The sequence below is a fragment of the Cedecea davisae genome (assembly GCF_044095835.1).
GTDB lineage: Bacteria > Pseudomonadota > Gammaproteobacteria > Enterobacterales > Enterobacteriaceae > Cedecea > Cedecea davisae.
The window spans coordinates 2226865-2342207 of record NZ_CP172054.1; the positions used below are offsets into that span (position 1 = coordinate 2226865).

Genomic DNA, 115343 nt, shown 5'->3' on the forward strand with positions numbered 1-115343 from the left:
TCCCGCGCTTTTGAAGTGGGATGCACTTTGAACTGGATGCGTTACACCGCAGGCCTGACCACTAAAATTAGCGGCCAGACGCTGGATGTATCGATCCCGATGCCGGAAGGGGCGCGTTACCAGGCCTGGACACGCAAAGAACCAATTGGCGTGGTAGCCGGTATCGTGCCGTGGAACTTTCCGCTGTTGATAGGTATGTGGAAAGTCATGCCCGCACTCGCCGCCGGCTGTTCCATAGTGGTGAAACCCTCAGAGACAACGCCGCTGACGTTGCTTCGCATGGCGGAACTGGCGAGCGAGGCGGGCGTGCCGGATGGCGTGTTTAATGTAGTAACCGGCAGCGGAGCAGGCTGCGGCAAAGCGCTGACCGAACATCCTCTTGTGGCTAAGGTTAGCTTTACCGGCTCGACGGCCACCGGAAAAGGCATTGCCAGAGCGGCGGCTGACCGTCTGACCAGGGTCACACTGGAGCTGGGCGGTAAAAACCCGGCCATCGTGCTGAAAGACGCCGACCCGGCAATGGTTATTGACGGCCTGATGGCCGGAAGCTTCCTGAACCAGGGGCAGGTATGCGCCGCCAGCTCGCGAATTTATATTGAAGCGCCGCTGTTTGATACTTTGGTTAGCGGTTTTGAGCAGGCGGTGAAATCGTTACAGGTTGGTGCGGGCCTGGATCCTCGGGCGCACATTAACCCGCTGGTTTCTAAAGCTCAGCAGCAGAAAGTAGCGGGCTATCTGGCGGATGCGCAACAGCAGCGAGCTGAAATTATCAGCGGTAACTCGGGGCCGCAGGGCGACGGTTTTTACATTGCGCCTACGCTGGTCGTGAATCCTTCCGCCAGCCTGAAACTCACTCGTGAAGAAGTCTTTGGCCCGGTAGTCAATCTTGTTCGGGTGGCGGATGCACAAGAGGCTTTACGCCAGGCCAACGATAGCGAATACGGCCTGACTGCCAGCCTCTGGACCAATAATTTGCAGGCCGCAATGCAGTATACCGGGCGTATCCAGGCCGGAACGGTGTGGGTTAACAGCCACACGCTGATAGATGCCAACATGCCGTTTGGCGGAATGAAGCAGTCCGGAACCGGGCGTGATTTTGGCCCGGACTGGCTGGACGCCTATACCGAAACTAAAACGGTATGCGTGCGCTACTAAATAGCGACACATTTTGGGTCTTATCACGACCCGTTATTATTTGTCGCTGCTAGTGTTGAACTCCCTCGCTTGCGGGGGAGGCTGTTAACCAGTCTTGACCATTAGTCTAATAAAATCTGTAGCTACCTTCAGGCCGGGATCTCCCGGCTTTTTTTTGCGTTTTTTTGTCAAGAAACCGCTATTTTGGTCATGAAGTGACTTTCCCTGAGGGGTATTCAGCGGCGTTGAAACGCATTCTGGCGACCGCAGCATACCCTTGCATCAACAAGAAATTAACATCTATAAAAAAACAACCAAAAATGAGCAACCTGATATTATCGGTCTGTTAATACGAAATGTAAATTTGATGTAAATCAATTTATGTAAGCTAACTCTATGAATTATCGATCTTCGACGTTTTCGTTTTTAGCGCAGATATTGTCATTTTCTCCTAAGTTACTGTCACCACTTTGCTTTTTCGTAACATGTCTTTAACACAAAATCGTTGGTGAGGTTAATTTTTATCTGGTAGGATTTTTCTTACAAACAGGTAGGAAAAAGCATCCTGGTTATTTGCGCCGCTGAATAAAATAAGTCATATTTAATTCGTTGGTTATTTTTTCAAATCGCCGGAAGCCTAAAGGAAATAGCTATTCGATTATGGGTTTCATTTATTCATGGGAAGCGAAAGTGCGAAGAAAAAACACTCATTGATAGTTGAAGAAATCAGATGGTGTGCTGGTAAGAAAATGAATCGGCCACGCAATAATAAAATCTTTGTCTTTTTATATATTTAATACGCTCAATTTATTGGGCTGCTTAGTCATATCCGCCAATCTGCAGGCGGAGCTTTTGCCGCATCTCTGTATTTATTTTGAGTAGAAGGATCTTGCGATTATGGCCCATTTTTATTCTCTGTCAGGCGTCATTTTCGCCCTTATTTGTATCGGGGCCAGCGCGGGTGGAAATGCCGCCCCTGCGCCGGAGTGGGCCGCTGCCCCCGGCGTTGCTCAGGCCACCAGCCTGACGCTCGGAGAGAGCATTTTGTTTGCCCTGGACAGAGATCCTGCGGTTTCCCGGCAGGCTGCGCAGCTCGGCATCGGCCAGGCACAAATCGACCAGGCCCGGAGCGCATGGTTCCCGCAGGTTTCTCTTAGCGGCAGCACCGGCCACTCCAGCACCACTGACTCCAGCGGTTCATTAAAAAATTCGGCTGCTTACGGTCTCAGTCTTACCCAGCTGGTGTATGACTTCGGCAAAACCAGCAGCAATATTAGCCAGCAGCAGAGCCAGCGGGAAAGCTACCGTTACCAGTTGATGGCAACGTTAACCGAGGTGGCGGAGAAAACCGCCCAGACGTATATCGAGGTCAAGCGCTACCAGGCGCTGATTGCTGCCGCCGACGAGGGCGTTGCCGCGCTGCAAACCGTGAACAACATGGCGAAGCTGCGTGCTGACGCCGGGCTTAGCTCCAGCTCGGACGTGCTGCAAACCCAAACCAGGATAGCGGGTATGCGCTCGACGCTGGAACAATATCAGGCCGCCTTACAGAGCGCGAAAGCGCGGCTGGTGGTGCTGACAGGAGTGAAAGCCGCTCAATACCAGCCGCTGCCGATGAAGCTGGCGCTGGAGCAGGAGCCGCTCGACAACATTGACTACTCGATTATCCCGGCGGTACTAGCGGCTGAAGCCATGCGCAACTCCTCGGATTATGCCGTCGATAAAGCAAAGTCCGGCCACTGGCCCACGTTAAGCCTGAGGGGCGGGCGCACCCGCTATCAGTCCAACAATAACGCTTACTGGGACGATCAAATTCAACTTAATGTTGATGCCCCAATCTATCAGGGGGGCGCCGTTTCGGCCCAGGTTGAGCAGGCTCAGGGCGCGCGGCGTATTGCTACCTCGCAGGTAGAGCAGGCCAAATTTGACGTGTTGCAGAAGGCCTCGGTAGCGATGGCGGACTGGAGCGGTGCCAGAGGCCGGGAAGAGGCCGGAAAGCTACAGCTGGACAACGCCCGCCGCGCCCGTGAGGTTTATAAAAACGAATACAAGCTCAGCAAACGCAGCCTCAACGATTTATTAAGCGTGGAGCAGGACGTTTTTCAGGCGGCGTGGGCACAAATTAATGCCGATTATGACGGCTGGCTGGCAGCGGTAAATTATGCCGCCGCCGTAGACAATTTATTGCCGCTGACGGGGATTGAAAAAAACGCCGCATCGAAATTACCTGAATTGAAATAAATACCAACAGAGCAGCAAGTTAGCGATAACTGAAAAAATAAGTTGATGTGAAATGAGATCCAGATTTCTCAGGGATACGCACATTCAAAAATAAGCGTATATGCCCCGTTTCGGCATATTTAAGGAGAAGTGCTATGAGTAAAGTTGTTGACGTTATTTCGCGCAAAAATGCAGAGAAAACAGTATTAACCAGCGACGGCAATCTTTCCGTTTCGCTCTCTTCCCCGTCGATCATCCAGGTTCACGGCAGCGCCCAGGACGTGGCTCGCTATGTGCGCCAGGGTAAAGACCTGCTGATCTACATGAAAGACGGCAGCGTGATGCGCTGTAACGGCTATTTCGCGGAAGAAGAGGGGCAGTCCGGCCGCCACTCTGAGCTGGTATTCGACGACGGCAACGGGCTTACTCATATCACTTTCGACGACGCGGGTGCGGCGCTGGGCGGCCAGGTCATCGAGCTTACGGCAACGGCTATGCCGATTGAGTCCGTACAGCCTCTGCTGGATGGCTCCGTACTGAGCGATGTTCCCTGGGGCTGGGTTGCCGGTGCTATTGCCGGCGGCGTCGGGGTTGGCGCACTGCTCGCTCACGGCGGCAGCGACAAAAATCACACCGAAATAATCGATAATACCAAAGAGGTTGAGAGCGCAAGGCCGACCTTTGCGGTGACCGATAACAAAGGCGACAGCAAAGGGCTGCTGAGCAGCAATGCGGTCACCGATGACGCCACGCCAACCTTTAGCGGCTCCGGCCAGCCGGGCGCGACGATTCAAATCAAAGACGCTAACGGCAATACCATCGCCAGCACCATGGTAGATAAAAACGGTAGCTGGAGCGTGCTGCTCGGCGAACAGCCTGACGGCACCCATACCTACAGCGTAGTGCAGATTGACGGCAGCAAAGTCAGCTCTGCGGGCGACATCACGCTGAATATTGTCACCGCAGAGGCCGCCATCGACGTCGCCGTTACTGCCGACAAAAACGTCATTAACTCGGCCGCTCAGGCAAATGATCTGCTGTTAAGCGGCAGCTCAAAAGAGCTGGCAGCGGGTACGGCATTAACCGTGACCCTTAATGGTAAAACCTACGCAACCACCGTTAACGGGGACGGCAGCTGGAGTCTCAACGTTCCTGCAGCGGATGCAAAAAACCTGGCCGACGGCAGCTGGACGGTTGCCGTAAGCGGCAAAGATGCCGCCGGGAATACCATCTCCGCCAGCCAGACGATTGTCGTTGATACCAAAGCGCCAGTTCTGACGGTAGATACCGTTGCCGGGGACAATATTGTTAACGCGGCGGAACACGGCGGCTCTGTCATCGTCAGCGGTAAAACCGACGCTGAAGCGGGACAAACCGTAACCCTGAAACTGAACGGCCTGACTTACACAGCCGTAGTCGGCGCGGACGGCAGCTGGAGCCTGGAGCTCCCCGCCGCCGATGTTCAGGCCATGGTGGACAACAACTACACGCTTAACTTCAGCGTCAGCGATAAAGCGGGCAATACCACTAATACCAACACTTCGCTTCTGGTAGACACCACTCCGCCAGAGGCCAGCGTCAATACCGTTGCCGGTGACGACATCCTCAGCGTGACCGAGCAGGGGCAGGCACAGATCGTCTCCGGCACCAGCCGCGGCGCGGCAGAGGGCGATAAGATAACCGTCTCCGTGGGCGGCGCAACCTACGGCACTACCGTTAAAGCAGACGGCAGCTGGAGCGTGGGCATTCCTAAAGAAGTTGTTTCCTCGCTACCGGAAGGCCAGAACACTATTACGGTGACCATCACCGATGCGGCAGGCAACAGCGCCAGCGTAAACCATGATATTACCGTTAGCTCCACGCCTCCGTCGTTTAGCTTCGACGCCATAAGCCACGATAACGTACTCAACGCCAGCGAGGCCGGGCAGCCGCTTACCCTGAGCGGCACCAGTAACCTGCCGGACGGCAGCGCGATTACCGTTACGCTTAACGGCGTGAACTATGCGGGCGTGGTGAACCATGGCGCGTGGAGCGTAGAAGTGCCTGTCACCGATGTGGTTAAGCTCGGCGATACCAACTACACCCTCAGCGTTAGCGGCACAGACAGCAACGGCAATACCGGATCGGCGGGTGCGACCTTGCTGGTTGATACCGCGCTGCCGACGGTGATTATTTCTGCTTTTGCCGGGGATAACCGGGTTAACAACAGCGAAATAGATAACGATCAGCTGCTTAGCGGCCGGGTCACCGGGGCGCACGAAGGTGATACGGTCACCATTAAACTCGGCGGAAAAACCTATACCGCGACGGTGCAAAACGATCTGAGCTGGAGCACCACGGTGCCTGCCGCTGACTTAAAAGCGCTGGGCGACGGCGATGCGTCTATCGTTGCCTCCGTGACTAACGGGCACGGAAATACCGGCAGCGGCAGCAGCGAAATTAACATTAACGCCCAGCTTCCGGGGCTGCGCATTAACACCATCTCCGGCGACGACGTGATTAACGCCATCGAGCAGCACCAGGATCTTACCGTGACGGGCAGCAGCGCGAATCTTAGCGCCGGAACCACCATTACGGTGCGGATCAACAACATTGACTACCAGGCCGTGGTTAACACAAACGGCAGCTGGCAGATTGGCGTTCCCGCCGCTGATTTAGCCTCCTGGGCAAACGGAAAGCTGAGCATTGTTGCCAGCTCCGCAGACGAATGGGGCAACCCGGCAGTGATGTCCCGCGAACTGGAAGTTGACCTGAATTCGGTGGCAATAACCGTCGAAGCTGTCACCGGCGACGATATGCTAAATGCGGTCGAGAAGGCGGCAGACCTGACGCTCAACGGTAAAACCCAGGGCGTTGAGCCAGGGCAGACCGTGGTTATCAAATTTGCCGGTCACACCTACACCACGACGGTGAATGAAGACGGCAGTTGGAGCTACACGGTTCCGGCTTCTGATATGGGCGCAATGATTGACGGCCGCGCCGAAGTGTCCGTTAGCGTGACTAATACTAGCGGTAACAGCGCCAGCGGGGCGCGTGAAGTGCTGGTGGATACTCAACCTCCGGCCATTACCTTAAACAGCATCACCGCAGATAATATTCTTAACCACGCCGAGGCGGCGCAGGATCTGGCAATTACCGGCACCAGCACCGCCCAGCCGGGCCAGACGGTTACCGTCATTCTCAATAAGCAAAGCTACACCGGGCAGGTTCAGGCGGACGGCAGCTGGAGCGTCACCGTTCCGGCGCAGGATCTGGCCAACCTTCACGATGGCAGCTGGTCGATAAGCGCCAGCGTCAATGACGTTGCGGGCAACCCGGGCAGCGCCAGCCACGGCATGCTGGTGGATACCACGGTGCCGGTTGTCACTATCAACGCCTTTGCAGGCGACAACATCATTAATCAGCTTGAGCATGGCCAGGCGCAGATGCTTACCGGCAAAGCGACCGGCGCGGCGGCTGGCGATGCGGTCAAAATCACCATCAACAACGTTGAATATACGACGGTGCTGGATGCCAGCGGCAACTGGAGCCTTGGCCTGCCAGCCGATGTCATCGGCGGCCTGGCCGACGGCAAATACAGCGCAACCGTAGTCGTTACGGATAAAGCGGGTAACAGCGGCAGCGGCGCGCTTAACTTCGAAGTGGCGACCGGGCTACCGCAAATCAGCATCGACACCGTTGCTCAGGATGACGTGGTTAACGCGGCTGAAAAAAGCGCTTCACTGGTCGTCCGCGGTACCAGCGATCAGCCTGATGGTACGGGGGTCACCGTCACGCTTAACGGCGTGAACTACAGCGCCACCGTGAGCGGCAATCGCTGGAGCGTAGAAATCCCCGCCCAGGACGTTGCTAAGCTGGGTGAGGCTAACTACACCGTCAGCGCGGCGGTCACGGATGCCAGCGGCAACGGCAATTCCACCAGCCACAACGTGCTGGTAGACAGCTCGCTGCCGATTGTGCTGATCGATACCGTGGCGGGCGATAACACCGTCAATCTTGCTGAAGTGAACGCCGGGCAAACCCTGCGGGGCAGCGTGATGAACGCGAAGGCCGGTGACACCGTGACCGTGCTGCTGGGCGGCAAAAGCTACAGCGCCGTGGTTCAGGACGACCTCAGCTGGAGCGTGCCGCTGTCGAAAGAGATTCTTACCGCGCTGGGCAACGGCGAGCTAACGGTTCATGCCTCGGTGACTAACGGACACGGCAACACCGGCAGCGCGGAGCGCGATATCACTATCGACGCTCAACTTCCGGGGCTGCGCATCGACACGGTTGCGGGCGACGATATTATTAACCTCGCGGAACACGGCCAGAATCTGATAATCAGCGGCACCAGCAGCTATCTCACGGCAGGTAGCGTCGTCACCGTTACCCTGCATGGCAAAAATTACCCGGCCACGGTCAATGCCGACGGCAGCTGGAGTGCGGCGGTGCCTGCCGCCGACGTTGCCGCCTGGCCGGATGGCGTGCTGACGGTCACCGCTTCCGCCAGCAGCAGCGCCGGAAACCCGGTCAGCATCGACAGCATCGTGGATGTAGACCTGGCTCCGGTTTCAATCAGTATTAATAGCGTCACGGCGGACAACGTGCTGAACGCCGCCGAGAAGGGCGCCGATCTTCTGCTCTCCGGGATGACCACTAATGTGGAGCCGGGGCAGACCGTGACGATTACCTTCGCCGGGCACAGCTACACCACCACCGTTAACGATAACGGCACCTGGAGCTTTAGCGTTCCGGCGGCGGACATGGCTAAGCTCAAAGACGGTGATGCACAGGTCACCGTTAGCGTCAGCAACGCCAGCGGTAACCCGGCGAGCGCCGGGCAGGAATACAGCGTTGACACCAGCGCTCCGCTGCTGACCATCGATCCGCTGAGCGACAACAATATCCTTAATGCGGCAGAAGCGAAGCAGCCTCTGACCATTACCGGGAGCAGCACCGCCGAGCCGGGCCAGGAAGTGACGCTTACCCTGAACAACATCAGTTACAGCGCAAAAGTTGGGGCCGATGGCCGCTGGAGCATCACCGTCCCGGCAGACGCGCTGGCGGCGCTTAGCGACGGGAATGTCACGGTTCATGCCACGGTTGCTGACAAAGCCGGCAACCCGTCAAACGCCGACCGCAGCATGCTGGTAGATATCACCGAGCCGAAGCTGACGATTGAAACCGTTGCGGGCGATGACACCATTAACGCTACGGAACACAACTACGCGCAAACCATCAGCGGAAGCAGCACCGGCGCAGCCGCCGGGGACGTTGTGACCGTAAAAATTACTAACGATTCCGGCGTTTCATTCAGCTACACCACGACTCTGGACAGCAATGGCGACTGGAGCGTAGGCATTCCTGCTGCCGTGATTAAAGGGCTGGCGGACGGAAGCTATACGCTCACCGCCAGCGTTACCGATGCTGCGGGCAACACCGGCAGCATCACGCATGGCATAACGGTGAATACCGCTCTGCCGACGATCGATATCGCAACGCTTGCGCACGATGATGTGATCAACGCGGTTGAAAAAGGTCAGGATCTTCAAATCTCCGGCACCAGTAATCAGCCAGCGGGCACCGTCATCACCGTCACGCTAAACGGCGTGAACTATCAGGCCATCACCCGGGATGACGGTAGCTGGAGCACTACCGTGCCCGCTTCTGCGGTAGGCAAGCTGGGCGAAGCTAACTACCAGGTTAGTGCAAACGTGACCGACGCCAGCGGCAACAGCAATAGCGCCAGCCATAACGTGCAGGTAGACAGCGCGCTGCCTACGGTAACCATCAACAGCGTTACCGCCGACAATATCCTCAACGCCAGTGAAATCGCCAGCGGCCAGACCCTCAGCGGTACGGTGACCGGTGCCGCATCAGGTGACGTTGTCACTATTAATCTCGGCGGCAAACTCTACCAGGCGATTGTGCAGGATGATTTGAGCTGGAGCCTCCCGGTTTCTAAAGAGATCCTTACGGCGCTCGGCAACGGTGATTTGACGCTGACGGCTTCGGTTACCAACGGCCACGGCAATACCGGCAGCGGCAGCCGCGATATCGCTATAGATGCCAATTTACCGGGGCTGCGTGTGGATACCGTGGCGGGTGATGACGTGATAAACGCCATCGAGCATGCCCAGAACCTGATTATTACCGGCACCAGCACCGGCCTGAAGGCCGGGAGCGCGGTGACCGTCACCATAAACGGCAAAGATTATGATGCCACCGTTCGGGCAGACGGCAGCTGGCAGGCCGCCGTGCCGGGCAACGAGGTTAGCCAGTGGAATGAAGGTTCCATTAGCATCGAGGTAAAAGGCAGCAGCAGCGCGGGTAATGATGTCGCCATCCAGCACCAGGTCGTTGTTGATTTGAGCGAGGTGGTTATCAGCATCAACACCGTTTCAGGTGACAACGTGCTGAACGCCGCCGAGAAAGGCGCCGATCTGCTGCTTTCCGGCAACACGCAGAATGTGGAAGCAGGCCAGACGGTAACCATCACTTTTGGCGGCCACACCTACACCGCTACCGTGCAGCCTGACGGCAGCTGGAGCCACAAGGTTCCTGCCGCGGATATGGTAGCCCTGAAAGACGGCGATACCAGCGTGCAGGTCAGCGTGACCAACAATAACGGCAACACTACCGGCGCGGCACAAAACGTCAGCGTGGATACGCTTGCCCCTACGGTCACGCTGGACCCGGTAAGCCAGGACAACCTGCTGAATGCCGCCGAGGCGAAGCAGGCGCTGGTTATTAGCGGCACCAGTTCCGCAGAAGCGGGCCAGACCGTTACCGTGAAGCTCAACGGCAAAGATTACGAAGCGAACGTTAAGGCCGACGGCAGCTGGAGCCTGACGGTGCCGGCGGAAGATGTCGGTAAGCTGGCCGACGGCAATATTGTCATTACGGCAAACGTGGAAGACCGCGCGGGCAACGCTGGCTCGGCCAGCCGCGACATGCTGGTTGATATTACCGTTCCAAAAGTCACCATCGGCGCGATTGCCGCAGACGATGTGATAAACAGCGGCGAGCACGGGCAGGCGCAGATTATCTCCGGCACCAGTACCGGCGCGGCGGCGGGTGATATTGTCACCGTGACGCTGGGTAATAAGAGTTACACCGGCGTGGTTGACGCGGCGGGCAACTGGAGCGTGGGCATACCGCGCGGGGATATCGGCGCGTTAGCGGACAGCGGCTACACCGTTACCGCTTCCATTACCGATAAAGCGGGCAACACCGGCGACAGTTCGCGCGAAATTACCGTCAACACGGCCGCTCCGACCCTGGCGATAGATACCATCGCCGGAGACAATATTCTTAATGCCGACGAAAAAACCGGCGACGTAGTTATCAGCGGCTCATCGACCGGGCTGGCTCCTGGCGCTCTGGTAACCGTAACCCTTAACGGCAAAAACTATGCCGCAACGGTTGATGACCAGGGCAAATGGACGACGACCGTTCCTGCGCAGGATGTCGCTCATCTCGGCGAAGCTTTCTACGAGGTTTCCGTTAGCGCCAGCAATGCCGTAGGGAACAGCGGCGGCCAGACCAGCACGCTGGAAGTGGCTTCGACGTTGCCGGGCGTAACCATCAATGTTGTTGCTACAGACGATGTTATCAACGCGGGCGAACTGACCGCGGGGCAGATAATCAGCGGGCGAGTCACCGGCGTGCAGGCCGGAGCGGACGTTACCCTCAATATCGGCGGCGTTAACTACACGGCAAAAGTTCAGGATGATCTGACCTGGAGCCTGCCGCTGGGTAAAGACGTACTGGAAGCGCTGGGCAACGGCGATCTTAAAATCAACGCTTCGGTGACCGACGGCGCGGGCAATACCGGCACCGGATCGCGCGAAATCACCATTGATGCCGCGCTGCCGGGGCTGCGTATTAACACCATTGCCGGGGATGACGTTGTTAACGCCATCGAACATGGCCTCAATCTGATTATCAGCGGCACCAGCTCCGGCCTGAGCGTGGGCAGCGCGGTGACCGTAACGGTCAATGGCAAAGAGTATGGCGCGGTGGTCAGCGCTGATGGCAGTTGGCAAACCGTCGTCCCGGGCAATGAAGTTAGCCTGTGGGCCGCCGGGGATATTACCGTTTCAGCTAAAGGCAGCAGCGATACCGGCAACCCGGTATCCATCGACCATACGGTGAATGTTGATCTCAGCGCCGTGGCGATTTCCGTCAACCAAATTGCCGGGGATGACGTGCTGAACGCCGCCGAGAAAGGGGCGGATCTGCTGTTGTCCGGCACCACGCAGAATGTGGAAGCGGGGCAAACCGTCACGATTACCTTTGCGGGGCACACCTATACCACTCAGGTACAGGCGAACGGCAGCTGGGAATTTACCGTTCCAGCCGGTGATATGAAGGGCCTGAAAGACGGCGACACTTCGGTTGAAGTTAGCACGGTGAACGTTAACGGCAACGGCGCTTCTGCGGGGCGCGAAATCAGCGTCGATACCGCAGCGCCGACGCTGCAAATCAACGTTATTGGCGGAGACGACGTGCTGAACGCCGTCGAAGTCGGGCAGCCGGTGGTCATTACCGGCACCAGCAGCGCCGAGGCGGGGCAAACCGTCACCGTGGTGCTGAACGGCGAAAGCTACACCGGCACCGTGCAGCCGAACGGCTCGTGGAGCGTAACCGTGCCAGCGGACAAAGCCTCCGCGCTTGCCGACGGCGTATATACCGTAGCGGCCAGCGTCAGCGATGCGGCAGGCAACGGCAGCACAACCAGCCATAACGTGAAGGTGGATGCTACCGTGCCGTCCGTCGGCTTCAACACCGTGGCGGGCGACGATGTGATTAACCTTGCCGAACACGGCCAGGCGCAGATAGTTTCCGGCACCAGCAGCGGCGCGGCGGTGGGCGATAAAATCACCGTCACCCTCGGCTCTGAAAGCTGGACTACAACCGTTGACGCCGCAGGCAACTGGAGCATAGGCGTCCCGGCGGAAGTGGTGAGCCAGCTTGCCGACGGCAAAGTGACAATAACCGCCAGCCTGACCGATTCGGCGGGGAATACCGGCGGCGGAAGCCACGAAGTGCTGGTTAATACGGGCCTGCCGTCGGTTAACTTCAACGCCATCAGCGGCGACAACGTGCTTAACGCGGTGGAAAAAGGCGAAGCTCTTACCCTGAGCGGAACCAGCGCCAACCTTGCGGCGGGAACCCGTGTAACCGTCACGCTGAACGGCAAAAACTACAGCGCCACTACGGATGCAGACGGCAACTGGAGCCTTGAGGTTCAGCCCGGCGATCTGGCCGCGCTGGGTGAAGCGAATTATACCCTGAGCGCCACGGCGACAAATTCCGTCGGCAACAGCGCCAGCGCTAATGCCAATCTGCTGGTGGATACGGCGGCCCCGGCCGTCACCATTAATGCGATAACCGCTGACAACGTGCTGAATGCGGCTGAAGTTGCCGCCGGGCAGACGCTGAGCGGGAAGGTAAGCCATGCTGCGGAAGGTGACGTTGTCACAATTATGCTGGGTGGGAAAAGCTACACCGCAACGGTCAAAAGCGATCTGAGCTGGAGCCTCGAACTCCTGGCGGACGTGCTGGCCGCGCTGGGTAACGGCAAGCTGACGGTGAGCGCATCGGTCACCAACGGCCACGGTAATAGCGGCTCCGCCGAACATGATTTTGCTATCGACGCCGGCTTGCCTGGCATCCGCATCGACACCGTGGCGGGCGACGACGTTATTAATGCCATCGAACACGGACAGAATCTGATCGCCAGCGGCAGCGCCAGCGGCATGGCCGCGGGCAGCACCGTCACCGTAACTATCGGCGGCAAAAACTATCTGGCGACCGTTAGCGCCAGCGGCGTCTGGTCTGCGGCAGTACCGGCAAATGATGTAAGCCTTTGGCCAGCGGGCGATGTTACCGTCAGCGCGGCAGGCAGCAGCAGCGCGGGTAACCCGGTTTCCATCGATCATATCGTCAAAGTAGATCTCAGCCCGGTAGCCATCAGCGTGAATAGCATTACGGCCGACAATGTGCTGAATGCCGCAGAGAAAGGCGCAGACCTGCTGCTTTCCGGCAGCACTCAGAACGTGGAAGCCGGACAAACCGTCACGATTACCTTCGGCGGGCGCAGCTATACCACTCAGGTTAAAGACGACGGCAGCTGGAGCTACAGCGTTCCGGCGGGTGACCTCAGCGGCCTGAAAGATGGCGATGCTTCGGTAAAAGTTAGCGTTTCGAATGTGAACGGTAACGGCGCATCGGCAGAGCGTGAATATAGCGTGGACGCAAGCGCCCCAACCCTGACAATCGATACGGTTGCGGCAGACAACGTGATTAACGCGAAAGAAGCTGGAACCGGCGTAACGGTAACCGGTAGATCAAATGCGGAACCGGGCCAGACCGTTACCCTGACGCTGGATGGAAAAACACATACCGGCGTTGTGCAGGCGGACGGCAGCTGGAGCATCACTCTCGATGCAACGGCTTTGGGTGCGCTGGCGGACAATAATTACCAGATTAGCGTCAGCGTTAACGATGCGGCTGGCAACGGCACAACAAGCAGCAAGAGCATCACGCTGGATACCACCGCGCCGACAATCAGTTTCAACCCGATAGCGGGCGATGACATTATCAACCTGAGCGAGCACGGGCAGGCGCAGATTATCTCCGGCTCCAGCAGCGGCGCGGCTCCGGGGAATACAATTGTTATCACCCTCAACGGCATCAAATACACCACAACGGTGGATGCCAGCGGAAACTGGAGCGTCGGCGTTCCGGCATCGGCCATCTCCGCTCTGCAAAATGGCACCGCCACCGTCAGCGCGGTCTTGACCGATGCCGCAGGTAACGAGGGCAGCGCGTCGCATAACGTGCTGGTAAGCGCTTCAACCGTCGGGCTGACTATCAACACCATCAGCAATGATGACGTGATTAACGCGGCCGAAGCCAGCCAGAGTCTGATTATCAGCGGTGGCAGCAGCGAACTGGCAACGGGGACGCAGGTTACGGTCATCCTGAACGGCGTGAGCTATAGCGCTACTATTCAGGCGGGCGGCGGCTGGTCGGTTACCGTTCCGGCGGAGCAGGTGCAGAATCTGACGCACGGCAGCGGCTACACCGTGACGGCTTCGGCCACCGACAGCGCCAACAATTCGGCTTCAGCAAGCCATAACATCAGCGTGGATACCTCCGCGCCAATTATCACTATCGCTGACCTGTCTGGCGATAATGTGATTAACGCCGTGGAGCAGCAGCAGCCGCTGACGATCCGCGGAACCAGCAGCGCGGAAGTTGGGCAAAAAGTGACGGTAACCCTGGGCACTGAAAGCTACGAAACCACCGTTCAGGCGGACGGCAGCTGGAGCCTTACCGTACCTGCCCAGGACCTGGCGAAACTTGCCGAGGGCGACTTTATCGTTAATGCCGCGGTAAGCGATAAAGCCGGTAACCCAGGCAGCGCGGACCGCACCCTGACGGTGGACACGGTGGCGCCAACCATCACCTTCAATAAGGTGGCGGGCGACGACATCATTAACAGTGGCGAACAGCAGGCGGGCCAGGTCATCAGCGGCACCACCAGCGCACAGCCGGGCCAGACCATCACCGTTACCTTCAATAACCATAGCTACACCGCTAAGGTTGGCGACGGCGGCAGCTGGTCGGTTACCGTTCCGGCGCAGGACTTCCTCGGCGCGGCGGACGGCAGTTATGTTATTTCTGCCACCGTCAGCGACAAGGCGGGCAACGGCGGCAGCGGCAGCACTCAGGTCACCCTGAGCGGCGAAGTGCCGACCATTAGCGTAGGCACCTTTGCCGGAGACGATATCGTCAGTGCCGCGGAGCACGGCACGCCGTTGGTAATCGGCGGGACAACCAATGCTCCTGCCGGGCAAACCGTGACCATCACGCTGAACGGACAGACTTATAGCACTACGGTACAAAGCGACGGCAGCTGGAGCTACACCCTCGGCAGCAGTGCGGTAACCGCTCTGGCAGACGGCGGCTCGTATGTGATTCACGCCAGCGTCAGCAACAGCATCGGCAATAGCGCCGGGGCCGACCGCACCATTACCGTGGATACCACGCCGCCGCAGATGAGCATTACTATTGATGCGCTGCAAAACGATACCGGGCTGAGCGCCACGGACTTTATTACCGCCGATAACAAGGTGGTGGTGAAAGGCTCGCTGGGCGCAGCGCTGGGCAATAATGAGAAGGCACAGATAAGCCTCGACGGCGGCGCAAGCTGGATCGATCTGGTGGTTAACGGCACCGCATGGAGTTTTGCGGATGGCCGCACGCTGCCGGACGGCACGGTAACCTATAACGTTCGCGTGATAGACAATGCGGGCAACGTAGGCGCGACCGCCGCGCAAAATGTGGTTATCGACACCGTCGCCCCTGATGCAAGCAAAACCATCACCGTGGAAGCCGTTTCCCGCGATACCGGCCTGGACGCACATGACTTTATCACCAGCGACAATACCCTGACGCTAAGCGGTAAACTTGGCGCGCCGCTGGCGGCCGGGGAGCACGCGCAGATTAGTATTGACGGCGGTAAAACCTGGGTTGATGTCAGCATCAGCGGCACCAGCTGGAGCTATATCGATGGCCGGGTCCTCGCGGACGGCGATTATCTTTATCAGCTTCGGGTTATTGATGCCGCGGGCAATATCGGCTCAACCGCAAGCCAGCTGGTAACGGTGGACACCGTAGCGCCTGACGCCAGCAAAACCGTCACTATCGACAGCATCAGCGACGATACCGGGCTGAGTAACAGCGATTTTGTTACCAACGATACTTCGCTGACGCTGCGTGGAACCGTGGGCGCCGCGCTGCTGGACGGCGAGTATGTCCAGATAAGCCTCGATGGCGGAACGACCTGGCAGACGGTGACTACGCTCGGAACCAGCTGGTACTTCAACGACGGAAGAACCCTTAGCGACGGCACTTATCAATACATCGTGCGCGTGGTGGATGATGCCGGAAACGTCGGGCAGAGCGCTTCGCAGCAGGTGACGGTGGATACCGTCGCCCCGGATGCGGCGATAACGATTACCGTCGATAGCATCAGCAACGACAGCGGTTTCAGCGGCAGCGACTTTATCACCAACGATAATACGCTCACGCTGAACGGCAGCCTGGGCAAGGCGCTCGGCAGCAACGAGTTCGTTCAGATAAGCCTGGACGGCGGCTTAACCTGGGTTTACGCCACCTCCGTGAGCGGAACCAGCTGGCACTACACTGACGTGCGGGTTCTGGCTGACGGAAATCACACTTACCAGGTTCGTGTGGTCGATCTCGCCGGGAACGTGGGTGATACGGCCACCCAGACCGTGACCGTTGATACCGTCGCGCCTGTCTACGGGATTACTATCGACAGCATCTCCGAAGACACCGGGCAGAGCAGCAGCGACTTTATCACCATGGATACCACGCTGACCCTGAACGGTACGCTGGGCCATACGCTGGCAAGCGATGAGCGAGTGCAGATAAGCCTGGACGGTGGCAAAAACTGGGTCGATGTCGTGGTTAACGGCACGGCGTGGCACTACGTTGACGGGCGCACGCTTGCCGACGGGGATTACCTCTACCAGGTTCGTATTATCGACCAGGCCGGAAACGTTGGCTCAACCGCCAACCAGACCGTCACGGTTGATACCCTGGCGCCGGACACGCTCGGCACTATTGTGAGCTACACCGATGATACCGGCGAACGTACCGGTAACTTCGACGGCAGCTATCCGACGGATGATAACTCTCCGGTGCTTAACGGCACTCTGAATCATGCGCTGGCGGACGGCGAAATAGCCCAAATTTTCCGCGACGGCGTGCTGGTGGGCAAGGTGACTATTACCGGCGGAACCAACTGGACGTTTGCGGATTCCGGCCTGCTGGACGGCAATTACAACTATGTGCTGCGTATCACCGACAAAGCCGGGAACTACACCGACTCGAACAAGTTTAGCCTGACGGTAGATACCTCGATACCTACCACCAAAGCGCTGGTTGACGGCCTGACGACGACGGACACCACGCCGATTATTACCGGCACCGTAAATGCCGATTTGGTCAACGGGCAGTATGTGGTTGTCACGGTAGACGGCAAAACCTACAGCTCTGAACGCGGCGGCGCGGTGGTGGTCGATCCTTCGTCTAACACCTGGTATTTGCAGATCCCTGACGGAAATGCCCTGGGGCTGAAAAGCTATGACGTAACGGCGCAGGTAATGAGCAGCGCGGGTAACGGCAACAACGCGGGTCTAACGCACGGCACCGTCGTGGTCGGCGCTGAGGCATCCATGACGCCGGGCTGGTCCTTCACCAGCGCAACCAACGCTTATTCAGCAAGCTATATGCTGGATACGGACGGTATGTGGACGTTTGCCAGCAACCAGCAATTTGCCTCCGCTAACGACCGCAACAATTACAGCGTCAGCGGCAACTTCATCATGACCGGGAGCTACACCACCGGCGCCTATGCTGACATCAACCGCGATGGGCTGGCAGATATGCTGGTGGAAAGCACCAACTATAGCTACATCGCCCAGTTGATAAACAACGGCGACGGGACCTATACGTCGACCAGCACCGGCAGCAGCGCGGCGGTTGGCGCACTGCTCTGGTACGGCGCGGTGGTGGCGATTGATTTCCAGGGCGACGGCTACGTTGACTTTGTGATGGGCGACGCGGGCGGGCCGGACTCCAGCACCTTTATGAACAACAACGGCGGCAAGCTGACGGGCACATCCGGCAGTGGAACCTACAGCAACTTCGTGACCGGCGCAAAAGTGGGTAACTACAACAGCCTGATTGAAGCTTCCGGCGTTGACCTGAACAACGATGGCATGGTGGATATTGCCCAGCACACCACCAACGGCGGCAATAACTACGCGCTGTCCACCATGTTCAGCAAAGGTGATGGGACGTTTACCTGGAGCCAGAACTTCATTAACACCATGTACAGCGCAACCGGCTCTGCGGCGGCGAGTAATGCGGTCAGCATGACCTGGGCCGACTTTAACGGCGACGGTTATATGGATCTGTATATGGGCATGTCCCGCGCGGGAACCGGCGGCTTGCTGATGCTGAACGACGGCAAGGGCAATTTGCAGACCGGAACGGCGGTAGGCACAGAGAAGTATAACGGCACCGTGAGCGTGGCGGTGGACTGGAACCTCGACGGCAGGATGGACATCATCAAGCTGGCGAATACCGGGCAGTCGTACATTTACACCAACGACGCGCTGCCGGGTGCGGCGAGCTTTACCTCATCTAAGTTTGGATCGGCCACCGCCAGCCAGGTTTCCGGCGCGGCGCTGGTGGATTACGACTGGGATGGTGCGCAGGATCTGCTGATCTTCCGCCAGAACGGCAGCGTAGTGCTGGAGCGCAACACCAACACCGTTGCGCCGGGTACGGCTATCCACCTCAAAATAGTCGATGGCGAAGGGATGAACGTCTTCTACGGCAACACCGTGAAGCTGTACAACTCCGCGGGCGTGCTGGTGGCAAGCCAGGTGATTAACGCCCAGTCGGGCATCGGCATTAACGATGCTTCGGCGCTGGTGAGCTTCTACGGTTTGAGCCCGTCAGAAACCTACAGCGCGGTACTGGTGCGCGCCATTAACGGCGTTTCCAGCAACGAAACGTGGGACGGGTTAACCGCCGGAGACGGAAAAGAAAGCTATGCCCTGACGGCAGACGCTGCAACCGGTATTCACGGCGGAACCCTGACCGGAACCGGCTACAACGATACCTTTGTCGCCGCACAGGGAACCTACGTCTACAACGGCGGCGGCGGATGGGAAACCTCTTCGGATCACCAGACCTGGAGCACAACCGGCGGTATGGATATTGTTGACTTCAAAAACTCCACCGTTGGGATCAATGCGGATCTGAGTAAAACCGGCGCGCAAAACACCGGGTTTAACACCGCAACCTTCACCAATATCGAAGGCATTGCAGGCTCTGACCACGATGATGTGATAACCGGAAACAGCGGGAATAACGTCTTCGAAGGTCGCGGCGGCAACGACATCTTCAATATCGGCAACGGCGGCCACGATACGTTGTTATACAAGTTGCTGAATAACGCGGATGCGACCGGCGGGAACGGCAGCGATGTGGTTAACGGCTTCTCGGTTGGCACCTGGGAAGGTACCGCAGACAGCGACCGTATCGACCTGCGCGAACTGTTGCAGGGCAGCGGCTATGCCGGAGATGGCTCGGCGCATTACATCAACGGCGTGGCGCAGCTGGGCGCGGGGGCAGGCAATATCGGCGATTACATCAAAGTGGTGCAGAACGGCAGTAATACCGAAATCCAGATCGATCGTGACGGCAAGGGAGGAACCTTTGACCCAACTACGGTCGTCACGCTCAACGGCGTGCAGACCGATCTGGCTACGCTACTGGCCAACCACCAGCTGTTGGTTATCTAGCGTAACAGGCCCCGCCGGAGTTAAGCCCGGCGGGGCAGCTGTCGCTTAAAAGATATAGCCGCAGATTTATTTTTCTTTCGCAGGACGTGAAACGTAATGACTTCAACGCATACCCGCTACGAACCCTGGCTGCAGGCGATGCTTAGCGTCGCGCGCCACTATCGTCTGGATTTCTCCGAGGAACACGTTCGCGTGGGCATCAATCAGGAGAGTCAAAGCCCTCATCATCTGGTGCTGGAAGATATCGCTCGCCAGCTTGGGCTCGCCATGCGTACCGCACCGGCAGACGTTTCGCTTATCGATCCGTGGCGACTGCCGCTGGTGGCCGAGTTTACCGACGGGCAAATGGCCGTTTTGACCCGTATGGATAACTATGGGCAGATTAGCGTGCAGCTCAGCGGAGACGGCGGGCTGGAAACCGTCGTTAGCCGTGACGAGCTGGCAAAGCGCCTTAAAGGCATTATTCTGCTGCGCCCGCTGAACTCCATTCCCGATGCGCGCGTGGACGATTACGTTAAGCCGTATCAGAAAAACTGGTTCTGGACGCTGGCCCTGAAAGACTGGAAGCGTTACGGAGACATCATGCTGGTGGCAATGGCGGCCAACGTGCTGGCGCTTGCCGGGATGATTTTTTCGATGCAGGTATATGACCGCGTCGTACCTTCCCAGTCGGTACCGACGCTCTGGGTGCTGTTCGGCGGGGTGATGCTGGCGATTATTTTTGAATTCACCATGCGTATGCTTCGTGTACACATTGCCGATGTGGTCGGCAAGCGGGCCGACCTGCGTATTTCTGACCGGGTTTTTGCCCGCGCGCTGCGCATTAAAAATAACGCGCGGCCAAAATCCACCGGCTCGTTTATCTCGCAAATCCGCGAGCTGGAATCGGTGCGCGAGTTAATTACCTCCACCACCATCAGCACGGTTTCGGATATCCCGTTCTTCCTGCTGTTTGTCTTTATCCTGTGGCTTATCGGCGGCCCGCTGGTGTTTGTGGTGCTGTTGGCTATTCCGCTGTTGCTGATCCCCGGCCTGCTGGTACAGCGCCCGCTGGCGCAGCTTTCCAATGAAGGAATGCGCGAGTCTGCTATCCGCAACGCAACGCTGGTTGAAGCCGTGCAGTCCATCGAAGACATTAAACTGCTGCGGGCGGAACAGCGGTTCCAGAATCAGTGGAATAACACCAACGACGTGGCGGCGGCGGTAGGCATGAAGCAGCGCTGGCTGACCAGCATGCTGATGACCTGGACTCAGGAAGTGCAGTCGATTGTTTACGCCGTTGTGCTGCTTGTCGGCTGTTATCTGGTTATCAATGGCGATATGACCACCGGTGCGCTGGTGGGAACCTCGATCCTCGCATCTCGCACTATTGCGCCGCTGGCGCAGATTTCCGGCGTTCTTTCGCGCTGGCAGCAGGCGAAAGTCGCGCGCAAGGGGCTGGACGACCTTATGCAGCGCCCGCTTGACGATCCCGAGCAGGGTAAGAAAGTGCATAAATCTCACCTGCGGGGCAATTATCAGCTCAACTACGCCGCGTTTTATTACGACGAAGAAGAGAAGGTTAACGACCTCGATATCGCCAGGTTGACCATTCAGGCCGGGGAAAAGATTGCGCTGCTGGGCCGCAACGGGTCGGGGAAAAGCACGCTATTGCAGCTGCTGGCAGGAATGCAGACGCCGCAGCATGGCCAGATCCTGCTAGACGATATTAGTCTCGGCCAGCTGGATACCGCCGATCTGCGCCGCGATATGCATCTGTTGAGCCAGCAGGCCCGGCTGTTCTTTGGCTCGGTACGCGACAACCTGACGATGGGGCGCCCGCTGGCGACCGACGAAGAGATCCATCGGGCGCTGGTTCTTAGCGGCGCTCTGAGCTTTGTGCAGAAACAGAAAAATGGCCTCAATTATCTGATTACCGAAGGCGGCGCGGGGCTGTCCGGCGGGCAGCGGCAGGCGCTTTTGCTGGCAAGAGCCCTGATAACCCAGCCGCAGATCCTGCTGCTTGATGAGCCAACGGCCTGGCTGGATGAGGTGAGCGAGCGGCAGCTGATTGCTAATCTTGGGGGCTGGCTCGGCAACCGAACGATGGTGGTGGCGACTCACAGAATGCCGATTTTGCAGCTTGTTGACCGCATTATCGTGCTGGATCAGGGCCGTATCGTCATGGACGGCCCGCGTGACAAAATTCTACAACAGCACGGCATGATGGAGAAAAAGGCCGCGCCGCGCCGTACCGCAACTCTTAAAACGGCCGAAGCCACGGAGGCACAGGCATGAATGACATCACGCGTTATAACAGCCGCCTCAAGGAGCCTGCGCTTCCTCGCTCCAGCCTGGTTGTCTGGGCCCTGGGGCTGATGCTGCTGGTTTTTGTTGTCTGGGCAAACTTCTTCACCCTCGATGAGGTGACAACAGGTTCGGGCAAAGTTGTGCCTTCCGCCCGTGAGCAGGTCATTCAGTCGCTGGAAGGCGGGATCCTCTACAAGCTCGAAGTCCATGAGGGCGATATTGTGGAACGCGGGCAGGTCCTGGCCCAGCTTGATCGCACCAAAACCGAGTCCGGCGTGCAGGAGAGCGAATCACGTTTACACGCCGCGATAGCAACGGCTTCTCGTTTAAAAGCCGAAGTTGGCGGTACGCCTCTGACTTTCCCTGACATTCTGGCAACCGACAGCGAGCTGGTCAGCCAGGAGACGGCCTTATACGAATCACGCCGTAGCAGCCTGGAAAAAGGGGTTGCTGGTTTACGCGAGGCCGTGGCGCTGGTGCAGCGGGAGTTGGCCATGACTCAACCGCTAGTTAAGCAGGGAGCGGCCAGCAGCGTTGAGGTGCTGCGCCTGCAAAGGCAGAAAAATGAGCTGCAAAACAAAATTACCGAAATGCAAAACCAGTATTACGTGCGCGCGCGTGAAGAGCTGGCAAAAACCAATGAAGAAATAGAAACCCAGCGCTCGGTTATGCGTGGGCGAACGGATTCCCTGACCCGGCTGAAGTTCACCGCGCCGCTGCGGGCTATTGTGAAGGGCATCGAAGTGACCACCGTTGGCGGAGTGATCCCGCCGAACGGCAAGCTGATGACGCTGGTTCCGCTTGATGACCAAATGCTGATTGAAGCGAAGATCTCCCCGCGAGACGTAGCGTTTATCCATCCGGGGCAAAAGGCTTTGGTCAAAATAACCGCTTACGATTACTCCATCTACGGCGGGCTGCAGGGCGTGGTTACGATGATTTCGCCTGACACCCTTCAGGATGAAGTGAAGCGGGACGTTTACTACTATCGGGTTTACATTCGCACCGACGCCAGCCAGCTTGAAAACCGCGAAGGAAAAGCGTTCCCGATCTTCCCGGGTATGATAGCGACGGTAGATATTAAAACCGGCAGCAAATCGATACTCGACTATCTGCTGAAACCGCTGAATAAGGCGAGAGAGGCGCTGCGGGAGAGATAATAGAAAAGCCGGCTTTATGCCGGCTTTTCTTACACTTCACAAGGATTGATATTAAGCCCGTAAAGGATAAATGAGAAGTAATACCCAAAATAAGATTCGGCCATTTCAATAAAGCTCTGATGAATTTCCAGCAGACCTTCATTATCCTCGCTGAATAGCCCGGCTAAGATGCCACAGTTAATAATGCGGCGAAGATGCATGCGCGAAATTGACAGCTCTTTTGCCGTTTTATTGTAGTTGGGCTGTAGCCACCAGCGGCCATTTTCATCCTGGCGGGCGTTAAGTAATATTCTTAACATGATAATATGCCCGGCATCTTTATCGACAAACATCGCGCTGTTGTCTACCAGTCGGCTCAATATTACTTCATCAAATAACAGCCCGGCGCTGCGACGGAAAAACTGTGTGAAGGTTGCCTCATCTTCCAGAGCGTGAATCGAAAGCGTATTTTCCGGGAGTAAAAGTTTCAGCGAAGGTATGGAAATTTGCATATAACTGCGCGTTTCATTGAGGCCTTTTTCGCTGGGGGTATAGAGCAAAACCCGGCGGTCATCCTCGCTTTTTTCCAGCGTCATACGCCCGGTGATGCGCAGCAGAGTCACCAGCGAATTCACGGTGTTCAGGCTGGTTAACTCCATTCTCACGCAAAACTCTTTAATATCCGCCAGCACCGCACGACGGTCGCCATAGTGGAAGCAAAGCAGCGCCAGCACAACATGAAAGCGGGAGCTTTGCAGAATAGTTTTATAAAATAGCGGCTGCTTTTTATAAGTAACTAACAGTGAGTCATAATGATGCCGCATAGCCTCCCGAAATCGGGGGTGGCTTTTTATTTTCTGACTGTATGTTGCTATGGTGTTTTGAAGTGGATGGTAGGTCATAATTATTTATTGTCCCGGTCTTTCAGTTACGGGGGATCGAACCCATAAAATGAGTGCCAGATTGAGGTTTTGTAAGGCCAGATAACAAATGGCCTGATTATTATTAAATGGTTTGCAAACCGTCTGGCAGTATATCACTAGTTGCCTATAAATAAAAAAGATCGTCTCGGAATTATTTGATCTTTACTTTTTCGTGACTAAAAATGCTTATTTTTACTCAGGTAATATTTTGTTTCATTTTGCGGAAAAAATTATTCCGACAGCGGAAAAGAAATTTCATTAGGGGCCGTTTTATTTGCCTGGATATTAATCAATTGGTTATTTAATCGGATATTTTTCAGCGGAGAATCTGTTCTGAGAGGCGTTTATGGCGCTGAAGAAAACGATTTTTAAACCTTCATCTCATGTGCTATCGTAAGTTACATGAGTTGTTAAAGCCGTGAACCGAGGCAGCCTGATGAACGATACCAATGACATTTTTAACGCTGAGTTTTCGCGCCACTACGACGTCAGTAACCAGCGGCTGAAGGAAATTTCGGACAACCTGCACCTGCTTATCTCATTGCTGCTGCGAGATTTTCCGGCTGATTCGCATGTGCTGTGCGTGGGTGTCGGCACCGGAACAGAGATAGTCAGGCTGGCAAAAGAGCACCCGACATGGCGTTTTACCGGGGTTGATCCTTCGCCGGATATGCTGGCGGTATGCGCTGAAAAACTCGAGCGGGAAGGGCTGAGCGAGCGCTGCGAATTGATTGTTGGCCATGTGGATGATGTTCAGCCGCAGAGCGAATTCGACGTGGCGCTTTGCCTGCTGGTGGCGCATTTTATCCAGCACCCACGGCGCGGCGGAATTTACCAGCACATTGCTGACAGGCTGAAGCCAAACGGGCAGTTGATAGCGGCCGAGATAGCCGGTGATATGCAGGACCCGGCTTTTAACGGGCAGTTGAAAAATTGGGTAGCGTTGCAGCAGGCGTTCACCCAGCGCCCGCGCGATATCGAAGAGGTTAAGGCTGAGCTAAACCGTCGCCTGCTGCTACTTGCACCGCGGCAAACGGAGGCGCTGTTGCTGGAAGCGGGTTTTGCGAGCAGCGTCCAGTTCTTTCAGTCGCTGCTTATCCACGCCTGGCAAGCTGTTAAGTCTGCGGAATAAAAAGTGGGCGCTCGTTGCGGAGCGCCCCTGTTAACTACTTCCCGTCCTTATCCGCCGACTGCACCAGGGTTGGCGTTTCGTTAAAGAAGTTCCACGGTTTCAGCAGGGCATGTACCCATTCCGTTGGCATGATTGGCCACTCTTCGGCACGCGCAATATGCGTGGTGCCGGTGGTCAGCCAGACTACATTATCGCTGTTTTCCAGCGACTGGTTGTCTTTGGTATAGGCTCCCAGCCCGGTATCGTGGGCGGAGCGGTTAGGGTATTTGCCTTCTGAATAGCGTTCATCCGGGTTATAGCGGGTCACCCACAGCTGTTTATCCATAAAACTCAGGCGGTGGTAAATCCATTCGTCCGGAGCAAATTTCGCGCCGGTGGCCACCGGATGAGTGCCTCCCGCATAAGGGATCAGTTGATAAGAAACCGGGTTGCCCATGCGGTTTTCTTTATTAGGATTGCTCAACAGGCGCACGGTACCGGGGTCAAATTTCTGGGCCGCATCCTGCTCATTTTTAATCGCATATTCATCGATCTGCATGGTGCTGGTGCGTGGCCCGCCGCTGGTATTTGGCTTCACTACCGGATCGATAGCAGTCAGGCTATTATTTTCGCCATCAATATCCAGGCCCAGGCGGAAGTTATAAATATGCTGGTGGGTGGTGCCGACGATATTGTGGTCAATCAGCGTGCCGTAGCGCGTATCTTCCTTCGCGCTGGCATCGTGCATGGTTTTAGCCTTCACGCCTTTTACCGCTTCAATGCCCGTAGCGCCCGCGTCGATACCGATGGTGCCGTTCTGGTGGAATACCCAGTCAAAGATATAGTCGTAGTTGCCGACGGTACTAATCCAGCGCACCACCAGTTCGCGGCGTTCGCTGCTGACGTTCGGCTGGCCCATTTCCTGATGCTTGTACTCCGGCCCGGCATAGCGCTCAAAAACGGCGATAGCGCGTGGTATCGTGGTTGGTTTACCTGTGTAATCGGCAATGGTTTCATCCAATAAAACCGCATTGCCCGGTGCGTCCTTACCGCGTGCTATTGGCGAGGTCAGCGTGCCCATGCCGTAATCACCTGCATCCAGATAGGCCTTGAAGTACCAGCCGATATCCGGGTCGCCATATGGCACAATCATCCCGCCCAGCGAACCTTCATACATTATTTTGCGTTTGGTGCCGTTGTCGTTATAGGTCACGGTAGAGATGATTGGCCCGACGCGGGAATTGAGGCGCAGGTGAAAATCCCAGTTTTGCCAGCGGATGGTGTCGCCGGTAATGGTGTAGTTTTTGCCCTCCGGTTCGATAATTTCCAGCGGTTTATGACTCGGGGCAGCGCGGTCGCGCCCGTCATAAGGGCGCGGTGTCATCGGTACCGGGATAGTCGGGCCTTCTTCAATCTTGATGATTTTCTTCTGCTCGAGGTCTACCACTGCGACCAGATTTTCAATCGGATGCGCCCAGTAGTTCCCGTCGCCAACGTCAAGATAGCTGATGACCTTCAGCAGACGCTGATCCTGCTTCAGGCCGTCTTTACCGTCAAAATAGCCAACCGTGAGCGGGGTGGTCACCACTTTAGACGGATCGTTAATACCGCGTTTTTTCACCGCCTCGGCAAATTCTTTACTGCCGTTGATTATTGACTGTACGCTGGCAAAATCGTCCAGCAATACCATGCCGTGAGCACCCTCTATGGGCTTCCATGAATTCACTTTTCCGGCGCTTATATCCACCGTGGCCTCAATAATATGGCGACCATCGAGCATAATGACATCGGCCTCGCGTGGCTGACTCACGCTGGTGCCGTCCATCACAAACTTCCATACCTGTTCTTTAGGCGGCTCGCGCAGTGAAATCTCGGTAAAGCGGATATTGGCTTTGTACTCCGCCGCTGTTTTGATTATCTCCACCGTTTTATTAATTTCATCGGCGCTGAGGGAATTAAGCGGGTGTGGTTTTTTCTCTACGGCGAAGGTTTGATCCAGCCCGGACTGGAAAACTTCATTGATAAAGCCTTCGGAGATAAACGCCGTTTTGTCTTTAAAGATAACCGGCACTTCAAGTTTCAGCGTTTTACCGTTAACCACCGCCGTGGTGGCGTTTGGCTTCACTTTTACATAAGCGCCGTCTTTGATGAGGGTAAACATTTGCGCGTAATCGTCCCACTGGACGTCCGCGCCAAAATCAGCGAGCGTTTTCTGCATGGGCACCATATGCGCTTCGCCGCCGTGGGCGAAGGCTGGGGCGTTAACACCGGCAGAGGTCAGGAGCGCAATGGCCAGCGCCAGCGCTTTTTTTCCAGTTTTAATTGTCATCACGTTCTCACCTTCAGAGTGTGTTGTGTTGTTATCTGCATGCTGGATAAAGAGTGTCGGATCCAACATAACAACTTCCGTTGGCGCTTCCCTTGTCGTGCCTGCCAACCGTTTTGTTGTGGTTGCCAGAATGCGGATTTGGAGAGGGAGAGCTATTCGCCCGGATCTGTTCCGTTCACCCGTCCGGCGGAATCTTTTGCCCCCTCGCCCCTTTGGGGTGTACGTTCCGGGGACATAGTAGACAGATGTTCGGGGACATAGTGAACACCTTTTAACATCTTTTACCCATGATGATCGACCGGTTCTTCAGGTCGATCATTCCCACTTTCGTGCTGTACCACCACACCTCATAACAACCGTCCTCACCGCTTTCCTTCAGCCCCACTCGCTCTCCCCTGAACGCTTTGCCCGCTTTCAGGCTGATACCTCTGATGCTCAGGCTTCCACTGATATCCACTTTTCTTACCGCCACGCCGTCATCGTACTCCGGCCCGGGAGCATCGCTTCTGTACTGTCTGGCCGAAGGCTGATAGCGCGAACCCGGGACCGCCATATTCAGTCCCTCATGCGGGCGTTCAAAGTTATAGACCTCCCGCCAGTGGTCAAATACCCGCTGGAGCTGGTCGCTGTCCGTGAACCATTTCCCCTGCAGAACCTCCGCCTTCAGACTGCGGTGAAAACGCTCGAGCTTGCCCTGCGTCTGGGGATGATAAGGCCGCGAGTGCCCCACCCGGATACCCTGACGCATCAGCCACAGCTCCAGCGCGGTCCAGGTCCCGGTGGTGTCTCCCCAGGGCGCCCCGTTATCCATGGTCATCCTCTCCGGCAGGCCATAGCGCTCAAACACCTTTGTCAGATGTGACTGCACGGTCTCACGCCGCTCGTTGTCGCAGTGCGTCAGGCAGAGTGAAAACCGGGAGTGGTCGTCCAGCAGCGTGAGGGGATGGCTGCGCCCACCGGCGAAGGGAAAGTGTCCCTTAAAATCCATCTGCCAGAGGGCGTTCGGCCTGCCGTGTTCGAAGCGACCGGCAGAGGGGATACCCGGCGGTACACCGGGTAGCAGGCCGTGACGGTGCATCAGGTTGTGCACGGTACTGACGGCAGGAAGGTGGTGCCCCTGCGCTTCCAGCCAGGCCTTAATCTTGCGGGCTCCCCAGCGGGGATGGGCCAGGTGTGCCTGCTGTAACAGGTCAGCCACCTGAGCGGCGGTGGCGTTGGGAGAATGATGGGGAGCCCGTGAGCGGTCAGCGAGGCCGGGAAGTCCGGCCTCGAGAAAGCGGCAAAGCCACTTATATCCGGTGGCGGGCGCGATGCCGAAGTGGCGACAGAGCGCCCGGATGTTAGCCCCGTCCTGCGAGGCAAAGTGAACAAACTCGTGACGTAATGACATGGTATCTCTCGCATCCCAGGGCATAAGCGACTCCGGAAGAGGGTTCTTATGCCGTAGTTGTAAGTGTCTACCATGTCCCCGAACAAGTGTTCACCATGTCTCCGGTATGTACATGGGGAGAGGGCCGGGGTGAGGGGGATAATGAGAGCTGGAGGCAAAAGCGTGGTACTTGTTCCGGCTTAAATCGCCTCAGTTTTCTCTCCGACTGACCAGGGTCCGAACGCCGGGAGCGGGCGGAGGCTGTGAGCGTCGGGAACGCATCGCAGCCGACCCAGGGCTGGGAGATAAAACGGAGGTTTACCGCTTGCGGCGATTTATCTCGCCGGGAGTCCGGGTTCTCAGGGGAGTGACGGTGATTCCCCTGAGACGTTCACCGGTTCGGTGGCTGCATATAAAGCAGATCTGGAAGTGAACGGAATCATCTTCGGGCGTGTATAAACGTCTGTAATCAGAAAAGATAATCTCTGTGAGCGCGGCTATGTTCCGTTCACCCGTAAATCTGTTTTCTCTGCACGCGCAGAGAACGGTGAACGTGTCAGGGGGAAATACGCCTTTCCCCCTGACCACCCCCGGCGCCGGCAAGCTCATCGCCGCTAAAGCGGTAAACCCCCGGCTATCACCCAAACATTCGGGGTCGTTCGCGATCCGTTCCCGACGATCGCTCTCTTTTGCTGCTCCCGGCAGCTCAACCCCGCCTGAAATGGGTCAAAGCCGGGGGCGCTGAGAGCCGGGGACAAGGGCGTGGCTGCGAGACTTAAAGCAACACTGACTTTCAGGATGGCTGCGAGATTGAAGCGCGGCACTTGTTCCGGCTTAAATCGCCTCCGTTTTCTCTCCGACTGACCAGGGGCCGAACGCCGGGAGCGGGCGGAGGCTGTGAGCGTCGGGAACGCATCTCAGCCGACCCAGGGCTGGGAGATAAAACGGAGGTTTACCGCTTGCGGCGATTTATCTCGCCGGGAGTCCGGGTTCTCAGGGGAGTGACGGTGACTCCCCTGAGACGTTCACCGGTTCGGTGGCTGCATATAAAGCAGATCTGGAAGTGAACGGAATCATCTTCGGGCGTGTATCAACGGCTGTAACCCGGAGAGATAACTTCCGCAAGGTTGGTTATGCTCCGTTCCCCACGATCGCTCTCTTTCGCTGCTCCCGGCAGCTCCACCCCGCCTGAGTTGGGTCAAAGCCGGGGGCGATGAGAGCCGGGGACAAGGGCGTGTTGCGGAATCTAACGCAATCTGGTACTGGCGATACAAATCTATTTTTGCCCCCTCGCCCCTTTGGGGAGAGGGCCGGGGTGAGGGGGATAATGTGCGTCGGGAACGCAGCTCTGCGAGAAGCAGAGCTGCAAGGTGAGTAAAACTACAAGGCGAAATCACCGTGTAAACGGGCCACTAAAGTAAGAATCGAATAGCGGGCGACAATCTGCTGATGCTGGTTGGTGATATCCACCGCCCATTCCACCACGCCAACCGGCTTATCTTCCGCGCTTTTCTGTGGCTTTGCCGTTTTGCGTTTGCAGGTCAGGCGCACCTGAATGGTATCGTCAATTTTGACCGGCTCGATAAAACGCAGGTTTTCCATGCCGTAGTTGGCGATAACCGGGCCTACGCCTGGGTCAACAAACAGCCCGGCTGCGGCAGAGACAACAAAGTAGCCGTGGGCCACGCGCTCGCCAAAGAAAGATTCCGCCGCGCCTATCTTGTCGGTATGAGCATAGAAACGGTCGCCGCTGAGGTTCGCGAAGTTCGCAATATCGGCTTCGGTAATCGTGCGGCGGGCTGTAAGAATACTTTCGCCGACGCGCAGTTCTTCAAAGTGCTTGCGGAATGGGTGAACCGCATCTTCCTGAACTTTAGCGCCGTAGTTCCACTGCTGGCTGATGGCCGCCAGCATCGTCGGGCTGCCCTGAATTGCCGTACGCTGCATATAATGCTTCACCGCCCGCAGGCCACCTAGTTCCTCGCCGCCGCCTGCTCGCCCGGGGCCACCGTGAACCAGCATTGGCAGCGGCGAGCCGTGGCCGGTAGATTCGACCGCTGACTCCTGGTTGAGTACCTGAATTCGGCCATGCGCGCGCGCCGCGCCAAGAATAAATTCGCGGGCGATTTTCTCGTCGGCCGTAACCAGCGTTCCGGCAAGGCTACCCTGGCCTGCGCGAGCCAGCGCCATGGCGTGGTTCATATCGCGATACGGCATAACGGTTGCCACCGGGCCGAAGGCCTCAAGCTCATGTACCGCAGGCATTTCGTCCGGCTGCTGACAGAGCAGCAGGGTTGGCGGGAAGAATGCGCCGCGCAGCGAGGCATCAGCCTTGCCGCCGAGCACAGCTTCGCAACCGGCCTCGACAAGTTGATCGACTCTGCGCTGAACGTCCTCGCGCTGCTCCACGCTGACTAATGCGCCCATGCGCACGCCTTCCACTGCCGGATCGCCGGGCTGAATTTTTTCCAGTTTAGCTTTCAGGGCACTAACCACGGCATCAAGCTGCTTGTGGGGAACAATGATGCGGCGGATGGCGGTACATTTCTGGCCGGATTTGGCGGTCATTTCGCGGACTATCTCGCGAATAAACAAGGCAAATTCAGGCTGCTCCGGCGAAACATCCTCCGCAAGCACGCAGCAGTTAAGCGAGTCTGCCTCCATGGTGAACGGGATGGATCGGGCGACAATATTTGAGTGACAACGTAACTTTTGGCCGGTGCTGGCGGAGCCGGTGAAGGTCACCACATCCTGCTCGTCCAGCTGTTCGAAAAGGTTGCCAACGCCTCCGCAGATCAGGCTGATAGCGCCGTCCGGCACCAGGCCAGACTCAACAATCGACTTCACCATGGCATGAGTCAGCTGCGCGCTGGCGGTGCCGGGTTTGATGATGGCTGGCATACCCGCGAGCCACGTCGGTGCCAGTTTTTCCAGCATGCCCCAGCAGGGGAAGTTAAAGGCGTTGATGTGCAGCGCCATGCCGGATTTTGAAGTCAGTACGTGGCGGGCGGCAAAGCCTCCTTGTTTTGACAGCGGAATTAACTCATCTTCCGGCCAGAGGATGTCGTCCGGCAGTTCGCGGTTGCCCATTCCCGCATAGGCAAAAAGGGTAGCAATGCCGCCTTCGATATCGACCCAGCTATCTGCTTTGGTTGCGCCGGTCTGGTAGGAAACCTCGTAAAACGCCTCTTTGTTTGCCATCAGATGTTTGGCAACCGCCTTTAGCATCGCCGCTCGTTGAACAAAGGTCATTTCCTGAAGCGCTTTGCCGCCTTGCTCTATGGCAAAGCGGCGCGCCTGCGCCATATCCGCACCTTCGCTGGTGACCTGCCACAAAGGTTCGCCGCTAACGGCATGAAAAATAGTTCTTTCTTTACCGTGACCGATAAACCACTGCCCGGCCAGATAACTGGTTAACTGTTGCATCACACTCTCCATGATTCACTGCATTTAATTCATATAATGTTTGTTTTGTGAATCATAAAAATCAAGTCGTAATTTAATAATTTATTAACAATGTGATTTTGTGTTTTATCCGTCATTAGGTTATCTCAATGATAAATAGACATTTGTAGATATTTATCGTGATAAGCCTCACAAACGTGTGGTGATGGCTTTGCGATCTCCATTAACTTATCTGTAACTTTTAATCATTACGTGATTCACATTTTAGTGATTTGTGGATTTAAACTGAATCATAAGGTGATGCCGTGACAGAACAACAACGCTTTGAGGAGCGGATCCGCCAGGAAACCGCTATAGAGCCTCAGGACTGGATGCCGGAGGCCTACCGTAAAACGCTGATTCGCCAGATTGGGCAGCACGCCCACTCTGAGATAGTTGGCATGCTGCCGGAGGGGAACTGGCTTACTCGCGCTCCAAGCCTGCGCCGTAAGGCGATATTGCTGGCAAAAGTGCAGGACGAGGCGGGGCACGGTCTTTATCTCTACAGCGCGGCCGAAACGCTGGGCTGTGCGCGGGAAGATCTCTACCAGAAGATGCTCGACGGCAAGATGAAGTATTCATCAATCTTCAACTACCCGACGCTGAACTGGGCCGACATCGGCGTCATTGGCTGGCTGGTAGACGGGGCCGCCATCGTTAACCAGGTTGCGCTGTGCCGCACCTCTTATGGCCCTTACGCCAGAGCAATGGTGAAAATCTGCAAAGAAGAAAGTTTCCACCAGCGACAAGGATTTGAAGCCTGCGCGGTGCTGGCAAACGGCAGCCCCGAACAGCGTCAGATGTTGCAGGACGCCATCAACCGCTTCTGGTGGCCGGCGCTGATGATGTTTGGCCCGAACGACGACAACTCGCCAAACAGCGCACAAAGCCTGGCCTGGAAAATCAAACGCTTTGGCAATGATGAACTGCGCCGGCGCTTTGTGGACAACACCGTGCCGCAGGTTGAACTACTGGGCATGACCGTACCGGACAAAGACCTGCACCTTGATGAAGAAAGCGGTCATTACCGCTTCGGCGAAATTGACTGGCAGGAATTTAATGAAGTGGTTGCCGGGCGCGGGGTCTGCAACGAAGAGCGCCTGGCCGCCAAACGTAAAGCCTGGGAAGAAGGGGCATGGGTGCGCGAAGCCGCCCTTGCGTATGCCGAAAAACAACAGGCACGCAACGCCGCCTGAAGGAGAGAAAAATGAGCAATGTTTACTGGCCGCTGTACGAAGTTTTTATCCGTAATAAAAAAGGATTATCCCACCGTCACGTAGGCAGCCTGCACGCCGCCGACGATCGGATGGCGCTGGAAAACGCCCGTGATGCTTATACCCGCCGCAGCGAAGGCTGCTCTATTTGGGTCGTCAAGGCCAGCGAGATAGTGGCTTCCCAGCCGGAAGAGCGCCCGGAGTTCTTCGACCCCGCGGACAGCAAAGTTTACCGCCATCCTACTTTCTACACGCTGCCTGACGGCATTGAGCATATGTGAGGCAGCCAATGACACTCGATCCCGTAGCAACATACAGCCTGCGCCTCGGCGATACCTGCCTGGTGCTGGCCCAGCGCCTCAGCGCCTGGTGCGGCCATGCCCCTGAACTGGAAATCGATCTCGCGCTGGCAAATATCGGCCTCGACCTGCTGGGACAGGCCCGCAATTTCCTGACTTATGCGGCGGAACGTGAAGGCAGCGGTCTGGATGAAGACAAGCTGGCATTCGGGCGCGATGAACGCGAATACAAAAATCTGTTGCTGGCCGAGCAGCCAAACGGCGATTTTGCCGAAACTTTAATGCGCCAGTACCTGCTGGACGCCTGGCACGTAGCACTGTTCAGCCGCCTGGTGGAGAGCAAAGACCAGCAGCTTGCGGCCATCTCTGCCAAAGCGATTAAAGAGGTGCGTTACCACCTGCGTTTTAGCCGCGGCTGGCTGCTGCGCCTGGGTAACGGGACGGCGTTGTCGCAAGAAAAAATGCAAAACGCCCTTAACAAACTGTGGCGCTTTAGCGGCGAAATGTTTGTCGCCGACGAGCTGGAGATTGCGCTGGCGGAGCGGGGCATTGCGGTTGACTCGCGGGCTCTCAGAGACGAATGGCTTCTGGAGGTCGTCGCCGGGCTAAGCGAAGCCTCGTTGCAGATACCGGCAGAAGCGCCGTACCGCACCGGCGGCAAGCAGGGCCTGCACACCGAACACCTCGGCCCGCTGCTGGCAGAAATGCAATACCTCCAGCGCGCTTATCCGAATCAGCAGTGGTAAGGAGAACAGGATGCAAACCGCAACGCTTCAACCCGCAGCCGTGCGCGACGTATGGCGCCTGCTTGGTGAGATAAGCGACCCGGAAATTCCGGTGCTGACCATCACCGACCTGGGCATGGTTCGCAGCGTGGAGCACCGGCAGGACGGCTGGCACATCGGCTTTACGCCGACTTATTCAGGCTGCCCGGCGACCGAGTTTTTACTCTCTGCGATTCGCGAAACGCTGGAAGCGGCGGAGCTAAGCCCGGTGCATATCAAGCAGGTTCTGCATCCTGCATGGACAACAGACTGGATGACGCCGGAGGCTAAATCCCGACTGCGTGCCTACGGCATCAGCCCGCCTCAGGGGCATTCGTGCCACGCGACTCTGGCGGCACAGGTGACCTGTCCGCGCTGCGGCAGCGAGCACACCTCGCTGATTAGTGAATTCGGTTCCACGGCCTGCAAAGCGCTTTACCGCTGCGACAGCTGCCGCGAACCCTTTGATTACTTTAAATGTATTTGAGGTTGCCATGACGACGTTTCATTCCCTGAAAGTGGCGCGTATTGAACCTGAAACCCCGGAAGCGGTGGCTATCACTTTTGCCGTTCCCGACGAGCTGCGCGGCCATTATCGTTTTCGTCCCGGCCAGCACCTTACGCTGAAGGCGAAGCTGGGCGGCGAAGAGCTGCGCCGCTGTTACTCCATCTGCCGTGAGGAAAAGCCGGGCGAAATTTGCGTGGCGGTAAAAGCCATTGAAGGCGGGCGCTTTTCTCAATATGCGTTAAGCGACCTGGCGGCAGGTATGTCGCTGGAAGTGATGGTTCCGCAGGGGACATTTGGCTACCAGCCAAACCCGAAAACCACCGGCAATTATCTGGCGCTGGCGGTTGGCTCCGGCATTACGCCAATGCTGGCAATCATCGGCTCTACGCTCGCCGCTGAACCCCAAAGCCGCGTCACGCTGGTTTATGGCAACCGCAGCAGCGGCAGCATGATGTTCCGCCAGGCGCTGGCCGATCTTAAAGACCGCTACCCGCAGCGGCTACAGCTTATCTATCTGTTCAGCCAGGAAACGCCGGAAAGTGACCTGCTCAGCGGGCGTCTGGACGGCGCGAAACTCCGGGCGCTGGGCGACCACTTGCTGGATCTCAAAGGCTTTGATCGCACCTTTATCTGCGGCCCGCAAAGCATGATGCAGGAAGCCGAGGCCACGCTGCTGGAGCTTGGCGTAGCGCAGCAGAATATCTATATCGAACACTTCAACACGCCGGGCATCACCCCGAGTTCCCGCTCGCGGGCGCAGGCCGCAGGCAAAGTTGTCACTCTGCGCCAGGACGGAGTCGCTCGCCAGATTACGCTTACCGCCGGGGACGAAAGCATTCTTGATGCAGCGCTACGCCAGGGGGCTGACCTGCCTTATGCCTGCAAGGGCGGCGTCTGCGCCACCTGCCGCTGCAAAGTAATAAGCGGTGAAGTGGAAATGGGCGTCAACTACAGCCTGGAGCCGGATCAGCTGGCGGCGGGCTATGTGCTGAGCTGCCAGGCGCTGCCGAAGGGTGACGATGTGGTGCTTGATTTTGACGCGCAGGGGCTGTGATGAGCGAAATATTGAGCCACCAGATCGGGCGAGTTTTAACCCTGACGCTGAACCGCCCCCAGGCGCGTAATGCCCTGAATAATGAGCTGCTGACGAAGCTCGCCGAAGCGCTGGAAGCGGCGCAGCAGGAGCAAAGCATTGGCGCCGTTGTTGTTGCAGGCAACGAACGTTTTTTTGCCGCCGGAGCGGATTTAAAGGAGATGGCGAGCCGCGATATGCCCGCCACGCTCAACGACCCGCGCCCGCAGCTTTGGGCGCGCATTGAACGCTTTTCTAAACCGCTGATTACCGCCGTTAACGGCTATGCGCTCGGCGCAGGCTGCGAACTGGCATTGCTAAGCGACATTATTATTGCCGGGGATAATGCCCGCTTCGGCCTGCCGGAAATTACGCTCGGCATTATGCCGGGGGCAGGCGGTACGCAGCGGCTTATCCGCAGCGTAGGAAAAGCGCTGGCCTACCGCATGGTGCTGAGCGGCGAGCCAATTGATGCGCAGCGGGCCTTGCAGGCCGGGCTGGTTGCGGAGGTTCATCCTTCGGCGCTCACGCTCGAGTATGCGCAAAAGCTGGCCGCGCAAATTGCCCGCCACGCTCCACTTGCGCTTCAGGCGGCAAAAACGGCTCTTCGCCAGGCTCAGGAAACCGGCCTTAATCAGGGGCTGTTGCAGGAACGCCAGCTGTTTACGCTGCTCGCCGCCACCGAAGATCGCCAGGAGGGCATTGCCGCCTTCCTGGAAAAACGACCTGCCGCCTTCAAAGGACGTTAATCATGAATTTTATTGTTAGCGATGTGCAAAACGGGGTAATGACCCTGACCCTGAACCGCCCGGAGCGCCTCAATAGTTTTAACGATGAGATGCACCGCCAGCTGGCGGAAGTTCTGACCCAGGCCGAACGCGATGAAACTATTCGCTGCCTGTTGATTACCGGCGCGGGGCGCGGGTTCTGTGCCGGGCAGGATCTTAATGACCGCAATGTTGACCCGAGCGGCGAAGTGCCCGATCTCGGCTATTCGGTAGAGACTTTCTATAACCCGCTGATGCGCCGCCTGGCTAAATTGCCAAAACCGGTCATCGCCGCGGTAAACGGCGTGGCTGCCGGAGCGGGCGCTACGCTTGCGCTGGGCTGCGATATGGTTATCGCCGCACGTTCGGCAAAATTCATTATGTCTTTCAGCAAGCTGGGCCTGGTTCCCGACTGCGGCGGTACCTGGTTTTTACCCCGGCTTACGGGCCGCGCACGGGCAATGGGCCTGGCGCTGATGGGCGATACGCTTAGCGCCGAACAGGCTCACCAGTGGGGCATGATTTGGCAGGTAGTGGACGACGAGCAACTGGGCGATACCGCGCGCCAGCTGGCGACCCATTTTGCCAGCCAGCCGACCTTCGGCCTTGGGCTAATCAAAAAAGCGATTTATGCCTCAGAAACCAACACGCTTGATGCCCAACTGGATCTGGAACGTGATTACCAGCGTCTCGCCGGGCGCAGCGAAGATTACCGTGAAGGCGTTTCTGCGTTTCTGGCCAGGCGCCCGGCAACCTTTAAGGGGAAATGATCATGCTGACGCCTGATGCAGTTATTGCGGTGATCGGCAGCGGCACAATGGGCGCGGGTATTGCGCAGGTTGCCGCCGGTGCCGGTCATCGCGTCTGGCTCTACGACATTCAGCCCGGCGCGGCTAAACGCGCCATCGACGGCATTGCCACCGCGCTCAGCGCCCGTGTGGCAAAGGGAAAGCTTGATGAAGCCAGCAAGCTGGCAACGGTAGCCCGTCTTCATGCGGCAGAAAAGCTGGCAGACCTCGCCGATGTGGGCCTGGTCATCGAAGCCGCCGCCGAGCAAATAGATATCAAACAAGCAATTTTCCGCGATCTTGCTGCAATTTGCTCTCCGGATGCGGTTTTTGCCAGTAATACCTCATCGATTTCAATTACCGCTCTTGCCAGCGGAATTGAAAACCCTCAGCGCGTGGCCGGACTGCACTTCTTTAATCCCGCGCCGGTCATGAAGCTGGTGGAAATTGTTAGCGGCCTGGAGACCTCTTCTGAGGTTGCCGGGCAGTTGAGCGAGCTGGCTCTGCGCTGGGGAAAACAGCCGGTGTGCTGCCAGTCCACGCCGGGCTTCATCGTTAACCGAGTGGCTCGTCCTTATTACGCCGAAGCGTGGCGAGCGCTGGAGGAGCAGGTTGCTCCTGCGGCAGTGATTGATGCCGCTTTACGTGAGGGCGCCGGTTTCCCGATGGGGCCGCTGGCGCTGACTGACCTGATTGGTCAGGACGTAAATTTTGCCGTGACCTGCTCGGTGTTTAACGCCTTCTGGCAGGAGCGCCGATTCCTGCCGTCCCTGGCTCAGCAGGAATTAGTGCTGGGCAAACGTCTCGGCAAGAAAACCGGGCAGGGCGTATATCGCTGGCCGCTGGATGCCCAACCGGAATATCAGGCCGGGCAGCCGGACGATAACGCCGCTACGCAGGTGGTACATACGGGTAAAACGCTCGAGCTGGATGAAGTTCTGGTGGCGGTGACCAGCGGGATTACCGCAACGGCGCTGTCGGCAGAGCTAAAGCGCCCGGTGGTGCTGAGAGACAGGCTGGCCGACACCTCGCTGGAGATACTGGCGGCATCTGCATCGGTCACGTCTTTGCAGTTGGCGAAAGTTATTCATTATTACCAGCAGCAGGGCAAGCGCGTGCTGGTGATTAAAGATTACCCCGGAATGCTGGTCTGGCGCACGGTCGCGATGCTGGCAAACGAGGCTCTGGATGCGCTGCAAAAAGGCGTCGCCAGCGAGGCGGATATCGATACCGCTATGCGCCTGGGCGTCAATTATCCGCAGGGGCCGCTCGCCTGGGGCGCAAAACTCGGCTGGCAGAACGTGCTAACGCTGCTGGAAAACCTCCAGCGCCACTACGGAGAAGAGCGTTACCGGCCAACCTCACTGCTGCGCCAGCGCGCGCTGCTGGAGAACCAACATGAGCACTAATGCATGGGCTAACGCCCGCGAAATGTACGCCCGTGACAACTGCGCAAAGCAAATGGGCATTGAAATCATCGAAATGGGCGAAGGGTTTGCGGTGCTGACCATGACGATTACCGCCGAAATGCTCAACGGGCACCAGACCTGCCACGGCGGGCAGCTTTTTACCCTCGCCGATACCGCTTTTGCCTACGCCTGCAACAGCCAGGGGCTGGCGGCGGTCGCTTCGGGCTGCAATATCGATTTCATGCGTCCGGGTAAAGAGGGTGACCGCCTGAAAGCGGTGGCTCAGGTGCGCCATCAGGGACGGCAGACCGGGGTCTACGACATCGAAATTATCAATCAGGATGAGAAAACGCTGGCGCTGTTTCGCGGCCGTGCGCATCGCATCGGGACTACCGTTTCGGGAGCAAAATTATGAATCAGGCTTTTATATGCGACGGCGTTCGCACTCCTATTGGCCGCTACGGCGGTGTGCTTTCCGGCGTGCGTGCGGATGATTTAGCGGCGATTCCTCTCCGGGAATTGCTGGCCCGTTACCCGAATCTGGACTGGAGCGCGGTGGACGACGTGATTTTCGGCTGCGCCAACCAGGCCGGAGAAGATAACCGCAACGTGGCGCGCATGGCGACCTTGCTGGCGGGATTAGGTCAGAACGTGCCTGGCACGACTATTAACCGCCTGTGCGGCTCCGGGCTGGATGCCGTGGGCTTCGCTGCTCGTGCGATTAAAGCGGGCGATGCACAGTTGATGCTGGCGGGCGGAGTGGAGTCCATGTCGCGGGCGCCGTTTGTGATGGGCAAGGCCAGCTCGCCGTTTCAGCGCCAGGCGGAGATGTTCGACACTACCATCGGCTGGCGTTTTGTGAACCCGCTCATGGCCGCGCAATTTGGTACTGACAGCATGCCGGAAACGGCAGAGAATGTAGCGGAATTGTTAAATATAAGTCGTGCCGATCAGGATGCCTTCGCCTGGCGCAGCCAGCAGCGCACCGCGCAGGCTCAGCAGAAGGGAATTCTGGCCGAAGAGATTGTTCCGGTGACCCTTAGCGGGCGCAAGGGGGCGGTAACTGAAGTGCGTGAAGACGAGCATCCGCGAGCGGAAACGACGCTGGAACAGCTGGCAGGATTGAAGGCCCCGTTCCGTGCAAACGGCGTGGTAACGGCTGGTAACGCATCCGGGGTGAACGACGGGGCGGCGGCGCTGATTATTGCCAGCGAATCTGCCGCTGTACATCACGGTCTGACCCCAAAAACTCGAATTGTTGCTATGGCGACCGCCGGCGTCGAACCCCGTCTGATGGGGCTTGGCCCGGTCCCTGCGGTACGAAAAGTGTTGGAAATCGCCGGGCTCAGTATTCACGACATGGATTTAATTGAATTAAACGAAGCGTTCGCCGCGCAGGCGCTCGGCGTGCTTCGTCAACTGGGGCTCCCGGATGATGCCCCGCATGTGAATCCTAACGGCGGTGCCATCGCCTTAGGGCACCCGCTGGGGATGAGCGGAGCCAGACTGGCATTGACGGCCAGCCTGGAGCTGCACCGGCGCGGCGGGCGCTATGCCCTTTGCACCATGTGTATCGGTGTGGGTCAGGGCATTGCCCTGATCCTTGAGCGTGTGAGCTAATCAAACCTGCGAGTACCCTATAATGATAACCTCTGCAACCAAGCTGGAAACGATTGAAACCGCATCGCTGGATGAACTTCAGGCCCTGCAAACGGAGCGCATGAAGTGGACCCTGAATCACGCTTATAACAATGTCCCAATGTATAAGCGTAAATTTGACGCCGTTGGCGTTCACCCTGATGATTTTAAAGAGCTGAAGGATATTCGCCTGTTTCCTTGCACCACTAAGCAGGATCTACGCGATAACTATCCTTTTGACACTTTCGCGGTGCCGATGGAACAAGTGGTGCGTATTCACGCTTCTTCCGGCACCACCGGCAAACCCACGGTAGTGGGCTATACCCAGAACGATATCGATACCTGGGCTAACCTGGTTGCCCGTTCTCTGCGTGCCGCTGGCGGAACGCCCAAAGATAAAATCCACGTTTCCTACGGCTATGGCCTGTTTACCGGCGGGCTGGGTGCGCATTACGGCGCAGAAAGACTCGGTGCTACGGTGATCCCGATGTCAGGCGGTCAGACCGAGAAACAGGCGCAGCTGATCCGTGATTTTAAGCCCGATATGATTATGGTGACGCCGTCCTGGTGCCTGAATCTGATTGAAGAAATGGAGCGCCAGATGGGCGGGGATGCCAGCGGCTGCTCCCTGCGGGTTGGTGTGTTCGGCGCGGAGCCCTGGACTAAAGCCATGCGCGCGGAAATAGAGCGTCGCCTGGGTATTACCGCCCTGGATATTTATGGCCTGTCGGAAGTGATGGGGCCAGGCGTTGCCATGGAGTGCCTCGAATCTCGCGACGGGCCGACCATCTGGGAAGATCATTTTTACCCGGAAATTGTCGATCCGCAGAGCGGCGTGCCGCTGGAAGACGGTGAGCAAGGCGAACTGCTGTTTACCACGCTCACCAAAGAAGCATTACCGGTTATTCGCTACCGCACGCGCGACCTGACGCGCTTACTGCCCGGCAGCGCGCGCACTATGCGCCGCATGGACCAAATCACCGGGCGTTCGGACGATATGCTGATTATCCGCGGGGTAAACGTCTTCCCGTCGCAGCTGGAAGAAGAGATCCTCAAATTCCAGCATCTTGCGCCGCACTATCAGCTGGAAGTGCATCGCCGCGGGCATCTCGACACCCTGGCAATCAAGGTGGAACTGAAGGAAAGCAGCCTCTATCTCAGTCATGAACAGCGCTGTGGCGTGTGCCACGAGCTGCGTCATCGCATCAAGTCGATGGTGGGGATTTCTACCGATATTACTATCGTTAACTGCGGCAGCCTGCCGCGTTCGGAAGGGAAAGCCATTCGCGTATGTGACTTGCGCCAGGCTGCGAATCAGTAGCCGGGATTAATTCCCTCTCCCCGGGCCGGGAGAGGGTTCTGGCCTACTGTGCGGTAGGCTTCAGTAAAGTGTTTTCCGGCGTTTTTTTTGCCAAAAATTGATGCTGGAAAATGCACATGCGGATAGCGTCCCGATACTGGCCGTTAATAAAGAACTCGTGAATCAATTCGCCTTCCACAATAAAGCCCAGCTTCTTGTAGATATGCACCGCTTTTTCGTTCTCTTTATCGACAATCAAATACAGCTTATAGAGATTGAGCACGGTAAAACCGTAATCCATCGCCAGCTTGGCGGCGCGTGAGGCCAGGCCTTTGCCCTGATAATCCGGGGTAATAATTATCTGGAACTCCGCGCGGCGGTGAATATGATCTATTTCTACCAGCTCCACCAGGCCGGCGTTCATGCCGTTGCAGTCGATAACGAAGCGGCGTTCGCTTTGGTCGTGAATGTGCTTGTCGTAAAGGTCGGAAAGCTCCACAAACGCTTCGTAAGGCTCTTCAAACCAGTAGCGCATCACGCTGGCATTGTTGTCCAGTTGGTGAACGAAGCGAAGATCTTCGCGCTCAAGCGGGCGAAGGCGAATTGTTAATTCCTGACTCATGGCTTGTCCTTGCGCAGATGGGGAAGGCTCCCGGCGGCAGGAGCCTTTAAAGACGAGTGAAATTATGGGTTAGCAATGCGGCCGGTACGGCGGTCCAGGCAGCGCATTGTGTTTGGCTCCCAGTAGACGTTGACGTTGGCGCTTTGCTGGCATTTGTCGAAGTTGTCCTGGGCGGCATCTTCTTTGTCCCAGTTTTTATCACCACGGGCAGATTCACGATCGAATACTTTTTCGTTGTGGCGGTTAATCTTCTGGCGCAGAGTGCGGGTGTCGTTCCACTGTTCTTTTTCTTCAGCGGCGCGCTGGCGGGTCAGCGAATTTTCCTGACCGCCCACGGTGTTGCCGGAGCCTGGCTGGACGACGACAACGTTCGTATCTGCCTGCACCGGAACGGAAACCATGAGCGCTGCACCCAGCAAGGCTAACGGCATCCATGACAGAGGCTTACGAAGGATTGAGTTCATTGCAATTTCCTTTTAGGGTTAAGCAGTTTTCAGAGCGAATAATACCATTCGTCCAGGATTGCGCCTATATGCGTCAATCTTCTGCAACCATTATTACTGAATAAATCACAATATGATCAAAACGACATTGCTGTTTTTTGCCACCGCGCTTGCGGAAATTATCGGCTGTTTTCTGCCCTGGCTATGGTTGAGGCGAGGCGGTTCGGTGTTGTTACTGCTGCCTGCTGCGCTCTCTCTGGCGATTTTTGTCTGGCTGTTAACGCTGCATCCGGCGGCCAGCGGCAGGGTATATGCAGCCTACGGCGGAGTCTATGTGGTCACCGCGCTGCTCTGGCTGCGCATTGTTGATGGCGTAAAACTTAGCGTTTATGACTGGACCGGGGCGGCCATTGCCTTCTGCGGCATGCTGATTATCGTCGCCGGCTGGGGCCGGGCCTGATTCTCTTTTTTTTCCCTTCAATCCTCTTCCCATTTCGGATGTATACGTTGCATTGAGTCATACATAAAGTGTGACTCATCTTCGGATATCATTATTTGCATACTTGTATGGTAGTTGCGTTGAAGGTAATTTCTGCCTCAATAATTGTCGCCGCTGCAATCTGCCGCAAGGAATCAGGTAATGAAAATAGTGAGTGCCGAGGTGTTTGTCACTTGTCCGGGGCGTAACTTTGTCACGCTGAAAATAACCACCGATGAGGGAATAACCGGGCTGGGGGATGCCACGCTCAACGGGCGTGAATTGCCGGTCGCCTCCTATCTGCGGGATCACGTCTGCCCGCAGCTTATAGGCCGCGATGCCCAGCGCATCGAAGATATCTGGCAGTTTTTCTACAAAGGCGCCTACTGGCGGCGCGGGCCGGTCACAATGTCTGCCATTTCGGCTGTGGATATGGCGCTGTGGGATATTAAAGCTAAGGCCGCCGGAATGCCGCTCTACCAGCTTTTGGGGGGGGCATCGCGCGAAGGCGTCATGGTCTATTGCCACACCACAGGGCACTCCATTGATGAAGTGCTGGAAGACTATGCCCGCCATAAAGAGATGGGTTTCAAAGCTATTCGTGTCCAGTGCGGCGTGCCGGGCATGAAAACGACTTACGGTATGGCGAAAGGCAAAGGGCAGGCATACGAGCCAGCGACCAAGGGTGACTGGCCGGAAGAGCAGCTGTGGTCTACGGAAAAATACCTCGACTTTACGCCAAAGCTGTTTGAAGCGGTTCGCTCGAAGTTTGGCTTCGAGGAGCATCTGCTGCACGACATGCACCATCGGCTGACGCCGATAGAAGCCGCGCGTTTTGGCAAAAGCGTGGAGGACTACCGCCTGTTCTGGATGGAAGACCCAACGCCTGCGGAGAACCAGGAGTGCTTCCGCCTGATTCGCCAGCACACGGTGACGCCAATTGCCGTGGGAGAAGTGTTCAACAGCATCTGGGACTGCAAGCAGCTGATTGAAGAGCAGCTTATCGATTATATCCGCACCACCATCACCCACGCGGGCGGGATTACCGGCATGCGCCGTATTGCCGATTTTGCCTCATTGTACCAGGTCCGCACCGGCTCGCATGGGCCGTCCGACCTCTCGCCGGTCTGCATGGCCGCAGCGCTGCATTTTGACCTCTGGGTGCCGAATTTTGGCGTGCAGGAATATATGGGTTACTCAGAGCAGATGCTGGAAGTCTTCCCCCATAGCTGGTCGTTCGACAGCGGCTATATGCATCCCGGCAATAAGCCCGGCCTCGGCATCGAATTTGACGAAAAGCTGGCGGCTAAATATCCCTACGAACCAGCCTATCTTCCGGTGGCTCGCCTGGAAGACGGCACGCTCTGGAACTGGTGATCGAGCCTTTATCGAAACTGGATGGAGTAAAAATAATGCAATCTATTACCGTCAGAACCCCGAATGATTTAGTTATCGAAGAGCGCGAAGACCCGCACCCGGAGGCGGGCGAGGTGCGAATGCGTGTTGCCAGCGCGGGAATTTGCGGCTCGGACCTGCACATCTGGCGCGGGCATAATCCTTTTGCTAAATACCCACGCGTGATCGGACATGAATTCTTTGGCCACGTTGATGCCGTTGGCGAGGGCGTTGACACAAACCTGCTCGGGGCGCGAGTGGCGGGGGACCCGGTAGTAAGCTGCGGGCGCTGCTATCCCTGCTCCGTCGGGCGGCCTAACGTCTGCGAAGAACTCCAGGTTATCGGCGTGCACCGCGACGGCGGCTTCAGCGAATACGTGACGCTCCCCGCTAAAAATGTCCACATTGTGCCGGATGCAATCTCCGACGATGAAGCGACGATGATTGAGCCTTTTACCATCGCCGCCAATCTTTGCAGCCAGCTGACTCCCGGCAAGCTGGACACCGCCCTGGTATACGGCGCAGGGCCGATGGGACTGACCTGTATTCAGGCTCTGCGCGGCGTGTATGGCGTGAAAGAGGTGATTGCCGTCGACCGCATTGAGGAACGCCTGCAAATGGCAAAAACCTGCGGCGCGGATCACGTTATCAACAACGCAGGGCTGGATCTGGTTGAAGAGCTCACCGTGCTTGGCATCCTCCCGACGGTTATTATCGATGCAGCCTGCCATCCTTCCATTCTGCCGGAGGCGATTCGCCTCGCATCCCCTGCGGCGCGTATCGGCATTATGGGTTTTTCCTCCGAACCCTGCGTCATTAGCCAGCAGGGCATTACCAGCAAAGAGCTAACTATCTATAGCTCCCGTCTCAACAGTAATCGCTTTTCTCAGGTCATCAGCTGGATGCTGGCCGGGCTTATTCAGCCTAAGAAACTAATCACTCATCATTTTAATTATGTTCAGATTATTGAGGCGATGGAAACCTTCGAAAAAGACCAGCAGCACTGCTGTAAGGTCTTATTGAATTTCTGAGCCACAGCTGCTGTTTCTGAATATTTTCTGTACCTACAACAATAAATTTCAGAGATCAGAACTATGACGACAACCCTATTAACTCCGCAACAGCCGGAAAGAAGCACTTCAGACTTGATAAAGGCCGCCGTTTCAGGCTGGCTGGGCACCGCGCTGGAATTCATGGACTTCCAGCTTTACTCTCTTGGCGCAGCGCTGGTGTTTCACGAAATATTTTTCCCGGAGCAGTCTGCTGCCATGGCATTAATTCTGGCAATGGGAACCTACGGTGCAGGTTATATTGCCAGGATAGTCGGGGCTTTTATTTTTGGCCGTATGGGTGACACCATCGGGCGTAAAAAAGTCCTGTTTATTACCATCACTATGATGGGGATTTGCACCACGCTGATTGGCGTATTACCGACGTATGCACAAATCGGGATTTTTGCACCGCTGCTGCTGGTTGCCCTGCGTATTATCCAGGGTTTGGGGGCGGGAGCCGAGATTTCCGGAGCGGGAACAATGCTGGCGGAATATGCGCCAAAGGGCAGGCGCGGCATTATTTCTTCCCTGGTCGCTATGGGCACCAACTGCGGTACGTTATCGGCTACGGCAATCTGGGCGGTGATGTTCTTTGTGCTGGATAAAGAACAGCTGCTGGCGTGGGGCTGGCGCGTGCCGTTCCTCGCAAGCGCTGTGGTGATGATATTTGCGATCTGGCTGCGGCTTAACCTGAAAGAAAGCCCGGTGTTTGAGAAAGTCAGCGAGGAGGAGGCAACGGCTGGCGTAAAAGAGCGCGGCGACACCCATTCGCTTAGCGCCATGTTCACCAGCAAATCCTTCTGGCTGGCAACCGGCCTGCGGTTTGGTCAGGCGGGTAATTCAGGCCTGATCCAGACTTTCCTTGCGGGCTACCTTGTACAGACCCTGCTGTTTGATAAAAGCATTCCGACCGATGCCTTAATGATCAGCTCGGCTATCGGATTCATCACTATTCCGCTTCTTGGCTGGCTGTCCGACAAAGTGGGCCGCCGCGTACCTTATATCATCATCAATATTTCGGCGATTATTCTCGCCTGGCCAATGCTCTCGATGATTGTTGATAGCAGCAAGGGGGTAAGCGTGATTATGGCCTCCATTATCATCATTCATAACGTTGCTGTCCTGGGGCTGTTTGCGCTGGAGAACATCACGATGGCAGAAATGTTCGGCTCGCGTAATCGCTTTACCCGCATGGCCATCTCCAAGGAAGTGGGCGGGCTGGTGGCCGTTGGTTTCGGGCCGGTGCTGGCCGGTATTTTCGTGAATATGACGGATTCCTGGTGGCCCGTTGTGGTGATGCTGGTTTGTTACTCGATTATTGGGCTGCTTTCCGCGCTGTTGATGCCGGAGGTCAGGGATCGTGACCTCAGTATTGAGGAAGACGCCGCCGAGCCCAAAGCCACGCCAGCGCTTGATCAAGCACGTAGCTACTGAAGCGCTATACACAGCGCAATCCACAGGAAATCTATTATGGAAAATAAATTACTCGCGGCCAGGGCGGTTGTTCCTGGCTACGACCGAAGCCGGCTGGTTACGCGCATCGTCCATCTCGAATTTGGGGCTTCTCTCTGGAGGAACTTGTTTTATTTCCGTGCACTTCAAAGAATTTATTCTGCGTTAATTCATTAATTGTATTTAGCTACCGGAGACCGTGATGGAACAGACGTTAACAAAAGAACCAATAATAGATAAGCCTGCAAGGATACGCCGTATACAAACCGTGACTCTGGTTCTTCTTTTTATTGCCGGGATCGTGAATTTTCTGGATCGTTCATCATTAAGTGTCGCAGGGGAAGCCATCCGCGGCGAGCTTGGACTGTCGGCAACGGAATTCGGGGTATTACTCTCGGCTTTCTCCCTGTCTTATGGTTTATCGCAGCTGCCATCGGGAATATTGCTCGATCGTTTTGGCCCTCGTATCGTTCTCGGCGCGGGTCTAATCTTTTGGTCTGCAATGCAAGCTGCCACCGGGGTGGTGAACTCATTTAGTCATTTTATTATGTTGCGTATTGGTCTGGGAATAGGCGAGGCGCCGTTTATGCCTGCCGGTGTGAAGTCGATTACTGACTGGTATGTGCAAAAAGAACGAGGAACGGCGCTCGGTATTTTTAATTCATCAACGGTAATAGGGCAAGCGATAGCACCGCCTGCGCTGGTTGTTATGCAGCTCGCATGGGGATGGCGCACGATGTTTGTGGTCATCGGGCTTGCCGGGGTCCTTGTCGGTATTTGTTGGTATATTTGGTACCGCAACCGGGCGCAGTTTGCATTGGACGAAACCGAGAGAGAATATTTGTCCGCCCCCCTTACGCCGCGCCCAAAGCTTCGCTTTAACGAATGGTTAGCCTTATTTAAATCCCGTACGACCTGGGGAATGATTTTAGGATTCTCAGGGGTGAATTATACCGGATGGTTATACATCGCCTGGCTGCCAGGATATTTGCAGGCGGAGCAGGGTTTTAGCCTCGCAAAAACAGGCTGGGTTGCGGCTATTCCATTTTTAGCGGCGGCGGTGGGCATGTGGATCAACGGTATCGTGGTCGATGCCTTTGCTAAACGTGGGTATGATCTCGCCAAAACTCGCAAGACAGCGATTGTCGCCGGTTTAGTGCTTTCTGCGCTTGGTACGTTACTGGTTGTGCAGTCATCCACCCCAATGCAGGCTGTGGCATTCATCTCGATGGCGCTATTCTGCGTCCATTTTGCTGGCACATCAGCGTGGGGACTGGTTCAGGTTCTGGTTTCAGAAACAAAAGTCGCGTCCGTTGCGGCAATACAAAACTTCGGCAGTTTTATTTTTGCCTCCTTTGCGCCGGTAGTCACGGGCTGGATCGTCGACACGACCCACTCCTTTAATATGGCGTTGGTCATTGCCGCTTGTGTGACCTTTATCGGCGCACTCTGCTATCTGTTCATTGTGCGTGATCGAATCGAATAATCCCTTCGATGACAGGTAGGCGGGGCCGTAATGGCCCCGCTGTGGTTTCCGCTGTCCAGCTACTCGTCGCTAAACCAGTCCTGTTTTTCCTGCCTGATTTGCAAGATAGACTGGCTTATTTCATGTAAATGGCGGTGCATTGCGGCATCAACTTCTTCTTCATTCTGCGCTTTCAGCGCATTAAAAATGTCGTGGTGCTGCTCCAGCAGCATCGCCGGGGGCGAAACGTGATCGAGGCTCATGTAACGCACACGATCCATAGTTGCTTTAATATTTTCGACCGTTTCCCACGCCAGGCTGCAATCCGCAATCAGCGCGAGCTGCTGATGGAATTTATCGTCAAGAGAGAAAAAATCATCAATTTTACCGTCGCTGATAGCTACGCTTTGCTGATTGAGTAAATGCTCAAGCGTGAATAAATCCGAGTGGGTTACTTTCGTCGCCGCGCGTTTTACCACCGCTCTTTCGATGGCCTCGCGGATAAAACACCCGTTTTTTACGTGGCTGATGGATATTTTACTTACCCATGTGCCGCGCTGAGGGCGAATTTGCACCAGGCCCGTTTCCGCCAGTTTGATAAACGCTTCCCGCACCGGCTGGCGCGAGACGTCAAAGCGCAGCGAAACTTCTTTCTCCGAAAGTGGCGTACCTGGTGCTATCAGGCAGCGCACAATTTCGTGCCGCAGGATGCGATAAATTTGCTGATTTACCGGCTGAGTGGGATTGATTTCGCTGGAAAGTGGCATGCGTTTTTCTTATTAGAGCTTTTAGGCAAATTTAACATCGAATAACGTTAAAACCTATACCCGGAGTAATCATCCGGGTACAGGGGGAGGATTAACCTTCGCGGTGAATACTCAGCCCGGCAAAAGATTGGCTAACCGGCATCATCTCCAGCGTGTTGATGTTAACGTGCTTAGGCAGCGTTGCAACCCACCAGACCGCCTCGGTTACGTCTTCCGGGGTCAAAGCATTGGCATTTTCGTAGGTTTTACCCGCCATATCATCGTCGCCTTTGAAGCGCACGTTGGAAAACTCTGTGCCGCCAACCATGCCCGGCTCAATATCGGTCACGCGCACGGCGGTTTTATGCAGGTCGGTACGCAGGTTCAGGCTGAACTGGCGCACAAACGCCTTAGTTGCTCCATAGACGTTACCGCCCGCATACGGCCAGCTTCCTGCGGTGGAACCTATGTTGATGATATGGCCGCGATTGCGCTCGACCATGCCGGGCAGCACGGCGCGGGTCATGTAAACCAGGCCCTTGTTGTTGGTGTCGATCATGGTTTCCCAGTCGTCAACGTTGGCTTTGTGCGCTGGCTCCATGCCCAGCGCCAGACCGGCATTGTTCACCAGGATATCAATCTGCTGCCATGCGCCCGGCAGGCTTGCCAGCGCTTCTTCGATAGCGGCGCGGTTGCGCACATCGAGTTGCAGCGTCATCAGGTTATCCCCAAGCTCTTCTTTCAGCTCTATCAGGCGCTCCTGACGGCGGCCGGTGGCGATAACCTTATGGCCATTCTTAATAAAGCGGCGGGTAATGCTTTCACCGAAACCTGCCGTAGCACCCGTAACCAGTACAATCATCTCTTCGTTCCTCAATGATTTTGTTTTCCCCTACATTAGCACGCCAGCGGGCTGCGGTAATCTTAGTTTTATATTAAGAAACAGAGTCAAATACGCTATAACTAGAGATCTTTTCAGGTCACCGGGAGTAAAGAATGCTGCACGACAACCCATTTTTACAGCCGAGTTTATTGCCTTATCAGGCTCCGCATTTTGACGTCATTGCTAACGAGCATTATCGTCCTGCCTTTGATGAAGGTAAGCGTATAAAACGGGAAGAGGTTGCCGCTATCGCCGCTAACCCGGATGCGCCAACGTTTGAAAACACTTATCTGGCGCTGGAGCAAACCGGCGCGATACTGGGGCGGGTGACCAGCGTTTTTTATGCCATGACGTCGGCTCATACCAGCGATTTTTTGCAGCAGCTCGATGAAGCGTTTTCAACCGAACTGGCGGAACTGGCCGATGACATTCGCCTTAATGACAGGCTGTTTGCCCGTCTCGACGAGGTTTATCGTCAGCGCCACGGTTTAGAACTGGATGCGGAATCGCTGCGCCTGATCGAGGTCACATGGCAATACTTCAAGCTGGCCGGGGCAACGCTTAGCGAGGGCGATAAAACGCGTCTGAAAGCGCTGAATAAAGAGAGCGCGCAGTTGACCAGCCAATTCAACAATCGCCTGCATGCGGCAGATAAAGCCGGCGGGCTGGTTGTTGATGATGTCAGCGAGCTGCAAGGCTTAACCGGCGCTGAAATTGCCGCCGCCGCTCAGGCCGCAGCGGACAAAGGGCTGGAGGGTAAATGGCTTATACCTCTGCTGAACTTTACCCAACAACCCGCGTTGCAAAGCCTGGCTAACAGGGCCACGCGTGAAAAACTGTTTAACGCGGGCTGGGAACGCTCTCAGCGCAACGACGTCAACGACACTCGTTCCATTGTGGCGCGCCTGGCGGTACTACGGGCAGAACAGGCCAGGCTGTTGGGCTTTGACAATTATGCGGCCTGGAAAATGGCCGACCAGATGGCAAAAATGCCCGATGCGGCGCTGCGCTTTATGAGAAATATTGTGCCTGCCGCAACCGGGCGCGCCGGGCGCGAACTGAAAGACATTCAGCATGTTATTGACCAACAGCAGGGTGGTTTTCAGGCAGCCGCCTGGGACTGGCAGTTCTACGCCGAACAGGTTCGCAGCGCTAAATACGATCTCGACGAAGGCCAGATTAAACCCTACTTCGAGCTTAACGGCGTGTTGCACAACGGCGTGTTCTGGGCGGCCAGCCAGCTTTTTGGCCTGAACTTCGTCGAGCGGTTTGATATCCCGACTTATCACCGGGACGTGCGAACCTGGGAAATATTCGATAAAGACGGGCGCGGCATGGCGCTGTTCTACGGCGATTTCTTTGCCCGCGACAGCAAAAGCGGCGGGGCGTGGATGGGCAACTTTGTCGAGCAGTCAACGCTATTTGGCGCTATGCCGGTTATCTACAACGTCTGTAACTACGTTAAACCGGCGGCCGGTGAGGCGGCGCTGATTTCCTGGGATGACGTAGTGACGCTATTCCATGAATTTGGCCACACGTTGCACGGCCTGTTTGCGACCCAGCGCTACGCAAGCCTTTCCGGTACCAATACGCCGCGTGACTTTGTGGAGTTTCCTTCGCAAATCAACGAGCACTGGGCCAGCCAGCCGCAGGTGTTTGCAAACTACGCCCGCCATTACCAAACCAATGAACCTATGCCGGAAGCGCTGCGCAGCAAACTGTTCCGTGCCGCGCAGTTTAACAAAGGCTATGACATGACCGAGCTGCTGGCGGCCGCGTTGCTGGATATGAACTGGCACAGCCTTGAGGCGGGAACGCAAATTGAGGATGTCACACTCTTTGAATCTCAGGCGCTGGAAAAAGAGCATATCCGGCTGGCCGAAGTTCCTCCGCGTTACCGCAGCAGCTATTTCGCCCATATCTTTGGCGGCGGCTATGCGGCAGGCTACTACGCCTATATCTGGACGCAGATGCTGGCGGATGATGGCTATCAGTGGTTTGTGGAGCAGGGCGGGCTGACGCATGAAAACGGGCAGCGTTTCAGGGAGGCTATTTTATCGCGCGGCAACAGCAGCGATTTGGAAGCGCTGTATCGCGATTGGCGCGGTCATGATCCACGCAGCGAGCCGATGTTAAAAAATCGCGGGCTGGCGGGAGAATAACGCTAAGAAAGCGCTCTCATTAATGTAGCCACAGTGAAATCGCACTTAACGCAAACTGCAAAGCTATGATTTGCGTTAAGTGCCTTAAAAATCAAATAGAATATATCCGTGCAATTTACAGGGTTGCTGACTATAAATTGCAGACCTGCTCAGGAAAGTGCAGGGGACTTCTGGGATTTACTGAGTAATTACGGGGCCTGACTGATGTCGGCAGGCTCCCGGATTTTTAACCCCACCGCACGCTCGTTCACCCGCCCCGTTTATTTATGCCTGCGAAGTGTCGTCGTCTTTGCCGTAGTAAAGCTTGCCTATCTTAATCAGCGGGCGATCGTTGGCTTTGCGGTGCAGGTTGGTGTCGCGCAGGGAATAAACGCAGCCGCAATACTCCTGCTGGTAAAACTGCTCGCGCTTGCTTATCTCAATCATGCGTGCAGAGCCGCCCTGTTTACGCCAGTTATAATCCCAGTAGCTCATGCCTTCATAAGGCGCAGCCGCACGCTGGCCGCAGTCGTTGATCTGCTGCATGTTTTTCCAGCGAGAAATACCGAGTGAACTACTGATGACGTTAAACCCGTGCTCGTGGGCATACAGCGCGGTGCGTTCAAAACGCATATCGAAGCACATCGTGCATCTGACCCCGCGCTCAGGCTCCCACTCCATCCCTTTTGCCCGTTCAAACCAGTTATCGGTATCATAGTCGGCATCCACAAACGGCACGCCATGTTGCTCGGCAAAGCGGATATTCTCTTCTTTACGCAGCAGATACTCTTTCTGCGGGTGAATATTAGGGTTGTAGAAGAAAACGGTGTATTCGATACCGGAAGCCTGAATCGCCTCCATCACTTCGCCCGAGCAGGGGGCACAGCAGGAATGCAGCAACAGTTTCTTTTCGTTATTAGGCAGTTGCAACATTGGGCGGATAAATTCTTGCATAGCAATATCCTGAAATTGAATTCACGTATCGGCAAAGGTTAGCAGGATTTGGGCAACAGAATAACCATAAATAATTAAAGATATTAATGTTAAGGCCATTTTTCAGGCCTTAACGATGCTCAGAGTTGCTCTAACGCACTCATCACGGCTTCCGGCATAGAAGGGCGGCCGTTTGCCAGGCAGGTTGCGACAAAAGTCGCCTCGGCATAAACCACACCGTCGACTTTTATCTGTTGGGCGAAGTTCACGCGGTTACGCTTCTCATTGCGCTCTAATTGGCAGGTGACTTCGACGCTGTCGCCTTTTTGCAGGCTTTTGCGAAAGCGCAGGGAGTATTCCAGCACCATATAGAGCTTGCCCTGGCGAAACTCTTCTTCGATATCAATCCCCAGCGCTTCACGCATATACGCGTGGCGGGTCCACTCCATATAAAACGGGTAATAAAGGCCGTCTACCACGCCCTGAAAATCAATATGGCTTTCATCAACTTCATAATGCTTTGAAAACATGCTTCGTTCCTGATGTCGTTTAGGTAAGAGTTAAAAGCGCCAGAAAACGCCGTTTTGACCGTTTTTTGCACAGCTCATTTGTGATACAATCGTCCTGATTTCACAACCAAACAGAGGATTAACATGGACACCGAGATAACCCCAACCACCTTAGCGTTTGAATTTCTTCGCCGTGAGCAGGAGCAGTTGACCCCCGCACAATTCCTGATCCGCCTGCAGCAGCTAAAACTGGAGTTTGCCGATCTACTGGGCTTAACCCACCTTGAGCTGCGCGAAGAAATCTCCCATGCGCACCGGTTGGGGATTCATTGATTCCTCTCGAATGAGCCACCGTCTGCGGTGGCTTTCTGTTTTCACGCTCAGCGTGAAAAGAAAATCAGCTTCAGCCCCAGAATCCCCATCACGCCGCCCACCAGCCTGTCGATAACCGTCTTAAAGCGCAGATACGCGTTGCGTGGCCTTTCAGATGAGAGCACCAGCGTAACAATCGAGTACCAGCCTGCGTCAATCACAAAACAGAGCAACGGTAGCACCACATAATAGAAGGTCGGGATCTCTCGCGGCAGCAACGCGGTGAAAATACTGGCAAAAACTACCGCCGTTTTCGGGTTACTAAGCTGGGTGAAAAGCCCGTCGCGAAAGGTCGAAAACATGCTCTTCTCACTTTTGCCGACATTGCCTACGTGTAGCGGCTCGCGTGAATGGCGAATGATTTTATAAGCCAGCCACAGCAGATAAATGCCTCCCGCAATTTTTATTCCGGTATACGCCACCGGAACCGCCAGAAGAAAAGCCTGTAAACCCAGAAGCGCCATCAGCGAGAACGCCGCAGCACCAACGCCGGTGCCTAAAGCCGTCACCAGGCCGTGCGCCCGTGAACGAGCAACGGCATTCTGCGCCACATAAACAAAGCTGGGGCCGGGGCTCATCGCCCCCAACGTAACGGTGGCGGTAATTGCGAAAAGGGTGGTAATAGCGCTCATCTGCGGCCTTTCTGTGAGTGGGGAAACAAAACTTTTAACCTGAAAATACAAAGGCTGACAACTGAAACTGTGTGCGCATTTATTACTGCCGCTCCCGTAACCTGTCTATCATCCATCGCCCGGCAGGGCCCGGCGGTGTTTTATTCGACCATGCAACGTCAACTTCCAGCATTTGAGGCCAGCCTTCCACCGGCAGCGCCTTCAGCACGCCGTGGCCAAACTGTTTCACCAGCCAGCTCGGCAATATTCCCCAGCCAAATCCCTGTTCCGCCATCTCCAGCAGCAACAGCAGAGAAGGTGAAGACCAAACGGGCCCGCGCTCGGCCACATTACCCGGGCGAACAAAAGTTTTCAGCACCAGCTGCCGTACGGTATGTAACTCGTCCATTCGCACCTCTTTACGGGCGGCCAGAGGGTGATCCCGATGGATAAAAATGGTCATCTCGGCGCCAACCTGCAGGCGTGCGACGGTGATATCCGGCGGATAATTTTTCTGCACACGCAAAACGCCTACGTGGGCGCGGCCGGATTGCAGCAGGTCGATAACGTCTTCATCTTCGGCAATCATGCACTCGAACTCTATATCCGGGTAGAGCGCGGAAAACTGCTGAAGAATCGACTCATGATGGGCGGTTTGCCACATGTCGGAGAGCACAAAGCTCAGGCGCGGTTCGACGTTATCCGCCAGCCTTACCGAGACCTCATCAAGCCGCTCGCTGGCGGCAAATATGGCCTGTACGTAGGGCAGAATCCGCTGACCGTGGGCGGTAATCGTTGGCTGGCGGGCGTGGCGGTCAAACAGCGTCACGCCCAAATCCGCCTCAAGATTGGCAATCGCGCTGCTGATGGTGGACTGGCTCTTTTTCAGCTTGCGCGCGGCGGCGGAAAAAGAGCCCGTTTCAACGGCCTGTAAGAAGGCTTCCAGAGATTCCGGTGAGTAACGCATGAACTATCGCTTTTATCGATGGCTGTTAGCTTAATCATATCAGTAATTGCGATGATAATGGCGACCTTGTGAAACAGGAGTCATAAAAATGAAATCGCAAAACAGAACCTTCGCCGAACGTATCGTGCACGCCGTCGGTTTTGAAGTTATCGCCATTGGTATTTGTGCACCCACGGCCGCATGGCTGATGAATAAACCGCTGTTCCAGATGGGAGCGCTGGCGATCATGCTGTCCACCGTCGCCATGGTCTGGAACATTATTTATAACACCGGGTTTGATAAATTCTTCCCGCCGTCCCGCAAACGCGGCATGCCTCTGCGCATCGCCCACGCGCTGGGCTTTGAAGGGGGCTTTATTCTGATCGGTCTGCCGCTGGCGGCGTGGATGCTTAACGTTACTCTGCTGCAGGCGCTGATGGTTGAAATCGGCTTCTTCTTGTTCTTCCTGCCGTATACCGTGCTTTATAACTGGTGTTACGACTGGGTACGGGCGCGTCGTTTCCAGACCGCAGAGAACAGGTAGTTGAAAATTTAATCCGCTTTTGCAGGATTGTGCAATCATCCAACAGGATTGCGCTACAGGAAAATGGCCTGAGTCACCGAGACTTAAACGGTAGACACAACCCCTGGAGCGCAACCCATGAAAACCCTCAATACTATTTATATCAACGGTCAGCACCTTACGCCGCACGGCACCGAGGTGCTGACTTTGCTTCACCCGGTCAGCGAGCAGCCCGTCGCCCACGTTCGCCTGGCGGATGAAGAAGATACCCGCCTTGCCATCGCCGCCGCAAAAGCAGCTTTTCCCCAGATGCGCCTTTCAAGCCGCGAACAGCGGATGATTTGGCTGCAAAGGCTGCATGATGCACTAAAAGCGCGTGAGTCCGAGCTTATAGAAACTATGGTAGAAGAGTACGGTTGCCCGACCGGCTTTGCCCAAAGCACCGTCGTCCGCTCATATACCGGCTTTCTTCAGGCCAGCGAATTGCTGAAAAACTATCCATTCGAAACCCAGGTTGGTACGGCTACAGTAGTTATGGAGCCGCTTGGCGTTGTCGGCCTGATTACGCCCTGGAACGCTAATTACGGTTTTATTGCCAATAAGCTGTCCATGGTTATCGCCTCCGGCAGCACGGCCGTTATTAAACCCAGCGAGCTAAGCGCACAGCAAACGGCCTTGATTACCGAATGTCTGCATGAGGCTGGCCTTCCTGACGGCGTGATTAATATTGTCACCGGCCTCGGCAATGTGGTGGGAGCCGAGATAACGCGCCACCCGGACGTTGCCAAAATCTCCTTCACCGGCTCAACCGACGTGGGCAAAACTATTGCCCGTGACGGCGCGGCGACCATGAAGCGCGTAACGCTTGAATTGGGTGGAAAATCGGCCAATGTGCTGCTCGACGATGTGGATCTTGAGCGGGCAATTCCTCTGGCCTTGCAGGTTATGTCGTGGAACAGCGGCCAGGCCTGTATTGCCGGAACGCGGCTGCTGGTGCATGAAAACCGTCTGGAAGAAGTTAAAGAGCAGATACTGAAACACCTGAATACGCTGGTGGTGGGTGACCCGAGCGACCCGCAGACTACTATCGGGACCGCCGTTACCGCCCGCCAGTATCAGCGCGTGCAGAATTACATTCGTACCGGCATCGAAGAAGGTGCGGAGCTGCTGTGCGGCGGGGAAGGTCGTCCGGCGGGCTTAACCAGCGGCTATTTTGTTAAGCCTACGGTATTCGTCAACGTGCGCAATGATATGACTATTGCCCGGCAGGAGATCTTCGGGCCGGTATTGTCTGTTATAACCTACAGGGACGATGCCGAAGCGGTGCAAATTGCCAACGACACGGTTTATGGCCTACAGGCTTATGTCAGCGGGAAAGATGCTGAACGTACGGCGTCTATTGCCAGCCAGCTGATTGCCGGGCGCGTGTTTATTAACGGCGTTTACGACGAGCCGCTCGCACCGTTTGGCGGCTTCAAACAGTCGGGTCTGGGGCGGGAGTTTGGCGTCTACGGGCTGGAAGCGTATCTTGAACCAAAAGCCATTATGGGGCGGTGAGATGCAACAACAGGAGCGGCCTGCGGGCCGCATTATCAGTGAATTATGCAGGTTGGTTGCCGGGCGTTTTTCGCCACAAGACTCAGGCCTGAAAGAATTGGGTAGCGCCTTGCCGTGGCTGAGTTTTATTCGCCTGGACGGCCCGACGCTGCTTAACCGCGGCATGCTTTCGCCTTCTATGTGCATGGTGCTTCAGGGCAGCAAAAAAATGCTGATTGGCGAACGCGTCAGCGAATACGGGCCGGGCAGCTACTCGCTTGCGGCGGTGGATATGCCGGTTTCCGGGCAGGTAACCGAGGCCACCGCTCAGAAACCTTATTATGGCGTGCGCATCGATCTTGACGGCAAAGAGATAGCCGACCTGGTAGTGAACATGAAAGTTACGCTCCCGGACGGCAGCGGGGAGAAAACCGGTGCCTGGGTTGCCGACGCGGAAGAAGAGCTTCAGGCGGCTTTTTTGCGGCTGGTTCAACTGCTGGACAGCCCGGAACACCTTTACGCCCTTGCCCCGCTTATCAAGCAGGAAATCCTTTACCGATTGGTCGTTGCCCCGGTGGGAGCCGCTTTCTGGAAACAGGCCCTGGGCTGGGCGCAGGGTAAAGGCGTAGGGGAAGCTATCGCCTGGATAAAACAAAATTATGCCGAACCGCTGATAATTGATGAGCTGGCGAAGCGCGTGGGCATGAGCACCTCTGGCCTGCATCATCGCTTTAAAGCGCTGACCATCATGAGCCCGCTGCAATATCAAAAACAGATAAGGCTGCTGGAAGCGCGCCGTCGCTTGCTGAGCAGCGAAGGCGATGTGGCAAGCGTTGCCTGGAAGGTGGGCTATGACTCGCCCTCGCAGTTTAGCCGGGAATACCGCCGCGCGTTCGGAGCATCTCCTCTTCAGGATATCGATGCCCTGCGCCAGCAGGGCTCCTCGCTTTAGGCTGGTTTACGCGCCACGATAAACAAACGTGGGAAAGGCATCAGCACGTTGCCGTCATGTTGCTTGCGGTAGGCTCGCTGGAGCAACTGATGATAGCGTTCAAGAAACGCCTCCTGCTGATTACTGTCCAGCCCGTTCAGATAAGGGCGCAGGCCGGTGGAGCTGAGCCATTCGATGATCGCGCGGGCAGAGGGCATGACGTGGAAGTAGGTGGTGCGCCAGATATCAACCAGGCAGCCGGATCCCGCCAGCAAATCGTAATACTCCTGCGCAACGAGCAGCGCCTCGCGGCTGGAACGCGAAATGCCCAGTTCGTCCGCCACCTGGCGCATCAGGCTATGCGTCGGCTCCTGCCAGTTATCCGGCATCTGTACCGCCAGCACGCCTCCTGCGGCAAGCTGTGAGGCAAGGTGCGGAAACACCTGCTTATGATTCGGTATCCACTGTAACGAGGCGTTGGCAAAAATCACATCCTGCTTCACTTCCGGCTGCCAGCTGGCGATATCAGCCTCTTCAAAACGGCAGTCGGGCAGCGCGGCGGCGGCTTTGGCCAGCATCGCCGGAGAGTTATCAAGGCCGATAATCGCGGCCGTGGGGGCAAGGTTGCGCAGCAGGGCGGTGGAGTTGCCGGGGCCGCAGCCTAAATCGGTAAACGTTTTGGCATCAGGGTGGTTAATTCGGGCAACCAGCTCGGCCGCCGGGCGGGTACGTTCAGCTTCAAACTGCAAATAGAGCGCGGGGTTCCAGTCCTGCATCGTTTTATCCTCGTTGCTTTGCTAACATGCCGACAACTATTTTATACGCTATTGAAGGTAACGCATGGCTAAACATCCGGTAGGCAAATATTTAAGACTACAACTTAACCATAATGGCAACGAGCTGCTGATTTACGTGGTGAAAGGCAGCCGCATCGAGGACATGCCTCCCGATGAGGACGAAGATTATCCGGGCGAAATGCACCTTGCGATGCCGAAGATGAACCGCGAGCTGGACGCCGAACTGGAGCGCTTACTGAGCGAAGCCTCAGGCGGAGACGTCATTGTCATTATCTGCGCCGCTGACAGCGTGTTTGAGCACGGCTTTTCCCAGGTACGAGCGCTGCGCAAATAGTTTTATTACCCGGCACAATGCCGGGTAATTTTAATCATTAGTGAAGCCCAAGACGGAATAATTCCGTTGGCTCATATTGTCCTTCACAGCCTTCTACTTCCACGCACTTGCTACGGCGAATCTGCTCGGCACTTTTCCCTTCGCCGTGAATAGCCTTAATCACGCCAGTTTTGCCCGTGCCGTTAATCAGCACACGGCTACCTGCGGTAATGGCATTGCGATTGCGGTCCCAGGTCATCATCATTTTCAGTGCTCCTCTTTGCGAATGAAAAAATCTGACGGCCACTATTTTAAAAAATCCGGTGGCAGCTGAACATTAATCGAGATCAATACTGGTTCATTTGTATGATGAATGTTGGGTGCTGATAGTTACACCTGTAAACTATTAAAGTGTCGTTTTTTTAACTAATTTGGAGCATGAGTTGACATAAGTCTGGCGGCTGAATATCTTTCTCCGATCGTCTTTTTATACAGCGTTGTTTGTAATGCAACCTTTCTTTGCTGCTTCAAAAAATACACGAATTTCGGTTTGTGCAGGATATTTTAAGGGAGATATTCTGTTCGAGGTGGATGGCTTAACAGATGAATGCGGAGCCGTACCTGATTATGTGGCAAATAGTTTTGCTATTTTAACTCGAGGTGCTCCAACCCGGCCAACTCCTCAGCTTCTTAAGCTTATGAGCTGCCAGTGGGAACAGCTGGCCCAGACTTCGCTGTTATTATCGACGCAAACCCACCCTTATTGGGGAGAGACTATTCTCGGTGGCGACGATGGCTACAACCCTGCCCTGGAATTTTTTGATGAGATAATCCCCAACTACCTGAGAGGGTGGGAATTTGTCTGCGGCCTTATGGTTCCCGAGTACCCGCTTTTCAGCGCACTGGGTGCGTCTTACAAGCTGATGTCCGGAGCCAACGCTGAACGAGTAGACTTCTATTTGCCACAGGCAGAACTGGTTATTGAAATCGATGGAGGGCAGCATGGAGAAACTCACCAGAAACTCAAGGACCGGCAAAGAGACGGCTTTCTGGTACAGCATGGTATTAAAACGCTGCGCCTAAAAACTGAGGATATGCGCCTTAAAAACAATCATTTTTATGATTTTATCGGCCAATTAACTGCACATTTTGAAAAGAGCAAGCAGCTTGCTGGATATAAAAAGATGCTCTCAGACGGAGAGCAGCAGCAACCCTCGGTGCGGTATGAATTAACCGCCATTCTTAGACTACAAATTGCAATAATGCTGGCCATTTCCTGCGGCAAATTAGATTTGCTGTCATCCAGCTGGCGAGTGAATATCAAACAAGACTTCATTTCCGATCCAGAGCGCAAATGGATTGGTCGGGCGTTCGAAGAGTTATTTGGTTGGTTTTCACTGTTTTCAAAAATACGCAACCAGGCGTTTACTCCTCCCGACCTTGTTTTTGATGATGATGGGTTGCTTTTTGATATGCGACTTTTCAGCCGCCCGGATGATAATGCGGGAAATACCGCCGGTATAACGATATATACCAGCCCGGTGCAAAGTCACTCATTCTCTATAGGGACGCAATCTCCAGCTAAGCTAATCAGGCTGCGGTGCTCCGGAAAATCTTATCTAAGCGCGAAAAATCCAGATCAAAGGTTTGTTGGTTTATATTCTGGTGAATGCCTGAATGAATTAAATTATCGAATCTTTGGGCATGGCAGTTTTCGCCCCGGGCAGGAAACGCTTATCTTAAATGCGCTATCAGGACAAAAGTCGCTGGGGCTGATGCCGACAGGAGGTGGGAAATCCCTTTGCTTTCAGATTCCTGCGTTATTGAGCCAGGGGGTCACCATTGTAGTGGTCCCGATCAAAGCTCTCGGCCGGGACCACTGTGCAGAACTAGAAAATGCTGGCTTCTCTGGCCGAGTCGTCAATATTGACAGCGACATGCCCGCAGCGTTGAGAGATAAAATTTATCAAGAACGAATCTTAAGCGGCGATATGCGCTTTGTATTTGTTTCTCCAGAGCGTTTTCAAACAGAAGGGTTCCGCCGTATCGTTCTCCGGCTACGCCAGGCCCATTTGCTGAGAATGTTTGTTATTGATGAAGTCCATTGTATGAGTGAGTGGGGGCACGATTTTCGGCCTTCCTATCTCACCCTACCGGGTACACTCCGCAAAATTGCCGGTGATATTCCCGTTCTCGGGCTTACGGCAACGGCAAGCGTGAATGTGTTGAAGGATATTCAAACCGAATTCCAGATTCCGGATGAGTTCATTGCCTACGAAATGCACCGAAGCCGCACTGAGTTAAATTTCTCTATCTATAAAGGAGATAACTCGTCCAGCGAAGTAATTAAAAAGATTGAGAAAATAGCGCCAGTAAATAGTGATGAGCCAGCGCCGGCTGTGCATATATTTTCGAGGTACGCCAGTGGAAAAAATGGTGTCGAATTATTATCGCAAAGCCTTGCGAAGAAGCGTGGTGATTTAAAAATAGGGTTCTTTTCCGGCTCGATGCCTAAGAGCTTTAACCCTGAAAATGCGTGGCGGATATTGCAAAATAAACCTCTGACGGCGTCAAATGATTATGAGCAATATAAGCAGGTGGTTCAGTCATGCTGGAAGAAAGGTCTGCTTGATATCATTATCACCACCAAGGCTTTTGGGATGGGCGTCAACAAGTCTAATGTTCGGCATACGCTGCATGTCGGAATGCCTGGCTCAATGGAGGCATTTTACCAGGAGGCTGGCCGCGCCGGGAGAGATCGCCGTCCGTCGCACTGCCATATGTTATTCCGCGCAGAAACCGATGAGGCGGAACAAATCTGGCTCAAGCTGCAAGCAAACCTGACACCTGAAGCGGTGGAAAACGAAATATCCTCAAGAGGCCAGGCTTCCAGAGGTGATTTCCGTTCACAGCTTTGGTTTCTCAGGCAGGGATTAATTTCTCTGGCGGATGAACAGGATCTGGTTACCCGCCTCCATGGGATTATCCGCGATTCAGAGAAAGACAGCTTAACAATACATATAAAGAGCGTATGTGGAGATTTGCACAACGGTTTGCGTTTCCAGTTGACGCTTTTCCGCCTCTATCAAATGGGATTAATTGAACCCTGGACCGTCATTGACTGGGGGAGAGGACAAGGTGAGGAGCTTTCGGTGCAGGCGGTAGAGGTTCGACGGTTAAAAACCAGCTTCTCTCAAGCTTGCGGCACGGTTAAAGCTCGTATCCAGTCCATTGACGGTAGAGCGGCCGAGTCAGTGGTGATAGAGAAATTGAATGTCCTGGCCAAAGAAACAGAAAACTGGCCAGGGCTTTATTCATTGCTGCTGGATTGGGTGCGCAGGACTCAGCTTGGCAGCAGGCTGCAATCTACCTGGAACTTGTACAATGCTTGTTTGAAATACACGCCCGAGCAGGCCGTTGCCTTTCGCGACACGCTCGAATCGTTTTTTAAAGTGGACAATAATGCGTTCCAGCTGGCCTCATTGCGAGACATGACGCTGGCCGAGTCGGCGGAGGCGCTTTGTGCATTAATTACATCAAAAGATAGCGAGGAGCTCCTCGATGCTTCTATCCTGAGAAAATTATCCGCCCAGTTGGCTCGTTTACTTGAGGGCACTCAGGAAAGCCCCGGTCTGAATCTTGCGGCTGCCTGCCTGCAATTATTAAATGAAACGGCATCAGACACTGAAACACGTATGCGTTTTCAACAAGCTGTCCCCGAAGGTGTTCTTCGCTTTTGGGAAGAGGACGGGCATACGCTCCTGGCCAAAGTTGCGGGAAGTAACGCCTACGCCCGGGAAGCTATCGCCCATTGGCTGCTCGAGGCTAAGCCAACACGATACCAGCTTTTATCTATACATAAAGATCTCCCGGCGGCGGCCATCAAATCCGCTCTTTTCCGGGAAGTTGCTGACGAATTAGCTCAAATAATCTGAGGAAATAATGTCTTTTGAAGAAGGTTTTGATGCCATTGCCAAAGTGAAAGCATCCAGTGAAAAGCTTGGCGAAGTGATAAGCAAAGTAGAAGAACTTAGAAATTTACTGACGGATGTTCATGATGCACAGAAAAACGCCGGCAGCACATTTGAACAGGCAAATATCACAATTGCTGCATTAACGGAAAAGAGCGCTGAAATACAAAAGCAGCAGGAAGAGATTGAGAACAGCCTATCCCGGCTACCGGCCATTGTTGATGAAGTTATTGAGCAACGGCTAAGCAGAATTATGGAGCAAATGGAAACCCGCATTAGCGAAAGGCTGCGCGATGAGTTGAAGGAAACACGTACCACTCTACGTGAAGCCCATGAGAGCAGGGCGGCTCAAACTGAGTCGCAGATGGAAAAAATCAAAAGCGATATCATTGCTGAAATGCCGCGCGGTATTCTCGGGAGGCGCGGCGCCTGATAACAGTAGTCAGATAAATTCTGATGAAACGGCTGGTTACCTTATTAACGTTTATCCTGCTAGTTTAGCAACACTGTTTTGGCATATTACAAAGCCTGTGTTGCCAGGAGCTTAATATGGATCGTCGTCATTTTATTACCTGTATTACCGCCAGTCTGTTAGCCGCAAAGGCTGGCGTATCCTTTGCTTCATCAGGCATTAAACGCTCGGTTATTCCGCTGTGGAACGGCTCGCCTCCCGGCGGAGGTGGGCCTTCGGGGAGTATTCAAACCTCCGCGCGCGGCGCACAAAGCAATGTTGCGATCCCTGTCCTTACCGTTATTGAACCCGCTTCATCAAACGGCCATGCGGTGCTGGTCGCGGCCGGTGGAGGCTATAAGCGGATTGAAATGGGCTCAGAAGCCTGGCCCGCCGCCGAATGGTTGGCGGAGCGGGGGTATACCGCCTATGTACTCAGCTACCGGCTGCCGGGGGAAGGCTGGGCCGATGGCAATCTTGTGGCGCTCCAGGATGCCCAGCGGGCATTAAGAGTGATTCGCCAGCGCGAAAAACACGTCAGCGTGCTGGGGTTTTCAGCCGGAGGCCATTTGCTTGGCCTGGCCGCCACACGGCAGGATTATCGTTCGTATCCTCGCCAGGACAAGCTGGACGACACGGCGGCGTTTGCAGACCGCGCGGCGCTGATTTACCCGATAATTACCCTGGAAGAGCCCTATAGCCATACCTCAACCCATAAAATTCTGGTGGGCAAAGATGCACCAGCGGCTCAGAACGCTGAATGGTCGGTGCAAAACTATGTTACGCCGCATTCTCCGCCGTTCTTCCTGGTTCAGGCGGAGGACGACCCGGTGTCCAATCCTCAGAACACGCTAATCATGGCGGCAGCCTGCGAGCAGCGGCATGTGCCGGTAGAAATGCACCGCTACAGCAGCGGTGGTCACGGGTTCGGAATGGGTAAACCCGGAACGCCAACCGTAAAATGGCCGCAGCATTATGCCAAATGGCTGGCTGAAAGTTAGAGAACGATCGTTATTTAAAAATACAGCTGATAATTCCCCTCAAGAAATTCCCTCGTAATCCGATATCCCAAAGGATGTATTTCGGCAGGATGCCGATCCTCTTACGCAATGATGGCACGCAAATAACAATTAACTTTACGTGGTCAACATGGATATCAACGAAAAAATTAAAACCTTTGGTGAGGCTCTTAAAAACCGGCTCGATTCGTCGCTTATCGACTTTGCGCTGGAATATATCGACTTTTCTGAAAACGTACTGGCGTTTGAAACGCTATGCGGACATATCGCAAATTATCAGGTGCGCATTAGCCCGGAGGAATACAGACAGGTATTAGATATTGCCGGGCAACTGGAGATCGACAATCAATATTCTGATATCGATCCCCTGCGAAATTTATTGAAATAAACCATGGTCACACTGAGGATATCCGGCCTTAGGGTTGGGTAATCCTTAGTGCTGGTAGAATATATCCCCGGCCATTGCCTGAAGTATTTTCCCTTCGGCATCGGTAATCAACACGTAATTGCCGCCCATATAGGTCCAGTGGCTTCCAGCCTGCGGAGCGGGAAGGTGGCGCAGCTGCCAGCTTTTGATGTTGTAAGGCTCGCTACGGTAGATTTCCGGTGCGATATCGCCAATCTTATACATTTTGAAATCTGAGGAGAATTCTTTAAGTTCGTAGGATTGCGCGGACGTGCCCGGCGCCGTTGCTTTAAGCTGTTTATCCCCCGAGTAGGCAAAGGCCAAAGAGGGCAACGCGCCCGCCAGCCATACCGCTGTCAATACTGCCACTTTCGTCGACTTGCGCATAAATTCTCCAGAGTGAAATCCAGTCCGCTTTTGTTTAATCGTTTAACGAAGACAACGAATTTTCCTGATTTGCTCATTACGCACTGTATTTTTTTGTTAGCAAATCCTCCGTAAGGTGCCGATATCTACCAAATTTAGGAGGGGCGGTTGCGGTAAAGAAGAATGTCGCACTGCCGATATCCTCAGGGTTATTCACGATTTGCAGAGGCTTATCGTTCATTTGACAAGGAAATGAAGACGTAATGTATAAAAAAATATCTTTCGGCGCGTTGTGCGTTGCTACGCTGGTGCTCAGCGGCTGTGCACAGGAAAGTTCCCGTACGCTCGAAGTGGCTAAAGTAGCTAGCTACAACACGCCGTGGCAGGGCCCTCGCAGTCCGATCTCCATTGGTAAATTCGACAACCGCTCTGATTACATGAACGGTATTTTTTCGGATGGTGTAGACAGATTAGGTAACCAGTCTAAGACTATTTTGCAGACCGATTTGCAGCAAACCGGGCGTTTCAACGTTCTCGACCGCGCAAATATGCAGGAAATTAAAGCAGAAGCCGATATTAATGGCAAAAGCCAGCAGTTGAAGGGCGCCACCTATGTTATTACCGGTGACGTCACGGAATTTGGGCGTAAAGAAACCGGTGATCGCGCACTGTTCGGTATTCTGGGGCGCGGTAAATCGCAAATAGCCTATGCCAAAGTTGCTCTCAATGTCGTTAATGTAAAAACTTCTGAAGTGGTCTTTTCGTCTCAGGGGGCCGGCGAGTACGCGCTTTCCAGCCGCGAAATTATTGGCTTCGGCGGCACCGCCAGCTATGACTCCACGCTAAACGGCAAAGTGCTGGATCTGGCTATTCGTGAAGCGGTGAACAATCTTGTTGCTGGTATCGATTCCGGCGCCTGGAACCCGGCAAAAACAAACTAAACGGAATTTATAATGACTGGTTTATATAAAGTTACACTTGTTACTTTTGCATTATTATTGGCAGGTTGCGCCGCTAAGGCACCCACTCAAATCTATAAATGGGATAATTATCAGGACACGGTATACAAATATTACTCGCAGGATGCGAACCCGCAGGAGCAAATTGCTGCTCTGCAGCAGCTGATTGAAAAAGCGAAAGCCAGCTCAAAACCAGTTCCTCCTGGCGTACATGCTCACCTTGGCATGCTTTATAGCAATACGGGGAAAATGGATCTGGCGATGACTGAATTTAATAGTGAGAAAAGGGCATTCCCTGAATCTGCTACTTATATCGATTTTCTCACCAGCAAAAATAAGAGCGCCCTGAAATGAAATCATTATTAGCTTTATTTGCCGTAGCCTCTGCTCTGGTCTTAAGCGGTTGTGCCCAGAATTCTAACGCGCCTAAAACGGACTATTCAGCTTTTAAACAGAGCAAACCGCGCAGCATCCTGGTGTTGACGCCGAAAAATGCCTCCCCGGAGATCAATGCCGGGCATAGCTTCCTGAGTGAAGTGACAATGCCACTGGCAGAGTCTGGCTATTACGTTTTCCCGGTAGCGGTGGTTGAAGAAACCTTTAAGCAAAATGGGGTGAGCAATGCGAATGACATTAACGCTATCCCTGTTAAGAAGCTGCACGATATTTTTGGCGCAGATGCGGTTTTATATCTTAACGTGACGGCCTATGGGACTTCATACCAGGTTATTAATAGCAGCACTCGCGTAACGGCTGACGCTCGCCTGGTTGATTTACGTTCCGGTAAAGAGCTGTGGAAAAAGAGCGCTACCGCGTCGTCCGACGAAGGTAACAATAACAGCGGCAATAACAGCCTGTTAGGTATCTTAATCACCGCAGCCGTGACGCAGATTGCCAATACGGCTACCGATAAATCGCATGATGTTGCGGGCGTGACCAGCGCGCGTTTGCTGTCAGCGGGTGGGGGCAACGGCCTGCTGTACGGGCCTCGCTCACCTGAATATGGTAAAACAGCGCTGTAATAGTTGACCGATTCATTCACAAACCGTCAGCCTGCTGGCGGTTTTTTATTTCTGGTGCAGTACAAAAGAAAACGCCTCCCGGAAATATTATTTCGCGAGAGGCGTCGTAGGTGGGGGAAGGTCACCGTTCATTAGTCATCCCATTTGTGGCTAAACCAGGCGGCAAGGAAACCGGAAAACAAGATTATTCCGAGTACTGCCATAAATACGTTCATGTTCCCTAACATAATTAATCCTCCAGATTACTGCATTTCTATAGAAATACCTCGCGTGATAAAAAAGGGTTTACTCAGATGAGTGGAGCCATCATAGCGTACACAACTTAAACAATGCCTAACCGGTGGTAAATTATTCGTTTTGAGAAGTAAATGTACTTCTATAAGCGCCGGGAGAGGTGCGTAAATGTTTCCGGAAATGATGCCGCAGGGTCGCAGCGGAACCAAAACCGGCCAGTTCGGCTATCTGCTCCACCTGCATCTGGCTGTTCTCCAGCAGTTCGCGACTGCGTTTGAGCCGGGTTTGCAGCAGCCAGCGCGCCGGAGTCATACCGGTTGCGGCCTCAAACCTGCGTAAAAAAGTTCGTGAGCTCATACCGACAAAGGCCGCCATGCTCGCCACGGAATGATTATCAGCCAAATGACGCTGGAGATGGTCAAACAGCGGAGCAAAGCGTTCGCCTTCATACTCAACGGGCACCGCTTGCTCAATAAACTGAGCCTGGCCTCCGTCACGGTGGGGCTGAACGACCAGGCGCCGTGCGACGCTATTGGCCGCGGCAGAGCCAAAATCCTGGCGCACCAAATAAAGGCACAAATCTATTCCTGCCGCGCTACCTGCCGAGGTCAGCACATCGCCGTTATCCAGGTAGAGCACGTCCGGCATAACTTCAATTTCCGGGAAGCGAGTCTGCAAAGCTGAGGTGTAGCGCCAGTGGGTGGTTGCCCGCTTGCCGTTGAGCAGCCCGGCAGCCGCCAGGACAAACACGCCGGAGCAAATAGACATGATGCGCGCTCCGCGCCGGTGAGCAGCCTGCAACGCCCGGATAAGCGCTTCCGGCACAGGCTGGTCAACGCCTCGCCAGCCGGGAACAATTATCAGGCTGGCCGTATCGAGCAGCTCGGGCCCTCCGTCCACCGTCAGCCTTATGCCTCCCATTGCCCGGAGTTCGCCGGGTTCAACCCCCGCAACGGCAAAGCGATACCAGTTTTCGCCCATTTCCGGGCGCGGCAGGCCAAAGATCTCGACGGCAACGCCGAATTCGAAAGTGCAAAGCCCGTCGTAGGCGATTGCGACGACCAGCGGGTTTTTAGCGGCAGCGATTAATTTTGTCATAATCTTTACGCTAATGGTCATTTATGCCAGCTGTCAAGAGGGGGCCTGTCCGGCACAATCAAAGCTCACTCTAAAAGGAGGACTATGATGAGCTATGTTACCGATTACCCGGCCGCTGCACCTGATATTGCCGCCGCGCATTACCTGCACAAATTGTCTCTGGAAACCGACTGTGCGGATGTGAATGCCGCTATCCAGAGCGGCGAAACAGACTTCGTTATTCTGCATGTGGTTGGAACAGAACAAACGTTTTCCCGCCGCCATATTCCCGGCGCAATTCATTTACCCCATCGTTTTATTACCGCGGATCGCATGGCTGAATGGCCGCTGGATACGCTGTTCGTTGTTTATTGTGCCGGACCGCACTGCAACGGTGCCGACCAGGCCGCGCTAAAACTGGCCCGCCTCGGCAGGCCGGTAAAAGTGATGCCGGGCGGCATCACCGGGTGGGAAAATGAAAAACTGGCCTTTGCCTAGAGCAGCGCGCGTAGCACCATATCCGCGCCAAGCAGTATCAGGCAGACCAGAAAGCCGCGCTTAAACGCAACCGGGCTGATGCGCTTGCGAATACGCTGCCCGGCAAACAGCCCGATAAGCGCGGCGAGTACCGCCATTACCGAAGTGCCCAGGGCAATATCTTGCAGAGCTCCGTGCCACCAAAGCCCGGCGGCCAGCGCGAGAGTGGAGAAGGTGAACGACAGCCCGAGAGCCTGTACCAGCTCATCGCGCTGTAAACCCAGCGACTGGATATAAGGCACGGCGGGGATAACAAACACGCCGGTTCCGCCGGTCAGCAGGCCGGTTAGCAGGCCTATCAGCGGCGAAAGCCAGGGTTCATGGCGTGGGGGAATGTGCAGGGGACTGGCAAATAGCGTCCACAGCGCATAGATAATCAGCGCTGTGCCCAGGGCGATAGTCGTGGCGTGGCTACTCCCGGAGGCAAGCAGGCTGCTGCTGGCCAGCGTGCCGAGCACAATGGTCAACATCATCGGCCACAGGCGCTTCAGCAAAGCAGGCAGGTTGCCGCCTTCATAAAGCTGGAACAAATTGGTCAGGAAGGAGGGTAGAAGCAGCATACCTGCTGCGGCTAGCGGAGAAATAAGCGAACCAAGAATGCCCATTGCAACCGTCGGCAGCCCCATTCCGGTTACGCCCTTAACCGTGCCCGCCAGCACGAAGGTTGCCGCAATTGCCAGCGTTAGCGTCAATTCATTCATGAGGATTTCCTTCGTGGGCGCTGCGGCTGTCCTGAGGGGCCTGCTCCCGGTCAAACATGCCGTAATCACGTACGACGTGAGCCACCCGCAGACGGTAATTTTCAAACACGGAATTGCGCCCCTGGCTTTGTACGCCCCGGTGCATCTCCTGATTGCGCCACTGCAACACGGCGGCTTCATCACGCCAGAACGAGAGCGAAAGAATTTTCTGCGGTTCGCTAAGGCTCTGAAAACGTTCGATTGAAATAAACCCGTCTATTTCCGCCAGCAGCGGTTTAAGCTCTGCCGCCAGGTCAAGATAGCGGTTATAGTTATTCTTTGCTGGCAGAACTTCAAAAATCACGGCGATCATCAGGTTGCTCCTTGTTGTTATGTCGCATTAACCCTAAATCATCGCCGGACCGGACGCTTCGCTGAGCATCGAAATATGGAAACCAATTTTCTCGAAACCCGCCTCGCCGCCGTCGCCTCCGCGATTGCCGATAAAACCCGTGCCAGCATGCTGTGCGCGCTGATGGACGGCCGCGCCTGGACGGCTACCGAGCTGAGCGTGATGGCAAATGTTGCGCCTTCTACCGCCAGCAGCCATCTGGCAAAGCTGATGGAACAGTCGCTAATTGCCTGCGTGCAGCAGGGGCGGCACCGCTACTACCGGCTTTACAGCAGCCAAATAGCCGGGGCGCTTGAGGGCCTGATGGGGCTTGCGGGGATGGATAGAGCATCTTTGCGCAGCAAAACCCCCGACAATTTACGCTACGCCCGAACCTGCTACGACCACATGGCCGGAGAAGTTGCGGTAGCCATTCACGACTCGCTGTTTCAGCTTAACTGGCTGGAGGGTGAGGGCTACGAGTTAACGAATCATGGGCGTGAGCAACTGCTTGGGCTTGGGGTAAATATAGATATCGGCTCGTCGCGGCGGCGCCAGGCCTGCGGCTGCCTGGACTGGAGCGAAAGGCGCGAGCATCTTGGCGGCCAATTGGGAAAAGCGCTTCTGCACACCTGCGAGCAAAAAGGGTGGGTAAAACGCGATTTAGTCAGCCGTGAACTGCATATTTCCGACACCGGCAAGCGCAGGCTGGGGAAAGTGTTTGGCGTGGTGTTTTAGCGTTTTCCTCTCCCACACCGGGAGAGGATATTTCAGGCCCAGCGCAGCTGATTAGTTCAGCCGATAATGCCGGTTAGGCTTCAGGGCTTCCGGTTTCTCCGCCTCGTCATTCATATCCCGCAAATCACGCTCGATGGCTACGCAAATGGCATCCAGCGGCAGATCGTTATCCTCGGTGCCAAACGGATCCTCCAGCTCTTCCGCCAGCGAGTCCAGCGAGATAAAGGTGTAGGAAACAAAGACCGAGACAAACGGCGTCATGTAATGCAGGTCGGTCACCAGGGCAAACGGCAGCATAATGCAGAAAATATAGACCGTGCGGTGCTGGATAAGGCTATAGGCAAACGGCATAGGAGTGGAGATGATGCGCTCGCAGCCGCCAGAAACCGCAGACAGCTCGTTGAGATGATTATCAAGGCTGCGCCACAGCACGTCCGAGATAACACCGCGCCTACGCCAGTCGTTCAGCCAACTGCCCATCAACATTAAAATACGGTTGCAGGGCGCGTGGCTCTCGCTCACCCAGGCTAAATCCTGCGGCGTAAGAAAGCGGCTCAACGTTTCGTGCTGCGGCTTTTTACGCAGCGTCATGCGCAGGCTGTTGCAAAAGGCAACCTGCAAATTGACGAACTGCTGTACCGCCTCTGGTTGCTCACCGGACAGCGTTTTCACCTCGCGCAGCAGCGAGCGGGAGGTGATTGCCAGCTGGCCCCAAAGCAGTCTCGCTTCGTTAAAACGGGCGTAACAGGCGCTATTGCGAAACCCCAGAAAGATAGCAATAGCAACGCCGAGGATGCTGAATGGCGCAATGGTCAGCTTGATGCCAAGCGTTTCATACCACGGCAGAAAGAAAATCACGCTGATTGAAAGTGCGAGGTTCAGCAGCAGGCGGGAATAGATTTTTTCCAGTACCGAGCCGTGCCAGACGAACAGGCGGGCCAGCCAATGTTGATGCGGACGAACGATCATGATGAGTAACAGAATAGTAACAAGAGCCTGTATTTAACGGCAGACCGTGACCCAGATCAACATTTATCACTACAAAACATTAACAAGATGCCGCCGCGTTGAGATACGAGGCGGCACTTTGCCAGCCGAATCAGGCCAGTTTAAATACCGATACTGATTCATTTAGCATCTGCGACTGCTCTTTTAACGACATCGCGGCGGCGGAAGCCTGCTCCACCAGGGCGGCATTCTGCTGGGTTACCACGTCCATTTGCAGCACGGCCTGGTTAATCTGTTCGATGCCGCGGCTCTGCTCGCCGGTGGACACCGCAATTTCTGCCATCAGAGTCGTGACCTGATTAATGGAAGAGGAGATGCGTTGCATACTCTGTCCGGCGCGGTTCACCAGCTCGCTGCCGTTGGTCACCTGCTGCCCGGAAAGCTCAATCAAATCCTTAATCTCTTTCGCGGCGACGGAGGAACGCTGTGCCAGGTTACGCACCTCGGACGCAACTACCGCGAAGCCACGGCCTTGCTCTCCTGCGCGGGCGGCTTCAACCGCCGCGTTGAGAGCCAGAATATTCGTCTGGAAGGCAATATCCTCGATAATTGAAATAATGCTGTCGATTTTGCCGGAGCTGGTTTCGATATTGCGCATAGAATCAATAACCTGATTGACAATCTGCTGCCCGTCGTTGGCGGCGGCCAGCATGCCGTTAGCCAGTGTATTCGCCTGGTACGAGCTTTCTGAGGTGCGTTTTACCGTCACCGTAAGCTGTTCCATACTGGCGGCAGTTTCGCCAAGTGAGGCGGCTTGCTCTTCGGTTCTGGCGGATAAGTCGGTATTGCCCGCGGCTATCTCTTCGGAGGCGTGAGCCACGGTATGGCTGGACTCGCGCACCTGGCCGATGATTTCGGTGAGGGAAAGACGCATCTGCTCGAGGCTATGCATCATTTCACCAATTTCATCTTTAGACTTGATCTCAATCGAGCGATGCAGCAGGCCGTTAGCAATTTCAGTGCAGTGGGCTTTGGCGGTATCCAGTTCTTTAAGCACGCGGACTTTAAGCAGAATAAAGATAGCGGCCAGAATAGCGATAAACAGTGCTGCAAACAGGGCGAGGGTGACCAGGCTTGAGTGGAATCCGCTTTGCGCGTTCTCATTTAGCTGGCGGGCATGTTGTTCCCGGAAGGCAAGCAGTTTATCCAGCGTTATCTCAAATTGGCGATCGAGCATTGGAATTGTCGCCGTTACCAGTTCGGTAGATCGCGTTTTATCATTGGCTTTTGCCGCATCCAGCAGGGGTTGCAGGCCCCGGTCACGATAGGCGAGATAAGCTGCTTTGTAGTCATCGGCAAGCATCTGCTCTCCGGGCTGTTTAACGGCGTTGATATAGCCCTGGAAGCTGGAATCAGCTTTGCCCAACGCTTCGCTTGCGCCTTCAAGGCTCTTTGTTGCCTGTGCCGCGTTACCCAGGTCCATCTCCTGGACTGCCTGCATCGCGCGTACGCGCATGGTGCGGCTATGGTTGATCGGGTCGATAACCGATAACACAACGCGAATTTCGCTATTTACGTCATTTAGGGCGTGGTTGCTGCGGGTGAGAGACCAGATATTGGTGGCGGTGCTGGCGAGAAAAATAAGCAGTAACGTACTGAAAACTAAAATCGAAAAACGCCTGACTGACATAATTAATCCTTACATCGATAAAATATTCTTTCCCTGCCAGCGGCGAACGCTCTTCGTCATTGCTGGCTGTAGGGTTATCGGCAGAAGGAGCCGGATATTTACCGTCGCGCGAGTTAAGCGCACAAAGTGTAATCTTACTGTCATCTGTCTATTTTATAACTCCGGTACTTCAACCACTGATGTGTATAAAAACCATGAAATTAAAAACACTTGCCTTGCTTTGCAGTACCGTTTTACCTCTGGCCGGTCACGCTGCTGATGCGCAGACTGACCGTTACGTTGTCACGTTCCCGCAAGGTGATAGCGTGGAATACAAAGGTGAATACGCCGCTAACTTCCCGCATGGCTTGCCGGTGGGCGTGGGTTCAGGCCTGACATTTATCGGCAAGCAGGGCGATGATCTGGTGTTCGCTACGGTAACCGACCGCGGGCCAAATGCTGACTCGCCGAAGGCGGGTAAAAAAGAGTCAAAGATTTTTGCTAATCCCAAATTTACTCCGCTGATGATGACCATTCGTGTCGGGAATGGCAAAGCCGAAGCCGTGGATGCCAAACCACTGCATGATGACCAGGGGCCAATTAGCGGCCTGCCGCTGCCGGAAGGTCTTATCGGTGCGACCAATGAAATCGCGCTAAGCGACACGTTGAAACAGCTCAGCAGCGACAAGCGCGGGCTGGATACCGAAGGCATCACGCCGGACGGTAAAGGCGGTTATTGGATCTGCGATGAATATGGCCCGTTTGTGATAAATATCGACGCTAACGGCAAAATTCTGAAGAAATACGGCCCGCAGGCGGAGCATGGTGAGCAAGGCGTGGCTGGCGGGCTGCCAAACATCGTCAAATGGCGCCAGCCGAACCGCGGTTTTGAAGGCATTACCCGTATGCCAGACGGCCGTATTATCGCTGCGGTGCAAAGCACGCTCGACATCGACGGTAAAACCAAAAACAGCGCACAGTTTACTCGTCTGGTCAGCCTTGACCCGGCGACCGGCAAAACTGAAATGTACGGCTACCCGATAGACGTTGATGTCTACAAAAAGGCCAAAGATGCCAAAATCGGTGACATTGTGGCGCTGGACAATCATCGCCTGCTGCTGATTGAGCAGGGTGGCGACAAGAATAAACAGATGCGTAATCTGGTCTATGTTGTTGACCTGAAAGACGCTTCTGACCTGGCGAACTTCGATAAAGAAAAAGCGCCTGAATTTGATGACGCGGAGCAGTTGAAAGCGCGCGGTATCAAACTGGCGAGCAAGAAAGAAGTTGCCGACCTGCGCAAGCTTGGCTGGCAGCAGGAGAAAGCCGAAGGAATGGCGCTGATTGATAACCAGACTATCGCGGTTATCAACGATAACGATTTTGGCCTACAGGCGGTGCTGGATAAAGCCGACGACTATCAGGTTGACGGCAAGGGTCACCTGCTGAAAGACGGAAAAGAAGTGGATGCTAAAATCGAGCTGAAGCCGCTGGAGAAGCCAGAATCACAGAATGAGCTGTGGGTGATTAAGCTGGCGGAGCCGCTGAAATAATTATTTGGAGCGTTCCCTCTCTTTCCTTAAGAGCGGGAACGCTAATGCTTCGTTTTGGGTCATCGGGCAAAAAATTTCACTGATGTGGCTGACACCACGCAAAAGTAGAAAATAAAAACTAAATAAAGGGCTATTGTCGGGTAACGGGCGTAAGGTTGCAGACCCCTTCACGAGATATGCCTGATGTCATATATCAGCTTTATTAAAGCGTTTTTCTCTCCCTCGGTGAGTCTGGCCTGTCCATGGTGCGGGCACCGGTCACGGCAGAGTTCGGCGAAGGTAAAGAAAGGCAGAATTCTGGTCTGCACCCACTGCGGCACGCTATTTCTTCCCTCTGAATGCCGCCAGCAAGACAAGAGGTAACGTTTTTCACGAAAACATCCCCCGGGCAACATAAAACTGATATGAACCCAGGGGGAGGTTGTTGAAAAACCTGGGTTTATCTTCCCGTCGCGTTAAGGAAGTTTATGTTTTCTAAGTGTTTGCTATAGGTGGCTACTTTGTTTTTTAAAAGAATCTTTTCCTTACTGCTTAGATTAGCGTTAGCTAATTTAAATTGAGCATTTTCGTTTTTTATCGAGATGACAAAGGTGGCGAAGCGGCTGAATCGCGGGTTGCCTAAAACTAACCGGTATGCTGCTTTCCCACTATTGCAAAACAAGGCTCGCGTTAAATTTACTATTTGCATAGTCGTATCCTTTCGTTTTTAGTCGATCCAATAAGTACATCAGCTATTTAAAATAACGACTTGCCGTCGGCGATAAATAGCATAAGGTTATCTCGGGGTGTTTAATGTTAAGTAAGCCGCGCAAAAAAGAAAAGAATATATTAGGGAATTAATGGCGCTGATGTATTTCATGAAAAATAAGGCCACCATTACAGTGGCCTTATTAGTTATATCGCTAATTTTTTATTTAACACTTCAATCTCACTTCGCCACTGACTTTGCAGCGCCGGTTTCTGGTGCTTTTCCTTACGCGCCATATCCTCAGCCAGCTTTTCCTCCAGCTCGATTAGCCGTTCCAGTAGCTCATCGCTTTCGTGCCAGGATTTTGGCCTGTCCTCCCGGAGAGGAGGACGAGCTTCGGAAACCGGTTGGCCGGTTTCTTCGGCGGTAAGCAGGTCGTACAGCGCATCCAGGTCGTGCCACTCGCTAAGCTCGCCGTTATCCACCAGCCAGAAGCGATTACAGCCTCTGGCTATCAGCTCGCGGTCGTGAGTCACCAGCATCACGCCACCTTCAAAGCTTTGCAGCGTTTCAGCCAGCGTTTCTTTACCTTCCATATCCAGATGGTTGGTCGGCTCGTCGAGCATCAGCAGCGAGTAGCGCGCCAGCGTCAGGCCTACAAACAGCAACCGTGAACGCTCTCCGCCGCTTAGCGTGCTGACGGTTTGCTGGTGGCGCAGCCACGGAAAGCCAGCGCTAATCAGCGCCATCTTCCGGTCCTGTTCGCTAAGCGCGGCAAAGGGCTCAAGCGCTTCGAGCAGCGTGTTGCCGTCTTTTAGCTGGTGCAGCGTCTGGTCATAATAACCGAGATGAACGCGAGGATGCAGGCGGATGCCTTCCTCCTGCTGCGGCTGCTGATACTGTTGCCAGAGTAGGCGCAATAGCGAAGATTTCCCGCAGCCGTTGCGGCCAATAATCGCCACGCGGTCGCCGCTTTTAATCCGCTGTAAGGGGAGATTAAACAGCGGCTCGCACTCGGGCGCGGGGCGTACATCCAGCGCTTCCAGCTCCAGCAGGCGGTCGGCCGGTAGCGCTTCGCCTTTCAGCCGCAATTGCCACTGTGTCCCGGCGGTTAGCTCGGTTTGCTCATCCTTGAGCTTGTCGATGCGCTTTTCCATCTGCTTAGCTTTACGCGACAGATCTTCGTTGTCGTAGACCTTGCCCCAGATAGCAAGGCGTTTGGCGCTGGCGGCGATACGGTCAATTTCCTTCTGCTCCGCCTGCCGGCGGTGGGCATCGGTTTTATCTCGTTCATCCAGCGCGGCACGCGCCTGAGAGCAGGGCAGAGCAAAGAAATGCAGCGTGCGGTCGCGCAAAATCCAGCTGCCGTTGGTGACGTTATCCAGCAGGCTGCGGTCGTGTGAAACCAGCACGAAGCTGCCGTTCCAGCCACGCAGGAACTGCTCAAGCCACAGCAGCGTAGGCAGGTCGAGGTGGTTGCTCGGCTCATCCAGCAGCAGCAGGTCCGGTTCGCTAATCAACGCGCGCGCCAGAAGCAGGCGCGTATGCTGCCCGCCGCTCAGCGTGCCGGAGGTAAGCAGCCAGTCGGTCTCGTTAAAGCCCATGCTTGCCAGCAGAGCCTCCACGCGCCAGCGTTCGCTATCACGCAGCCCCGTCTCAATTTGCGCCAGCACGGCGTCCAGCATAGTCATCTCATTGAGACTTTCCGGCAGATGTTGTTCAACCCTTGCCATCAAGCAGGCGCTGGCCCGCGTTACCGAGCCGCTATTTGGCAAGAGGGTGCCGTCCAGCAGTTTCAGCAGGGTACTTTTGCCGCAGCCGTTATGGCCAATTAAGCCAATTCGGTCGCCTTTCTTCAGGGTAAAAGTGATGGACTCCAGCAGCGAACCGAAAGCGGTGTCGAGGTGCAGAGATTGGGCGGTTAATAAAGTGCTCATAGGTACTTACTCAAGAGTTAGGGCGTAAAAACGCCTCGTCGTATAAAGCTGACGATAACCCGGTAAGCCCGAGGGAAGGGATTTAGTGAATGTCTTCGCTCAAGCCGAAGTTATCGCAGCACGGAACCGATAACGCTTGAGCAGTGACGATCGCCAAAAGTATGCGAACGATTAAAACGCTCACAAGACAACATGGGGATCCTCCTTATATTCAGTTGGTTTATGGGTGAAGCGATTGTAGCGGGAAATTCAGCTGGCTGCCAACTGCCAGAATTCCGGGCTGCATAAACGGCTGTAACCAGAAGATATAAGCTCTGCAAGTATTGTGATGTTCCGTTCACCCGTATATCTGTTGTTCCTGCACGCGCAGAGAACGGTGAACGTGTCAGGGGGGCAAGGGCGTGGTTGTGGGACCTGAAGCTACTGTTATTTTCAGTATTGCTGCGGGCTTAAAGCGCGGCACTTGTTCCGGCTTAAATCGCCTCCGTTTTCTCTCCGACTGACCAGGGTCCGGACGCCGGGAGCGGGCGGAGGCTGTGAGCGTCGGGAACGCATCTCAGCCGACCCAGGGCTGGGAGATAAAACGGAGGTTTACCGCTTGCGGCGATTTATCTCGCCGGGAGTCCGGGTGCTCAGGGGAGTGACGGTGACTCCCCTGAGACGTTCACGGGTGCCGGAGCTACATAAGCAGCGGGATATTGCGTGAACGGAATCCCCTCCAGATTGGCATAAACGGTTGTAAGCAGAAGAGATAACCTCTTACTGTTGCATATATGAACTTGGCTCAACCCTGGGGGAAATGTCCGCCAGGGTCAGGACAACCTCATTTACCCCAATAATTTCAACAATGTCTGGCGCTGCTTATCGTTTATATCCTGCGGGTTCTGGTAGCCGATGTTTTCTGTCGCTCGGGTGTAGAGCGCAACCAGCCAGTCGTAAACATAGCTGGCATTGCCCCGTGTTGGCTGCTCGCCAAGCTTTGTCAGGCGGCGGCTGATGTCGGCCTGAGCCGGGGGCGCAAATACCGCCTGGCCTTTGTTTACACGGCTCGCCGGGCGGCCAGAAACGGGAACGCTGGCATAGCCCAGCCAGGCGATGAAGTCACCCAGCACCGTGCTGGCGCGGGAAATGTCCAGCTCAAGGCCGGACTCGCCGCTCTGCATGCTGCGTTCCAGCATGGCAGGAACATCCAGCCGGTAGCTGGCGACAATCAGCACCTCACACAGCGCCTGAAGCTGAATGCCGTCGAGGCCAAACTGGTGCGCGGCTTCGCGGCGATGACCGAGCAGGCGCAGGTGATTAACCCAGAGCTGGTGCACGGCGCGGGCATAACTGATGCCATCGGTCACCGGCGCTTCGCTCTCAACGGTGTCGGCAAACAGGTCTATCTCCAGGGCAAAACCTTCCGGCTTCGGCTGATGCTGCTGTTGGTGCTGAAGCCAGCGCTGCTGGAGCGCATCGCGGGAAGGCACCAGGCTGGCAAGCAGGTTGCCGTGCTGGGTCGCTCGGGATTGCAGGGCGCGAACAAGATCTTCTGCCTGCTGGCGAGCCTGCTGCGGCGTGACCTGATGGGCTTCGCTAAAGCGCTGGAACAGGGCCACGGTTTGCGCGTCCAGCTCGTTACGCAAAGCGGCAATGCGCTGTTCGCGGCGGGCGTGATTCAGAGCGTCTGTCAGCCATTCAAGCAGGCGGTGCATATTTCGGCTGTCCAGCGCCTGTAGCGTTCCCCAACGTTTGCCGGGGTGGCCGACCAGCCTTTGTACGCCATCATCGAGACTGGCTCCGCTGGTGAAACGGGCGTCGAACGGCGTGATTGTCCAGACCAGACCCGGCAGCGAACTGTGCCCCGGGCTTTGGGTGCTGTCCACCCACCATGCCAGCGCTTTACCGGTCGCCTGAACTTCAGCGCGCTCGCTTACCGCGTTGCAAACCAGCAGCGTATCGGGCTGAAGGCGGTTGGTGTACCAGGTGAGCTGGTGCCCGGGAATGTCCAGCAAATCAACCAGCGGCAGCGCGGATTCCTGGTTCAGGGTAAACACAACTTCGGCGCACAGCAGGGCAAGATCGCTCTGCGGCAGGCTAAGATGTGGGCCAGGCTGGCGCTCCGAGAGCGGGCAAACCATTACGTCGGCCTGCTCCTGAGGATCATCAGGACTTGCCGGGATCAGGAAGCCTTCGGCTGGCAGCAGGAAGCTGTCCACCACCAGGCTTGCCGGAGCCAATACCTGCTCCACGCCGCCGAGATGCTGGAGCGCGTGAGCCAGCCGCAGCCAGGTCTCGGTCAGGGCGCTGTCTTCTCCCCACAGCAGGGCAAACAGCGAAGCACGATCTTCCACCGTAAGCAGCGGGGCGAGCTGTGCCATCTGATAACAAACGTTAACGTCGAGGTGATTCTGGCGACGCTGCAAGCGGTGGTAGCCGCGTAGCAGATCGGCTACCTGTTCGGCCGTTAGCCCCTCTACCGGCGTGGCCTGACGGCGGGATTCAAGTTCGGCTAAGCGCAGGGTTACCGCGCTGGAAGTGGCAAGGCGCGGAGCCGGAGCTGCGTGGTATTGGTTAATAAACTGCTGAGCCAGCTCGACTTCGCTATACAGCGTCAGCAGCAGGGGGTAATTATCCACTTCCGGGGGCTGTTGTGAGCTAAAGCGTACCGCCATTGCAGCCGGAGTATGGCCCGGATTAAGGTGCGTCAGGTAATCGAGGCGTTTGTCGCCAAGCTGAATATCAATGCGGCCATTCGGGCTGCCTTGCAGAGTATTCAGCAGATGATTTTTACCGTCCAGCGCGTGGCCGTAGATGCCGAGCGTTAGCGGCGCGTCTTCAAGCGAGGTAATGCGTCGATTTCGTTCGCTAAGCTGCTGGAGTTTTATCAGCAGGCTGTCGGCTTCGCTGTCCAGCAGCGGAGCAAAAGTACGGGTCATCTGAACCCAGTTCACCAGATGGTTAAGCGAGGTGGTTGACTGCTTCATTTTTGATACACGCTCCCGCTGTCTATCCAGTAATGCGTCGCGCCGCTGTAGCTGCCGGCGAGGGTATTCAATTTAAAACTCAGTTGTTCAAGCGGCACTTTACTGCCGTCTGAAAGCCACGCCTCCGTCAGATGGAACGACTCGGCCTCACGGGTTTGCTTCAGCCTGACGTTAAGTACGCCGTCTCCGGCGATGGACTTGGCCAGCTGCGGCGAGTTGATAGCCAGGGTATACAGCGGCGTGGCGGGCCAGCGCGCATTATCCAGCTGACGGAAACCGAGGCAGGCGTTGCCGCGCAGCGGGAAGTGGACTCGGGTGTCCAGGCTCGCCTGCGGGCTATCAAGATCGATATCGCGATACCAGACGTTTTCTTCCAGCAGGCGGTCGTTGCCGTCCAGCATGCCGAGATAACGCACCGTGGAGTAGGCCTGAATATCGGCGGCCTTAAAGTTAAAGCTGGGCAGGCGCAGATCCATCGCCAGGCTGCACAACATCGCACCCACCGCAGCGGTAGATTTCGGGTTGCCGATGCGCCCCTGCTGGCTGAACGGATACCATTCGTGGGTCTGGTAGTTATCCAGCCAGACGATGCGGTTGACCGGCACCGGCTGCAAATGGCGCAGCAACGCCTGCACGCCCGGCAGGCAGCCAGGGCGGCCGGTGACCAGCAGTACGTCGCAGCAATAATGATTGATCACTTCGCACAGCGCCTGTAAAGGGGCGGTGAGGGTAAACTGGCCCGCCAGCAGCGCATCCTGCAGGGCGGCAATTTCTGCCTGTAACGGCACGCTCATCACGTCGAACTGCGGCGCGTCGGCGGGGAGCTCATGCTGCACCGCCTGCTGAACGTAATTGATGACGTTGCGGGTTGGCATTTGCGTCAGCAGCTCGCCAAAGGTGGCTTCCAGCACCGAATCCGGCTCTTCCGGGTCGCTCTCTTCCCAGAACGAAAGCACCGCATGACCCAGCGGGATAAACAGCTGGAGCGCGGTTTGCTGGCGCAGGGTGGCGCGGGTATCCATGCGGCCTGACTCGCCGAACAGCGTCGTCATCAAACCCGGAGCATCGGCCACGCCGGATTTATGAATATGAGCCTGTAATGCGGGCAGTACGCAGCGCTGGATAACGTCCAGCAGGATGTCGTCACCGGCAACCTTAAACCCTTCGCGGAACAACAAACGCGGGGCGATTTTCACGTTGCTGCCTACGCCGTCGTCCAGCTGATACTGGGTGATGGCCATATCCGTCGTGCCGCCGCCGATATCGATAGAGGCCACGCGCAACGTTTTGCCTGCTGGTTCGTCTGGCGTCAGCGCGCGGTCGGGGCGGGCCAGGCTTTCAAAGAAGCGCCCGGTCTGCCCGGCGTAGTTAACCAGCGCCTCATTGTACAGCCAGACCAGCTGGCCGCAGGTCGCTTCGTCCCACTCCATCTGCACTTCCGGCACCGGCACAATGCTTTTTTTCTTATCACGCTCGAGCGTGAAGCCTTCGTCCGTCGGGTGCCAGTCCATTGCTTTCCAGACCAGGCCTACCGCCTCCTGCATGCGCTGGCGGAACAGCTCGCGCTCGGGCTTCGGCATTGCCGAAGGCAGGGTAAGAATGAGGTTACGCAGCTGACGCGGCGACGTCGGGTGGCCCATGCTCTGGCGCGAACCGATGCTGTTGACCTGCATCAGCGCCTGAGACAGCAACTCGCACAGCATCAGGGTCATCAGTGAACTGCGGCTGTACTGCGGGGAAAATACCGGCAGGCGCTCGTCCATCGGAAGGGCGTAAAGCGGCTGGCCGTCGTCGTTCATCAGGTTCATCAGCGGGAAGGCGGTCGCGAGCGGCTCACGCTGGCTTTTCACGCCCATCTGGCTGAAGCGCCAGTCCTGGCTTGCGGGCGTAACGTCCCACAGATAGCGGCGCGGGCTGGAGATGCCGCTGGCACCTTCCGTACCCAGGCGGGCGCAGGCCATGCGGCGGGCTTCGTCGCCCACGCGGGCAATAGAAGGCCAGACGAACGCATCGTCGCGGCCGCTCTCCACGGAGAAATGCTGCTTGCCGAATTTGGCTTCGCTGAACTCCAGGCGGCTGGTAAACATTGCGTCGTTGATCAACTGCGGTTCGCTAAGGGAGCGGATTTGCAGTTCGGCTGTCTGGCGCAGGCCGTCGTTCTCTTCGCCGTGGTCTTCAATCAGTACGCCGCAGGTGTGGGTATTGCCGACGTCGAGCACTAAATCCACGTCAATCGCCGGAGATTGCAGCGTAGCGGTGACGATTTTCACTTCCGGTACCGCAAGCTGATTGCCGATAAGCTCTAGAATGTTCAGGTAATGCGCCTGGTATTCGAACGCTTTCATTGCCACGCTCAGGTCGCGTTCGGCGCGCTCTTCCACGCGTGTGGCAAACTGGCTAAAGGCTTCACGCAGCCAGCCGTCGACCCAGGTCTGGTCGAGAAAATCTTTGATTTCGTGGTTGTGCCATGCCAGCGCAAAACGGGTGCCGTTGCGCACGTCGCTCTCGGTCGGCGCGAGGTGCGCCGCGGGATGATCGTCGGCGTAGATTTTGCTGTCCAGCGCAATGCTGATACGCACCGTGTTGCCAGCAGAGTCCGGCGTATCGAGGACACGAACCTGCACGCGCGCCCAGTTATCCGGGCCGCCCACAAAGGTACGCGGCGGGTTAAAGCGCAGGAACGGCAGCGGCAGCCAGGTTTTGTCCATCACCCGCAGAGAGTGGCCAAGCGTAATGGTGCTTTCGGGTTTCACCACTTCAGGCGCGGAGCCGTTCTCCCCGGGCAGGGTAAATTTGCCAGGAACTACGTCGTAGTCGAGGCGCAGCAGCGGGCCGTTGGCCGTCTGGCGCACAAAGCGCCCGGCGTGGGCGGCATTTGTTTGCGGCGCCAGGCCAAAATCCAGGAACTGAATGCCGCTGTCTTTGATGAGCGTAACGCTCGGCTTGTAGTTAAAAAGAGTCGCCAGCATTATCAGTTACTCACTTTACGGAAGGTGATAGGCACGACTTTGTCGTTTTCATAGCGGCCCGTGCACTCTGCGGCACCGTTGCTGCCGGTCTTACAGGTGACTTCCGGCATCGGGTAGCGGTTGCCGTCGCTGCAACGTGCGCTACCGCGAGTTTTAATCATCAACGCGCCGGACTGATGCAGGCCGGAGAAGACTTCGGCTTTACAGACTACATTGTCGCCGTAAACCAGGCGCACGCTGCCTTTGTTGTTGGCAATCTGGTAGCGCAGGCTCGGCGGCTTGCCGGTGATAGGATCGCTAAAGTTGATCTGTGCCCGCCAGGTGCCGTTGAGGAATTTGGTGGAGCCAATCTTTAACGCCTCGGCAGGGAGGATCAGCGCATTCTTCGGTACGTCGGCGGCCACGGCAATAACTTCAGGCTCCGGGGCGGGTACTGGCGCAGGCTCGGGTTTTGACGGCACCACGACTTCGGCCTGGGTCAGCGGCAGGCTACTTTTAGCAACCTCGACCGCCTGAACGGGCCGCGGGGCACCAGGCTGAGGCACAACCTCGGCCTGGGCAACGGCGACCGGTGCGGGCTGCTGGCCTGAAATCAGGAAATAACCAACGGGAACGGCAACGGCGAGAACAACCACGGCGGCTACCGGCAGTAGCCAGCGGCGTCGGGCCTGAGGCGCGGAAGCGGGCTGCGGTTGAACTTCAGGTGTTTCTTCAACCACGGCGGCGTTAGCAGGGGCGGGGCCAATGCTGTACACCGGCGATTCATCTGAGGCCTGGAGCGCAACCGGCGCTTCGAGCAGCGGTTTTTCCGGCTCGCTAATCACTACCGGCAGAGGCTCCGGCTCCGGCATTTCCTCTTCCGGGATAAAAGCAATCTCCGGCTCACGCGGTTCGACCGCACGCAGGCATTCAAGCACATCGTCACGCGCGCCCTGGTTCAGGTTTACAAAGCCCCAAAAAGTGATAACTGGTTTACCGTTCACCAGGTAAACGTGCTGGCTGCCGGGAAATTGCAGCGCTTTCTCGAGCAGGGCACCAAACAGGCGAATGGAGGTTTTTTCCGCCTGCTGGCAGCGGGCGCTAAGCGAAGCCACGTTAGACAGACAATTATCGAGGTAGCGTAGGGCGGTGCGGCGTTCTTCATCGCTGGCGGCGGCCCAGCTGGTCACGCTGCCTTCCTGCGGAGAATACCAGTCTACCCGGTCACCTTCATCGTTCGGCTGGGGAATAGCCAGCGCGTCGGCGACGGCCTGCTGCTTACGAAGGCGTAAGGTTTCGCGTATCTGAAACGCCGAATCAAACACCGCCTGACCGTTTTCGCCCAGTGCGAGAAAGTCATCAAGGCATCCACTGCGCAATAATGTTTTTGCCACGTCATCAATCCTGCTGTTAACGGCTCACCCGAGAGCCACCTTCACGCTTAGCATTTTAACCAGGCGGCCCTAAGTCAAACGGCAGAAGAGACGGCAAAATGGGTAAATTATCTGGCTATTAGATAAAACAGTGGCTTAACTACAAAGCCGATACTTACCCGCAGGTAAGTAACTTACGGTCGGGTAACTTCTTGACCTGTAAGTAAAAGAAGGTGAGGATGGATGAAGTTTTGCGGCCATCTGGCCGGAGCCTTTCCACTAACCATGTCGAGAAAAATTATGGCTAAAATCGCTGTTATTTACTTTTCCGGATACGGCCACACCAAACGAGTGGCGGAGCATGTCGCCAAAGGCGCTAGCGCCGAACTTATCGCCGTTGACAGCAATGGCGATATTCAGGAAGCAGACTGGCAAACGCTTAACGACGCCGACGCGATTATCTTCGGCGCACCAACCTACATGGGCAACGTTCCGTGGCAGTTCAAGAAGTTCGCCGATGCCTCTTCCAAAGTCTGGTTCACCCGCGGCTGGCAGGACAAAGTGTTCGGCGGCTTCACCAACAGCGCCAGCCTGAACGGCGACAAGCAGGTTAGCCTGCAGTGGATGCAGACCCTTGCTTCCCAGCACGGCGGGATCTGGGTCAGCCTCGGTCAACTGCCTTCTAACACCCTGGCGGCAACCCGCGACGACGTTAACAACCTCGGCGGCTCCGTTGGCCTGCTGGTCCAGTCTCCAGCCGATGCCAGCGCAGAGCAAATTGCCCAGGGCGATCTGGACACTGCGGTTAAATATGGCGCTCGCGTTGCCGATGTAGCCGCTCGCCTGAGCTAAATCCTGCCTTTTACCTTCTAAGCGCCTGCGGGCGCTTTTTTTTGTTTTATCCCACCCGCTATTTCCCCGTATTGATTACCCCTGGTGATTATCAGTTTTAATTTCCACAGTTATAGTTATCATGATAACTATCAGAGTAACTATTTCCCGGCAGGAACCCATCATGCATGAAGATAAGTACGATATAGCAGGCTTTGCCGACCGGCCGCTGGGTATGCGTCTGGCGATGCTGGTTCGTCTGTGGCGAGGGATTGTTGATGACGCCGTCGCTTTTACCGGCCTGACCCAGTGCAGCTGGACGGTGCTGATGCAGCTTAGCGTCGCGGCGGATAAAACGACCGTGACGGATCTTGCCAGGGCGCAGGGCATTGATTTACCTCCGCTGACCCGAACCCTTGCGGTGCTGGAGAAGGAGGGCTATGTGACCCGCACGCCGGATGAGAAAGATCGCCGGGTGAAGTTTATCTCGCTGACGGAATCGGGGAAGCAGGCGATTAAAGCCGTGAGCGAAACCGTCGAGCGCTGCCAGCTTGAGGTTGCGCAGGACATTCCTCAGGAACAGCTCGAGCAGTTTAGCCAGACGGTTAACCAGCTCGCGGCCAACATGATCAAAATTCGCTAATACCTTTTTTCTGGCTGCGGCATGAGCGGCCCGTTTTTGTCCTCTTTTTGTGAGTAGTTATGACCCCTGAACAACGATTTACCCGCTGGGTAAAAGTGACGCTGGCGCTGTTTGCCGCAATGTTTTTCTATTTTCTTGCCGCTGATATCTGGGTGCCGCAAACCCCGGACTCAACGGTTATGCGTGTTGTTACCCCGATATCTTCCCGCGTTTCCGGCTACGTGACGCATATCTACGTCAGCAATAACAGTCTGGTGAAAAAGGGCGACGTGCTGTTTGAAATCGATAATAAGCCTTATCAGAATCAGCTCGAGCGCGCGGAAATTGGCTACCGGCAGGCGATTCTGGATAACCAGCAAATTGATGCGCAGATTGCTGCCAGCCGGGCGAAAATCAAAGCGGCGCAGCTCGACGCCGATAACGCCGGGCGCAGCTATCACCGCTACAACGGCCTGAGCAGCGGCAACCTGATATCCAGGCAGGATTTAGATACCGCATTCACGCGCTGGCAGAGCGCTGAGCAAAACGTCAATAACCTGAAGGCCGCGCTCGATCAGTTGGTTATTTCACGCGGCAGCCGCGATGAGCAAAACGTCACCCTACAGAAGTACCGTAACCTGCTCAACGATGCCCGACTGAATCTGGATTACACCCGCGTGGTAGCAAGCAGCGACGGGGTAATCAGTAACCTGCAACTGAAAGAGGGCTGGTATGCCGGAGCCGGAGCGCCCGCGCTGGCGCTGGTGAGCGATAATCTCGATATCGTGGCCGATTTTCGCGAAAAAAGCCTGAGTAAAACCCTGCCCAATACCGCCGCAGATATCGTCTTTGACGGCCTGCCGGGGCAGGTGTTTAAAGCACATGTCTCCAGCAAAGATGCGGGCGTTTTACCGGGGCAGCAGGCCATCAACGGCCAGCTATCGGCCCCTGAAACCTCAAACCGCTGGGTGCGTGACGCGCAGCGAATGCGTATCCACCTGACGCTTGAAGGCGAGGCCATGCCCGCTCTGCCTGCGGGTGCCAGAGCAACGGTTCAGCTATACAACTCTCCCTCGGCATTTGCCTCGTTTATCGGCAGCATGCAGATAAAACTGGTGAGCTGGCTGCACTATGTTTATTAAATTTATCCTCGGCCCGCTCAAGCGTAATAAGCCGACACCCTTCAGCGGTAATGACTTCCGCCATATGCTGCGCATCGTGATGGCGGGCTGCATCGGGATGTTTGTCTATAGCTGGGTGAATACTCAGTACGGGGTGTTTTACGTTGTCTACCCGATAATGCTGACCGGGCTGGTGCCGATATTTAACGGCCACATTGCCCGGCAGATGATAGCCAACGCCCTGATTAACTGCGTTGAAATGACGGTGCTGTTCACCGTGCTGGCGACATACCCGCTGCCGATGACAATTATCGTTTTTCTGATGTATATGGTGCGGTTCTACCTGATGAGCCGCGGGCCGCTGTTTCTTTTTGGCTCAATGGGCGTGGTTTGCCTGAGCGTGATGGCGAACTTTCTCAGCTATCCGACAACGGACATGAGCGACCTGATGATTTCAAACATCATCGGCAGCCTGTTGGCCGTCGGGCTTTCGGCGCTGGGCTGTTACCTGCTGCCCGACCTGGAGCCACGGCAGCCGCCTCCCGCCATCCAAAAGGATGGGGCGAGGGTAATGCATGAAACGCTGCTGGCTTCGATTACCGCTACTCTCCTGTTTACGGTGTTTCAAATCTACACGCTGAATGATTCGCTGGCGGCGCTGATGGCCGGAATATTTGCGCTGTTCCCGATGCACTTTCGCGGGGCGATCCTTTCTTCGTGGTGGCGCATTGTTGGTGTGGTGGCAGGCTGTATTTATGCTCTGTTGGTGCAGTTGGTTATTTATGACTTCAGCCGCCACCTGATTTTGCTGATGCCGCTGATTAGCCTGGGCTTTTTACTCGCGGCGCGTATACATGTGTTTGAGAAAGTGGGGCCGGGCGTTGGTTTCTCTATTCTTACCACCCTGGCGCTGATGTTCGGGCAATACATGCACCCGAATCAGGACATTGTTTTTAGCGCGTTGTACCGCATTTCATCGGTTTCGGTGGCGATTATCGGCACTCTGGCGGTCACTTTTATTGTCCATAAGTTGCTGAATAATTTCGCCTCAACGCGCTATGTGATGAAGTAAGGCTATTCCTGCCCCGGCCAGTCGCTGGTGATGCCGGGCTGAACGGGGCGTTCGAGGTAGGTCGAAAGCACAATGTAGGTTCTGGTCGCCAGCACGCCGTTAATCTCGTAGAGGTGGGCGAGCAGGGCCTCCAGGGCATGTGAATCCTCGGTACGGACTTTCAGCAACATTGAGGTATCGCCCGCCACAGAATGGATCTCTTCTACCTCCGGGTAGGCGGAGATACGCAGCAGATCCGGCGTCTTTCCCCAGCCTTTGGTGTCAATGTGGACAAAGGCCAGCAGGTTCTTGTTGATAGCTTTCGGGTCAATAATCGCGGAGGTCTGCTGAATGACGCCTGAGCGCCGCAGCCGCTTAACTCTTTCGTGCACCGCCGGAGCGGAAAGCGCCACCTTTTCACCCAGATCCGCATAGCTGATGGTGGCATCTTCCACCAGCGCGCTTAATATTCTTCGGTCGGCGGCATCGATATTTCGCTCCGCCACGCCGTTCTGCTTAATACTATCTGTTTCTTTTTTCATATTGCCTCTGGCTGATGATCCTGAATTTCATTCGGTTAAAATTGGTTTTTATCGAATATAATTCAAGTTCTAATCGTTATCCTGGAAGAAATATGAAAACTAGCCAGTGTCTGGAGTGTCATCCGGAGCCGTCTCTGACATCCTCTAAAGCCGTGTATGTACTCACCGGCTGCGTCGGCGTAATCGGCGCAAACTCAATGGTGCTGGGGCCTATTGGCCCTGAAGTGGCCGCTTCACTCGGCGCGACGGTGCCGGCGGTCATGATGGCCGCTGCGGCCTTTGGTCTCGGGACGGCAGCCAGCGCGTTATTCCTGGCCCGGTTTATTGATTTGGTTGGTTCGGCCAGAATGCTGAAATTCACCATGAGCCTGCTGGGTGCGGCTCTGCTGTTCTGCGCATCTTCACCGTCCGTCACGTTGTTCGTTGCTTCTCAGCTTATTGCCGGGGTTGCCTCAGGGATCGCCTTACCCGCTATTTATGCCAGCGCCGCGGCCATCGCTCAGCCGGGCAGGGAGAGCCGGACCATTGGCAAAGTGCTGACCGGCTGGACGCTGAGTATGGTGGCGGGCGTTTCCTTCTCGGTGGTTCTTACCGAGCTGATTAGCTGGCGCGCGGTTTACGTTTCTGTGAGCGGGCTGGCGGCCTTGGCGTTATTCGCGCTTATCCGCTTAAACATGCAGGATCGCCCGGCTGCCGGGATCGCGCCGTCTCCGCTTTCTGCGCTGAGTTTACCCGGCATAAAATCCTTGCTGGTGGTTTGCGGCGCTTTTATGACCGCTTTTTATGGGCTGTATGCTTACCTTGGCGATCATCTCCATCAGGGGCTGGGCCTGCCGGTTACGGCAAACGGCGTAGTAGCCGTGGCCTACGGCGCAGGGTTTGGCTGTGCGGCATTTCTTAGCGGCATGGTGGATAAGCTTGGCACCCGAAGGCTGATGCCGCCCGTGCTGCTGGTAGCGGCAGCGGTTTACCTCGGGCTGGCCTTGCTGGGCGGCAGCTTTATGGCCGTCATTTTCCTGCTGTTTACGCTTGGGCTGGTTAACCATCTGGGCGTCAATCTGCTGATCCAGCGGCTTACGGCAATCGATCCGGCAAAGCGCGGCACGCTGATGGGGCTGAACAGCGCCGTAACCTACCTTGCGGTCTTTGCCGGGAGCAGCGGCTATGGGCCACTCTACACTCATCATGGCTTTGCACTGGCGGCCCTGGTTTCGCTGGGTTTAACCGTTCTCGCGGTGCTTACCTGCCTGTGGAGGGACTTCGCCGGTCAGGCAATCAGGGCAGCAGATTGAACATTCTGGCTTACATTTTATAGCTTTTTTGTCTGAGACAACCCCGGCGGCCTGTGCTAATTCTGGAGCATCGGGATGACTCTGAGGATGACTTACGCATGAGTGAAAAATTGCCAGTTCTGCTGGTGCAGATGGGGCGGCCGCCGGTCGATATTCGCAACGCGGTGGGCGACCAGCCGTCGTGGTTTGAGGCGGCGCTAAAGCACCCGGAAGTCGAGCTTAAAATTGTTCGCCCGTTCCTGGATGAGCCGCTGCCTGCGCCGGAGACCTTTCAGGCTGCGGTAATTACCGGCTCCTGGTCGATGGTGACCGAGCACGAAGCCTGGAGCGAGCGCACGGCGGAATGGATTAAACAGGTGGTGGCCGCCGGAACGCCGCTGTTTGGCGTCTGTTACGGACATCAGCTTATGGCCTATGCGCTGGGCGGGCGCGTGGATTACCACCCGCAGGGAAGCGAAGTCGGGCAACTTCAGGTTGAGCTTAACGCGGCGGGCCAAAAAGACCCGGCGCTCGCTCATCTTCCCCCGGCGTTTCCGGTATTTTTAAGCCATGAGCAAAGCGTGCTGGAACTGCCTCCGGGCGCGGTCTGCCTGGGAGCGTCCTCCCACGACGCCAACCAGATTATCCGCTACACGCCGAGCGCGATTTCGGTGCAATTCCACCCTGAATTCACCCCCTCGGTGATGAACAAGATAATTGCCAGCCGCAGCGAGCGGGCGGCGCTGAAGGGCAAAGACAAACAGGCCTTGCTGAGCGAGGTCAGTGGAACGCCTGAAGCCAGAGCCATTTTGCAGCGTTTTGTATTGCCATCTGCCTGAATACACACCTTAACCGCCACAATTACACAGGAAACCGGATGTTTGCTGTTTGATTGTGGCGCCATGCTGTGCTGTTATTACTGTGAGTAATAATAAGTTGATCAACCATTTGGCAAGCAAATAAAAGGCAAACAACATGTCTACAGGGAAAACTCTGCTCGGCCTGCTGCTAAGCGCGCTCCTCCCGGCGAGCGGCGCAATGGCGGCGGCAAACAGCACTCTGGTCTACTGCTCTGAAGCCTCTCCGGAATCCTTTAACCCTCAAATCGCCAGCTCCGGCCCAAGCTTTGTCGCCAGCTCGCAAACGCTCTATAACCGCCTGATTGATTTCAACCCGAGCGACAATACGCCGATCCCTTCTCTGGCAACAGAATGGAAAATCAGCCCGGACGGCAAAACATATACCTTTACGCTGCGTCAGGGCGTGAAGTTCAACAGCAATAAATTCTTTAAGCCAACGCGCGACTTCAACGCCGACGATGTGGTGTTTTCGGTTATGCGCCAGAAAGACGCCAACAACCCGTACCACAAAGTCTCCCAGGCGAATTACGAATACTTTAACGACGTCGGGCTGGACAAGCTTATTGTCGATGTGAAAAAACTGGATGATTACCACGTTCAGTTCACCCTCAGCGAGCCGAACGCCGCCTTCCTTGCCGACTGGGGCATGGACTTCGCTTCTATTCTTTCGGCGGAATATGCCGATGCGATGCTAAAAGCGGGCACGCCGGAGCGCGTGGATAATAACCCTATCGGCACCGGGCCGTATGCGCTACAGGATTACAAAATCGATTCGGTGATCCGCTATGTTGCCAACCCGAACTACTGGAAAGGCGAGGTGCCGACTAAGCACCTGATCTTCTCTATTACGCCTAACGTGCAAACGCGCCTGGCCAAGTTGCAGAAAAACGAATGCCAGATTATCCCGGCACCCAGCCCGGTGCAGTTTGACGCCATCAAGGCGGATAAAAACCTGGCGCTGCACAGCATCGACGGCCTGAACGTAGGCTATCTGGCGTTTAACACCGGCAAAAAGCCGTTTGATAATGCTCTGGTGCGCCAGGCGCTGAACTACGCGGTGGATAAAAAAGCCATCGTTAACGCAGTGTTCATGGGCTCCGGCACGGTGGCTAAATCCCCGATCCCGCCGACCATGCTCGGTTATGATAAAGATCTGAAAGATTACGATTACAACCCGGAGAAAGCTAAAGCGCTGCTGAAGCAAGCCGGGCTGGAGAAGGGCTTTGATACCGACCTGTGGTCGATGCCGGTGCAGCGTCCCTATAATCCAAATTCACGCCGTATTGCCGAGATGATCCAGAGCGACTGGGCGAAAGTTGGCGTTAACGCCAAAATCGTGACGTACGAATGGGGCGAATATCTGGCCGGGATGCGCAAAGGCGAGCACTCCTCCGCGCTGTTCGGCTGGATGTCCGACAACGGCGACCCGGACAACTTCGCGGATACGCTGCTGGGCTGCGGCAGCGTTGCCAGCGGCTCCAACGTTGCCCGCTGGTGCGATAAAAACTACGATGCTCTGGTACAGAAAGCTAAGTTAACCAGCGACCCGGCCGCCCGCGCTAAACTCTACGTTCAGGCTCAGCAGGTTTATTACCAGCAGGCTCCGTGGATTGCGCTGGCTAACGGAAAAACCTTCTACGTTACCCGCAGCAACGTCAGCGGCTATAGCGTGAGCCTGGCCGGAAGCGACTTCTCTAAGGCTAAGCTGGACTAAGACACTCTCGCCCCTCACGAATGCAGGTGTGAGGGGTGAAACACTGTAAGAATCGTAAGGAATATCTATGGCTCATCTTGAAGACGTTATCAGCCGTGTAGACGCGGCAATTGCCGAAGACGTCATTGTTCATATGAACGAGTTACTGATCGAATTAAGTGAAGACGCGGAGTTAACGCGTGAAGATCGCTACGCCCAGCAGCAGCGCCTGCGCATCGCCATTGCCCACAAGGGCAATCATCATAAAAAAGAAACCGAAGAACGCCGCGAGTTACTGACGCGCAGCGGAACTATTATTTAAACTGCTTGCTCGCGGTATCACTTCAAATAATATATCCGGCGGCAAATGCGGTCGCCGGATATCTGCTGTGAATAAGCCATCCGCACTAAAATAAAGCGCCATAACGGTGCGATCAATATAATTAAAACTTATGTTTAAATTCTATCTTATTGTTAATTAATGAATTAATTATTCTGGCATTGTAATTGCTTTATCTATTCCATCTTGTATACCAGTTGGGATGCCAGTTTATGACAGTCGCTCTGTTATCGCAGTGGATTAATGATTACCGCCCGCAGCCCGACCTTCTCGTCGGCGCTTACCGCCGGCTGATGACGGATATTTCCCGGCAGGATAATGCCTGGATTTATATTGCCAGCGAGCAGCAAATAGCTGACCAGCTAAATTTTCTGTTGCAGGCGTTAAATGCCGGAACGAAAACGGTGGATGATTTTCCCTTATTAGGCGCGCCGTTTGCGGTTAAAGATAATATCGATGTTGCCGGGATGCCAACCAGCGCCGCCTGCCCGGAATTTACTTATCAACCGGGCAAAGACGCCACTGTAATTGCGCGCCTTAAAGCGGCCGGGGCAATCGTGGTGGGCAAAACCAACCTCGACCAGTTTGCTACCGGCCTGGTGGGAACACGTTCGCCTTTTGGGGCGGTGGTAAACACCTTTAACCCGGATTATGTGAGCGGCGGCTCAAGTTCTGGCTCTGCCTCCGTGGTGGCCCGGGGCCTGGTTTGCTTCTCGCTGGGAACCGACACAGCAGGTTCCGGCCGCGTACCCGCCGGGTTTAACAATATTGTGGGCTTAAAGCCGACCAAAGGCTGGCTTTCAACCACGGGCGTGGTGCCCGCCTGCCGCCTTAATGACTGCGTATCTATTTTCGCCCATACCGCAGCAGATGCCAGCCTGGTTGCCAGCGTGGCTGGCGGCTACGATCCGCTCGATCCCTATTCGCGCACGAATCCCAATACCGCTCCGGCACGTTTCAGTCCGGCTATGCGTTTTGCCATTCCCGACAGGCTGGAGTTTTTCGGCGATACGCAGAGCGAAGAGGCGTTTCAGCGTTCTCTGGAGCGACTGATGGCAATGGGCGCGGAGCTGGTTGCCATTGATTTCAGCGACTTCATCACGCTCGCAGAGCAGCTCTATTACGGCGCATGGGTTGCAGAACGTACCGTGGCGGTAAAAGAGATTTTTGAAAAACACCCGGAAGCCATGGACCCAACCGTGCGCGGCATTGTTGCGGGCGGGCTGAATTACTCAGCCTGCGATGCCTGGCAGGCCGAATATACCCGAGCCGGGCTGTCGCGCCGTATCAATCAGCAACTGGCGGAGTTTGACGCGCTGGTCGTGCCGACTTCGCCAACCATCCATACCATCGCGGAAATGCGGGATGAGCCTGTGCGCTACAACTCGCAGTTTGGCACTTATACCAACTTCACAAATCTCGCCGATCTCAGCGCATTGGCGCTGCCCGCCGATTTCCGTGCCGACGGTTTACCTGCGGGGATAACGTTGATTGCGCCAGCCTGGCATGACGCCGCGCTCAGCCACTTCGGGTCGGTCTGGCAAAACCAGTCTGGTCTGCAAGCAGGAGCCACCTCGCAGAAATTGCCTGCGACCCGGCCTTTTACTCCGAATGAGGGCTACGTGCGCGTGGCGGTCGTTGGCGCTCATCTGCGCGGTATGCCGCTGAACCACCAGCTTACCGATCGTAATGCGGTGTTTATCGAAGAAACGCACACCGCCGAAACCTACCGCCTGTACGCCTTAGCCAATACCCAGCCGCCAAAACCTGGCCTGGTGCGAGCGGCAGAAGGGCAGCCGATTGCCGTTGAGCTTTGGGACATCCCGCTGGCTCGTTTCGGGGAATTTGTTGCCGAGATCCCGGCTCCGCTTGGCATTGGCACGCTCACCCTGAACGACGGGCGCAGCGTGAAAGGCTTTATTTGTGAACCGTGCGCAATCGAAGGCGCGACGGACATTACCGCGTGGGGCGGCTGGAAAGCCTGGCTCGCTCGCCATCATAGCGCCTGAGGAGGGAACATGTTTAGCAAGGTACTGATAGCCAACCGCGGTGAAATTGCCTGCCGTGCCATCCGCACGCTGAAGCGAATGGGCATTGCCAGCATTGCCGTTTATTCGGACGCCGACGCCAGCGCGCAGCACGTTATTGACGCCGATATGGCGATTGCTCTGGGCGGAGACAAAGCCGGTGACACATACCTGAATATTGAAAAAATCCTGGCTGCTGCCAAAGAGAGCGGCGCGGAGGCGATTTTCCCCGGCTATGGTTTTCTCTCAGAGCGGGCCGAGTTTGCCGAAGCCTGTGAGGCCGCTGGCATCGTTTTTATCGGCCCAACCGCGCAGCAAATAAGCGATTTTGGCCTGAAACACCGCGCCCGTGAACTGGCTTCCGGGGTGGATGTCCCCATGACGCCGGGAACCGGCCTGCTGACATCGCTTGCAGAGGCGCAGCTGGCGGCGGCAAAAATTGGCTATCCGGTGATGCTAAAAACCACGGCAGGCGGCGGGGGCATCGGCCTTACGCGCTGCGATAGCGAAGCAATGCTGCTTGAGGCCTGGGAAAGCGTTAAGCGCATGGGCGCGCAATTCTTTAGCGATGACGGCGTGTTTATCGAACGCTTTGTCGATAAGGCTCGTCATCTTGAAGTGCAAATTTTTGGCGATGGTAAAGGGAAGGTCGTGGCGCTCGGCGAGCGTGATTGCTCACTACAGCGCCGCAATCAGAAGGTGGTGGAAGAGACGCCCGCGCCAAATTTGCCGCAGGCAACCCGCGAGGCTATGCATCGTGCTGCCGTGGCGCTGGGTGAATCGGTCAACTACCGCAGCGCCGGTACGGTGGAGTTTATTTACGATGCGGCCCGGGATGCTTTTTATTTCCTCGAAGTGAATACCCGCTTGCAGGTTGAGCACCCGGTAACCGAGTGTGTAACCGGTCTTGACCTTATTGAATGCATGCTTCGCGTGGCGGCGGGAAACTCCCCGGACTGGCAGAAAATGGCGGAAGCCCCTCAGGGCGCAGCCATCGAAGTTCGTATTTATGCGGAAGATGCGCTGAAAAACTTCCAGCCGTCGCCTGGCGTCTTGAGCGAAGTGTATTTCCCGCCGAATGTCAGGGTAGACGGCTGGGTCAGCACCGGCAGCGAAGTGAGCGCGTTTTACGATCCGATGATCGCCAAGATCATCGTTCACGGCGCAGACCGCCAGCAGGCGTTAAGTAAACTAAACGCGGCTCTGGCGGCGACCCGCCTGCACGGCATTGCCACCAATATCGACTATCTGCGCCAGATTATTCAGCTGCCGGAGTTTAAAGCGGGCGTGATGTGGACGCGCCTGCTGGATAGCGTGAGTTATCAGGCTCATGCCGTTGAGGTGCTGGAGCCAGGCACCTGGAGCAGCATCCAGGACAGCCCGGGTCGCCTGGGCTACTGGGACATCGGCGTGCCGCCCTCCGGGCCTATGGACGATTATGCCTTCCGGCTGGCTAACCGTATCGTCGGCAACCATCCTTCCGCCGCCGGGCTGGAGTTTACGTTGCAGGGGCCAACGCTGCGCTTTCACAGCGAGGCGACTATTGCGCTCACCGGCGCGCCTTGCCCGGCCACGCTTGACGACCAGCCGGTAAGTTTCTGGCTGCCGACGGTGGTTAAAGCCGGGCAGGTTCTCAAGCTGGGTCGCGCCAGCAGCGGGTGTCGCACCTATCTGGCGGTGCGTAACGGTTTCGACGTGCCGGTTTATCTCGGCAGCCGCTCGACCTTTGCCCTCGGGCAGTTTGGCGGCCATGCCGGGCGCACTCTGCGCATTGCGGACGTGCTGGCTATCTCGCAGCCGGGTCTTACGGCCTGCACCACGCCTGCGCCTATCGGCCTGCCGCAGGCCCCGGAACCGGCGCTTATCCCGCAGTACGGCGAAGTCTGGGATATTGGCGTGCTGTACGGGCCGCACGGCGCGCCGGACTTCTTCACGCCTGAGTCGATGGAAACCTTCTTCAGCGCCGAATGGCAGGTTCACTACAACTCTAACCGTCTCGGCGTGCGCCTGGTGGGGCCAAAACCCGAATGGACGAGAGCCGACGGCGGCGAGGCGGGGTTGCATCCCTCTAACGTTCACGACTGTGAATATGCCATCGGCGCGGTGAACTTTACCGGCGATTTTCCGGTGATCCTCACGCGAGACGGGCCAAGCCTCGGCGGCTTTGTTTGCCCGGTGACGATTGCCAAAGCCGAGTTGTGGAAGGTCGGGCAGGTTAAGCCCGGCGACCGCATTCGTTTTCACGCCATCAGTTTTGAGCACGCCCAGTCGCTGGAAATTGCCCAGCAGGTGGCCGTCAACCATCTCTGTGCGGTAAACACCTTGCCTGACTTGCATCCTTCCATCGAGCCGGGTGCGACGACCAGCGCCGCTATTCTTGCCCAACTGGCCGCCGAAGGGGCGCTGCCTGCGGTGACTTATCGCCAGGCGGGAGACAACTATTTGCTGATTGAATACGGCGACAACGTGCTGGATCTGGCGCTGCGGCTGCGCATTTACCTGCTGATGAAGGCGATTAAACAGGCCGGACAGACGGGTATTGAAGAGCTGTCTCCGGGCGTGCGTTCGCTGCAAATTCGCTATGACGGCCAGCAAATTTCCCAGAGCCAGCTGCTGGCGCTGCTCTTGAGTCTGGAAAAACAGCTTGGCGACGTAACCAGCCTGAAAATTCCTTCTCGCGTGATTCACCTCCCGCTGGCATTTGAAGATAGCGCCACGCTGGCTGCGGTGGAACGTTACCGGGAGACGGTGCGGGAGGAGGCGCCCTGGCTGCCAAACAACGTCGATTTTATTCAGCGCACTAACGGGCTGCAAAGCCGCGAAGAGGTGAAGCAGATCCTGTTCGACGCCAGCTATCTGGTGCTGGGCCTGGGCGACGTATATCTCGGCGCACCCTGCGCGGTACCGCTCGACCCGCGCCACCGTCTGCTGAGCTCCAAATATAACCCGGCACGCACCTGGACGGCAGAAGGCACGGTGGGCATTGGCGGCATGTATATGTGCATCTACGGCATGGACTCGCCCGGCGGCTATCAACTGGTAGGGCGCACGCTGCCTATCTGGAACAAATTCCTCAAAAACGAGCAGTTTGGCGACGAGCCGTGGCTGCTGAAATTCTTCGACCAGGTGCGTTTCTACCCGGTGAGTGAAGAAGAGCTAACCCGCTTGCGTAGCGCATTCCGTGAGGGGCGAGCGCAGATTGAAATTGAAGAGGTTGAGTTCGACTTCGCCGAATACAGCCGCTTCCTTGCCGACAACGCAGAAGATATCGCCGCATTCCGCAGCCGCCAGCAGACAGCCTTCCACAGTGAAGTCGCGCACTGGAAGGAACAGGAAAGCGCCGCGGTTGAAAGCGCGCTGCTCGCCGCCGGAGTGCCGGATGAAGAGCAGGAAGGGCAGCTGGTTAGCGCTGACCTGAACGGCAACGTCTGGAAAATTCTCGTGGAGCCGGGTCAGAGCGTGAAGCAGGGCGAGCCGCTGATTGTGGTCGAGGCGATGAAAATGGAGTTGCTGGTCAGCGCCCCGTGCGACGGCAAGGTGGTGCGTATTCAGTGCCAGCAGGGGCGACCGGTGGGGCCGGGAGATGCGCTGCTGTGGCTGGACGCGGTGTAAGCCTATGCCAAAGCGACCAGAAGCCGTAGCCGAACGCATTTACCAGCAGCTAAAGCAGGAGATCTTCGACTTCCAGCTGCTGCCGGGCGATCGCTTCAGCGAAAACGAAATTGCGGACCGCATGTGCGCCAGCCGCACGCCGGTTCGCCAGGCGCTCTATGCCCTGCAACAGGAAGGCTATGTCGATGTGCAGCCCCGCAGCGGCTGGCAGATCAAAGCGGTGGATTTCGAAAGTCTCGAGTCACTTTACGACTTGCGCATCGTGCTGGAGCTTGAGGCGGTGAAGCGGCTATGCCAGCGAGCCGAGCCGGACTGGCCGCAGCCGTTGCAGGCGCTTAAACAATTCTGGCTCGACAGCCCGCAGCTCGACGAGGGCATGAATGTTGCGCCGCACGATGAGGCTTTTCATATGACGCTGGTTTCCTCGGCGGGCAACCCGGAAATGGCGAGGATCCACCGGGAAATCACCGAAAAAATTCGCATTGTGCGCAGGCTGGACTTTACCCGCCAGCCCCGAGTCACCGCGACTTACGCAGAACACGGGCAGATTTTGCTCGCCGTATGGGATCGCAATCTTCAGGAGGCACAAATCCGGCTACACGACCATATCGCCGCCAGTCAGAAAGAGGTTCGTCAGATAACGCTTCATATGCTGCACCAGGCCCGGCAGCTCAAGCTGGGCTAACTATCTATTTTTCTTTTAGGGGAGTCAGACTTATGCAACGTCGTACCTTTGTTAAAGCTTTCGCGCTGTCCGCCTCGGTTGTCAGCTTTGGGCTGGCCTTTGCGGCTCAGGCCGCCGACACCATCAAGGTCGGAATTATGCACTCGCTGTCGGGCACGATGGCCATCTCCGAAACGCCGCTAAAAGACGTGGCGCTGATGAGCATCGACGATATCAACGCGAAGGGCGGCGTACTGGGGAAAAAGCTTGAGCCGGTAGTGGTTGACCCGGCATCCAACTGGCCGCTGTTTGCCGAGAAGGCTCGCCAGCTGTTGAGCCAGGACAAAGTAGCGGTGGTTTTCGGCTGCTGGACCTCGGTGTCCCGTAAGTCGGTGCTGCCGGTATTTGAGGAGCTAAACGGCCTGCTGTTCTACCCGGTGCAGTACGAAGGCGAGGAGATGTCACCGAACGTGTTTTATACCGGCGCGGCGCCAAACCAGCAGGCCATTCCCGCCGTGGAGTACCTGATGAGTGAAGACGGTGGGGCGGCAAAACGCTTCTTCCTGCTCGGTACTGACTACGTTTATCCACGCACCACCAACAAGATCCTGCGCGCTTTCCTGCATTCTAAAGGCGTTCAGGATAAAGATATCGAAGAAGTTTATACCCCGTTTGGCCACAGCGATTACCAGACCATTGTTGCCAACATCAAGAAGTTTTCCGCAGGCGGCAAAACGGCGGTTATCTCCACCATCAACGGCGACTCTAACGTGCCTTTCTACAAAGAGCTGGCTAACCAGGGGCTGAAGGCGACCGACGTGCCGGTTGTGGCCTTCTCGGTGGGCGAAGAGGAGTTGCGCGGCATCGACACTAAACCGCTGGTGGGCAATCTTGCGGCCTGGAACTACTTCGAGTCCGTTGATAACCCGACCAATAAACAGTTTGTCAGCGAGTGGAAGGCCTATGCCAAAGCCCACAATTTGCCGAACGCCGGAACCGTTGTGACTAACGACCCGATGGAAGCGACTTGGGTTGGCATCCATATGTGGGCGCAGGCCGTTGAAAAGGCGGGAACCACCGACGTGGATAAAGTCCGTGCCGCCATGGCCGGACAGACGTTTAAGGCTCCGTCCGGTTTTACTCTGACAATGGACGCTACCAACCACCATCTGCATAAGCCGGTGATGATCGGTGAGATCGAAGGCAACGGCCAGTTCAACGTGGTCTGGCAGACCGACAAGCCGGTTCGCGCCCAGCCCTGGAGTCCTTTTATTCCGGGGAATGATAAAAAATCGGATCTACCGGTGAAGACCGCCAGTAACTGATTTTTACCCTCACCCCGGCCCTTTCCCTGGGAGGGAGAGGGGGAAATACTTTATTCCCTCGCCCCTCCGGGGAGAGGGTTAGGGTGAGGGGCAACAGGATGAAATCAAACAGGAGAAAGCCATGACATTAGCAACACTGGCCCGGCTGCTGCTGGTTGTGGCCGCGCTGCTGCCGGGGCTTGCCGCCGCCGGTGATGCGGAGACATTTGCGGCGGCTAACCGCAGCCAGCAGGCCGGGCTGTTGCAGGCCTGGGCGGTTAAGCCCGATCCGGCTCGCCTGCCGCTGCTAAACGCCTTGCAGCAAGAGACGCTGGTTACCGACGGGCATAGCGCGTTTAACCAGACCAGCAGCGGATTAGCTCCGCTTGGGCAGGAGGTCGCGCCGCAGGGAGAAACTAAAAAGCTGCGCCTGACCAACAGATTACGCGTTCTGGCGGCGGGGGCGCTTGCCAGCCATCAGCTGGTAAGTGACAACGTCACTACAAGATTGCGCGCTGCCAGGGCGTTGCAGAAAGACGCCGCGCCTGAACTGCTGCCCGTCTTGCAGCAAAGGCTGGGCATGGAAAAAGACGATGCCGTTCGCGGAGCGCTGGAGGCCGCCATTGCGCGGCTTGAGCTTGCCAGCCCGCAGGCGTCCGATCGCCTGGCTGCCGTGAAGCTGTTGAGCCACTCGGCTGACCCGGACACCGAGGCATTACTCAAACCCTTAAGCGATGCCGCAGGCGAGCCGGATGCTGCTGTACGCCAGGCCGCCATCGACGGGCTGCGCAAGATTGAGCACCGGCAGTGGCTGGGCGAGATTCTGGGCCAGGCGTTTATGGGCCTGTCACTTGGCTCGATATTGCTGCTGGCGGCGCTTGGCCTGGCCATCACCTACGGCCTGCTCGGGGTCATCAACATGGCGCACGGCGAGATGCTGATGCTCGGGGCTTACTCCGCCTGGCTGGTGCAGGCTGGCTTCCAGCAGTTCGCCCCGTCATGGCTGGCGATTTACCCCCTGGTCGCGCTGCCGGTGGCTTTTGTCGTGACCGCAGGGATTGGCATGGCGCTTGAGCGCAGCGTTATCCGCCACCTTTATGGCCGCCCGCTTGAGACGCTGTTGGCGACGTGGGGCATAAGCCTGATGCTTATCCAGATTGTGCGTATGGCGTTCGGCGCGCAAAACGTTGAGGTGGCGAACCCCGCGTGGCTCTCCGGTGGGCTACAGGTTCTGCCGAATTTGATTCTACCGTGGAACAGGCTGGCGGTGCTGGGGTTTGTGCTGCTGGTGCTGCTGTTTACCTGGCTGCTGCTGAATAAAACCCGCCTCGGGATGAACGTGCGTGCGGTCACTCAAAACAGGGCGATGGCCGCCTGCTGCGGCGTTTCTACCGGGCGTGTGGATATGCTGGCCTTTGGCCTCGGGTCGGGCATTGCCGGCCTGGGCGGGGTCGCGCTTTCCCAGCTTGGTAACGTCGGGCCGGAGCTTGGCCAGGGCTACATCATCGACTCCTTCCTGGTGGTAGTGCTGGGCGGCGTCGGACAACTGGCGGGGAGCGTGGCTGCGGCTTTCGGCCTCGGTATCTTTAATAAAATCCTCGAGCCGCAGACGGGCGCGGTGCTGGGGAAAATCATTATCCTGGTGCTGATTGTGTTGTTTATTCAGAAACGTCCGCAAGGGCTGTTTGCGCTGAAAGGGAGGGTAATTGACTGATGAGCATGCCGCTGACTTTAACGCTGAGCCGTAAAGCTCCGCGCGCCACTTTGGTTCTGGGGGCGCTGCTGGTTGCTCTGATGCTGACGCTGCCGTTTCTTACCCTGCTGCCTGCGGGCAGCCCGCTGAGCCTGTCAACCTACACTATGACGCTTATCGGCAAGATCCTCTGCTATGCAACCGTTGCCGTGGCGCTGGACCTGGTATGGGGCTATGCCGGGCTGCTGTCGCTCGGTCACGGGCTGTTTTTTGCCCTCGGCGGTTATGCAATGGGCATGTATCTGATGCGCCAGGCCGCGGGCGACGGGCTGCCGGGTTTTATGTCTTTTCTCTCGTGGAGCGAGCTGCCGTGGTACTGGTGGGGCACTCAGCATTTTGCCTGGGCGCTGGTGCTGATAGTGGCGGTGCCGGGGCTGCTGGCGCTGCTGTTTGGCTTCTTCGCCTTCCGCTCAAAAATTAAAGGCGTCTATTTTTCGATAATGACCCAGGCGCTGACCTACGCGGGAATGCTGCTGTTCTTTCGTAACGAAACCGGCTTTGGCGGCAACAACGGTTTTACCGGCTTTACCACGCTGCTCGGTATGCCGGTTACTGCCACCGGCACACGCATCGGGCTGTTTGTCGCTACGGTGCTGCTGCTGGTTGCAAGTCTGGGCATTGGTTTTGCGCTTGCCCGCAGCAAGTTTGGCCGGGTGCTGACCGCGGTGCGCGATGCGGAAAACCGGCTGATTTACTGCGGCTACGATCCGCGCGGATTCAAGCTGCTGGTCTGGACGCTTTCCGCCGTGCTGTGCGGCCTGGCCGGAGCGCTGTACGTGCCGCAGGTCGGCATCATCAACCCCGGCGAAATGTCGCCGACTAACTCTATTGAGGCGGCTATCTGGGTGGCCCTGGGCGGACGCGGCACGCTGATTGGCCCGGTTCTGGGGGCCGGGCTGGTTAACGGGGCGAAAAGCTATTTTACCGTAGCCGTGCCGGAATACTGGCAGCTGTTTCTCGGGCTGATTTTCATTCTGGTGACGCTGTTTTTACCGCGCGGGGTAATTGGCCTGCTGCGCAAAGGAGAGAAGTGATGCAGCCTGCTGAACCGCTATTCACCCGCCAGCACCCAACCGACCGCTTCCGGGAGCAAACCGATCCGGTGCTTGATCTTGAGAATATTAACGTCAATTTTGATGGTTTCCAGGCGCTCACCAATCTGTCTTTAAAGATTGGCGTCGGCGAACTGCGCTGCGTTATTGGCCCCAACGGCGCGGGGAAAACGACCCTGATGGACGTGATTACCGGCAAAACAAAGCCGCAGAGCGGGCGCGCATTTTACGACCAGTCAATCGATTTGCTGCGCCTTGAGCCGGGTGAAATTGCAAGGCGCGGAATTGGCCGCAAGTTTCAGAAACCCACGGTGTTTGAGGCGCTGACGGTATTTGAAAATCTGGAGATAGCCCAGAAAGGCAATAAATCCGTGTGGGCCAGCCTTAAGGCAAAGCTGAATAGCGACCAGCGGGATCGCATCGACGAGATGCTCACTACGCTGCGGCTTTCGGGCGAACGGCACCGCCGGGCCGGGCTGCTGTCGCACGGGCAAAAACAGTTTCTCGAAATCGGCATGCTGCTGGTGCAGGAGCCGCATTTGCTGTTGCTGGACGAACCCGCTGCGGGCATGACCGATGCGGAAACCGAATATACCGCCGAGCTGTTTCGCGCCCTGGCGGGAAAACACTCGTTGATGGTGGTCGAACACGATATGGGCTTTGTGGAAACCATCGCCGACCATGTAACGGTGTTGCATCAGGGGCAGGTGCTGGCGGAAGGATCGCTGCGCGAGGTGCAGGGTAACGAGCAGGTCATCGAAGTTTATCTCGGACGTTAAGGAGCGAGCATGCTGCGGGTGAGCGAATTAAATCAATATTACGGCGGCAGTCATATTCTGCGCGGCGTCGGCTTCGAGGCTAAGATCGGCGAAGTGACCTGCCTGCTGGGGCGCAACGGCGTGGGTAAAACCACGCTGCTGAAGTGCCTGATGGGCCTGATCCCGGTGAAAAGTGGCAACATAAGCTGGCAGGACAGCGTGATAACCCAGCGCAAACCTCACCAAAGGGTGCAGGCCGGAATCGCGTATGTGCCGCAGGGACGCGATATTTTTCCGCGCCTGACGGTTGAGGAAAATTTGCTGATGGGGCTTTCACGGTTTCCCGGTCGCCAGGCCCGAACGGTGCCGGATGAAATCTACCAGCTATTCCCGGTGCTGCATGAGATGAGGCAGCGGCGCGGGGGCGACCTTTCCGGCGGGCAGCAGCAGCAGCTGGCGATTGGCAGGGCGCTGGCGTGCAAACCGCAATTGCTGATCCTCGATGAGCCAACCGAAGGCATCCAGCCTTCAATCATCAAAGAGATTGCTCAGGTTATCCGCCATCTGGCCGGAAAGGGCGATATGGCTATCCTGCTGGTTGAGCAGTTTTACGACTTTGCCGCCGAACTGGCGGATAATTATCTGGTGATGTCGCGAGGAGAAATCGTCCAGAGCGGGCGCGGAAGCGAGATGGAGCAGGAGGGCGTGCGCGGGCTGGTCGCTATTTAAGTGGTCTGCCAAAAATTAATGATTGTGGTACTTCTGGCTGAACCTCTGCGCGCCTATAGTTTTCGGTATTCCCTATCGAATTCCTGAGGTTATCATGTCTTTTACCGTTAACAGTTTTCAGCAGCCGATTGGTTTCTCTCTTCCCGACTGGCAGCGTCGCCCGCTGCCTGAGCGGGTCACTCTCAACGGGCAATATTGTTGCCTTGAACCCCTGAGTGCCGATAAGCATGGCGCTCAGCTCTGGCAGGCGTGGAGCCAGGCCGAAGACCAGCGCGGCTGGACCTACCTCAGCGTGGGGCCTTTTGAAACCGAAGCCGATTTTATGGGTTATATTGCCGGGGCTGAGAAAAGCGCCGATCCGTTCCATTTTGCGGTGGTGGATAACGCAAGCGGCCAGGCCATGGGCACGCTTTCACTGATGCGAATCGACCCGGCAAACGGCTCTATCGAAGTCGGCTTCGTGGTGTTCTCCCCGCTGTTGCAGCGTACCGTTCAGGCAACCGAAGCGCACTACCTGCTGATGAAGTACGCATTTGAAACCCTCGGCTACCGCCGCTACGAGTGGAAGTGCGATAGCCTTAACGGGCCGTCTCGCCGCGCGGCATTGCGTTTAGGTTTTCGTTTTGAAGGCGTTTTCCGCCAGATGAGCATTTATAAAGGCAGAACCCGCGATACGGCCTGGTTCTCAATTACAGACGGTGAATGGCCGCTGGTGAAAAGCGCTTTTGAGCGCTGGCTTTCGGCGTCGAATATCGTTGGTGGCGTCCAGCAGCAGGGGCTGGCCGCTATTCGCACGGAGCTTAGCGGCGGCAATACTGAACTCAATCCTTCGCTGAACGTGCGCTTGCTCAATGACGGCGATCGCGAGCAGTGGCTGGCGCTCTGGCAGGGTTACCTGACGTTTTATGATGCGCAAATCAGAGACGAGGTCACGGCGCTCACCTGGCGGCGCATGCTTGATGACAAAGAACCGATGTGGGCGCTGGGCGCGTTTGACGGCCAGGGCAGGCTGCTCGGCTTCACCCACTTCCTCTATCATCGCAGCACCTGGTCTGAGACTCACTACTGCTACCTTGAAGATTTGTTCTCGGCTCCACAGGCGAGAGGCAAGGGCGTAGGGCGTGCGTTAATCGAGGGCGTACGCCAGCACGCGGAGGCGAATAACAGCGGCCGCCTCTACTGGCACACCCACGAGACTAACGCCACCGCTCAAACCCTGTATGACAAAGTAGCGGCGAAGTCCGGTTTTATTCACTACCAGAAAGAAGTCTAACCTGGGCGCCCCGTCAGGCCGCTATCGGCTGGCGGGGCGGCGCTTTCATCCCGACCACTACGGCGTAGTAAGCCAGCAGGATGGTGGCCATCAGCACTACAAACAGCATATACGGCGGCAGCCAGCTTAACAGCAGCCCGGTGACCAGCGGGTTACAGGCTCCGCCGAGCCAGCCAAGCTGCTGGGCGGCAAAGTAGCTCGACTTCAGCCCCGGCGGCGCAATGTTGTCGATCAGCATATATTCGCCCGGAGCATAGATAAGCTCTCCGATGGTAAACACCAGTGAAGATAGCCCCCACAGCCAGAGATTAGTACCGGAGAGCATAAAACCGCCCAGCCCGCAGACGAAAAAGAGCGTGCCGTAGAACATCATTTTTTTGATGTTATCGGGGCGGATGTTTTTGCCGAGAAAATATTGAAACGCCACCACCACGATAGCGTTAACCGAAAGCACCACGCTGACCACTTTTTCCGCCAATCCTGCGTCACCGATGACGATGGCATATTGAGACAGGCAGCCCGCGAACGCGCCGTAGACCATCGAGCCGAGGAACGCTGAACTGGTGAACCACATCAGCTGTTTGTCGCGCAGCATGATGCGCGGTGAGGGCAGGACTTTGTCCGAGGCATCAGCGGTAGAGGCGCTCATCGGCAGGGGTTTAACCCAGCGGCCAATCATCAGCAGCGGCAGGACGGCGGTGAGGCCGGAGAGCAAAAACGGCAGGTTGGTGCTGTACATCACCACGAAGGTGCCAAGCGGCGGGCCAACCGTCCAGCCAACGTTCACGAAGGTGTAGTTGAGCGAGAAAATTTTGGGCTTCAGGCTGATATCGAGCGTGTCCGAGAACCAGGCTTTTACCACCACGGAAAACACCGTGTAAGAGCAGTTGATGATGGAGTAAAACAGCACAACCAGCCCGGCGTGATGCACCATCGGAATAGCAAGAAAGCCGCCGAAGAAGATAATGACCGCCAGCAGCATGGTTTTTTTCTTGTCGAACTTATCCGCCAGAATACCGAACCACAGGCTGAACAACACGCCAGCAACCAGCGCGGCGGTGATGGCCATGCCGATGTCCTTCAGCGGCATATGGTATTCGCGCGAAAGATAAATGGTCATAAATGGCAGGGTCAGGCCGCGCCCTATTGTGAGTAACAGGGAGGAAAGAAGTAACACAGTTGTTGCTAATTGCTTGCCGGAAAACAGTTTGCTCAGGGTGGTCATGGTTGTGTGCATTATTATAGGTTTATGTGCGTGGGGAACAGATTTATCATGAAGAATCAGCCGAGTACATACAATAAAAGGCGGCAAAGCACGTTACAACACATCTGTATCCCAACAAAAAAGTGCGATCTGTATCTGTTTGATTTCGCGCATCGGGATTATTTTTTTACATACTGATAATAAATACAGGGCAGGGTTATGACGCGTAAAGATGGGCTACTGGCATTGCTGGTGGTGGTGATTTGGGGCGTGAATTTTGTGATTATCAAGCTGGGGCTGCACAACATGCCGCCGCTGATGCTGGCGGGTCTGCGTTTTCTGCTGGTGGCGTTTCCCGCGCTGCTGTTTGTCGCCCGGCCAAAACTTCCTTTTCGCCTGCTGGCTGGGTATGCGCTGACCATCAGCTTCGGGCAGTTTGCCTTCTTATTTTCCGCTATTAAGTTCGGCATGCCCGCCGGTATTGCCTCGCTGGTCCTGCAATCACAGGCCTTTTTTACCATTATTCTCGGCACTTTTTTCTTTGGCGAACGGCTACAGGGCAAGCAGCTGGCGGGGATAACTCTGGCGGTGTTTGGCGTGCTGGTGCTGATTGAAGGCAGTCTCGACGGGCAGCATGTTGCGCTGCTTGGCTTTATGTTGACGCTGGCGGCGGCGCTATGCTGGGCGTTCGGCAATATCTTTAACAAGATAATTATGCAGCATCAGCCGCGTCCGCAGATTATGTCGCTGATTGTCTGGAGCGCGCTTATTCCCGTGCTGCCGTTTTTTGCCGCAAGCTGGCTGCTGGATGGCCCGGCCGTGATGCTGACTAGCCTGGTAAATATCGACATCACGACCGTTTTGTCGCTTGTTTACCTGGCGTTTGTCTCGACCATTATCGGCTACGGGATCTGGGGGACGCTTCTGGGGCGCTACGAAACATGGCGCGTGGCGCCGCTGTCGCTGCTGGTGCCGGTTGTCGGCATGGCGAGCGCTGCGCTGCTGCTGGATGAGAAGCTCTCGGTAATGCAGTTACTGGGGGCGGTGCTGATTATGGCGGGGCTGTATATCAACGTTTTTGGCCTGCGCCTTCGTCGTTCGGTGAAGGGCCTATCTTCATAGCTCTTGCGGCACCCGCCCTGAGTCGGGCGGGTTAGCCTCAATCCTGGAAACCGGCGTTACCGTGGTAATAAGGTGAGCCAAGTTGTTCAGATTTTTCGGCAGCGGTGTGCTGTGGGCCTTTAGACAATTGACCGCCCGAGCAGGAGATCATGTTGCCGTAATTGGCCTGAGACGCGGTGAAGCTGCCGGATTGCTCCGCAAGAGCGTTTGCCGATGCCAGAGCCAGAATAAGGGTGGCTGCGGAGATGAATTTCATATTTCCTCGTTTACGCCTGCAAAAACAGGCGGCGATACTATTAATTACACAAACTACAATACTGGTTGTACGGATGCAGATACTTGCCTTCTCCGGCAAGTCGCGTCACCCGGTACTTATGCGGTGGCACCGAAAAGTAGTTCTTAAAGGTGCGGGTCAACGTCTGTTGCGACTCAAAACCGTAGCGTTCTGCCAGGTAGAGAATCGGTTCGTTGCTCTCTTTGAGCTTCAGCGCGATTTCCGTCAGTTTGCGATTACGGATGTACTGGCCCAGTGAATGACCGGTCTCTTTTTTAAACATCCGCTGCAGATGCCATTTAGAGTAGCCTGAACGCTCAGAAACCTTCTCAAGCGAGAGGGGGGTTTCCAGATTCTGTTCTATCCATCCCAAAATGCTATGAATCGTAATCGCATCATTGTTGCGTCTGGACATCGTTTCACCTCTTTTGCAGGTTTACGGCAATACCTTTGTTAACAGTCGATAAAGCGTATCCACTTCGTCTTCCGTCAGGTTTTTTGTGAGTTCTTTATGGAGGCTTAGCCCCACAAGGTTGCGGCACTCTTCGCAAAGCGCAACGCCTTCCGGCGTCAGCTTGATAAGCACGCCGCGCTTATCGTTGGGATTCGGTAAACGCTCAATCCAGCCTTTGCACAGCAGGCGGTCGAGCATGCGGGTTAGCGCACCGAGATCGACGGAAAGCACTTTTTTCAGCTCGACAGGGGTGATACACACTTCAAAGTGAATGGAGCACAGCACCTTAAATTGGGTAGCGGTGATATCCAGCGGCGACAGTGAATCGTTTAACAGGCGATCTTTATGTTGATTCACCATATGGATCAGCCGCCCGAGGGGGATGATTTCGTTAAACAGATCACAGGTGCTTTTCACTATGTTTGCCCAGGCAAGTAGATTAGTCACGGCAGATATTATTGCCGGGGCAAGTATAAGTCAACTTGATGATTTACCCGATGCCACGAAAAGCTAAAACGCTTCACCTGCCGTCGGTAAACTGCTTGCTGCTATACTCAGACCCGCTAACAGCCCGCTATTAAAAGGACAGAAATATGATGGATTTACTCAGGGCCATTGGCCTGGGTCTGGTGGTTTTGCTGCCGCTTGCCAACCCGCTGACGACCGTGGCGCTTTTCCTCGGGCTTTCGGGAGACATGAACACCCGCCAGCGTAACCGCACGTCGCTGATGGCATCGGTGAATGTGTTTGCCATTATGATGGTGGCGTATTACGCCGGGCAGGTGGTGATGAACACCTTCGGCATTTCGATTCCCGGGCTGCGTATTGCCGGGGGGCTGATAGTCGCCTTTATCGGCTTCCGCATGCTGTTTCCGCAGCAAAAGGCGCACGAATCGCCGGAGTCAAAAAGCAAATCAGAAGAGCTGAGCGAAGAGCCTGAAGCCAATATCGCGTTTGTTCCTCTGGCGATGCCGAGCACCGCCGGGCCGGGTACAATTGCGATGATAATCAGCTCGGCCTCTACCGTCCGCGCCGGGTCAGATTTCCCGGCATGGGTGATTACCGTTGCGCCGCCGCTTATTTTCCTCGCTGTCGGCCTGATTCTGTGGGTAAGCCTGCGCAGCTCCGGGGCAATTATGCGCATGGTCGGCAAAAGCGGCATCGAGGCTATTTCCCGCCTGATGGGCTTCCTGCTGGTGTGTATGGGCGTTCAGTTTATTATTAACGGCGTGCTTGAAATCGTTAAGACTTACCATGCCTGATAGCAAAAACGCCCCTCGGGGCGTTTTTTTTAATGCGTCGTCCGGGCCTGTTCTTCAAGTTTCACCGGCCAGCGGCGGAACACCAGCACCGACCAGATTAACGCCGCCAGCGCCGGAACCGCCCCGGCAAAGCCAATGTTCGACATAGAAAGATGCAGGCTGACCTGGTTACCCAGCAGCGCGCCTGCCCCAATCCCGATATTGAAAATCCCCGAAAACAACGACATCGCCACGTCGGTGGCATCCGGCGCCAGGGCCAGCACTTTAACCTGCATGCCGAGGGTGATAATCATAATCGCCACGCCCCAGACCAGGCTCAGCATCCCAAGATTTAGCTCACTGCCTGCGGCGGGCAGCAACAGCGCCAGGCAAAGGGTCAGCAGAGCGATAGCCGAGCTGACTAATAGCGACGCGTATTTATTGCCCAGTTTGCCGAACAGCACGCTGCCGACTATCCCCGCGCCACCGAGCAGCAGAAGCAGAAGGGTGGCAAAGTTGGCGCTTAGCCCGGCAACCTGCTGAACAAACGGCTCAATGTAGCTGTAGGCGGTATAGTTTGCCGTTACCACGACTGCGGTCAGAACATAGATGCTGACCAGCGCCGGGCGGCTGAATAATTTTGGCACGCTGGAGAGCGATCCCGAATGCTCGCTGGGCAGCTTCGGCAGTAGTTTTATCAGGCAGAACAGGGTGATAGCGGCGACAACGCCGATGGCGAAGAAGGTGGTGCGCCAGCCGAAATATTGCCCGACGATGCGGCCAAGCGGCAGGCCGAGCACCATCGCCAGCGCGGTGCCGGTGGCAATCAGGCTCAGCGCCTGGGCTTTTTTACCGGCTGGAGCCATACGAATAGCCAGTGAGGCGGTAATCGACCAGAAGATAGCGTGGGCGAAAGCAATCCCAATGCGGCTTATCACCAGCACGGTAAAGTTCCAGGCAAGGAACGACAGCACGTGGCTTGCGATAAACAGCGAAAAGATGGCAATAAGCAGGCGGCGGCGCTCTACCTGGCTCGTCATCAGCATAAACGGCAGCGACATCAGCGCCACAACCCAGGCGTAAATGGTCAGCATGATGCCAACTTGCGGCGTTTCCATGCCAAAACTTTGGGCGATATCCGACAGCAGGCCAACCGGCACAAACTCGGTGGTATTAAAAATAAAGGCCGCAACGGCAAGCGTCACTACCCGCAGCCACGCCGTTTTGCGTGAAACTGTATTGATAGTCATATTTTATCGCGCAGGTGAACAAAGGAAGGAATGAGCGGATGATAAAACCATCAAAACACACAGACAACCCATTTTGTGATTTAAGTCTCATTTGATGGCGCAGAGAAAAAATGGGTGAGAAAAAACAGGCATGCCGGAAATGAGTATGTCATGGTAGACAGGACGAAAATAATAACGACAAACAGAGGAATGACTTATGCAGGCAATTGACTTTTATATGGTAGATGCTTTTGCCGACACCACGTTTGGCGGCAATGCGGCGGCGGTTTGCCCGCTCACCGAATGGCTCCCGGACGAAACGCTGCTGAAGATGGCGCAGCAGCATAACCAGTCGGAAACCGCCTTCTTTGTTAATACCGATGAAGGCTTCGAGCTGCGCTGGTTTACCACTCAGAGCGAGATCAACCTTTGCGGGCACGCCACGCTCGCGGCCTCGCACGTTATTTTTGAACATCTTGATTATCCGGAATCGGTGATCCACTTCAGCACCCGTTTTGTTGGCCCGCTGACGGTGAGCCGCAACGGCGAGTGGCTAACGCTGGACTTCCCCGCATGGGAAACCGAACAGATAGCGCCGCTGCCGCAACTGCTGGAAACGCTGGGTATTAGCGAGTGCAAAGAGCTGCGTGTGGGCAGGGATTATATGGTTGTGCTGGCGAGCCAGGCGGAAGTAGAGGCTATCAAGCCGGATATCAACGCGATGATCCCGCTGGATAAAATGGTCTGCGTGACCGCGCCGGGCGAGGGGGAATACGATTTTGTTAGCCGTTTCTTCTGCCCCGGTGAGTCGGTGCCGGAAGATCCCGTGACCGGTTCTACCCACAGCATGCTTATCCCGTACTGGGCGGATAAATTAAATAAAATAAAACCCATCTGCTGGCGCGCCAGGTTTCTTACCGCGGTGGAGATTTACGCTGCCAGTATAAAGGTGAGCGAGTGCTGATTGGCGGCAAAGCGGTGACTTATTTGATTGGGAAAGTGTTATTGCGATAGTGCAATAAAGAATAAATAACGGGTGGAAATAGTTTTAATTTGATTATTAAGCCATAGAAATCAAACGAGCCTTTTTGAAAGCAAGTTACCGTTCGGAAGGCTCGAGTATGGCTAAATGATGGTTGGAAGTTCTTTCATCAGTTTATGCCAATCTTGAGACTGTAATTAAAATTGTGTAATTGCCTGTTTTTGATATGTTCACTCCCACAACGGAGACAGGCAAATTATGGACGAGAAGAAACTTAAAGCCCTTGCGGCTGAGCTGGCCAAAGGCCTTAAAACTGAGGCTGACCTCAATCAGTTTTCCCGCATGCTCACGAAGCTGACCGTTGAAACGGCGCTCAATGCAGAGCTGACTGACCACCTCGGGCACGAGAAAAATGCCCCTAAAACTGGCACCAACACCCGCAACGGTTACTCTTCAAAAACGCTGCTGTGCGACGACGGTGAAATCGAGCTGAACACGCCGCGCGACCGGGAAAATACCTTTGAGCCTCAGCTGATTAAGAAGAATCAGACGCGTATCACGCAGATGGACAGCCAGATTTTGTCCCTGTACGCCAAAGGCATGACCACGCGGGAAATCGTCGATACGTTCAAAGAGATTTACGATGCCGATGTGTCACCGGCCCTGATTTCAAAAGTCACGGATGCCGTTAAAGAGCAGGTCGCCGAATGGCAGAATCGCCAGCTGGATGCACTCTATCCCATTGTTTATATGGACTGTATTGTTGTTAAGGTTCGCCAGAACGGCAGCGTGATTAACAAAGCGGTGTTCCTGGCGCTGGGCATCAATACCGAAGGCCGGAAAGAGCTTCTGGGGATGTGGCTGGCTGAAAATGAAGGTGCAAAGTTCTGGCTGAACGTGCTGACGGAACTTAAAAATCGCGGCCTTCAGGACATCCTGATTGCCTGCGTGGATGGCCTGAAGGGCTTCCCGGATGCGATAAACAGCGTCTATCCGCAGACTCACATCCAGCTGTGCATCATCCACATGGTGCGTAACAGCCTGAAATACGTGGCGTGGAAAGACTACAAAGCGGTCACGGGCGGGCTGAAAGCCGTTTATCAGACCCCCACAGAAGCTGCCGCGCTGAT

At 55.8% G+C, this 115343-nt stretch carries 91 protein-coding genes and 1 pseudogene (2 of these 92 only partly in view); 60 read left to right on the forward strand and 32 right to left on the reverse strand.

The window, feature by feature from the left end:
• The 5 genes from ACG1VR_RS10990 to ACG1VR_RS11010 all read left to right on the forward strand — a co-directional run.
• Window positions 1–1155, forward strand: partial view of an aldehyde dehydrogenase family protein gene (locus ACG1VR_RS10990; protein WP_395490926.1) — the 3' portion only. 348 nt of this gene lie to the left of the window's left edge; only the last 1155 of its 1503 coding nucleotides appear in the window; its start codon lies off the left edge, out of view; its stop codon occupies window positions 1153–1155.
• Window positions 1156–2031: 876 nt separating this feature from the next.
• Window positions 2032–3375 (forward strand): TolC family outer membrane protein, encoded by a 1344-nt coding sequence (locus ACG1VR_RS10995; RefSeq protein WP_016536617.1) that lies wholly within the window; start codon window positions 2032–2034, stop codon window positions 3373–3375.
• Window positions 3376–3509: 134 nt separating this feature from the next.
• Window positions 3510–19757 carry an Ig-like domain-containing protein gene (locus tag ACG1VR_RS11000; RefSeq protein ID WP_395490927.1) on the forward strand — a complete coding sequence of 5416 codons (16248 nt, stop codon included), beginning with the start codon at window positions 3510–3512 and terminating at the stop codon, window positions 19755–19757.
• A gap of 96 nt (window positions 19758–19853) precedes the next feature.
• Window positions 19854–22034, forward strand: coding sequence for a type I secretion system permease/ATPase (locus ACG1VR_RS11005; RefSeq protein ID WP_016536615.1), 2181 nt, complete (start codon window positions 19854–19856; stop codon window positions 22032–22034).
• Complete coding sequence (locus ACG1VR_RS11010) at window positions 22031–23206, forward strand: HlyD family type I secretion periplasmic adaptor subunit (RefSeq protein ID WP_395490928.1); 1176 nt, start codon at window positions 22031–22033, stop codon at window positions 23204–23206. Before ACG1VR_RS11005 ends, ACG1VR_RS11010 begins: the two co-directional genes overlap by 4 nt.
• A 29-nt stretch (window positions 23207–23235) precedes the next feature.
• On the opposite strand, the gene ACG1VR_RS11015 is transcribed toward ACG1VR_RS11010, so the two are convergent.
• Complete coding sequence (locus tag ACG1VR_RS11015; RefSeq protein ID WP_016536613.1) at window positions 23236–24009, reverse strand: hypothetical protein; 774 nt, start codon at window positions 24007–24009, stop codon at window positions 23236–23238.
• A 535-nt stretch (window positions 24010–24544) separates the two neighbouring features.
• Between ACG1VR_RS11015 and ACG1VR_RS11020 the strand changes: the two genes are divergently transcribed.
• The gene (locus ACG1VR_RS11020; protein WP_395490929.1) at window positions 24545–25240 is read left to right on the forward strand and encodes a class I SAM-dependent methyltransferase; all 696 of its coding nucleotides are present in this window, start codon (window positions 24545–24547) and stop codon (window positions 25238–25240) included.
• 34 nt (window positions 25241–25274) lie between these two features.
• Here ACG1VR_RS11020 and tynA read toward each other — a convergent pair whose 3' ends face one another.
• The 3 genes from tynA to paaZ form a co-directional block, all read right to left on the reverse strand.
• Window positions 25275–27548, reverse strand: coding sequence for a primary-amine oxidase (gene tynA / locus ACG1VR_RS11025; RefSeq protein WP_395490930.1), 2274 nt, complete (start codon window positions 27546–27548; stop codon window positions 25275–25277).
• Window positions 27549–27819: 271 nt separating this feature from the next.
• On the reverse strand, window positions 27820–28962 hold the full coding sequence (locus ACG1VR_RS11030; RefSeq protein WP_395488908.1) for an IS481 family transposase: 1143 nt from the start codon (window positions 28960–28962) through the stop codon (window positions 27820–27822).
• A 1335-nt stretch (window positions 28963–30297) separates the two neighbouring features.
• On the reverse strand, window positions 30298–32343 hold the full coding sequence (paaZ, locus tag ACG1VR_RS11035) for a phenylacetic acid degradation bifunctional protein PaaZ (RefSeq protein WP_395490931.1): 2046 nt from the start codon (window positions 32341–32343) through the stop codon (window positions 30298–30300).
• Between the two features lie 284 nt (window positions 32344–32627).
• On the opposite strand from paaZ, the gene paaA reads away from it, so the two are divergent.
• From paaA to paaK, 11 genes are read left to right on the forward strand one after another with little or no spacing between them, the layout of a single operon-like run.
• A complete protein-coding gene (paaA, locus tag ACG1VR_RS11040) occupies window positions 32628–33557 on the forward strand; it encodes a 1,2-phenylacetyl-CoA epoxidase subunit PaaA (protein ID WP_395490932.1) in 930 nt (309 codons plus the stop codon).
• A gap of 11 nt (window positions 33558–33568) precedes the next feature.
• Window positions 33569–33856 (forward strand): 1,2-phenylacetyl-CoA epoxidase subunit PaaB, encoded by a 288-nt coding sequence (paaB, locus tag ACG1VR_RS11045; protein ID WP_016536604.1) that lies wholly within the window; start codon window positions 33569–33571, stop codon window positions 33854–33856.
• 8 nt (window positions 33857–33864) lie between these two features.
• A complete protein-coding gene (gene paaC / locus ACG1VR_RS11050) occupies window positions 33865–34620 on the forward strand; it encodes a 1,2-phenylacetyl-CoA epoxidase subunit PaaC (RefSeq protein ID WP_395490933.1) in 756 nt (251 codons plus the stop codon).
• A gap of 10 nt (window positions 34621–34630) precedes the next feature.
• Window positions 34631–35125 (forward strand): 1,2-phenylacetyl-CoA epoxidase subunit PaaD, encoded by a 495-nt coding sequence (paaD, locus tag ACG1VR_RS11055; RefSeq protein ID WP_172569866.1) that lies wholly within the window; start codon window positions 34631–34633, stop codon window positions 35123–35125.
• 7 nt (window positions 35126–35132) lie between these two features.
• The gene (paaE, locus tag ACG1VR_RS11060) at window positions 35133–36200 is read left to right on the forward strand and encodes a 1,2-phenylacetyl-CoA epoxidase subunit PaaE (RefSeq protein WP_395490934.1); all 1068 of its coding nucleotides are present in this window, start codon (window positions 35133–35135) and stop codon (window positions 36198–36200) included.
• Window positions 36200–36967, forward strand: a complete 768-nt coding sequence (gene paaF / locus ACG1VR_RS11065; RefSeq protein WP_395490935.1) for a 2,3-dehydroadipyl-CoA hydratase PaaF — start codon at window positions 36200–36202, stop codon at window positions 36965–36967. The genes paaE and paaF overlap by 1 nt, the downstream gene beginning before the upstream one ends.
• Complete coding sequence (gene paaG, locus ACG1VR_RS11070; protein WP_395491093.1) at window positions 36967–37755, forward strand: 2-(1,2-epoxy-1,2-dihydrophenyl)acetyl-CoA isomerase PaaG; 789 nt, start codon at window positions 36967–36969, stop codon at window positions 37753–37755. Before paaF ends, paaG begins: the two co-directional genes overlap by 1 nt.
• Before the next feature lie 2 nt (window positions 37756–37757).
• Window positions 37758–39182, forward strand: coding sequence for a 3-hydroxyacyl-CoA dehydrogenase (locus ACG1VR_RS11075; RefSeq protein WP_395490936.1), 1425 nt, complete (start codon window positions 37758–37760; stop codon window positions 39180–39182).
• Complete coding sequence (gene paaI, locus ACG1VR_RS11080) at window positions 39172–39597, forward strand: hydroxyphenylacetyl-CoA thioesterase PaaI (protein WP_016536597.1); 426 nt, start codon at window positions 39172–39174, stop codon at window positions 39595–39597. Before ACG1VR_RS11075 ends, paaI begins: the two co-directional genes overlap by 11 nt.
• Complete coding sequence (gene pcaF / locus ACG1VR_RS11085; RefSeq protein WP_395490937.1) at window positions 39594–40802, forward strand: 3-oxoadipyl-CoA thiolase; 1209 nt, start codon at window positions 39594–39596, stop codon at window positions 40800–40802. The genes paaI and pcaF overlap by 4 nt, the downstream gene beginning before the upstream one ends.
• 22 nt (window positions 40803–40824) lie before the next feature.
• Complete coding sequence (paaK, locus tag ACG1VR_RS11090; protein WP_016536595.1) at window positions 40825–42141, forward strand: phenylacetate--CoA ligase PaaK; 1317 nt, start codon at window positions 40825–40827, stop codon at window positions 42139–42141.
• 43 nt (window positions 42142–42184) lie between these two features.
• On the opposite strand, the gene speG is transcribed toward paaK, so the two are convergent.
• Both speG and ACG1VR_RS11100 read right to left on the reverse strand, forming a co-directional pair.
• Window positions 42185–42742, reverse strand: a complete 558-nt coding sequence (gene speG, locus ACG1VR_RS11095) for a spermidine N1-acetyltransferase (protein ID WP_016536594.1) — start codon at window positions 42740–42742, stop codon at window positions 42185–42187.
• Window positions 42743–42804: 62 nt separating this feature from the next.
• A complete protein-coding gene (locus ACG1VR_RS11100; RefSeq protein ID WP_016536593.1) occupies window positions 42805–43206 on the reverse strand; it encodes a DUF1283 domain-containing protein in 402 nt (133 codons plus the stop codon).
• A 112-nt stretch (window positions 43207–43318) separates the two neighbouring features.
• Between ACG1VR_RS11100 and ACG1VR_RS11105 the strand changes: the two genes are divergently transcribed.
• The 5 genes from ACG1VR_RS11105 to ACG1VR_RS11125 all read left to right on the forward strand — a co-directional run bounded on the left by ACG1VR_RS11105 (window position 43319) and on the right by ACG1VR_RS11125 (window position 49048).
• On the forward strand, window positions 43319–43645 hold the full coding sequence (locus ACG1VR_RS11105) for a YnfA family protein (protein WP_016536592.1): 327 nt from the start codon (window positions 43319–43321) through the stop codon (window positions 43643–43645).
• A 180-nt stretch (window positions 43646–43825) separates the two neighbouring features.
• On the forward strand, window positions 43826–45040 hold the full coding sequence (manD, locus tag ACG1VR_RS11110) for a D-mannonate dehydratase ManD (RefSeq protein ID WP_395490938.1): 1215 nt from the start codon (window positions 43826–43828) through the stop codon (window positions 45038–45040).
• Window positions 45041–45075: 35 nt separating this feature from the next.
• Window positions 45076–46089, forward strand: a complete 1014-nt coding sequence (locus ACG1VR_RS11115; RefSeq protein WP_395490939.1) for a Zn-dependent oxidoreductase — start codon at window positions 45076–45078, stop codon at window positions 46087–46089.
• A gap of 63 nt (window positions 46090–46152) precedes the next feature.
• Window positions 46153–47544 (forward strand): MFS transporter, encoded by a 1392-nt coding sequence (locus ACG1VR_RS11120; protein ID WP_395490940.1) that lies wholly within the window; start codon window positions 46153–46155, stop codon window positions 47542–47544.
• A 220-nt stretch (window positions 47545–47764) separates the two neighbouring features.
• Window positions 47765–49048 (forward strand): MFS transporter, encoded by a 1284-nt coding sequence (locus ACG1VR_RS11125; RefSeq protein WP_395490941.1) that lies wholly within the window; start codon window positions 47765–47767, stop codon window positions 49046–49048.
• A gap of 59 nt (window positions 49049–49107) precedes the next feature.
• Here ACG1VR_RS11125 and ACG1VR_RS11130 read toward each other — a convergent pair whose 3' ends face one another.
• Window positions 49108–49794: a GntR family transcriptional regulator gene (locus tag ACG1VR_RS11130; protein ID WP_016536587.1), complete on the reverse strand. Its 687-nt coding sequence runs from the start codon at window positions 49792–49794 to the stop codon at window positions 49108–49110.
• 91 nt (window positions 49795–49885) lie between these two features.
• The gene (gene ydfG, locus ACG1VR_RS11135) at window positions 49886–50635 is read right to left on the reverse strand and encodes a bifunctional NADP-dependent 3-hydroxy acid dehydrogenase/3-hydroxypropionate dehydrogenase YdfG (RefSeq protein WP_016536586.1); all 750 of its coding nucleotides are present in this window, start codon (window positions 50633–50635) and stop codon (window positions 49886–49888) included.
• 134 nt (window positions 50636–50769) lie between these two features.
• On the opposite strand from ydfG, the gene dcp reads away from it, so the two are divergent.
• Window positions 50770–52818: a peptidyl-dipeptidase Dcp gene (gene dcp / locus ACG1VR_RS11140; protein ID WP_395490942.1), complete on the forward strand. Its 2049-nt coding sequence runs from the start codon at window positions 50770–50772 to the stop codon at window positions 52816–52818.
• 264 nt (window positions 52819–53082) lie between these two features.
• Here dcp and ACG1VR_RS11145 read toward each other — a convergent pair whose 3' ends face one another.
• Both ACG1VR_RS11145 and ACG1VR_RS11150 read right to left on the reverse strand, forming a co-directional pair.
• Window positions 53083–53751 carry an epoxyqueuosine reductase QueH gene (locus ACG1VR_RS11145; protein WP_016536584.1) on the reverse strand — a complete coding sequence of 223 codons (669 nt, stop codon included), beginning with the start codon at window positions 53749–53751 and terminating at the stop codon, window positions 53083–53085.
• A gap of 119 nt (window positions 53752–53870) precedes the next feature.
• Complete coding sequence (locus ACG1VR_RS11150; protein ID WP_016536583.1) at window positions 53871–54260, reverse strand: thioesterase family protein; 390 nt, start codon at window positions 54258–54260, stop codon at window positions 53871–53873.
• A gap of 123 nt (window positions 54261–54383) precedes the next feature.
• Here ACG1VR_RS11150 and ACG1VR_RS11155 point away from each other — a divergent pair, with 123 nt between their 5' ends.
• Window positions 54384–54572 (forward strand): YdiH family protein, encoded by a 189-nt coding sequence (locus ACG1VR_RS11155; protein ID WP_016536582.1) that lies wholly within the window; start codon window positions 54384–54386, stop codon window positions 54570–54572.
• Between the two features lie 47 nt (window positions 54573–54619).
• Here the strand turns inward: ACG1VR_RS11155 and ACG1VR_RS11160 are convergent, their stop codons facing one another.
• Both ACG1VR_RS11160 and ACG1VR_RS11165 read right to left on the reverse strand, forming a co-directional pair.
• Entirely contained in the window at window positions 54620–55243 is a 624-nt protein-coding gene (locus tag ACG1VR_RS11160) for a LysE family translocator (RefSeq protein ID WP_395490943.1), read from the reverse strand.
• A gap of 82 nt (window positions 55244–55325) precedes the next feature.
• A complete protein-coding gene (locus ACG1VR_RS11165) occupies window positions 55326–56189 on the reverse strand; it encodes a LysR family transcriptional regulator (protein ID WP_016536580.1) in 864 nt (287 codons plus the stop codon).
• Between the two features lie 88 nt (window positions 56190–56277).
• Between ACG1VR_RS11165 and ACG1VR_RS11170 the strand changes: the two genes are divergently transcribed.
• The 3 genes from ACG1VR_RS11170 to ACG1VR_RS11180 all read left to right on the forward strand — a co-directional run bounded on the left by ACG1VR_RS11170 (window position 56278) and on the right by ACG1VR_RS11180 (window position 59179).
• Entirely contained in the window at window positions 56278–56712 is a 435-nt protein-coding gene (locus ACG1VR_RS11170; protein WP_016536579.1) for a multidrug/biocide efflux PACE transporter, read from the forward strand.
• Window positions 56713–56829: 117 nt separating this feature from the next.
• Window positions 56830–58248, forward strand: a complete 1419-nt coding sequence (locus ACG1VR_RS11175) for an aldehyde dehydrogenase family protein (RefSeq protein ID WP_395490944.1) — start codon at window positions 56830–56832, stop codon at window positions 58246–58248.
• A gap of 1 nt (window position 58249) precedes the next feature.
• Window positions 58250–59179, forward strand: a complete 930-nt coding sequence (locus tag ACG1VR_RS11180; protein WP_395490945.1) for an AraC family transcriptional regulator N-terminal domain-containing protein — start codon at window positions 58250–58252, stop codon at window positions 59177–59179.
• On the opposite strand, the gene tam is transcribed toward ACG1VR_RS11180, so the two are convergent.
• Entirely contained in the window at window positions 59176–59934 is a 759-nt protein-coding gene (tam, locus tag ACG1VR_RS11185) for a trans-aconitate 2-methyltransferase (RefSeq protein WP_016536576.1), read from the reverse strand. The two genes, ACG1VR_RS11180 and tam, sit on opposite strands and share 4 nt — an antisense overlap.
• A gap of 64 nt (window positions 59935–59998) precedes the next feature.
• On the opposite strand from tam, the gene ACG1VR_RS11190 reads away from it, so the two are divergent.
• Window positions 59999–60289: a hypothetical protein gene (locus ACG1VR_RS11190; RefSeq protein WP_172569883.1), complete on the forward strand. Its 291-nt coding sequence runs from the start codon at window positions 59999–60001 to the stop codon at window positions 60287–60289.
• A gap of 37 nt (window positions 60290–60326) precedes the next feature.
• Here the strand turns inward: ACG1VR_RS11190 and ydfZ are convergent, their stop codons facing one another.
• A complete protein-coding gene (ydfZ, locus tag ACG1VR_RS11195) occupies window positions 60327–60530 on the reverse strand; it encodes a putative selenium delivery protein YdfZ (protein WP_172570408.1) in 204 nt (67 codons plus the stop codon).
• Between the two features lie 244 nt (window positions 60531–60774).
• Between ydfZ and ACG1VR_RS11200 the strand changes: the two genes are divergently transcribed.
• The 4 genes from ACG1VR_RS11200 to ACG1VR_RS11215 all read left to right on the forward strand — a co-directional run bounded on the left by ACG1VR_RS11200 (window position 60775) and on the right by ACG1VR_RS11215 (window position 66097).
• On the forward strand, window positions 60775–64203 hold the full coding sequence (locus tag ACG1VR_RS11200) for a DEAD/DEAH box helicase (protein WP_395490946.1): 3429 nt from the start codon (window positions 60775–60777) through the stop codon (window positions 64201–64203).
• 7 nt (window positions 64204–64210) lie between these two features.
• Window positions 64211–64672 carry a hypothetical protein gene (locus ACG1VR_RS11205; protein WP_395490947.1) on the forward strand — a complete coding sequence of 154 codons (462 nt, stop codon included), beginning with the start codon at window positions 64211–64213 and terminating at the stop codon, window positions 64670–64672.
• A 116-nt stretch (window positions 64673–64788) separates the two neighbouring features.
• Window positions 64789–65691, forward strand: coding sequence for an alpha/beta hydrolase (locus tag ACG1VR_RS11210; RefSeq protein ID WP_395490948.1), 903 nt, complete (start codon window positions 64789–64791; stop codon window positions 65689–65691).
• Between the two features lie 148 nt (window positions 65692–65839).
• On the forward strand, window positions 65840–66097 hold the full coding sequence (locus ACG1VR_RS11215) for a MafI family immunity protein (RefSeq protein ID WP_016536570.1): 258 nt from the start codon (window positions 65840–65842) through the stop codon (window positions 66095–66097).
• A 45-nt stretch (window positions 66098–66142) separates the two neighbouring features.
• Here ACG1VR_RS11215 and ACG1VR_RS11220 read toward each other — a convergent pair whose 3' ends face one another.
• Window positions 66143–66502, reverse strand: coding sequence for an RcnB family protein (locus ACG1VR_RS11220; RefSeq protein ID WP_016536569.1), 360 nt, complete (start codon window positions 66500–66502; stop codon window positions 66143–66145).
• A gap of 242 nt (window positions 66503–66744) precedes the next feature.
• On the opposite strand from ACG1VR_RS11220, the gene ACG1VR_RS11225 reads away from it, so the two are divergent.
• Genes ACG1VR_RS11225 through ACG1VR_RS11235 form a run of 3 tightly spaced genes read left to right on the forward strand, consistent with a single transcriptional unit; the run spans window position 66745 to window position 68462 of the window.
• Window positions 66745–67422, forward strand: coding sequence for a CsgG/HfaB family protein (locus ACG1VR_RS11225; RefSeq protein ID WP_016536567.1), 678 nt, complete (start codon window positions 66745–66747; stop codon window positions 67420–67422).
• 12 nt (window positions 67423–67434) lie between these two features.
• Window positions 67435–67794, forward strand: coding sequence for a DUF4810 domain-containing protein (locus ACG1VR_RS11230; protein WP_016536566.1), 360 nt, complete (start codon window positions 67435–67437; stop codon window positions 67792–67794).
• Window positions 67791–68462 carry a DUF799 domain-containing protein gene (locus ACG1VR_RS11235; RefSeq protein ID WP_395490949.1) on the forward strand — a complete coding sequence of 224 codons (672 nt, stop codon included), beginning with the start codon at window positions 67791–67793 and terminating at the stop codon, window positions 68460–68462. The genes ACG1VR_RS11230 and ACG1VR_RS11235 overlap by 4 nt, the downstream gene beginning before the upstream one ends.
• 131 nt (window positions 68463–68593) lie before the next feature.
• Here ACG1VR_RS11235 and mgtS read toward each other — a convergent pair whose 3' ends face one another.
• Window positions 68594–68689, reverse strand: a complete 96-nt coding sequence (gene mgtS / locus ACG1VR_RS11240) for a protein MgtS (RefSeq protein WP_039898262.1) — start codon at window positions 68687–68689, stop codon at window positions 68594–68596.
• Window positions 68690–68810: 121 nt separating this feature from the next.
• Entirely contained in the window at window positions 68811–69815 is a 1005-nt protein-coding gene (gene ftrA, locus ACG1VR_RS11245; RefSeq protein WP_395490950.1) for a transcriptional regulator FtrA, read from the reverse strand.
• A gap of 66 nt (window positions 69816–69881) precedes the next feature.
• On the opposite strand from ftrA, the gene ACG1VR_RS11250 reads away from it, so the two are divergent.
• Complete coding sequence (locus ACG1VR_RS11250) at window positions 69882–70271, forward strand: rhodanese-like domain-containing protein (protein WP_395491094.1); 390 nt, start codon at window positions 69882–69884, stop codon at window positions 70269–70271.
• On the opposite strand, the gene ACG1VR_RS11255 is transcribed toward ACG1VR_RS11250, so the two are convergent.
• Window positions 70268–71011, reverse strand: coding sequence for a sulfite exporter TauE/SafE family protein (locus ACG1VR_RS11255; protein WP_016536561.1), 744 nt, complete (start codon window positions 71009–71011; stop codon window positions 70268–70270). The two genes, ACG1VR_RS11250 and ACG1VR_RS11255, sit on opposite strands and share 4 nt — an antisense overlap.
• The gene (locus ACG1VR_RS11260) at window positions 71004–71363 is read right to left on the reverse strand and encodes an antibiotic biosynthesis monooxygenase (protein WP_016536560.1); all 360 of its coding nucleotides are present in this window, start codon (window positions 71361–71363) and stop codon (window positions 71004–71006) included. The genes ACG1VR_RS11255 and ACG1VR_RS11260 overlap by 8 nt, the downstream gene beginning before the upstream one ends.
• A 75-nt stretch (window positions 71364–71438) precedes the next feature.
• Here ACG1VR_RS11260 and ACG1VR_RS11265 point away from each other — a divergent pair, with 75 nt between their 5' ends.
• A complete protein-coding gene (locus tag ACG1VR_RS11265) occupies window positions 71439–72119 on the forward strand; it encodes an ArsR/SmtB family transcription factor (protein ID WP_395490951.1) in 681 nt (226 codons plus the stop codon).
• 51 nt (window positions 72120–72170) lie between these two features.
• On the opposite strand, the gene ACG1VR_RS11270 is transcribed toward ACG1VR_RS11265, so the two are convergent.
• Window positions 72171–73088 carry a bestrophin family protein gene (locus ACG1VR_RS11270; protein ID WP_016536558.1) on the reverse strand — a complete coding sequence of 306 codons (918 nt, stop codon included), beginning with the start codon at window positions 73086–73088 and terminating at the stop codon, window positions 72171–72173.
• A gap of 130 nt (window positions 73089–73218) precedes the next feature.
• Entirely contained in the window at window positions 73219–74757 is a 1539-nt protein-coding gene (locus ACG1VR_RS11275) for a methyl-accepting chemotaxis protein (protein ID WP_395490952.1), read from the reverse strand.
• A gap of 194 nt (window positions 74758–74951) precedes the next feature.
• On the opposite strand from ACG1VR_RS11275, the gene ACG1VR_RS11280 reads away from it, so the two are divergent.
• Window positions 74952–76289, forward strand: a complete 1338-nt coding sequence (locus ACG1VR_RS11280) for an esterase-like activity of phytase family protein (protein ID WP_395490953.1) — start codon at window positions 74952–74954, stop codon at window positions 76287–76289.
• 183 nt (window positions 76290–76472) lie between these two features.
• A complete protein-coding gene (locus ACG1VR_RS11285) occupies window positions 76473–76652 on the forward strand; it encodes a YnfU family zinc-binding protein (RefSeq protein WP_115586240.1) in 180 nt (59 codons plus the stop codon).
• Window positions 76653–76728: 76 nt separating this feature from the next.
• Here ACG1VR_RS11285 and ACG1VR_RS11290 read toward each other — a convergent pair whose 3' ends face one another.
• The 5 genes from ACG1VR_RS11290 to ACG1VR_RS11310 form a co-directional block, all read right to left on the reverse strand.
• A complete protein-coding gene (locus tag ACG1VR_RS11290; RefSeq protein WP_395490954.1) occupies window positions 76729–76977 on the reverse strand; it encodes a hypothetical protein in 249 nt (82 codons plus the stop codon).
• Between the two features lie 206 nt (window positions 76978–77183).
• A complete protein-coding gene (locus tag ACG1VR_RS11295; RefSeq protein WP_395490955.1) occupies window positions 77184–78914 on the reverse strand; it encodes an ABC-F family ATP-binding cassette domain-containing protein in 1731 nt (576 codons plus the stop codon).
• A gap of 827 nt (window positions 78915–79741) precedes the next feature.
• Complete coding sequence (locus ACG1VR_RS11300) at window positions 79742–81883, reverse strand: virulence factor SrfC family protein (RefSeq protein ID WP_395490956.1); 2142 nt, start codon at window positions 81881–81883, stop codon at window positions 79742–79744.
• Window positions 81880–84852 carry a virulence factor SrfB gene (locus ACG1VR_RS11305; RefSeq protein ID WP_395490957.1) on the reverse strand — a complete coding sequence of 991 codons (2973 nt, stop codon included), beginning with the start codon at window positions 84850–84852 and terminating at the stop codon, window positions 81880–81882. The genes ACG1VR_RS11300 and ACG1VR_RS11305 overlap by 4 nt, the downstream gene beginning before the upstream one ends.
• A 2-nt stretch (window positions 84853–84854) precedes the next feature.
• On the reverse strand, window positions 84855–86225 hold the full coding sequence (locus ACG1VR_RS11310; RefSeq protein ID WP_395490958.1) for an SrfA family protein: 1371 nt from the start codon (window positions 86223–86225) through the stop codon (window positions 84855–84857).
• Window positions 86226–86504: 279 nt separating this feature from the next.
• Here ACG1VR_RS11310 and ACG1VR_RS11315 point away from each other — a divergent pair, with 279 nt between their 5' ends.
• The 4 genes from ACG1VR_RS11315 to ACG1VR_RS11330 all read left to right on the forward strand — a co-directional run bounded on the left by ACG1VR_RS11315 (window position 86505) and on the right by ACG1VR_RS11330 (window position 89850).
• Window positions 86505–87056 (forward strand): flavodoxin family protein, encoded by a 552-nt coding sequence (locus tag ACG1VR_RS11315; protein WP_172569900.1) that lies wholly within the window; start codon window positions 86505–86507, stop codon window positions 87054–87056.
• 163 nt (window positions 87057–87219) lie between these two features.
• On the forward strand, window positions 87220–87678 hold the full coding sequence (locus ACG1VR_RS11320) for a MarR family winged helix-turn-helix transcriptional regulator (protein ID WP_039898258.1): 459 nt from the start codon (window positions 87220–87222) through the stop codon (window positions 87676–87678).
• 59 nt (window positions 87679–87737) lie between these two features.
• Complete coding sequence (locus ACG1VR_RS11325; protein WP_016536547.1) at window positions 87738–88799, forward strand: HlyD family secretion protein; 1062 nt, start codon at window positions 87738–87740, stop codon at window positions 88797–88799.
• A complete protein-coding gene (locus ACG1VR_RS11330) occupies window positions 88789–89850 on the forward strand; it encodes a DUF2955 domain-containing protein (RefSeq protein ID WP_016536546.1) in 1062 nt (353 codons plus the stop codon). Before ACG1VR_RS11325 ends, ACG1VR_RS11330 begins: the two co-directional genes overlap by 11 nt.
• Before the next feature lie 2 nt (window positions 89851–89852).
• Here ACG1VR_RS11330 and ACG1VR_RS11335 read toward each other — a convergent pair whose 3' ends face one another.
• The gene (locus ACG1VR_RS11335; RefSeq protein ID WP_016536545.1) at window positions 89853–90371 is read right to left on the reverse strand and encodes an Lrp/AsnC family transcriptional regulator; all 519 of its coding nucleotides are present in this window, start codon (window positions 90369–90371) and stop codon (window positions 89853–89855) included.
• A gap of 92 nt (window positions 90372–90463) precedes the next feature.
• On the opposite strand from ACG1VR_RS11335, the gene ACG1VR_RS11340 reads away from it, so the two are divergent.
• The 13 genes from ACG1VR_RS11340 to ACG1VR_RS11400 all read left to right on the forward strand — a co-directional run bounded on the left by ACG1VR_RS11340 (window position 90464) and on the right by ACG1VR_RS11400 (window position 107707).
• Window positions 90464–91663, forward strand: coding sequence for an MFS transporter (locus ACG1VR_RS11340; protein ID WP_395490959.1), 1200 nt, complete (start codon window positions 90464–90466; stop codon window positions 91661–91663).
• Window positions 91664–91761: 98 nt separating this feature from the next.
• Entirely contained in the window at window positions 91762–92481 is a 720-nt protein-coding gene (locus ACG1VR_RS11345) for a glutamine amidotransferase (protein WP_395490960.1), read from the forward strand.
• A gap of 136 nt (window positions 92482–92617) precedes the next feature.
• A complete protein-coding gene (locus ACG1VR_RS11350; RefSeq protein ID WP_279046115.1) occupies window positions 92618–94216 on the forward strand; it encodes an ABC transporter substrate-binding protein in 1599 nt (532 codons plus the stop codon).
• A gap of 67 nt (window positions 94217–94283) precedes the next feature.
• Window positions 94284–94517 carry a DUF2526 family protein gene (locus ACG1VR_RS11355; protein WP_395490961.1) on the forward strand — a complete coding sequence of 78 codons (234 nt, stop codon included), beginning with the start codon at window positions 94284–94286 and terminating at the stop codon, window positions 94515–94517.
• A 230-nt stretch (window positions 94518–94747) separates the two neighbouring features.
• The gene (gene atzF, locus ACG1VR_RS11360; RefSeq protein ID WP_395490962.1) at window positions 94748–96544 is read left to right on the forward strand and encodes an allophanate hydrolase; all 1797 of its coding nucleotides are present in this window, start codon (window positions 94748–94750) and stop codon (window positions 96542–96544) included.
• 9 nt (window positions 96545–96553) lie between these two features.
• Window positions 96554–100174 (forward strand): urea carboxylase, encoded by a 3621-nt coding sequence (gene uca / locus ACG1VR_RS11365; RefSeq protein WP_395490963.1) that lies wholly within the window; start codon window positions 96554–96556, stop codon window positions 100172–100174.
• Window positions 100175–100178: 4 nt separating this feature from the next.
• Window positions 100179–100859, forward strand: a complete 681-nt coding sequence (locus ACG1VR_RS11370) for a GntR family transcriptional regulator (protein ID WP_395490964.1) — start codon at window positions 100179–100181, stop codon at window positions 100857–100859.
• Window positions 100860–100891: 32 nt separating this feature from the next.
• On the forward strand, window positions 100892–102163 hold the full coding sequence (gene urtA, locus ACG1VR_RS11375; protein ID WP_016536537.1) for an urea ABC transporter substrate-binding protein: 1272 nt from the start codon (window positions 100892–100894) through the stop codon (window positions 102161–102163).
• A gap of 121 nt (window positions 102164–102284) precedes the next feature.
• Window positions 102285–103856 (forward strand): urea ABC transporter permease subunit UrtB, encoded by a 1572-nt coding sequence (gene urtB / locus ACG1VR_RS11380; protein ID WP_395490965.1) that lies wholly within the window; start codon window positions 102285–102287, stop codon window positions 103854–103856.
• Entirely contained in the window at window positions 103856–104929 is a 1074-nt protein-coding gene (urtC, locus tag ACG1VR_RS11385; protein WP_395490966.1) for an urea ABC transporter permease subunit UrtC, read from the forward strand. The genes urtB and urtC overlap by 1 nt, the downstream gene beginning before the upstream one ends.
• Window positions 104929–105726 (forward strand): urea ABC transporter ATP-binding protein UrtD, encoded by a 798-nt coding sequence (urtD, locus tag ACG1VR_RS11390; protein WP_395490967.1) that lies wholly within the window; start codon window positions 104929–104931, stop codon window positions 105724–105726. The genes urtC and urtD overlap by 1 nt, the downstream gene beginning before the upstream one ends.
• Window positions 105727–105735: 9 nt before the next feature.
• Window positions 105736–106434, forward strand: coding sequence for an urea ABC transporter ATP-binding subunit UrtE (gene urtE, locus ACG1VR_RS11395; protein ID WP_395490968.1), 699 nt, complete (start codon window positions 105736–105738; stop codon window positions 106432–106434).
• 94 nt (window positions 106435–106528) lie between these two features.
• Window positions 106529–107707, forward strand: a complete 1179-nt coding sequence (locus tag ACG1VR_RS11400) for a GNAT family N-acetyltransferase (protein ID WP_395490969.1) — start codon at window positions 106529–106531, stop codon at window positions 107705–107707.
• A gap of 13 nt (window positions 107708–107720) precedes the next feature.
• Here ACG1VR_RS11400 and ACG1VR_RS11405 read toward each other — a convergent pair whose 3' ends face one another.
• A complete protein-coding gene (locus ACG1VR_RS11405) occupies window positions 107721–108944 on the reverse strand; it encodes an MFS transporter (RefSeq protein ID WP_395490970.1) in 1224 nt (407 codons plus the stop codon).
• A gap of 186 nt (window positions 108945–109130) precedes the next feature.
• On the opposite strand from ACG1VR_RS11405, the gene eamA reads away from it, so the two are divergent.
• The gene (gene eamA, locus ACG1VR_RS11410) at window positions 109131–110033 is read left to right on the forward strand and encodes an O-acetylserine/cysteine exporter (protein ID WP_016536530.1); all 903 of its coding nucleotides are present in this window, start codon (window positions 109131–109133) and stop codon (window positions 110031–110033) included.
• A 37-nt stretch (window positions 110034–110070) separates the two neighbouring features.
• Here the strand turns inward: eamA and marB are convergent, their stop codons facing one another.
• From marB to marR, 3 genes are read right to left on the reverse strand one after another with little or no spacing between them, the layout of a single operon-like run.
• Window positions 110071–110289 (reverse strand): multiple antibiotic resistance regulatory protein MarB, encoded by a 219-nt coding sequence (gene marB / locus ACG1VR_RS11415; protein WP_016536529.1) that lies wholly within the window; start codon window positions 110287–110289, stop codon window positions 110071–110073.
• A gap of 40 nt (window positions 110290–110329) precedes the next feature.
• Window positions 110330–110722 (reverse strand): MDR efflux pump AcrAB transcriptional activator MarA, encoded by a 393-nt coding sequence (gene marA / locus ACG1VR_RS11420; RefSeq protein WP_016536528.1) that lies wholly within the window; start codon window positions 110720–110722, stop codon window positions 110330–110332.
• A gap of 21 nt (window positions 110723–110743) precedes the next feature.
• Complete coding sequence (marR, locus tag ACG1VR_RS11425; RefSeq protein WP_039898250.1) at window positions 110744–111178, reverse strand: multiple antibiotic resistance transcriptional regulator MarR; 435 nt, start codon at window positions 111176–111178, stop codon at window positions 110744–110746.
• A 176-nt stretch (window positions 111179–111354) separates the two neighbouring features.
• Here marR and ACG1VR_RS11430 point away from each other — a divergent pair, with 176 nt between their 5' ends.
• A complete protein-coding gene (locus tag ACG1VR_RS11430; RefSeq protein WP_016536526.1) occupies window positions 111355–112023 on the forward strand; it encodes a MarC family NAAT transporter in 669 nt (222 codons plus the stop codon).
• A 29-nt stretch (window positions 112024–112052) separates the two neighbouring features.
• Here ACG1VR_RS11430 and ACG1VR_RS11435 read toward each other — a convergent pair whose 3' ends face one another.
• Window positions 112053–113252 carry a sugar transporter gene (locus tag ACG1VR_RS11435; protein WP_016536525.1) on the reverse strand — a complete coding sequence of 400 codons (1200 nt, stop codon included), beginning with the start codon at window positions 113250–113252 and terminating at the stop codon, window positions 112053–112055.
• Window positions 113253–113448: 196 nt separating this feature from the next.
• On the opposite strand from ACG1VR_RS11435, the pseudogene ACG1VR_RS11440 reads away from it, so the two are divergent.
• Both ACG1VR_RS11440 and ACG1VR_RS11445 read left to right on the forward strand, forming a co-directional pair.
• A pseudogene (locus ACG1VR_RS11440) lies at window positions 113449–114245 on the forward strand (PhzF family phenazine biosynthesis protein).
• Between the two features lie 226 nt (window positions 114246–114471).
• Window positions 114472–115343, forward strand: partial view of an IS256 family transposase gene (locus ACG1VR_RS11445; protein ID WP_395488870.1) — the 5' portion only. It continues 337 nt past the right edge of the window; the window shows 872 of its 1209 coding nt (coding positions 1–872); its start codon is at window positions 114472–114474; its stop codon lies off the right edge, out of view.

Coding starts and splice junctions, on each gene's coding strand:
- ACG1VR_RS10995 (WP_016536617.1), top strand. CDS start 2,032: ATGGCCCATTTTTATTCTCTGTCAGGCGTCATTTTCGCCCTTATTTGT.
- ACG1VR_RS11000 (WP_395490927.1), top strand. CDS start 3,510: ATGAGTAAAGTTGTTGACGTTATTTCGCGCAAAAATGCAGAGAAAACA.
- ACG1VR_RS11005 (WP_016536615.1), top strand. CDS start 19,854: ATGACTTCAACGCATACCCGCTACGAACCCTGGCTGCAGGCGATGCTT.
- ACG1VR_RS11010 (WP_395490928.1), top strand. CDS start 22,031: ATGAATGACATCACGCGTTATAACAGCCGCCTCAAGGAGCCTGCGCTT.
- ACG1VR_RS11015 (WP_016536613.1), bottom strand. CDS start 24,009: ATGCGGCATCATTATGACTCACTGTTAGTTACTTATAAAAAGCAGCCG.
- ACG1VR_RS11020 (WP_395490929.1), top strand. CDS start 24,545: ATGAACGATACCAATGACATTTTTAACGCTGAGTTTTCGCGCCACTAC.
- tynA (WP_395490930.1), bottom strand. CDS start 27,548: ATGACAATTAAAACTGGAAAAAAAGCGCTGGCGCTGGCCATTGCGCTC.
- ACG1VR_RS11030 (WP_395488908.1), bottom strand. CDS start 28,962: ATGCCCTGGGATGCGAGAGATACCATGTCATTACGTCACGAGTTTGTT.
- paaZ (WP_395490931.1), bottom strand. CDS start 32,343: ATGCAACAGTTAACCAGTTATCTGGCCGGGCAGTGGTTTATCGGTCAC.
- paaB (WP_016536604.1), top strand. CDS start 33,569: ATGAGCAATGTTTACTGGCCGCTGTACGAAGTTTTTATCCGTAATAAA.
- paaC (WP_395490933.1), top strand. CDS start 33,865: ATGACACTCGATCCCGTAGCAACATACAGCCTGCGCCTCGGCGATACC.
- paaD (WP_172569866.1), top strand. CDS start 34,631: ATGCAAACCGCAACGCTTCAACCCGCAGCCGTGCGCGACGTATGGCGC.
- paaE (WP_395490934.1), top strand. CDS start 35,133: ATGACGACGTTTCATTCCCTGAAAGTGGCGCGTATTGAACCTGAAACC.
- paaF (WP_395490935.1), top strand. CDS start 36,200: ATGAGCGAAATATTGAGCCACCAGATCGGGCGAGTTTTAACCCTGACG.
- ACG1VR_RS11075 (WP_395490936.1), top strand. CDS start 37,758: ATGCTGACGCCTGATGCAGTTATTGCGGTGATCGGCAGCGGCACAATG.
- paaI (WP_016536597.1), top strand. CDS start 39,172: ATGAGCACTAATGCATGGGCTAACGCCCGCGAAATGTACGCCCGTGAC.
- pcaF (WP_395490937.1), top strand. CDS start 39,594: ATGAATCAGGCTTTTATATGCGACGGCGTTCGCACTCCTATTGGCCGC.
- paaK (WP_016536595.1), top strand. CDS start 40,825: ATGATAACCTCTGCAACCAAGCTGGAAACGATTGAAACCGCATCGCTG.
- speG (WP_016536594.1), bottom strand. CDS start 42,742: ATGAGTCAGGAATTAACAATTCGCCTTCGCCCGCTTGAGCGCGAAGAT.
- ACG1VR_RS11100 (WP_016536593.1), bottom strand. CDS start 43,206: ATGAACTCAATCCTTCGTAAGCCTCTGTCATGGATGCCGTTAGCCTTG.
- ACG1VR_RS11105 (WP_016536592.1), top strand. CDS start 43,319: ATGATCAAAACGACATTGCTGTTTTTTGCCACCGCGCTTGCGGAAATT.
- manD (WP_395490938.1), top strand. CDS start 43,826: ATGAAAATAGTGAGTGCCGAGGTGTTTGTCACTTGTCCGGGGCGTAAC.
- ACG1VR_RS11115 (WP_395490939.1), top strand. CDS start 45,076: ATGCAATCTATTACCGTCAGAACCCCGAATGATTTAGTTATCGAAGAG.
- ACG1VR_RS11120 (WP_395490940.1), top strand. CDS start 46,153: ATGACGACAACCCTATTAACTCCGCAACAGCCGGAAAGAAGCACTTCA.
- ACG1VR_RS11125 (WP_395490941.1), top strand. CDS start 47,765: ATGGAACAGACGTTAACAAAAGAACCAATAATAGATAAGCCTGCAAGG.
- ACG1VR_RS11130 (WP_016536587.1), bottom strand. CDS start 49,794: ATGCCACTTTCCAGCGAAATCAATCCCACTCAGCCGGTAAATCAGCAA.
- ydfG (WP_016536586.1), bottom strand. CDS start 50,635: ATGATTGTACTGGTTACGGGTGCTACGGCAGGTTTCGGTGAAAGCATT.
- dcp (WP_395490942.1), top strand. CDS start 50,770: ATGCTGCACGACAACCCATTTTTACAGCCGAGTTTATTGCCTTATCAG.
- ACG1VR_RS11145 (WP_016536584.1), bottom strand. CDS start 53,751: ATGCAAGAATTTATCCGCCCAATGTTGCAACTGCCTAATAACGAAAAG.
- ACG1VR_RS11150 (WP_016536583.1), bottom strand. CDS start 54,260: ATGTTTTCAAAGCATTATGAAGTTGATGAAAGCCATATTGATTTTCAG.
- ACG1VR_RS11155 (WP_016536582.1), top strand. CDS start 54,384: ATGGACACCGAGATAACCCCAACCACCTTAGCGTTTGAATTTCTTCGC.
- ACG1VR_RS11160 (WP_395490943.1), bottom strand. CDS start 55,243: ATGAGCGCTATTACCACCCTTTTCGCAATTACCGCCACCGTTACGTTG.
- ACG1VR_RS11165 (WP_016536580.1), bottom strand. CDS start 56,189: ATGCGTTACTCACCGGAATCTCTGGAAGCCTTCTTACAGGCCGTTGAA.
- ACG1VR_RS11170 (WP_016536579.1), top strand. CDS start 56,278: ATGAAATCGCAAAACAGAACCTTCGCCGAACGTATCGTGCACGCCGTC.
- ACG1VR_RS11175 (WP_395490944.1), top strand. CDS start 56,830: ATGAAAACCCTCAATACTATTTATATCAACGGTCAGCACCTTACGCCG.
- ACG1VR_RS11180 (WP_395490945.1), top strand. CDS start 58,250: ATGCAACAACAGGAGCGGCCTGCGGGCCGCATTATCAGTGAATTATGC.
- tam (WP_016536576.1), bottom strand. CDS start 59,934: ATGCAGGACTGGAACCCCGCGCTCTATTTGCAGTTTGAAGCTGAACGT.
- ACG1VR_RS11190 (WP_172569883.1), top strand. CDS start 59,999: ATGGCTAAACATCCGGTAGGCAAATATTTAAGACTACAACTTAACCAT.
- ydfZ (WP_172570408.1), bottom strand. CDS start 60,530: ATGATGACCTGGGACCGCAATCGCAATGCCATTACCGCAGGTAGCCGT.
- ACG1VR_RS11200 (WP_395490946.1), top strand. CDS start 60,775: ATGCAACCTTTCTTTGCTGCTTCAAAAAATACACGAATTTCGGTTTGT.
- ACG1VR_RS11205 (WP_395490947.1), top strand. CDS start 64,211: ATGTCTTTTGAAGAAGGTTTTGATGCCATTGCCAAAGTGAAAGCATCC.
- ACG1VR_RS11210 (WP_395490948.1), top strand. CDS start 64,789: ATGGATCGTCGTCATTTTATTACCTGTATTACCGCCAGTCTGTTAGCC.
- ACG1VR_RS11215 (WP_016536570.1), top strand. CDS start 65,840: ATGGATATCAACGAAAAAATTAAAACCTTTGGTGAGGCTCTTAAAAAC.
- ACG1VR_RS11220 (WP_016536569.1), bottom strand. CDS start 66,502: ATGCGCAAGTCGACGAAAGTGGCAGTATTGACAGCGGTATGGCTGGCG.
- ACG1VR_RS11225 (WP_016536567.1), top strand. CDS start 66,745: ATGTATAAAAAAATATCTTTCGGCGCGTTGTGCGTTGCTACGCTGGTG.
- ACG1VR_RS11230 (WP_016536566.1), top strand. CDS start 67,435: ATGACTGGTTTATATAAAGTTACACTTGTTACTTTTGCATTATTATTG.
- ACG1VR_RS11235 (WP_395490949.1), top strand. CDS start 67,791: ATGAAATCATTATTAGCTTTATTTGCCGTAGCCTCTGCTCTGGTCTTA.
- mgtS (WP_039898262.1), bottom strand. CDS start 68,689: ATGTTAGGGAACATGAACGTATTTATGGCAGTACTCGGAATAATCTTG.
- ftrA (WP_395490950.1), bottom strand. CDS start 69,815: ATGACCATTAGCGTAAAGATTATGACAAAATTAATCGCTGCCGCTAAA.
- ACG1VR_RS11250 (WP_395491094.1), top strand. CDS start 69,882: ATGAGCTATGTTACCGATTACCCGGCCGCTGCACCTGATATTGCCGCC.
- ACG1VR_RS11255 (WP_016536561.1), bottom strand. CDS start 71,011: ATGAATGAATTGACGCTAACGCTGGCAATTGCGGCAACCTTCGTGCTG.
- ACG1VR_RS11260 (WP_016536560.1), bottom strand. CDS start 71,363: ATGATCGCCGTGATTTTTGAAGTTCTGCCAGCAAAGAATAACTATAAC.
- ACG1VR_RS11265 (WP_395490951.1), top strand. CDS start 71,439: ATGGAAACCAATTTTCTCGAAACCCGCCTCGCCGCCGTCGCCTCCGCG.
- ACG1VR_RS11270 (WP_016536558.1), bottom strand. CDS start 73,088: ATGATCGTTCGTCCGCATCAACATTGGCTGGCCCGCCTGTTCGTCTGG.
- ACG1VR_RS11275 (WP_395490952.1), bottom strand. CDS start 74,757: ATGTCAGTCAGGCGTTTTTCGATTTTAGTTTTCAGTACGTTACTGCTT.
- ACG1VR_RS11280 (WP_395490953.1), top strand. CDS start 74,952: ATGAAATTAAAAACACTTGCCTTGCTTTGCAGTACCGTTTTACCTCTG.
- ACG1VR_RS11285 (WP_115586240.1), top strand. CDS start 76,473: ATGTCATATATCAGCTTTATTAAAGCGTTTTTCTCTCCCTCGGTGAGT.
- ACG1VR_RS11290 (WP_395490954.1), bottom strand. CDS start 76,977: ATGCAAATAGTAAATTTAACGCGAGCCTTGTTTTGCAATAGTGGGAAA.
- ACG1VR_RS11295 (WP_395490955.1), bottom strand. CDS start 78,914: ATGAGCACTTTATTAACCGCCCAATCTCTGCACCTCGACACCGCTTTC.
- ACG1VR_RS11300 (WP_395490956.1), bottom strand. CDS start 81,883: ATGAAGCAGTCAACCACCTCGCTTAACCATCTGGTGAACTGGGTTCAG.
- ACG1VR_RS11305 (WP_395490957.1), bottom strand. CDS start 84,852: ATGCTGGCGACTCTTTTTAACTACAAGCCGAGCGTTACGCTCATCAAA.
- ACG1VR_RS11315 (WP_172569900.1), top strand. CDS start 86,505: ATGGCTAAAATCGCTGTTATTTACTTTTCCGGATACGGCCACACCAAA.
- ACG1VR_RS11320 (WP_039898258.1), top strand. CDS start 87,220: ATGCATGAAGATAAGTACGATATAGCAGGCTTTGCCGACCGGCCGCTG.
- ACG1VR_RS11325 (WP_016536547.1), top strand. CDS start 87,738: ATGACCCCTGAACAACGATTTACCCGCTGGGTAAAAGTGACGCTGGCG.
- ACG1VR_RS11330 (WP_016536546.1), top strand. CDS start 88,789: ATGTTTATTAAATTTATCCTCGGCCCGCTCAAGCGTAATAAGCCGACA.
- ACG1VR_RS11335 (WP_016536545.1), bottom strand. CDS start 90,371: ATGAAAAAAGAAACAGATAGTATTAAGCAGAACGGCGTGGCGGAGCGA.
- ACG1VR_RS11340 (WP_395490959.1), top strand. CDS start 90,464: ATGAAAACTAGCCAGTGTCTGGAGTGTCATCCGGAGCCGTCTCTGACA.
- ACG1VR_RS11345 (WP_395490960.1), top strand. CDS start 91,762: ATGAGTGAAAAATTGCCAGTTCTGCTGGTGCAGATGGGGCGGCCGCCG.
- ACG1VR_RS11350 (WP_279046115.1), top strand. CDS start 92,618: ATGTCTACAGGGAAAACTCTGCTCGGCCTGCTGCTAAGCGCGCTCCTC.
- ACG1VR_RS11355 (WP_395490961.1), top strand. CDS start 94,284: ATGGCTCATCTTGAAGACGTTATCAGCCGTGTAGACGCGGCAATTGCC.
- atzF (WP_395490962.1), top strand. CDS start 94,748: ATGACAGTCGCTCTGTTATCGCAGTGGATTAATGATTACCGCCCGCAG.
- uca (WP_395490963.1), top strand. CDS start 96,554: ATGTTTAGCAAGGTACTGATAGCCAACCGCGGTGAAATTGCCTGCCGT.
- ACG1VR_RS11370 (WP_395490964.1), top strand. CDS start 100,179: ATGCCAAAGCGACCAGAAGCCGTAGCCGAACGCATTTACCAGCAGCTA.
- urtA (WP_016536537.1), top strand. CDS start 100,892: ATGCAACGTCGTACCTTTGTTAAAGCTTTCGCGCTGTCCGCCTCGGTT.
- urtB (WP_395490965.1), top strand. CDS start 102,285: ATGACATTAGCAACACTGGCCCGGCTGCTGCTGGTTGTGGCCGCGCTG.
- urtC (WP_395490966.1), top strand. CDS start 103,856: ATGAGCATGCCGCTGACTTTAACGCTGAGCCGTAAAGCTCCGCGCGCC.
- urtD (WP_395490967.1), top strand. CDS start 104,929: ATGCAGCCTGCTGAACCGCTATTCACCCGCCAGCACCCAACCGACCGC.
- urtE (WP_395490968.1), top strand. CDS start 105,736: ATGCTGCGGGTGAGCGAATTAAATCAATATTACGGCGGCAGTCATATT.
- ACG1VR_RS11400 (WP_395490969.1), top strand. CDS start 106,529: ATGTCTTTTACCGTTAACAGTTTTCAGCAGCCGATTGGTTTCTCTCTT.
- ACG1VR_RS11405 (WP_395490970.1), bottom strand. CDS start 108,944: ATGCACACAACCATGACCACCCTGAGCAAACTGTTTTCCGGCAAGCAA.
- eamA (WP_016536530.1), top strand. CDS start 109,131: ATGACGCGTAAAGATGGGCTACTGGCATTGCTGGTGGTGGTGATTTGG.
- marB (WP_016536529.1), bottom strand. CDS start 110,289: ATGAAATTCATCTCCGCAGCCACCCTTATTCTGGCTCTGGCATCGGCA.
- marA (WP_016536528.1), bottom strand. CDS start 110,722: ATGTCCAGACGCAACAATGATGCGATTACGATTCATAGCATTTTGGGA.
- ACG1VR_RS11430 (WP_016536526.1), top strand. CDS start 111,355: ATGATGGATTTACTCAGGGCCATTGGCCTGGGTCTGGTGGTTTTGCTG.
- ACG1VR_RS11435 (WP_016536525.1), bottom strand. CDS start 113,252: ATGACTATCAATACAGTTTCACGCAAAACGGCGTGGCTGCGGGTAGTG.